Raw genomic sequence first — 115343 nt, 5'->3', positions numbered from 1 at the left:
CAAAGCGTCCAGATGGGATTGGACATCGCGTACCCTCCTTGTGGAAACACCCCCGTTCAGTTCCTTGCGCACCCGGTCGAGTTCCTCCCGCGTTGAACGGCGGAGGACTTTGTAAAACATGCTCCCCGTCACAATCCCGTTCCTGCCTCCGTCCGCTCCGGTTAGCTCAATATACTTCTTCTGGAGTCTGTCGTAATTACTCACCAGGCGATTGTATTTCAGGGCGGCATACCTGTATTTCGAACGCCATTCCCGAGCATCTCCCGATCCCAGAGGACTTTCGAGAGGGGCCTCGCCAACGGCATCCATCACATCTCCCAGGGGACGCCCCACAACCGTGGGATCCAACATCTCATGATCATCCCCCATCTTTCGGTCGTCCGGAACATCCGCCCCTCCTGCGGCAGCCTTATCCCGTTGTCCGGCCAGAGCTAAATTCTCCGTAGCCAGACGTTCGCGTTCCATCTGTTCGAGTTTTAACAGAGTTTTTTCAGCCCGTTCGGCACGATCTTCCGCACTGAATCTCGTCAGCCGTTCCTGTTCCAATGCTTCCGAAAAAGTCTCCCCGGCCCCCTCTGTTCCAGTCACATCGTTCCTGCTTAACCTGCCGGTCACTACCCCCATGCCAAATACGGTCACAACAAGTATCGGCCATACCCAGCGCCATCCGGCACCAGCTGAAACCGGAGAAGAAGAACGCAGATGGCGGGACGAAGAAGATTCTGGCATAGATGAAATATTTCCTACCACACCCACCGCATGCAAAGGAAGCCTATCCTCACGTCAGCACGTCAAAAAACGGAATATGCTCCACCTGCGGATCAGCAAATATACAACCAGACTCGCGCCATAGATCACAGGGACCGCAGCCAGCCACCAGAAGCTTCCTACAGGAAGAACAAACTTCAATGCCACAATCACAAACGTATGGAAGCAGAAAATAAAAAACGTTCCCCGGGAACATGTCTGCAACATCCTCCGGCAAGGCAGCCGGTCCAACAAAATCCCCATGCTCAATAAGGCCAGAATCCCGGGAACAGTCAAAGGCCCATACACGACACCACCCGCATAGGCACTATACCCGGCCAGGCAGAAGTAAAACGCAACGATCCCAAAGTGAAACCCAATGGGCAATGCCTTCCAGTGCCCCGAAAGACCGGGGACACCTGCTGCCAGCATTCCAAGACAAAAATTACCGAACATGTGAGGCTTCGGCCAAAACTCGCCGCCCGCACCGACAGGAAGGAAACACAATCCAGCCAACGCCGCGGCTACCAGTACCCAACATGGCCCCCGAACCAGGAAAGAACCGACGATCATGAACACCGCCAAATCGCGGATAAACCACAAGGGAAGCAGTAAAGGCTCATGCCCGAGTCCAAATACGTGTGCCCATTCCGTCAGTGTTGCCGGCAAGGGCTCCTCGCCAGTTACCAGCATACCAGCCAAATAAATAGCATTCCATGCCAGATACGGTCCCATCAACTTCACGACCCGCCTCCCGGCATAGCCACTCCATACCTGCGGAGACGCTGCCAGTCTCGGCCCGGCAAAATACCCCGCCAGAAGCATGAAGAACGCCAAAGACGACGTCAGTGGAGAATCATTCCATGGGCACACCAGCGGAATATGCTGGATAATCACAAACAACATCGCAGGAATGCGCGCCGTATCCACCCATTCCAGGCGTTCAGTCCGTATGTCGTTCATGCAGGGCAACGTACCACACCCATCCCCGATCTGCCAAGTTCATCCCTGATCCATCCCAGGAAAGAAACCGCACAGATGCGCCAGGCCATGCCGCTATAGGTCGACGCACTCTTCCGTAATATTCTATAAATCAGAATAGAAGGAGCTATAAGATATAAGGGAAAATCAGGTTTACTTCTCTTCCTCATCCAGGTCCAGGAGAGCAGACCGTGCCGGAGAATACCCTTTTTCCGCTGCCTGGGAATACAACTCCCGGGCCTTATCCGTGGATTGCGGCACGCCATTGCCATCTTTGTAGCATTCCGCCAATGCATAGAGGGCATAGGCATGTCCGGCTGCCGCGGCTTTGGCATACCATTTGGCAGCCTCCACTTTATTCTTCGGAACACCGTTGCCTGCCTCATAAAGATCTGCCAAGGCAGCCATGGCATCGGAATTGCCCTGGGATGCCAGTTTCTTGAGGCCGTCGGCCGCTTTGGCATACCACTCCCGGGCAAGCGCTTCATTCTTACGCACACCTCTTCCTTCCTCCAATGCCCAGGCATACACAAAACAAGCAAGAGGATCACTCTGGTTCGCTGCTTCTTCAACCTGCGAAAATCCACTCCACATTTTCGACCCGACCGTATAGGAAGAACCGGCATAAACAGGGAAATCGGCCCAAACCGATGACACCGCTACAAAGACAATTCCCAAAGCCAGCATTGTTTTCCCGTAATTTTTCATCATGGTGACATGGGGTAATAGTTTCCCAATGGCAACAGTATACAACACACAGTACAGGTAGTGCAACTGAAAGTGAGGCTTCGTCGCATTTGCAACAGTATGCCAAGTTATTTCACTGCAAGAAAGTTTCTTATGGCATAAATACATGGAAATATGAACGATTTTAGTTGATCTTTCGTCTTAATCGACAATATTGTTACTTCACCCATGACGAACCAGCCAGAAGACCCTTACCCTAGATGCTGGGTTGCAAGAAAATCTTACAACCCAGTTCTCGCCGCATTATTTAGTTTGATTCTTCCCGGAGCCGGACAGGCTTACAGAGGATATGTTCTCCGGGGGATAGCATGGTGCAGTATCATTCTTCTCTGTTATTCGGTTGACTTCCTTCGGCCATTGGGAGTAGGTCTTCATCTTTGGTGCATGCTGGCAGCCGCCCTTGCCGAGGCAAAGGATTAGCAGATACGCTCATCCGTAACTAGGGGATGTCCGGCGAATGCCGGATTGCCCAGGGATTCTTTCATGTCATTCTTACAAAAAGAATGCAGGAATCGTCTTGCCTTCCCGGCATGTACCGCTAGAGTACTCATAATGACTTCCCTTCCCCGTTTATCACTGATTTGTGCAACAATATCCCTGTTCCTGTCCGGTCTTGATGCGGCAGAGCCGCCCCAACCTTACGGAGCTGTCCCTACGCCTCAGCAGGTAGACTGGCAGAGGATGGAATACTACGGATTCATCCACTTGGGCCTCAATACCTATACCGGTAATGAATGGGGATATGGAAATGAAAATCCCAAATTGTTCAACCCTGTTGACTTTAACGCCGATCAAATCGTCAAGCTTTTCAAACAGGCCGGCATGAAAGGCATTATTCTTACCGCCAAACATCACGACGGTTTCTGCCTCTGGCCAACGGCTACTACGAAACACAACATCACCAAGGCTACCTGGAAAAACGGCAAGGGGGATCTCGTCAAAGAACTAGCCGACGCCTGTAAAGCTAACGGTCTGAAATTCGGTACCTACATATCCCCATGGGATCGCAATCACAAGGAATACGGGAAAGAAGGCTATCTGAAAGATTACTACGGACAAATCCGTGAACTCCTCAGCGGCAAATACGGCAATATCTTTGAAATCTGGTTCGACGGGGCCAATGGCGGCGACGGCTGGTACGGAGGTGCAAAAACCACGCGTAAAATTCCTCAGGATTATTATAACTTCCCGGCTATCGTCAACATGATCCGCGGTCTCCAGCCCAACTGCATCATCTGGGGCGCCGGCCATGTCGGAGACGCCCGATGGGGCGGTTCCGAACGAGGACATGTCGGCTATCCGCACTGGGCTACTGAAGACACGGACAAACCGGGAAATGCGGCCCATGGCGTTCCGCACGGCAATCGCTGGGTACCCGCCGAAGGTGATACCTCCATCCGGAGCGGCTGGTTCTGGCATGAACGTTACAACAATTCCGTCAAAACGCCCGAACACCTGCTCGACGTCTGGATCAACAGTGTCGGACGGGGAGCCAATCTCATCCTCAATGTCCCTCCGGACAAACAGGGTCTCATCTACCCGTCCGATGCCCAAGCTCTTCTTGGCTTCAAAAAACTGAGGGACAAACTCTACTCCAAAGACTTCGCTCTGGGAGCCAAGGGAAAAGCCACCAACACACGTGGAAACGACAAACGATTTTCCCCCGCCAGCCTCTTCGACAACGACATAGAAACCTATTGGACAACCGATGATGGCAACAATACACCGTCCGTCGAAATCACCCTTCCCCGCAAAGCCACCTTCGACATCGTCCGCCTCCGTGAACAAATCCGTCTCGGTCAGAGGGTGGAATCCTTCCGCGTCGATGCATGGGAAAACGGTACATGGAAACAAATCATCGACGGCAAAACCATAGGCAACCAAGTCATGCTTCCTACGGCCGCCCCGGTGACGACAGATAAACTGCGCCTCACCATCACGTCCAGTCCAGCCGTTCCCTGCATCTCGGAATTTTCCCTTCTGCTCCGCCCCGTTTCCTTGCCTCAACCCTCCATCACCCGTCAGGGAGACACCGTCACCATCGACGCCAAAACAACAGGAATCATCAGATTCACGACAGATGGTTCCCAACCCACCTCGCAATCCCCAATATTCAAAGAGCCTATCAGCCTGCCCAATGGCGGCATCGTTTCGGCACGAGTCTTCGACACCGAAGGTAACAGCGGACCGGACGCCACCACCCGCTTCGGCATCTCAAAAAAAGACTGGAAAGTCATCTCCGCCACGGCCGGAACCTCTCCGGAAATGGCTATCGACGACAAACCTTCCACCTTCTGGCACACTCATGAAAACACCGGTGAAAAGAATCCACCCCAAAGCATCACCGTCGATATGGGTAAAGCCCATGCCATTTCAGCCTTCTCCTACCTCCCCCGTCAGGACAACTGTACCCATGGCATGACCGATCGGTACATCTTCGAAGTCAGCCCGGACAACAAACACTGGAAAAAAGTTGCAGAAGGCGAATTCTCCAACCTCAGGGCCAATCCCATCGAACAAATCGTTCCTATCTCCAATTTGAAGACTAAAGTCCGCTACTTCCGTTTCACCGGAACACGGGCACTGGACAAAAACCACATTTCCGCTGCGGAAATATCCCTGTTCGCCAAATAAATGCCTCCCCTCCTCCTTCTGAATGTGTCCTGCTGCCCCCTGTCATAGGACACATTCAGAAGCCGATTCTCTTGCAAATCGGAAACAAAGGAAGTAGGTTTCCCTCGCGGACAAAGCAAATTTCCGTTGATACTTCCATGAGAGAACAAACTGGAGACAAGCATGTTGAAACTGAACAGGAGCCTGTTCGCGAAACGCTTTCCAGCCATGTTCATCAATTGGAAGGGAGCCCCCAATCCGAAGCCGCCCCCCCTAAAGACGAATTCTTCGTCTTCCAACGGGAACTCGTCTCCGGCACCAAACTGGAACACTACGAAATCGACCATGTCCTCGGCAATGGAGGATTCGGCATCACCTATCTAGCCAGAGACATTTACCTCAACCGCTACGTCGTCGTTAAGGAGAACTTCCCTTCTTCCTACTCCCACCGCGACCCGTTGAGCGGCCTTATCGTGCCCAATAACCAGCACGACATTGAAAACTACAACTGGGCACTCCGCAACTTCCTCAACGAAGCCCGGACCATCGCTGAACTGGACCATCCCGGTATCGTCAAAATCCTTTCCATCTTCGAGACCAACGGCACCGCCTACTTCGCCATGGAATACATCAACGGCCTCTCCCTCGACTATCTGGGAGACCGCTTGATGACCACCGGCAAGAGATACACGGAAGACGAGATGAAAGGCCTGCTCTTCCGCCTTCTGGACATCCTGCACTACCTCCACGGCAAAGACATCTTCCACCGGGATATCAAACCGGGCAACATCCTCCTCACCCGGGAAGGCATGCCCATCCTCATTGACTTCGGCGCAGCGCGGCACGCCTCCAAACTCACCTCCCTGACCGTCCTGACAACCCACGGGTACTCCTCTCCGGAGCAAGCCCTCGGTCTCAGCAATATCGGTGCATGGAGCGATCTCTACTCACTCGGCGCCACATTTTACGCCCTCCTCACAGGCAATCCCCCGGAACGGGCGGAAGTCCGCCTCTCGACCGACACCATGGTACCGCTTCACACCATGCCCGAACTGGCGGCATGCTACACACAGGAATTCCTGCAAAGCATCGACAAAGCCCTCATGCCTCAGGTTGAAGACCGCTACGCGAACGCCGCCCAATGGATGGAATCCCTCCATCTCACCGGCAACGACGACCTGAGTACCATCAACGTTTCTCACGAAGAACTCCGCATCGCCCGCGAAAAAAACAACTGGCTTCCCCTTATTTCAACAGACTCCCACCAGCAGCAGAGCGACACGGAACACAGCCGAAAGACAACTTCACGCTCCGGAGCCAAACTCCGCCCGTCCTTTTCCTCCATCTTCACGGGCGTTCTTGTCGTTCTCATCATTGCAGTTTCCGTTTTCATCGGCGCCGACATCTTCAAGAAAGAACCCCTAGGCACCACAATCAAAGAAACCATCTCCACCATCCGCCTCGACACACCACGGGAAATGCTGAACCTCTCAGCCATCTCCATCCCGACACTCTCCATTCCTCCCGACAGCCCGTCCCTGCCCAAAAGCATCGACTCCTTCCGACTCAAATTGTCCGATACCGTCCTGGCACAATCCAATCTGCCCACCCCTAGGCCGGAAACCCTGCGCATCAGTTCCATCTACCTGAATAAAGCCGCCAATAAGCCGGACTCTCTCAAGTCCCTGAAAATGGACCAGCCTCTTTACCTCGTCATTCAGGACTCCGCCGGCAACGTTGTCGCACAATCCGACAATGCTGCTCAAATGGGACTTGTTCCTGGCAGGCTGACAGTCAACTATGTCTTTCCTGCCCTGCCGGAACTTAAAACCGAGGAAATTTACACATATTCCTTTCAAACGGTCAATGGTGAACAGATGCCAGTCCTCCTCTCCATGATGGACAACGGATTCGTCTCCAAAGAACAAATCCCCTCCTATCCTCACATCAAATTCATCTGTGCATCCCCCTCTGCCGGTCCCGATCCTGCTATTAAAACCATTGCAGAAGAAGAAGTTTTCCGTACTCTCAGCCAGCCCTGCGCCGACAGCCAAACCTCCATCAGCCTACTTCCGTCCACGAGCGAAAGCCTCACGCTCATCAAAACCATGGCTGCCATCGGCTACCCCGAGGCCCAATACAAAATGTTCCTTATTCTTTCCGGTGAATCAGAATCGGAAACCACCCTGCTGGAAGGCATCAAATGGTTGTATAAATCCGCTGTCAGCGGATATCCGGTCGCCCAGCGAAGACTCGGTTCCCTACTCCTTGGAGAAAAGCGCTTCTACCCCGGACTTCCCGTCAGAACAACCCTCATCCCCCAGGACTACGCCCAAGCCGCCAGCTTCCTGCGCCTGGCCACACAGCACCACGATTCCTACGCCCTTTACATGCTCGGCTTGATGAACACCCAGGGCTGGGGAACTCCGCGGTCTCTGGAAATCGGACAAGCCATGCTCGAATGGGCCTCCCGCACCAATCCTCTTTTCAAAACGGGACACCTCGACCCCACGGCAGACATCATCGGTTTCTGGGGAACACAGTACGTCAAGCCCAACACGCCGACCGTCATGAGTTTCCCACTGACAAGCAAACAAGCCCTCAGTGACGGTTCTCTCCGTATCCTCAGCACCGGCGGCAACTCGCAATGCCAGATATCCGATGTCCACATTACGCAAAATGGCAAAATCATTTCAGCCATTGCCACTCCCTACTCCCTCTTCCCCGGCAGCCTCCCCCAAACCATCAACATCAAGATTCCACAACTTGATAACTATGAAAATCTGGCTCTGGAAATGACCATCAAAACTCCGGGTACCAGTATTGGAGCCGTTCAGCTCCTCCCTGCAACACCCGATACGGCTCAACAGGCATTGCCAACAAATTCGACAGAAAATCGTTGACATTCCTTCTTGAAAACCCTATCTTCTTCGCACCCCACGGCGGGGTAGCCAAGTGGTAAGGCGACGGTCTGCAAAATCGTTATTCGCGGGTTCGATTCCCGCTCCCGCCTCCAAATTGATTTCATTTTAAAAGCCCCTATCCATTGAGATTGGGGCTTTTTTTCTTTCTCGTTCATCCAATTCGCCAGATTCTTCAGGAAACCTGTTGAGGTTTCAATATCCCTGCTATAAAACAACATCTCCGTTTCCGGAGCATCCGCGCCCATACGGGAGCCATAGCCCACAGAAACGGAGATGAACTTACGTCAGGTAAAAAAACGATTACCCTCTACGAGAACGCCGGCTTTCCCTCGTCGCCGGCGGGGAGACCTCTTCTCCTTCGCCCTCGCCGATGCGCTTCAGCGTTTCCCTAGACTTGGTAATCATGTCCTGCTTGCGAAAAACAGCAGCAAGACGACGGATCACCGTTTTATAAAAATCGTTATATTTCAGACGAGCCATGTTTTCCTCCGCTGTCTTGAGGATCTCACCCTCAAGACTTTCCCAACCCTTTGCCAAATCGGCATAGACGGAGGCAGCCTCCTCCCACTTTTTCTTGCCCTCGTAGGCCTTGCCTACCACCATCAGAGAAGCCGGGATGTAACCATCGGCAAACGTACCTATCTTGCCGGCCAGTACAGATGTTTTCTTGGCTTCGTCAATGGCGGAATCCCATTGTTCTCCCGCCAGTTTGACTCCGGCGCCATGAAGCGAATCCCGCACCTCCTTCAACGCAGCCCTCTTCTCCATCTGCTGTCTGTATTCGGAACGTAGGGCAGCCACTCCGTTCTTAATGCTGCCGACCTCCAGAATGCGGGGCATATCGACACCCAGTGCCAGCGCCGCACCTTCCGCCCGGCCTGCCCACAGGATAGCGGGTTCAAGCTGACCGTCCTGCAACTTGAGTTGGGCAATAGCCAGCATGATTTCCGGACAGAAACGAAGATCCTCGGAAGTGGAGGAACGGAAGCAAATTAACGCATCCTCCAACGTCTTGCACAGGGAGGCAATACCTGTCGTGCCGGGATTTTTCAATTCGGGTTCGATGTCAAGCAGAGAGATTACCCCCCATTCCGGACTGGATGTCAACTTGGCATTGATAAGGAGAGTTCTAGCCAGTTCCCTGCCCTTGCGAGGCTCTCCTCCTTCCGTCTGCCGGGTAATCTTGTCCGAAAGAAGGAAAAGCCCGGCCACTTTCCTAATAAGATCAGGCTCCTTCAACGCATTGATATCCACCTTACCGTTCAATGAGTCAATCAATGTCTGAACCTCCTTGGTAGCGCCACGCTTGCTTGCCAGGCCGACGAGGGCATCCGTCGCCTGGGCGACGGCATGAGCATCAAAAGCAGAACCGGCTTTCACAATGTCGCCATACAGGGATTCAGCATCGGCATCATCGCCATGTCCCGCCATGGAGCCGGCCACATCAAGCGCATGCTTCAACACGAGTTTTCGCTCTTCGGCAGGCAAAGAAGCCGAGGAAGCAAGATCCCGGGTCACCAATGACAACTGCAACTTGCGGAATTGGGAACGAAGACCGCGGTTTTCCAATTCGGCGGCCAGCAGGCGGGTCGCAGCCAGGCGGGCTCTCGGGTCCTTCATCCATGCCATACGATTTTCCCAATCGGTAGCCGCTTGGAGAAGTTCTTCATTCGATCCGCTCCACAACTCCATCATGGAGGATAATTTGTCCATTGCCTCCTTCTGGCTCTCGACCGTAATGTAATGAGGTTCCCTCCACTTCCGTACTGTCGTATAGCAATATTCAATTCCCCAATACACAAACCCGGCAATGACAAGCCATAGAAACAATTTGAAGAGGCGACGCCAAATGGGGCGCTTCCCCCGTAACCGGGATGGGTGGCTAACTCTGGGTCTGTAGGAACTCATGCAGTTTAATGAGTCAGATATAGAGGAAGGAATCAAGCCTTTTAACGGCGCAAGCGCCTTGATGGAGCGGAAATACGCGGGAAGCCCGCATCTTTCCAGCATGCATCCGCTTTATCCCTCATATTCAAACCATCGTAGCATTTTGCCATATTCTTGAGGTTTTCCGAGCGTTTTTCCCCCTCCATCAAAGGAATAACCGCCAAAAAGGTATCGACGGCCATCTGCCACTGCTCTTTTTCCATATGGGCGTAGGCCTTGCACAAAGCCGTTTCCATGAAGAGAGGATTCTCAGGTGTCGTCTTCAAGTAATCGAATGCCTTTGCATAGGCCTCCAGAGCTTCCGGAGTATTGCCGCTAAGATCATAGGCCATTCCCAGATTCTTGAAGACGCGCCCGAGGGAAACGGTTTCTCCGGGAAACTTCGACTCCCTCAACTGGGCTGCCTGTTTCAAATACAGCAGAGCCTTGACCGGATCCCCCTGTTCAAGATAGGCACGCCCCAGTCCTTCGCAAGACTGAACCTGGGCTTCCGGACAGGTTGTAAAGTCCACCGTGCGGGAAAAACACCCGATGGCTTCCGCAGGCTTGCTGCGCAACAGGTGAGTCCAGCCGATCTGATCATAAAGACAGGGCCAGAAATTGTTTTTGACATCGACGCGCCCCATGGCAACACCTTCGGCACGGTACAGGTTGGCAAGAGCCTCCTCATAGTCTCCTTGAGAGGAACGGATGCGGGCAAGGCCGCGCAAAGCGTCCAGGGTAAAACCGATGTCGGCATCATTCTTCCGCAAATTCTGCAATCCCGTTTGAAGCATTTTCTCCGCTTCGTCCAGCCGTCCGGATTCCAGAAAAGCTTCTCCCATGCATACACGGGCGCTGCCAAGATCCGACCCTCCATTTCCATCCTGTTCCGGCCAGAGTTTGAGCGCTTCTTCAAAAAGCGCTTTGGAACGGTCGGCATTCCCGCGAGTTCGTTCGATGCGAGCCATCATGGAAAGGATACGAGCCTGAACCATGCGGCCATTTGCTCCGTCCAAGGATTTCGCCTGCGCTCGGGCAATATCCAGTACTTTAAAAGCTTCATCCTGGCGATTGTCCGCCAGCAGAGCAACGCCGGCAGCCTGAAGAGCTTTGATTTTTCTGGGGGCTTGCGCAGCCTCCGTGTATCCGGCGGCAGCTCTTTGGAAGAATGAAGCGGCTTCGACCGGGCGGTTTTCACGCATTAACAAAGAAGCCGTCAAATCGGCTCGGGGCGCCCAGCGTGCAGCATCCGTAAGAGGGGCATCCGCAGGCATCAATTCATTCAAGAGTTCCAGGGCATCATCGGTTCGTCCCTGAGTCAGCAAATCGCGCCCCAGTCCCCAGGACACGTCGCGGAACAGAACGGGGTCGTGAATCCACGACAGGCGCTCCTTCCTGTTTTTGACAAGACTGGCCAGAGAATCGGGGCCGGAAGCAGATTCCGACATAAAACCGGCCAGATTTTTCATCGCCTTCTCATCGCTTTGGAGAATCACTTTCTGCTGGGGCGTCGCGGCCCCTTCCTCCCATCCCTGATTATATCCCATGCGGAACGTCCCATACTGCAGAGTGGCAACCACCAGAACCAATCCGCCGACAATCATCCAACGAGTACGACGGGAAAGAGGGATCAACTGTTCCATATGACCTTGCATGCAGAGGTTAAGACACCGTTTCATCCCGTGAAAATCAAGCTTAAAAAGGGTCTTCCCATAGCTTCCCATACAAGTTTTTTATCATCATTCACTTTAGGAACGTCTCTCTCGTCCAAATCCCAACTTGCTAAAAACAAAACATTTTCCATCTTTTCTCCGGGGCTGTCCACGAGAAGGCTTGAGCCTTCCCGCGTTCGCTGGCACAATACAACCAAGCTCCTTTTCCTATGCGTTCCTTCATCGCCCAATGCTGCGTAGCCGGTATCACCGAATGGGTTGTGTGCCCCGGGGCACGCAACACGGCCCTGCTGCAAACCCTTTCCACATGTCCCGGACTAACGGTCTGGACCCACTTCGACGAACGATCCGCCTCTTTCTTTGCTCTGGGCCGCATTCAGGACACAGGGTTGCCCGTAGCCGTCATCACGACTTCCGGCACAGCCGTTGCCGAACTCTATCCCGCTATTGTAGAAGCCTACTACCAAGCCCGCCCCCTGCTCCTCATCACGGCGGACCGCCCCGCCGACTTCCGGGGCTCCGGAGCACCCCAGGCCATCGAACAAGCGGAAATGTTCGGTATTTACGCCCCTACGGTCGACATTGAAAAACCGGAGGATATCTCCGAATCGCTGGTAGAAGACACATGGGACTACCGAAGCCCCCTCCACATCAACATCTGCCTACCCGAACCCGACCTCCATCCTTCCGCCCGCGTCGAAGAATTTTATCCGGCTCCTCCTCCGGAAATCGAATACCCCCGGCCGGCTCTGGCAGACCTTGCCACCGCACTCCGTACCCGGGGAGATCGTGGCATGGCCCTTCTGATCGGCGGACTCGACCCGGACGAACAGGATGCCGTCCTCTGGCTTGCCCGCGAACTGAAAGCCCCCGTCCTCGCGGATGCCACCTCCGGCCTCCGCGAACACTTGGATGAACTCTGCCTCCGGGATGGAGACGCCGTCCTGCGCGCCACCCCTCCCCCTCTCGTACTACGCCTTGGAGATGTCCCCGTCGGCCGGTTTTGGCGCGACCTGGAGGATCTGCCCGGAACCGATGTCTTCTCGATCACTCGCACGGGATTCTCCGGCCTTGCCCGTCCCTCATCCGTCATCTGCGGCAACATTGATGCCGTCATCCAGGCGCTGGGAGACATCGATGCCGCCAGTGACGGCATGAACTTGCTTCGCGAATCCCGGAAACGCGAATCCCTCATCGAAGAGGCCATCAATGCCTGCGAGACCTCGGAACCCGCCCTCATCCGTGCCATTTCCCAATATGCCTGCCTGGCCGATTCCGTTTTCCTGGGCAACTCCAACGCCATCCGGCTCTGGAACGCCTACGCCCAGCATCGCATCCCGACCTCCAATGTCCGGGCCAACCGCGGGGCAAACGGAATTGACGGCGAAGTGTCCACCTTCCTTGGCAACTCTGCCTGCATGAAAGAAAGCTGGGCCGTCATGGGCGACCTGACCGTCCTTTACGATGCCAATGCTCCTCTCCTGCTTCCGCAACTCGACCCCGGGAGGAGAATACTCGTCGTCCTCAATAACCGTGGAGGAGGAATCTTCCGGCGCCTCCCAGGAGGAAACGCCCTCAGTCCCGCCATGGAGCGCATGCTTATCCAGCCCCAGTCCGTTTCCTTCCAACACGTCGCCTCCCTCTGGGATGCCGCTTACATCCGCATCAACTCGGCGGATGAAATCGGCTTGCTCGACGAACTGCCCGAAACCGGATTCGCCATCGTCGAACTTGCCCCGGAACACTCCCAGACGGAAGCATTCTACCGCATGCTCGGACGATAAAGCCATATCACCGCTCCCTCCATCGCCACTTCCAGCCCCAATGCCTTCATGACGAATCCACATGCCAGCAAGCCCATTATCTATAAAGACAGGTACACCGGCAAAGAAATCCGGGAACAAGTCATGGCGGAAGCCGCCCTACGCTGGATCTATGGAACCACGACCGGCAAAATCGCCCTGCACGGTCTCATTAAGAGAGCCATCTTCTCCCGTCTTCTGGGCTATATGAAAAATCGTCCCTCCAGCAGGAAGGACATCAAACCGTTCATCGCCGAATACGGCATTCCCATGGAGGAATCTATCCTCCAGGCACACGAATTCGGCTCTTTCAACGAATTTTTCTACCGTCGTCTCAAACCCCAGGCCCGCCCCGTCCATCCCAGCTCGGACACTGCCGTCTTCCCCGCCGACGGCCGTCACATGGGCTGGCAATGTGCCGCCGACATGCGCGGAGTCTTCATCAAGGGACAAAGCTTCGACCTTCCGGCCCTTCTCGGCAGCCGGTCTCTCGGGGAACAATATGCCGAAGGCTCCGTCATCCTCTCCCGCCTGTGTCCGACAGACTATCACCGATTCCACTTCCCCACGGACGGAATCCCCGGGAAAGCCCGCACCATCCCCGGTCCTCTCGCCAGTGTCTCCCCATACTGTCTGCGCTGCCGCCTCTCCTGGCTTTGGACCAACAAACGAGTCCTCACCCTCGTACAAAGCGCCGAATGGGGCCAAGTAGCTATCCTCGAAGTAGGAGCTACCGGCGTCGGAGGCATCAAGCAAACCTATATTCCCGGAGAACCCGTCCGCAAAGGAGATGATAAAGGCTATTTCTACTTCGGAGGTTCCACCGTCATGACGTTCTTCGAACCGGGGCGCATCCGCCTCGCCGACGACCTCCTCGAAACCTCCTCCCGCCACATGGAACTCTTTGCCCGGCAAGGCGACATCATGGGCTTTGTGACTTCCTACTAAATTCAATCAATTCTCATGGCGAAAATACTCCCTCTGCTTCCCCCTACACGGAAGAAGACGGTGGCGGGTCCTGAACGTGAACGTACATCGTATCGCGGATATTCAACAGCAGGTATTCCCGGGCATCCATCACACAGGTCAGCAAGGCTCCTCCATCACGTTTGATCACAAACGGTTTGACGAAATTATCGCAAAACAGCCTGTTGCCGCGTCTTTGACACTTGAACAGGAAATTACCGATTCTCAGAGATACCTCTTTCGGGATTTCTTCCGGTTCGCGACCATTGCATTCCAGAAAAACAAACTTCCCGCTCTCATCCTTTCCAAAAGCTTCCACTCCATAACTCAGCCACTTCACGACAAGAAACTCATTGTCAAAATACAATACATGAAAATGCCGTGTCTCGGGTTCATTGAGAAGATACCCATTTCCTCCGAAAAGGATATATGATCTTTCCCAAATAGGGTGTTTCATCCGGACGACATATTCCCAGCAAGCCTCATCATCGCTGATTGTGTAATTGCAAAGCTTGAAACGCTCCGACAAATAAGCCTTGTGCTCACTGGAACGCATCATGGAAATTGTGGAAGCATTGATCAGGAGATGGAAGTTGCCGAATGAAGACTCGTTCCTGTCGAACAATCCATGCCGCTGCATGAGCATATCCAGAACCTGGTCTTCATTCTGCCCGAACTTGACGCCGGAATCCAAGCCATACTCTTGTGCCAATTCCGAGAGTTTTTCGCTGTCCTTCTCACAATCCGCCAATTCCTTCATCACGGCTTTTGAGAAGATGGATACATTTCCAATAACATTGCTGTTGTGACTGCCGGTTACAAGCCCGCCATAATCTGTCTTCGTCAAAGAATTTCTGCTATAAACCACGGAAGAGTAATCTGCCGGATATTTTTCATGCAATTTCACGCAATCTCCAACGTACGACAACGAATAGAAATCATCATCGTCAATCTTCACGAACAAGTCGAATTCATCCAGGTCCACATCACGGATGGGATCAATCATATTGGATAACTGATTCTTGTTGGGAAACAACCTCAAAACGAGCTTTCCACTGTCAATAAATGGCTTGAACTCATTCAACAAATACACATTAAACTGGTATTCATCCAGGCCCTTGACGGCAAAGAACACACGACAGTTCTCGTAATTCTGCATCAAAGCCCAGTACAACTGCCGCACAAGGTGCTCAAAACGGTTGTAGGAACAACAGATGATAGCAACACGGGGATGCTCCGGGAGAAATGGCTCCGCCTGGAAATCGAGATTGAGCCTGCTCAAAGCTTCGATCACGGACTCATCTTCGATTCTTGATGAGACAACCTTATCATTCCACTTGATGAAAAAGAGCCTCTCGCCCTTTCTCTCAATTTCTCCCAGAAGATAACGGTTCTCATTTCTTTTCCGGACTGCATAGGCATGACCTTCACGAACATAGCAGGAAATATCCCCGCTCGTCACTAAAGCTTCCCGGTCATAAACGCGGTAAATCATTTCCATCTCCGGCATCTTCAACCAATGAGACGTAATCACATTGTTTGATTCCAGAGGGAATCTGAATTTGTCGTGCGAAAACCGCTTATCGTCGCAATAATCCAATCCACGCTCCCGGCAATAATCATAAATCAGGAGATCGTCACATCCGCGTACCGGCAAGTGTGCCTCGACAATTTCCTTGACCCTCTTCCTGGAAATCAACAGCCCCGCACCGCCGGAAATCGTCATGCGATTGTCGTATCCGGCACTGATAACTTCTCCCCGCAATCCGACATCCTCCTCATCATCAACCAGGCGGCACAAACGCGCCAGATCGACAAAAGTATCGTCATCGCAATCGAAGATATAATCGAACTCCTTGTTTTCCAGGGCATATCGAAAAATCCTCCAATGTTTGTCGGGCAAATACTCATACTTGTCGGAACAATCCACCTCCACAAGGTCATCCTCCGCCTCCATTGGAGTATCGCCATCCGGCTTTCCATAAAAAAAGACATACTCTACATTGAGGTTCTTCTCCCGGATATCCCGGAGCCAGGTCTTCCTGAGAGTTTCACGTCGCTTCCGGTAAGCTCTGGCCGTAGCAATCGTAAGTAATATTTTTTTGTGCATCATTCACGTTTCCTATCCAATATTCCGTTTCATCATCATGCGGTACAGCCCGCCAATAGTCCGGGCTGTCGTAAACAATCAGCTTAATACATATCCCCGGAAAGGACTATTCGCTTTCTCAATAATCGGCAAAATCAATTGATAATCGTCTCGGATCTTTTCATAGGAAGGATCCGTCGATACCAGTCGCAAATCCCGACGGGATGGCTCTACTTTTTCCTTGAAGCCTTCCTTCGGAATTTTCAATTTATATTCAAACGATGATATCTTGTCGTGATCCAAATGGACGATCTTCTTATTCCCGGGCGGATTTTCAACAAAACTGAAATCTACCCAATAATTCACATCAAACCCGATATTGCACAAATCCGGAGAATATAAACAATTGTCGTACCCACAGCTTATTCCACATCCGTTCATATAGATTTTCCCATCCACATACGGCGTCGTAAACCAATGGTAGGCATTAATTTTATAGGCACACGAAGGATCCTCCTCCATCCTCCTTGTTAAAATATCATAACGTTCCTCCAACCTTCCCGGAACATAGATCTGGTCACTGTCAATCTTGGCAAACACGACTTCTTTCCTGTCCAGACCCTTTAATGCCGCATTAAAGGCAAATTGAGTAAACATCCCAAAGTTTTGGAAATTGTGCTGTTTCTCCTCGTGGCGTGTCTCATAATAAGGATGACCAACAAAATAGGTTCTGAAGGGATAATAAAATAACTCGATATCGCACACCTTATCCAATTTGAATTTATTGACCGCATAGCGCACAGCATCAACCGAACCATCGTCGTTTGAACCGTCGTGATAAACAACCGCAATCCTGTCATAAAATTCATACGTCGATAATAAACAAGGTATGATCGTATCAACATTCCTGAACAACCTTAACATTCCAGCCTTTATCATAATTTTATCAATCGTTTGATGTTTAGATAAATCTATTTGTTCAACACGCTAGAAACACTTCCTATCACCATTCGAAGCAATCTTGACAAACAATGGAAAAAACGCACTATATAAAATCAATGTACACGGCACTAATATAAGCGGAAAAGTCGAACTAGCAAAGCGACCGTCAATAATTCCTAATTCTTTACAAATACCGAAAATAATGACCCCACATATATCGCCACAAAAAATAACAGAGTACCAATAAATACTTTTCGCCTTTTTCGAAAATTTAAAATCATATAATCCATATATACGAATATTAAATTTAAGGAAAATAGGAAAAGAACCATAAAAAAATAAATATAAAATAAATTTATACGGATCAAATTTAAAATCAATCATTGATATAAAATAACATAATATAAAATCAACAAAAATAAATAATACCAACTTCACTATTATTAATAATGCAAATTTCATATATTTATAATTTTATTCATAATCATACGCAACAACTTGAATTATTGCACATTTGTTCTGCATCTGACCTAGATTTTCTAAAAGTTTGATCCCTGCCAATTACCTGTCCATGCCCCGGATTTGCTCTAAAAGGGAAATGTAGTGTGTTCATGGTTAATCAGGTATGTAGGTCTCTATTTTTACTTATCCCGATAAAAAAATAGTACTTTATATGTTTCCTTGTCGATTAAAAAGCAGAAATTACATCCCCCTAATTTGACTTTTTTATCATCGGAAGGCTTCTTTTTTACTGTCGCAGTGATACAATTTTCTAAATCAATATTTAATTTTTTTTGCTTTAATAATTTTTTTAAAAGCAATAGCATCAACCCATGATATATTCTTGTTTACGACGATTTCTATATTCTCCCATTCTTCTTTTTCTTTTATTTTATTGTCCCAATACTCATTTAAAGATTTTTTCTTTACTAATTTCAGCATTGAGATCAATGCTCCTATTTGAAGAAAACGCTGGAGGAATCATAATTGCAAGTAAGACGATGAGAAAATAGATTTTTTTCATATATTTAATAGCTGTTAATTCCAATTTTTTTTAGGAATTACATTATCATTGTTGTGATTATACATTAAGACCTTTCCTAATGGCGTGCCAAGATATCCATCTATGTCATAAAAGTTTGCATAGTTGAAGTCTGCATTTGAAAATTCTTCAGTCTCATATTCCCTATCATCTAGACCATCTCCATCATTGTCTATGAAAGCCCCATGCGTGTGCCAATACGCGATTTCAAGATAGCATTTAGGACATGGCGCGTCATGGAGAATACAAGAATTAATGTTTCCTGGAGCTTCAGTATATATATATACGGATTTCCCTTTTCTTTTGCATATCAATCCACAATATTCTTGGTCATTATTAATCGAATCTTGAGACCACTTCTGTATGGCGGCTCTCGCTGCGGATGACTGATTAGAATAAAGCCCCAAATAATCTATGTATAAAATAAGAGAATTATTGACAAATTTATAAAGATTAATATCCCCATTTTCTCCTATAGGATCTCTATTCACCCACCTTCCATCCAAAGGATTCAGGTGCCTATAATTGTAATACACCAATCTCAATGCTCGCTTATAGATTCCAAAAAGGATTGTTTTCCCCTTGGCTCCTCTTCCTCGTTTTCCTTGTACTCTTCTCGCACCCAGGTAACACTCATCCAATTCAAAGATCCCATTACGGCAAGTATTTTCCTGTTCGCAAAGTTTTGCCAAACGTGTACGTAACATCTTAAGGATTCTATTGACTGTATTGTAATTTAGACCTGCAGGAGCAGTAATTTTAGTTGTTTTCATATCGATAAATAAACATACGAATGAGACAGCTGAATTGATACCCTGAAATCCGTGAATGGAAAATATATTCATCAAGAATATATTATAAATATTATTGAATTTACTCAGCTAGTCATGAGACTTAAATTTTGTTTGCGTTTTTATTATTAGTTGAATTGAAAATGCAATCTACCATTTCAGTCATTATTTAAACAATTTTTTCCTTTTATCAACCAATCACTGAAAGAATCAAACAACTCATTCCATTTGTCTTCTCTCTCAAATATATCAGGAATTGGATACATTTCCATATTTAACCCATTCTTTATTTTAGTCCTAAAAAAATTACCTTTTTTCATATAATAGATAAAATCAAAAACGTCCTTTTTTATAATTTCATTAGACACAAGAGAGTGCATATTATTTTCGAATTCAACATCTCTTTCCATACATCCAACATTGACTCCTATCCAATAAAGAATAAGAGTTCTAGAAAAATCTTCAATAAATAAACTCCTATCACTATCACTTGAGTTTACATATGTTTCAGAAAATTTATCTAAATATATTTTAAACATTTTCTCTATTATACAAAAATAAAATCTGATTTCCTCTCTAGAGGGATTTCCTCCATCATAACTCATTACATTTTTTTCTTTATCACTTGAAATCCAATTATCAAATTTTGAAAAATCATCAAATTTATTATTTTCCTTAAATTTATCTTTTAGCAATATATTTAAATTCTTTCCATTGTTTTCATTACCTGAAAAAAAACAATCACCACGCACAACAATATTTAGCACCGAATTTAAATTAAATATATAAAAATTACTTTTGTATTCATACGATTTATTGTAAAATTCAATTATGTTTTCTAATAAAATTTCTAAAACCTCATTTTCATCGAATTTATTAAATAAAAAATATTTTCCCTTACTGTTTTCGTCATGATTCTTAATATTATTAAGAATAAGATTGGGAAAAAACACCCCCCAATAATAAGCTAATCCTGACGCAGACTCGTAGAATCTTGATTCCAAATAATCTTGAGTTGAAATAAACTTTTTTTCTTGATTATAGAATAACTCGTATTTTATCGCATAGGATCCATTTACATTAAACAATAATAAAACTAAAAAAACAATAATTTTCATTATTTTATTTATCACATTCATTTTTTATTTTTTCATGGATTTGATTTGCAGCTCCCAGCATAGCATCCATCATTGTTTGAGTTAATATATCAATAAATCCCATACTTCCAGTTCCCATATCAACTTTTTTTGATCCCTTAAATTTTTTCTTAACATTTTTTCCTTTCTCACAACAACATCTTTCAATTTCCATTTCAGCTTTAACTGATCGTAATGCTACCCCCCCAGAAGATGCAGTTGCCATAGCTCCCATGATTTTAACAGGAAGCTTTATACTGCCAGCTAAACTCATAGTTGGCATCTTAATATCTTCCTTAGGATTTTCAGCTATTTTCCCCATAATATCCTTTGCACTATCTTCTGCTTCTCCTTCTATAGAATGTTCTTTTTCATTCATCATAATAAATATCAAAGAAGCTTTTGTTAGTTCCATTTTTCCCACATTAGATCCATCACAATCAAGCAAACCAAGAAAATCAAAATGATTCATACAATTATTTTTTGAAAAAACATACTCATAAAATGAGCCATCCATAATTCCAAGAGGATCTCTACTCGTCCACCTTCCATCCATAGGATTCAGGTGTCGGTAATTGTAATACACCAATTCCAATTCCCTATCCATAACCTCGCTCGAAAACCCAATGTAACCTAGTGTTAGATCGCCTGTTTCATTCATGATAGCACCGTAAGGAGTATAATCGAAGCTTGCCTCAATACTACCTGTCTCGGTAATCCATTCGGTAATGTTCTTCACGAAGTCATGTACGGCGTAATAGAAGTTTCCGTTCCTGATTTGCGCCAAAGGACGCGTGGCAACAGTTTCGGTAGGATTCCATAGAATGACGTGTTGTATCTCTGTTCCCCGGATCGCGGCTGTTTGGAGGTAGCCGTTATAGTGGTACATTTCATCGAATTCCAGTTTGCCATTGCGCTTCAGAATTTTGTGAGTTCTTCTACCCATGTAGTCGTAGGTGCATTCGATCACGAGCGTACCGTCGGAACTTGAAAACCGTACGGGACGATTTTCAGCGTTATACACCACATTCCAGATTCCCGTTGTTGTCCGTATCCTTGTCTGGTTGCCGTCCGCATCGTAAGTGGGAATGAAGACTGGCTCTTCCTCCTTACCAATGCTTGTGTACTGGTTCAAATTATTGGAAAGGTAGGAGGTGGTTTCTTCAAACTCGTCCGACGATTTTCTGTTGCCAATGTTATCGTAGGCATAGTTGAAAAGATTTCCTCCCAGATTAGCCGAGCTCAATTCATTCAACGAGTTGTAACCAAAGGTGTCGTTGCGCGTCACACCTTCGCGGATTTGCGTTCTCCCTGTCGGTCTTCCAAGCAGGTCATAACTTTGAGCACGACTACAAATGACGTTGTCGTCTGCAGTATTGCGACACTGGATGCCGGATAAAATGTCTCGCGACACTTCGTAGGCGTATTCCAAAGAAAGCGGATCCGGGAAGTTGATTGAAGAAACGTATTGACTCCCTGCCAGATAATTGAATTGAAATGCCCGTTCATTCTCCTGACCGGGATTGTAGATATATCGCGACAATTGCCCCAATTCGTTGTATGAAATTTTAGTCTCATAGATGGAGATATTCTCACTCCCGCTCCTCGTTATTTGTAAATTGTCGGAAACAATACGTCCCCATTCGTCATAAGCACAAATATGGTAGCTTTCATCCTCTCCTAAGAAATAATTTTCCAAGGACAATTGATTATATTCATTGTAGACTTTTATTTCGCAATTAATCTCATTTCCCGTCCATATTTCCACAAGCAAGCCGAGATTATTGTACACAAACGTACGGCTGGAGGTTTCATCGCTGTAAGATATCCCCGTCATGTCTCCCGTTAAGGGATCGTAAGTATAGGTGATGACAATGCCCCTTGCCAGGGTATGTGTACTCTGGCGGTTCATGGCATCGTAGGTGTACACGAGCTGGGAGTTGTCCGCGTAGGTCTTCTTCAATTGAAGTCCCGTCGCCTCATCATACGTCCAACTGGTCGTATCTCCGTCGGTGCGGCTACTCGGATCTGTCGTGATCACGCTTCCCGGCACACGGAATGTCGTCAGACGAATCATATGATCCATCTCATCATAGCCGAAGACGGCTGGCTTGATAGCCGTACCATATTCCGATGTCTTGCGTCCCCGGATGTCGTAGGCATAGTATGTCGTATTCCCCAGGGCATTAGTGATGCAGGATGGCAGATCAAAACGCTCATCATATCCTGTCACCGTGACAGCTCCCGCCGCATCTGTCACCTTGATCGTCCTCCCATCCAGATCGGCTTCCGTCACGGTCGTGTTTCCGCGCCCATCCGTACGGGAAATCGTCATGCCGGTCATTGTATAGCTCCTGCTCTGCGATGTCTCAATACCGACATTGTCGGTTGCCTGTCGAATCCAGCCATCAACGACCACCGAACACGCCACCAAGGTCGACGTCGGAATCTTGAGATATTGCATTCGCTGGGTTGGGGCGGCGTATTCCGACCACTCTTCCGTAATTTTTCCGTAGATATCCTTCGTTTCCTTCCTGCTTTCCAGAGTCGGGCTTAAGGAAGAAACGAGTTTCGAGACAGTTTCAACCAATGGATCCCCGTTCTGGTTGTATGTCGTCGTCGAAATCGAATCATAAACCCCATCCGCACGGGATTCGTATGCCCGGGAAGTTTGTTCTACCCGGGAGTTCTGGGGGGTGGGAACATCCTCCAGAGCTAAGGTCCGTTTGGAGACTTCCCCCATCACATCGTACTCGTACAGGGTAGGAGCCATCTGCCCCGTCCGGCTTCGCACGAGCTGCCCCAGGGCATTGTAGCTATGCTCCGTCACGATCCATCCTCCCTGCGTATCGGCCCGTTCCTCACGGATCGTTTCTCCGAGGCCATTCCTGGTGGTACGCGACACGGCTACCCATTGACCACCGGACGTCTTCGCCGATACCGTCGTCCGGATACCATCCGCAACGACTTCATAACCGTAGCGAATGTTTCTCTGCCCCGTACCGCTTTCCTCCCATGGAGTTCCGTCGGGATTGGTGATCGTGATCAAGGTCGCCCCGGACGGAGCCGTCCGAGTCGTGGTTCGCTGCGCTTCATTGTATGTCCATGTCGTCACCCGGCCCAAGGCATCTGTAGAATAAATTACCCTCCCGATTCCGTCGTAGCTTCTTGCCTTCCGAGTCGTCATCGCTCCGACATCCCGGCGTTCCTCACGAATACGCCCCGCCGCATCGCGCATGTAGGATACAATCGTTTCCGGCGTCGTTTCTGTAGCAGCCCGAATCGTTTCGATCAGTTGGCGTGCCGTATTGTAACCGTATGATGTCATCACGCCATCTTCATCGATCTTGCGCAAGGGGCCGCAACACATCCATTCGGCGGTCGATTCACGCCCATTGCCGAGCGTCTTTCGCGTTACATTGTGTTCGAAATCATACTCGTAATCGGCTGTCGCCTTGAGCTTCCAGCCCGTTGCAACAAACACATAATTTTCTTCACGAATGGTATCCCCATTGGCGGCAATATAGCGGACTCTGCGTTCGCTGCGTCCGGAAACAACTTGCCCATTGACAGCCGTTTCCATCGTTTCCTTCCAAACAGCCCCGTATTGCAAGGCGCGTTCGTATGAGTAACGCCTTTGAACACCATTGTGATCCTGCTCCAGCTTCACATGTCCGCAAGCATAGGAACACGCCGCCAATTCTCCATAGGTCTCGCGAATTGAGACGCGGGGACCAGTCACCCCCAGCCCCGTTTGAGTCACCGTCGTGCGGTTCACTTGCGGAGAGTCGCTATAACTGTATGACTTGCGGGACAATTCCGTTTCTTTTCCATCTTCCGAACGAATCAATTCAACCGTCAACAAGGGGCGGCAGTCATTGAAGCGCAGATTCGCATACGTCGTCCGAATCACCTTCTCGTCAGAGCCAGAACTCCATGGAGAGGCTTCCAAAACAACCCGCCCCTGCTCATCGTACTCGTAGCGCGTGTAGCCTCCATCGGATTTGATTTCCAGTGAAGGGCGGAATTGTGCATTGTGGATCCATGTCGTCGTCCTGGAAGCGGACGAGCCATAGCCCTCCGTCCGGCTGACCGTCAGCCAGCCTCCGGCGGAATTCTTCTTCACCGTACGGACACAGGAAACAGGAGCCACATCGTCGATGCCGCGGACAGTTCTGATCTCTTCCCACATGCCGCCTGGAAGGTAATTGCGGGCAAAGGTCTTGATGATGCGATCATCTCCCTCTCCTGTCGTAACCGTCACCAGGCCATCCTCAACTCGGCGAAGCACTTGCGTCGCCGGTTGCCCCGCGCGCTGATTGATGATTTTCATCATTTTGGCGGAGCCATCCTGCCAGCACTCATAGGAATAGGTCTTGAATGGAGTGCCGGACGCCGAACGCCCCGTACGGGCATCGCCGGTAACCTGATTCGCGGGATAGTGGTTGATGACAAGCTTGTTGAAACTGCGTTCCAGCAGGAACAACCCCTGCGTGGAACTCCAGATGGAAGTGACTTCTCCGTCGGTATCGCGCGTCACCTGAAGCCGTTCGGCGTATTCATCTGCCGTGACAACCGCTCCGGAACTCGTCGTGGTGGAGACCACCTTGCCTGTTTCCGCGGAAAAACGGCGTTTGGAACCATCTGCCATCACCTGGCAAAGATAAGCAGGGTTATCATTCGTGCAGGGTGTCAGATCGCTGTTGAGAAGCTGGACGAGCGAAGTATCCCGACGGGAAATTCCCTGGCGTTCCGCCCGGTCGGACTGAGGAGCAGCCTTGTAGTACAGGCAACGACCGGAAGCCTTGAAAATCGTTACCTGACGGGAAAAGGCATCAAAACTCGCCGTCCATTCCATCTGACTGTCAAAACGGAAAGGAATGGCAGGAGCATCCGGTTCAGAACTGCGTCCCGCCCTGAAAGAAGAAGGATTGGATGGGTTGGGAGTCCCGCCAACCTTGCCGGAACTTTCGCAATTATCCGGCTCATCACCGTCTTCAATGGGGAGAGTCTGCCCCGTATCGCCATCACCATCTTCACAATCCTCATCATCACAATCGCATGGCTGACAGTCATCGTCATCCGGAGGAGGATCACTTGAGGAAGAAGAACTACTGCTGCTTGACGACGAACTGGAGCTGCTGGACTCGCTGCTACTTGATGAAGAGCTCGAACTACTCGACGAACTCGAACTGCTCGATTCACTACTGCTGCTACCGGACGAGCTCGAACTGCTTGATTCACTACTACTACCGGACGAACTCGAACTGCTCGATTCACTACTACTACCGGACGAACTCGAACTGCTCGATTCACTACTGCTGCTACCGGACGAGCTCGAACTGCTTGATTCACTACTACTACCGGACGAACTCGAACCGCTCGACTCACTACTGCTGCTACCGGACGAGCTCGAACCGCTCGATTCACTGCTGCTACCGGACGAACTAGAACAGCTCGATTCACTACTGCTGCTACCGGACGAGCTCGAACCGCTCGATTCACTGCTGCTACTGGACGAACTCGAACCGCTCGATTCACTGCTGCTACCGGACGAACTCGAACCGCTCGATTCACTGCTGCTGCTACCGGACGAACTCGAACCACTCGATTCACTGCTGCTGCTACCGGACGAGCTCGAACCACTCGATTCACTACTGCTGCTAGACGAACTCGAACCGCTCGACGAACTGCTACTCGACGATGATGAACCACTACTACCCGATGAGCTGGAACTACTGCTTCCAGGACCTCCTCCAGACGAACTGGAGCTACTACTACTGCTTGACGATGATCCATCCTGGCTAATAAAGCAACGTCCTCTGACGGCGCGTTCCGTATTAAAATCAGCCTCGTCATCGAAGGCTTGAATAATCCATTCTCCCGATCGATCCGGTCCCTCATTGAGGCCGCAAATCACCGGAATCCTCCCCCCCGGGCATTCTTCACTAGAATAATACAAAGGTACTGCCCAAGGATATGTTCCTACATCTTCCCGGGCGATGCGGAAATGAAGGGCATTCGTAGAAACACTGAAATAGTGCTCCGAATCCCCAATCTCTGTAAATTCATAATAGATTGGTTTGATGGTAATAAACAGAGGCTCTTTTTCTGAAGAGGCGTCGGATGGAGAAAAATTGGACGGGGTCATTGATGTAAGATGGTTAAAATCAGGAAAACACAACAAATCAAACCCCTTCCGGGACTATACCTACTCCCACACACAAATCACATGAAGTCAAGAGATAAAATTTATTTTCCAAAATTTCAGAATTACACGCAAATCCCAAAACTCATTTTTATCCCGGCGAAATATACTCGTCCCTATTGGGGCACAAAAAAACCGGCGGGGAGAACCGCCGGTTGACTATTTGATGATAGATTGGGTAAGAGGGGACATACCTTTATTCGGAAGCCTTGTCTTCCTCTTTCTTTGCGTTTTCGGATTGCTCTGCAATCATGGAGGCTATTCTGCGTCTATCGGCGGACTCCCGTTGAGTCCTGCTCATGAATAGCTTGTTATTTCTCTTAATCATGTGTCTGTATGTTCTCATGGTTTGTTTTAATGTCAACAGTTTCCTGCGTGACCGTTTCGTCACATCGTGAAAACCGCTTGTTCAAGGAAGCGCCCCGTCTGGAATTGACTCCGGACGGGGCGCAGCCTGAAAGGAATGGAGATCAATTTCAGGCGGTTGCCGCCTCGTAGCGGGCCTCGACGTCGTCCCAGTTGATGAGCTTGACGAAGTTTTCGATATAAGCTGCTCTGTTGTTCTGATGCAACAGATAATAGGCGTGTTCCCAGACGTCGCATGCCAGCAGAGGCACCAGTCCGGGGATTTCCAGATTCTGGTGTTTTTCCGCACCGCAGACGACGAGTTCCCGTGAAACAGGATCAATGCCAAGAATAGCCCAGCCGGAACCTTCCACACCGGCGGCAGCGGCTTTGAACACCGTCAGCATGGCAGACAGGGAGCCGAACTTCGCTTCGATGGCAGCAGCCAGAGGACCAGCGGGCGCCGCTTTCGGGGTGGGCGTCATGTTCGTCCAGAAGATCGTATGCAAGGCATGTCCCGAGGTATGGAAGGACAAGTTACGCACCGTGGGGGTTGTCAACGCGGCATCCGCCGTCCCATCGGCAATTTCCTTGAGTTTGGCGGCAGCGGCATTGGCACCGGCGACGTAGGCTGCATGGTGCTTGTCGTGGTGGAGCCGTACGGTGGCTTCGTCCATCAGAGGTTCCAGCGCATCATAGGCATACGGAAGAGGAGGCAGAACATACTTGCCATCGGCATAACCGATATGCGAGGGGGACTGAAGCGGATTATTCATGATGATCGTTTATAGTTTGGTGTTTGTTAAATTCCGGAGTCTCTCGACAGCTTGCGGGAGGCTATGGTAGCCCCGCCTCTCGCCGTTTGCGAGGTATCCATGAGGTGAACTTAGGAGATGAGACAGCCCGATATCAAAAAAGGTTCAATTATAATGGGACTAATTTTTCTTTTCTTCATCTTCCAGGTCTTTCCGTATCTCATGGAGAAGGTACGATTTTGGAGTTCATGTCCATCGTTGATATGATACAAACGGGGCATGGAAGAAAAACAGTACCGCCCGAACACTGCCGCCATTATCGTCAACCCGCAAGGACTCCTCCTGATTTGCGAACGGACAAAAGAAGACGGCGCATGGCAATTCCCCCAAGGAGGCATTGACGAAGGAGAAAATGCACTGGAAGCAGTCAGCCGTGAAATATGGGAAGAAGTCGGATTCCTGCCCGAACACTATAGAATCGAGTCCGGACGGACAGGCTACCGGTACGACTATCCCGACGCGGTCCTCGACAAAATCAAGGCTAAACGCGGCAAGCCCTATGTCGGACAGGAACAAACCTACTTCCTCTGCCGCCTCATGGAAGACGCCCCGGAACCCAGTCTCGACCAGCGAGAATTCAAGGCTTACCGCTGGATCAAACCGGAAGAATTCGACTTTTCCTGGTTGCCGCCGTTCAAACGGGACGTATACCGGGAAGTCATGGATAATTTCTTTTTCCATCCGGAAGAAGCGGATCCCGTCTGACCGGCACGAATTGTTTTCCTTCCGCGTATTGCGTCATTTCCCGTCCGGAGAAAGGTGTATGCTTGCATGTTGGGAGTGTTTTGCATACTTTCCTCCCTACCTTGTGGGTTGCTCTCTCCAAAGGGTCTGATTAAATTTTCCCGCCATATCAATGATTAAGTGGATTCTCACCAAAATAGTCGGTTCTAAAAACCAGCGCGAAATCAAGAAACTGCGCCCCATCGTGGACCGTATCGTCAATATCGAACGCGAGTGGCAAGGCCAGCATATCGACCAACAATTTCTAATCGACAAGACGCGGGAATGGCAGTCCTACCTGCACAGGTTCCTGCCGATGGCCATCCCTCCCCTGCGCTTGGTGGAATCCGCCGATAAAGAGCAACTGACAGACATCGCCAAGATGCTCAATGACCGGTTCGACCTCCTCAAACCGGATTTTCCCAACCTTCCCCGGGTGGAATCCACCCCTGATTCGATCGAAGCCGCCAAGAAGGTATGGAGGGAACTGACGCCCGAATTCGCCAAATTGCGCGAAAAATACCTCAACAAAATCCTTCCAGAAGCATTCGCCGTCGCCAAGGCCGGAGCCCGTCAATTGTGCGGACTCACCAAATCGGTCTGCGGCCAGGAACAGACTTGGGACATGGTCCACTTCAACGTCCAGTTGCTCGGCGGCATCTCCCTGCACCGCGGGTATATTTCTGAAATGGCCACCGGTGAAGGCAAGACGCTTGTCGCCACCCTGCCCGTCTACCTGAATGCCCTGACCGGTATGGGCGTTCACGTCGTCACGGTCAACGATTACCTCGCCCGCCGTGACTCCGAATGGATGGGCACTTTGTTCGAGTACCTCGGCCTGACGGTCGGCTGTATCCAGAGCATGATGCCTTCCCACCTGCGACGCGAACAATACAACTGTGACATCACATACGGTACAAACGCCGAATTCGGGTTCGACTACCTGCGCGACAACGGCATGGCTTCCTCCGCAGAAGAACAGGTGCAGCGCGGCCACTACTTCGCCATTATCGACGAAGTGGACTCCATCCTCATTGACGAAGCCCGGACGCCGCTTATCATCTCCGGTCCCTCCGTCATTACACGCGAACAGCAGTACGATGCCCTCTGCCCCGCAGTCTCCAAAGTTGTCAAGGCACAGACGGAACTTTGCAACGAATTGATGGCCCAGGCCATGGAACTGGCCAAAAACGGACAGAACGAGGAAGCCGGACGCTGCCTGCTTAAAGTCAAGCTCGGCCAGCCTCGCAACCGTGCTTTCATGCGCGCCATGGAAGAACCGGAATACCGCCGCATGATGGAGAAGTACGAGCTCTTCCTCTACCAGGATACCCGCAAGAAAGAGCTTTATCGCCTCAAGGAAGAACTCTTCTTTTCCGTCGAAGAAAAAACCCACGACGCCGATCTGATGGAAAAGGGGCGCAAGCTCATTTCACCGGACGATCCCCAGGCTTTCATCCTGCCCGACATCGGTACCGCCATCGCGGAAATGGATGAAGATCCCCGCCTCACGGAACAGGACAAGGCCCGCAAGAAGCGCGAACTTTACCAACGCCTCGACGAAACCGGACAGCGCCTTCACACCACTTCCCAGCTCCTCAAAGCCTACTGCATTTACGAAAAAGACGTCGAATACGTCGTCAAAGAAGGCAAGGTCATCATTGTTGACCAGAACACGGGCCGCGAAATGCCCGGGCGCCGTTGGTCCGACGGTCTCCACCAAGCCGTCGAAGCCAAGGAAGGGTTGGAAATCGAACGCGAAAACCAGACCTACGCCACCATCACCATTCAAAACTACTTCCGCCTTTACAAAAAGCTCGCCGGCATGACGGGCACAGCAGAAACGGAAGCTGCGGAATTCCACGACATCTACAAGCTGGACGTCCTTCCCATCCCGACGAACAAACCCTGCGTGCGCAAGGACTCCAACGACCTCATCTTCAAGACGCGCCGTGAGAAATTCAATGCCGTCGTCGCCAAGATTCAGGAACTCCACGGCAAGGGACAGCCCATCCTCATCGGTACGGCCAGCGTAGACGCTTCCGAAACGCTTTCCCGCATGCTCAAACGCGTGAAGATCCCGCATGAAGTGCTCAATGCCAAAAACCACCAGAGGGAAGCCGAAATCATCTCTCAGGCAGGCAAAAAGGGAGCAGTCACCGTCTCCACCAACATGGCCGGCCGCGGTACCGACATCAAGCTGGGCGAAGGAGTAAACGAATTGGGCGGTCTTTTCGTACTCGGTACGGAACGCCACGAATCCCGCCGTATTGATCGCCAGTTGCGCGGACGTTGCGCCCGCCAGGGCGACCCCGGTGCCTCCCAGTTCTTCATCTCGTTTGAGGACGACCTGATGCGCAACTTCGGTGCGGCCGAACGCATGACCAAGATGATGGAACGCTTCGGCGTCCAGGACGGAGAAGCCCTTGAACACGGATGGCTCAACAAAACCGTCGAAAACGCCCAGAAGCGAGTCGAACAGCGCAACTACATGTGGCGCAAACACGTCCTCGACTACGACGACGTCATGAACAAGCAGAGAGAAGTCGTCTATGGCTTCCGCAACGATGTCCTCATCACTGAAGATCCGCGGGCTATCATCTACGACGTCCTCGAAGAGGCTGTCATGGACAAGGTTCAGTTCTACATGGTCGTGGACAGAGACGAACAGCCCAACCCCGACGAACTCCTCTCCTGGGTCAACTCCACCTTCCCGCTGGCGCTCACCGACGAGCAAGCCGGCTTCACGACAAAGACCCCTGAAGAATGCGCGAAGTTCATCATTGAAAAAGTCAAAGTCGTTTATGAACAGAAACTGGAACATGAACGGGCCGAATACCTCGACCACATGGAACGCCAAACGGTTCTAACGTCCATCGACAAACTTTGGCAGGAACACCTCTACAACATGGACTCCCTGCGCGAAGGCGTGCGTCTCCGGGCCCAGGGCCAGAAAGATCCGCTCATCGAATATAAAAAGGAAGCCTACGACATGTTCGTAACGCTGATGGACAACATCAACCAGACCGTCCTGAAAAACATGTTCAGCAGCACGACCAACCTTGATGCCTTCGAAGAGTTCCTTGCCAGCCTTCCCCAGTCCACGTCCGAAAGCGAAGACGACGGGGAGCCGAACCTCACATTCGACGGCATGCCGGCCAACCTTCTGGAAGCCCTGCGCGAACAGGTCTCCTCTGCCAAAGCCATGCGCAATGCCACGCCGGAACGCACTCCCGCTCCCCCCAGGCGCGAAGCCCCGGCCAGCCACCCTATGCCCGTGATGCCTGACGGTATGCCCATCTCCATTTCCGCTTCGTCGTCCGAAATGGATCCCGTACTTGTGCGCCAGGATACGAAGGTTGAACTGATTACCCGTAAACCCACGGTCAATATCTGCCGCAAGGGCGACACCCAGCCCCAGACCGCCGGCGATACGCCCGCTCCGGCAGCAGCAGCCGGCAACGTGGAACCGTCCCTGACCGTCGGTTCCATGGATTCCGGAAGCGTCCTCGGCACATACGAGAACTCCGGCGAAACTCTGACTCGTTAAGATACCTACCTTGACAGCACCTCCGGAAGGCGATCATCAAAGCCTACGGAGGTGTTTTTCTCGCCTACTTCTCTTTCCCCAGACAACTTCCCTCCCCCCAACAAGAGCCCTATGCCCGTCCCGAATGTCCGATCCGTATTGGAGTACGTACCGTACTTCCGGGGGAAGCTCTTTGTCGTTCACGTCGCCCAGGATCTGCTCAATTCGGAAGAACTTGTCGATGCCCTGCTTGACCTGGACGTCCTCCACGAAATCGGCGTCCGCCTGATACTCGTCGCCGAAGGCAGCGACGCTTCGCGCCTTTATGCTGAAACCCGCGTCTGTGAAATGCGATCTGCGGCCGTCGAAGCGCCTCTCTCCGCAGGAGAACTCGTCATCGGACGGGTTGAAGAAATTCTCAACCGCCGCCAGATCCCTGTCGTCGCATCAGGCTGCGACCAGACATTCGACGAAGGTACCGTCCGCATGGCTTCTGCCCTGAAAGCCAACAAATTCATCGCCCTTCTGGACGACGAACGGGTTCCTACGCGGGACAAGGCCCCCATTCACGCCATTCTGGAGAGCGAAGTCGCCGACATCCGAGGAGAAATCTCCTACAAGGAACTTCTGCTCGAAGCGGCGGAAGTCTGCCGCCGCGGTATCCAGCGCGTCCACCTTCTCGACGGTCGTAATCGCGGCGTCCTTGTAGACGAACTTTTCTCCGAAGAAGGCGTCGGCACCATGGTTCACTCGGACTCCTACCGGGAAATCCGTCCGCTTCATGAAGAAGACATCCCCGAACTGCTTTCCATGATCGCCCGTTCCGTCATTCAAGACCAGCTCGTCGACCGCAGTTACGAAGACATTCACGAACGCCTCAAGGATTACTACGTCCTCACCCTTGACGACAGTATCATAGGCTGCGTAGCCGTTTATCCGTATCCCGAGCAAAAATCCGCCGAACTCGGTTGCCTGTATATCAAACAGAGCCATGAAGGCCACGGCTACGGCAAGGCTTTGTGCTCCTTTGCGGAACAAAAGGCCCGGGAACTGGGCATGCATTTTATCTTCGCTCTCTCGCAAAGTGCCGTCTATTACTTCCGGGACCGCCTCCACTACGCGGAATACTCCCGCGATACTCTCCCGAGCCACCGCCGCATGGTGCTGGAATTGAGCGGACGCCACTCCGGAGTCTTCGGGCGGGAATTGGACTGATACAACGCCCTCCAAGGAGCATCGTCAGATTTCACTCGTCCCATTATTAGTTTGGACTAAATTTATTTTTCTGGACGAACAAATTGATGTGCACCGCAAATTATTGACAAGCATGAGTTTATACGATAGCCTATTTGCATAGGCTTGGTTTTTACCATTCCTTTTGCAAGGAAAAGGTTGACATAATGTTAGTTTTAGCTAACTTTCTGTTTCACCTGAACAATTAACCATGCCCCAAATGCACATCAACCTACCCCTCCTTGCAGTAGCCGGATTCGCTCTTTGTTCCTATTCCCTGGCAGACGAAGCCCCATCGACTCCGGGAGCCCTTCTGAACGATCTTGATATGATCGGTTCCGAATACGGAGATGACTCCGTTCCCTTCCCCCACGATCCCGTCAGCAATTGGCTGACCGATTTCCATACCAATCTTGCCAAATCCCGTATCCAGTATTTCATCGAACAATCATACAGCCGTTCATGGTTTGGCCATGCGGCGGAAGGTTCCCCTTCCGGGCAAAACTGGTACAAGCTGCATGCCCACGTCGGCTTGAACCTCGTCACTTCCGAAAGGCACCAGGGTACCTGGATCAAGGCGGAAGTATCCGGGTCGAGCGCTTTGGATTCTCGCTCAAGGGAAACAACCATGGACGATACCCTCGGCAGCCTCAGCAATACCGACTGCGACATCTACCGTGACGACTTCTACTACATGCCCGAATTACTGCTGTCCCAGGGATTTGACGACGGACGGAGCGTCCTGATGCTGGGCGTTGTCAACCAAACGAATTATATCGACACCAATTCCTACGCCAACACATCGTTCGGTCAATTCACGGCCGGCCCTTTCGTGAACAATCTTGTCCTGCCCCTCGGAGAAAGCAATTTCGGATTCATGCTCCAACGCCAGATGGGAGACCAGTGGATCATCCAGCTCGGAGGAAACATGCTGGATTGCGAATCCGGCCAGAATCCGTTCCGCCGTACGACAGGCAAAGCCTTCAACCTGATCGGGGAAATCTCCTGGACCAGTGAAGATGTCCTGGGCATAGGCCGCGGCACGCATCGACTGGAACCGTTCATGTTCCATTCCGACGGAGAAAATCATGCCGGTATCGGGTACAATGCCGAACAAGACCTCGGGAAGAGCCCCTTTGCCGTCTTTTTCCGTGCAGGCTGGAGCTGTGCCAGTTCTGACAATCCCGGTGGAGCCATGGCACAAGTTTCCGGAGGATTGATCGTCAAAAAGCCCTTTTCAATCATCACCGGTTTGAATGAGGCAGATTCCAACTACCTGGGCCTTGCCCTTGCCATCGTCAAACCGGAAGCCGGTATTCTTGAATCCGACGAAAGCGATGAACGGATCAAGCCGCACAATCGTGAAATCACCTTCCAGTGTGTTTATTGCTGTGCCGTTACCCCCTACTTCTTCATCGAACCATCCTATCAGCTCACAAGGCATCCCGCCATGAGGCGGGATAGAAGTGTCGCCAGCGTTTTTTCAATTCAAGGGATTCTCTCTTTCTAAGACACCGCTGCACAGTGTTGTTCACGGGCTTGATTAAAAGAAGCCCGTCGCAACACACGCCCGCCGGCTGCAGGCATATTTCGCGAAGAGGCCATTTCACAACACCATCCAACACAGATCATGCCACTTTCCATGCTTAACATCGGCGACATCCGCCAAGTCAACAAAATCCACGGCAAGGACGAAACCCGCCGCTTCCTCGAAAACCTGGGATTCGTCTCCGGCAGTATCGTCTCCGTCATCTCCGAAAACAATGGCAGCCTCATTGTCAAAGTCAAAGGTACCCGCATCGCTCTCAGCAAAGTGCTTGCCGGAAAGATTTTTGTCGATTGATCCTGCGCCTTTGTTTCACAATCTTATGAATACACTCAGCAAAACCCTAAGAGACACCCGTATCGGGGAAACCGTTACGGTTGCAAAACTATCGGGAGAAAGCGCCATCAAACGCCGCATTATGGACATGGGAGTCACCAAAGGAACCTCCATCTTCGTGCGTAAAGTAGCACCTCTCGGTGATCCGATCGAAGTGACCGTGCGCGGCTACGAACTCTCCATCCGCAAAGCGGAAGCCGAACACATCCACTTGCAATAACCCGCCTTCCCCCCTGCTTGCATCCTCAACATCCACCAACGGACAACACCTATGAGTAAAATCACAATCGCTCTCGCCGGTAATCCGAATTGCGGTAAAACGACTCTTTTCAACGCATTGACGGGCGCAAGCCAATACGTCGGCAACTGGCCCGGCGTTACCGTCGAAAAGAAGGAAGGCAGACTGAAAGGCCACAAGGATATCCTGATCCAGGACCTCCCAGGCATCTATTCTCTCTCTCCCTACACGCTGGAAGAAATCGTCAGCCGGGATTATCTGGTCTCCGACAACCCGTCCCTGATCATCAACCTCATCGACGGCAGCAACCTTGAGCGAAACCTCTATCTCACGACCCAGCTATGCGAACTGGGCATTCCGGTCATCATCGCCTTGAACATGATCGATATCGTCCGGAAGCGCGGCGACAAGATTGATACGGAAAAACTCGGCAAGGCTCTCGGTTGCGAAGTCATTGAAATCAGCGCCTTGAAAGGCACGGGCGTCAAGGAACTCACCGACAAGGTTGTCTCAGACATTACCGGCAGATCCCTGGCAGCACCGCATCCTCTCCCCTTCCCGTCCCACATTGAAAAAGCTCTGGAAGAAATCTCGTCAGTCATTGTCCCCTACTGCCCTCGGGAAAAAAGCAAATGGTTTGCAGTCAAAGTCTTTGAACGAGACAAGAAAATCATGGAAGAACTGCCTCTCACCCCCCACGAAAAGGCAGTCATTGACGACATCATCGGAAAAACGGAAAAGAAGTACGACGATGACGGGGAATCCATCATCACCGGGGAACGCTACAATGCCATTGCAGACATCGTTTCGAACGTTGTGGTCAAAGCCAGGCAAAGCGGCATGACCACAAGCGACAAAATCGACCGCATCATCACCAACCGCTGGTTCGGGCTGCCCATCTTCGCCGTCGTCATGTGGGCCGTCTATTACATCTCCATCCAGACCATCGGCGCCTACGGTACGGACTGGGCCAACGATACTCTTTTCGGAGAACTTATCCCGGAGTGGACAAGCTCATTCCTGGAAAGCGTCGCATGCGCCGAATGGCTGCAAAGCCTGATTCTGGACGGCATCATCGCAGGTGTCGGGGCCGTCCTCGGTTTCCTGCCTCAAATGGCAGTCCTGTTCCTTTGCCTCGGTATTCTGGAAGACTGCGGATACATGTCGCGCGTCGCATTTATCATGGATCGCATTTTCCGCAAATTCGGGCTTTCCGGCAAATCATTCATCCCGATGCTCGTTTCGATGGGTTGCGGCGTTCCCGGAGTCATGGCAACGCGCACGATTGAAAATGAAAAAGACCGCCGCATGACAATCATGGTAACCACCTTTATTCCATGCGGAGCCAAGACCCCCATCATCGCTTTGATCGCGGGAGCATTCTTTCCGGACTCATCCTGGGTGGCACCCAGCGCCTACTTCATCGGCATAGGCGCCATTATCCTCTCCGGACTCATCTTGAAGAAAACAGCCATGTTCGCCGGAGATCCCAGCCCATTCGTCATGGAACTGCCCCTCTACCACATCCCGGCATGGAAGAATGTCATCGTCCATGCCTGGGAACGTTGCAAAGCTTTTGTCAAGAAGGCAGGGAGCATCATCTTCCTCGCCAGCGCCCTCATCTGGTTCCTTTCCAGCTACAATTGGAAAATGGATTCCGTCGAAGAAAACGACAGTATGCTGGCAAACCTCGGCAATGCAGCCGCCCCCGTCTTTTCGCCGCTCGGCTGGGGGGATTGGAAACCGACCGTCGCTACCGTTACCGGCTTAATCGCCAAGGAAAACGTTGTCGGCACTTTTGGTGTCCTCTATGCCGATGCAGGATCCTCTGAATTCGCGGAAAAAGACGGAGAGGGAGAAATACCGGCCGCCGCTCCGGAAACGGAACATCAAGCCGGAGAAGCCGTGGCCGATGCCGCTCCGGAAGAAGACATTGATGAAGAAGAACAGGAAATCCAGGAAACGGGTTCCAAACTCGCCCGGGCAGGAGCCTTCACGACCATTACCGCCTTCTCATTCATGATCTTCAACCTGCTCTGCGCTCCCTGTTTTGCCGCCATAGGAGCCATCCGCCGCGAAATGAACAGCGCCAAATGGACCTGGTTCGCCATAGGCTACATGTGCTTGTTAGCCTATGTCCTCGCCTTCCTGATCAATCAGTTCGGCACATGGCTTTATGAAGGGAGCGGATTCGGAGCCGGACAGGTACTCGCCTTCGCCGTGCTGGCATCCATCATCTGGCTTCTCGTCAAAAAGCCCTCCCGGGCCGGCGAATAACACCACCTTCATTCTCATCACAACACAACTATATGGCTACATACATCATCGGAGCTCTCCTGCTACTTGCTTTCGCTTTCGCCATTTACAAAACATTTTGTAAAAAAGGCGGTTCTTGCGGAGGATGCAGCGGATGCGGGGAAACATGCCCATGCAATTCCGAAAAGGATTCATCCAAATGTTGCTGCTCCGGCAAGGACAAACATCACTGCCACCATCACTAGGAAACGGCTCTTCATTCTGCCTTCCTGATTGACCCCATTCAAAGGGCCGTACCTCAAAGAGTGCGGCCCTTTTTGTATTCTGTGTCTAGTCCTGAAATAGCGTTACACCCCGAAAAACGCTATTTCAGGACTAGACAATATCCTTTTTAAAGGAAGTAAGAGAACAAGAAAAAGGGCTGTCTCCCGCCGGTCTACAAAACCTTGGAAGACAGCCCGTAAAAAATGAAAGGGATTTCGTTTACCTGGGAACAAGCTTGGCCATACCGGAAGTTCCGTGACCTTCGCTCTGGTTCCCCTCCAAACCAGCATATTCATACCGGTAATTCCAATTGGTAATTGTACCAAGAATCGTACCCTGCTGTTGCTCGGTAAACGTTATGGAACAATCAACTTCCCAGGTACTCGTCGTCGGGTTGGAAGCAGGATCGGGTGTAAACCATCCAATGGAAAGCACCGCAGTATCCTTCCCGGTCTTAACATAAGTAACCTGAGCCGTGAACATAGTACCCGTATTAACCCCCGTCTGAAGGGATCCGCCGGAACCATAGACATTCAACAATCCGGGAGAAACGCCCGAAATCGGATCGGAAGGGTCAATCTGAAGAACATAGGAACCGATATTGTCCGGCGCCAATCCACGCTCTTCAGTACCACTACCGCCACAGCCGACAAGAGTCGTCACAGCTGCTCCGGCACACAAAAAGGAGAGAATTCTTTTGAGAGAAAAGGTGATCATAAGTTAAGGAGACTATATCGGTGATTATGGTTGAACTTGTCCTCATGTCAATCCAATTTGAAATTATTAACCATCTCTTTACAAATTAGAGTTCCTTCGGTCCATTTCCCTTCTGTCCAGCGTCCGGCGACAACACCTCGCCTCCTCTCTATTCCAACCGTCTTTTATCAATTGCTGATGATCACGTTTTATAAAATTTTAATAAAAATTTACATTTCCTGCTTGCGATCATCCCGGAACCACATTACCTTACGTGAACCAACTACCTGGAATCTCACGATGAAATCACACCAGACCTCACCAGCCAAGGGCGACATCCCCGTTTCGGAAGAAGCCAATAAACTTGCTGATTTCGTGATCTTTACGCAGCGTTCATGCATCTTGAACCTCTCCCCCCAACTGACGGACAGTCGTGTCTCCTATCCCCAGTTTTTCCTTCTGACCTACCTGGATAACGAGGACTTCCTCACCATGTCCAATATCGCAAAAAAAATGGGACACTCTACCGCGGCTGCTACCGGCATGGTCGACAAACTGGAAGAAATGGGTTACATCGCCCGGACCCAGGCCGCCAATGATCGCCGCAAAATCATGGTCCAAATCACGGAATCCGGCAAAGAACTCGTCGCCCGCATGCGGCAAAACATCGCCCATGACTTGGCCAACATCATGCAAAAGCAGGATGCCGACTCCCTCAGGCACCTGGCGCCCACCCAGAAAATGATAAGGAAACGCATCAATCCCCGTTTCTAATCTTCTCCCTTCCCACCTTTCCATATTCCCTTACCGGGTTCCGGACGATCTGATCCGGAACCCGGTTTTTTGTATGCCGGGATACATGGCATGCAAGCAAAAAGTCTGCCCCTCCATCACAGGAGGGGCAGACTTGAAAGGTTCGTTGGAACTCTCCATACCGGCGAAAACTCCGGCATGGACAGGAAGGAAGAATCAGTCCTCGATGGAGAACTGCCGATCCAGCACTTCCATGATTTCCTTGGCGGCAGCCGGAATGTTGGTACCCGGGCCGAAGATGGCCACAGCACCGTGTTCCTTCAGGTAATCATAGTCCTGGGCGGGGATAACGCCGCCGCAGAAGACCTGGATGTCCGGACGACCCTGCTTGGCGAGTTCTTCCACCAGCTGCGGGAGAAGCGTCTTGTGCCCGGCGGCCAGAGAACTCATGCCCACGATATGGACATCGTTTTCAATAGCCATCTTGGCCGTTTCTTCCGGAGTCTGGAAGAGCGGACCTACGTCAACGTCAAAACCGAGGTCGGCATAGGCGGAAGAAACCACCTTGGCTCCGCGGTCGTGACCGTCCTGCCCCATCTTGGCGACGAGAATGCGGGGACGGCGCCCTTCGCGTTCGGCGAAGGTGTTCGTCATCTTGCGCACTTCTTCCACCAGGGGATCGTTTCCATATGCTGTACCGTACACGCCAGTAATAAGTTTGATTGGTGCTTTATGACGCCCGAAATGTTCTTCCAGAGCGGAGGAGATTTCACCAAGGGAGGCACGGGCCTTGGCCGCCTTGATGGAGAGGTCGAGCAGATTGCCTTCACCGGTGCGGGCGCAGTCGGAAAGAGCCTTCAGGGCAGCCTCGCAGGCGGCGCTGTCGCGTTCGCTGCGGAGCTTGTGCAGGCGGGCAATCTGGGCATCGCGGACGGCGGAATTGTCCACTTCGAGGATGTCCATCTTTTCTTCCTGTTCCAGACGGTACTTGTTGACGCCGATGATCGGTTCCTTGCCGGAATCGATGGCGGCCTGGCGGCGGGCGGCCGCTTCTTCGATACGCATCTTGGGCAGACCGGTTTCAATGGCCTTGGCCATGCCGCCGAGGGCTTCCACTTCCTGAATATGAGCCCATCCCTTGCGGATAAGTTCGTTCGTCAGGTATTCCACATAGTAGGAACCGCCCCACGGGTCGATGACCTTGCAGATCGTCGTTTCGTCCTGCAGGAAGAGCTGGGTGTTACGTGCGATGCGGGCCGAGAAGTCGGTCGGCAGGGCAATGGCTTCGTCCAGCGAGTTGGTATGCAGGGACTGTGTGTGACCGCAGGAAGCAGCAAGGGCTTCGATGCAGGTACGCGTCACGTTGTTGAACGGATCCTGTTCCGTCAGGGACCAGCCCGACGTCTGGGAGTGCGTGCGCAGAGCCAGGGACTTCGGATTCTTCGGGTTGAACTGCTTGATGATCTTGGCCCACAGGACACGCGCGGCGCGCATCTTGGCCACTTCCATGAAGTAGTTCTTGCCCTGAGCCCAGAAGAAGGACAGGCGGGGGGCAAAGGCATCAATGTCGATCCCGGCCTGAATCCCCGTACGGACGTACTGGAGGCCGTCGGCCAGCGTGTAGGCCATTTCCAGGTCGGCGGTGGCGCCGGCTTCCTGCATGTGATAGCCGGAAATGGAAATGGAGTTGAACTTCGGCATGAACTTCGAAGTGAATTCGAAGATGTCGGCGATGATGCGCATGGAGGGATCCGGCGGATAGATGTACGTATTACGTACCATGTATTCCTTCAGAATGTCGTTCTGGATCGTACCGGAAAGCTGGTCGAGCGTACAGCCTTGTTCCTGGGCGGCCACAATGTAGAAGGCCAGCACGGGAAGGACGGCTCCGTTCATTGTCATGGAGACGGACATCTTGTCCAGCGGAATTCCCTTGAAAAGGATTTCCATATCCAGGATGGAGTCTACGGCAACACCGGCCTTGCCGACATCACCAACGACGCGCGGGTGGTCGGAATCGTACCCGCGGTGCGTTGCAAGGTCGAATGCGATGGAAAGCCCCTTCTGACCGGCGGCCAGGTTGCGGCGGTAGAACGCGTTGGATTCTTCAGCGGTCGAGAAACCGGCGTACTGGCGCACCGTCCAGGGACGGGCAACGTACATCGTGGCATACGGACCGCGAAGGTTCGGGGCAATGCCGGCCGTAAAGTCGAGGTGGAGGCAATCGTCGTACACGTCCTTGGTGTAAACCGGATCGACGGCGATCTGTTCGTTGGTTATCCAGGATTCTTCCTGATTAGCCGGGTGCGGTGTGCCAACCTTGATTTCAGGGAAGTTGGCAGACGCAAAATCTGGGATATTGCTCATGATATGAAATAAAGGTTGGGGTTAAAGGCCGATTTTGTTCTGGATGGTTTCAAGTGTCGTGTAACAGTTGGCTCGGACGTGGATGAAGACATCCACCCCGGCTTCCTTGAAGGACTCCACATAATCGGCGGGATACCCGGCGAGGGCAACCATCATATCGGGACGAAGCGCCCGGAGAGCCTTGCAGAAGGCCGGGACAATTTCGGGATAGGTGTCGTCCGTCGAGCAGATCACACACACGCTGCATCCGCTTTCGGCGGCAGCCTTGGCGGCTTCTTCCGGAGTCTGGAACCCGGCGGGATAGACAACGTCGAGACCGCCTGCGCGCAGGAAGTCGCGGGAGAAGTCGGCACGGGCCTTGTGCTGGCGCAACGGCCCCATATTGGCAAAGAACACCATCGGACGGGAACCCTTGGCTTCCACCCAGGCATCAGCCTTGGCCAGAAGGGATTCAAAACGCTCGGCAAGGCGGCGCACAGGCAGAGGTTCGATTTCCAACGGACCGCCGCACTTGCAGTCGACGCCGGCGCATAGAGCCTTGTTGATCAGGCAGGTGGAGAATCCTTCTTCGGCCGCCTGAGCCACGGATTTCACACACATGCTAACTTCCGGGAGGGCGGGATTTTCACTCTTGCAGCAGTGGCCCTTGGCAGCGCAGGCCAGGGGTTCGGTCACTTCAAGCTTCTTCTCGTCCAGGTTCACGTACTGGTTGACGCCGACAATGGACTGACGGCGCTGGTCGGCCATTTCGTAGCGCTTGGCGGCCGTGGCGTTCACGCGCTTCTGTACCGTACCGGCTTGAAGGGCCTTGATGATGCCGCCTTCCTGTTCGATGGAACGGAACATGTCCCAGACTTTCCGGGCCACTTCGTTCGTCAGGCTTTCGATGTACCAGGAGCCGCCGGCCGGATCCACAACCTTGTCCAGATTGCACTCGCCCAGCAGAATCAACTGCGTATTGCGGGCAATGCGGCGGGAGAACTCGTCCGGCATGCGGACGGCGCAATCGAAAGGCAGGATGTCCAAGCTATCCACTCCGCCCAGGAAGGCGGAGAATGCCTGGGACGTGCCGCGCAGCATGTTGACCCACGGATCCACCTTGGAAATCGTCCAGAAGGAGGAACGGGCATGCAGCTTGATCTTGGCGGCTTCTTCACTGCCGCCGCAGCTCTTGACAACGGAAGCCCAGAGTTCGCGGAGAGCGCGGATCTTGGCCACTTCAAGGAAAAGATTAGCTCCGATGCCAACGGTAAAACGCATGTGGGAGGCGGCATCGTCGATGGAAATGCCGCGTTCTTCCATGGCGCGCAGGTAGGCGACCGCCGTGGAAAGCATGGCACTCAATTCTTCGATGGCGGAAGCGCCGGAATCGCTATAGGGAAGACCGCTCACGCCGATCGTCTGGAATCCGGGAGCATTGGCGACGGCCCACTTGGTCATGGCTGCCATCTGGTCGTAATAGGCGCAAATACCCTTGCCGCCGCAAAGCGACCCCTTGCCCACGGTCTTGCCGACCGGATCATACAGCACACCGCCCGTCAGCTTGGCTACATCGTAGCCGCCAGCCTTATAGGTATTGAGGAACATGGCAAGAACGCCCAGTCCGCAGGAGCCCGGCGTGATGTACACGGGCAGAGAGTCGAGCACGACATCCTTGAGCGCGGTATTCCAATCGGCCTGCTTGCGGAGCTTTAAGCCGCACTTGCAGTTCAACTGGATGTTGACGGCGGTCTGTCCGCGCATCAGATCGTGAAGGAGCCGACTGTTGAAATCTTCGGCATTGGCGGCAGGAATTCCCTGGGCCACTTCACACTCTTTTTCCACATAACCGAGGGGTCTTGTGCCTCGACGGTACGGGAACTGGCCGGCGGCCTCTCCGTTGTCCTGCACATCGCCCCGGTTGTAAATCGGGTTGAGCGTAATGCCTTCCACAAGTTTGGTGAAAAGCTTTTTATCAAAATCAGCACCTTTCAAGGCAGCGATGGCTGCGTCACGCCATTCGGCGTAGGTTGCTGGGGCGAATTCTCCGAAATCAATATCCGGATTGTTTGGCGTATTTCCCTGTTGCATGGCGAAGTCAATTGGGTCTCGGCCTACCTTGGGCTGCTTGCAAACAAACAGCGTGTGCATGAACGGCCGAACATAATGCACGGCACGATTTTCCTCCTGAACGTCCCTAAAGTCCAGCCAGAAATGACACACGGCGGGACATTTATCCTCTTGACGGGGTATTTTGGGCTAAAGAACGCTCCTCATACAACATATGCCACCCTTGGGAAAACATGTCCTTTTCTTCATGAACGGAAATCCCGTCGGCAAGGTCTCAACTTCAGGAACGCACAACGTGCGGCTCCATTGTCATCACACCGCATTTCAATCATGGGAAAATCAATACTGGCATCCGCCCTCAGTCTGTTTGTTCCCGGCCTGGGTCAGCTCTACAAAGGGCATTTCATCCAGGCCGTCATCTGGTTCCTCATCGTTTCCGGCGCCTATGTGACCATGACGTGGTTCCTCTTCCTGCCGATCCCGATCTTCCTGCATTTATTGTGCATTCTTCAGGCATTTTTCATGGATGAATAATCAGCAAGAATTATTCGTAAACATTTATCCTTGCCTCCCCGACGAGCGGCAGAATAGGATACCTCGCAATCAATCGTTCTGCCACCATGGGAAAATCAATACTGGCATCCGCCCTCAGCCTGTTTATCCCCGGGCTGGGACAACTCTATAAAGGGTATTTCATCCAGGCCGCCATCTGGTTCCTCATCGTTTCCGGAACCTATGCAACCATGACGTGGCTCCTTTTCCTGCCGATTCCCATCGGCCTGCACCTCTTATGCATCCTCCAAGCCTTCTTCATGCCCCGGAATTCCTGACTTCCTTCCATCCGCTTGTCTTCCTTCCCCGCCCGGACACGCGCACCGATTCTTTTTCCGCAGGCCTCAACCCCGGAAACGGTGAATAGACTTGTCTCTCAGAAAGACTTTCCGTATGAAAAAAAGAGCCATGAGCAACTTTGCCCCTTTTGATGAAAAGATGCGGAACGTCGGACTAAGCGACGCCGCCATCGGAGCGTTCCGCCGATGCTACGAATCCCTGGCCGCCAACCACAGCGGCATGATTCCCGAAAAAGCCATCGCCCCGGCGGACAACATCGACGCGTGGGACGGGATTATCTCCTCCACCGCTCCGGCCGACGCCAATCTGATCGCTCAAACCGTCTGCATCAAACTCAATGGAGGGCTCGGCACAAGCATGGGCTTGCAAAAAGCCAAAAGCCTGCTGACTGTCAAAGAACAGGACACCTTCCTCGATATCATCGTCCGGCAGATCAAGCACCTCCGCTCCATTTCCGGTACTCCTGTCCGCCTCTTGTTAATGGACTCGTTCTCCACCAGCAAAGACACTCTCGACTACCTCTCCAAATACGCTTCCGACGGACTCGACAACCCGCAGGAAGTGGAACTCATGCAAAACAGGGTCCCCAAAATCCTTGCCGATACGCTGGAACCGGCAGTCTGGCCGGCCAATCCCGACCTCGAATGGTGCCCTCCCGGCCATGGTGACCTCTACCCTGCCCTGCTCGGTTCCGGCTGGCTGGACCGTCTCCTCGCCCAAGGCGTCAAGTACGCCTTCATTTCCAACTCGGACAACCTCGGCGCCCAGCTTGACCTCAACTTCCTGCGCTGGTTTGCCGAATCCGGGGCCCCCTTCGTCATGGAAGTCACCCGCCGCACGGAAGCCGACAAGAAGGGCGGCCACCTGGCCGTCCGCAAGTCGGACAACCGGCTCATCCTCCGTGAAGTCGCCCAGTGCCCGGACGAAGACATTCCCTCCTTCCAGGACATCGACCGCCACCGCTACTTCAACACCAATACTCTGTGGATCCGCCTGGATACGCTCAAGGATATCCTCAATGCCAATGGAGGCGTCCTGCCCCTGCCCATGATCCGCAACAGCAAAACGATCGATCCCCGCGACGCATCCTCCCCCAAAGTCTTCCAGCTCGAAGTAGCCATGGGAGCCGGCATCGAATGCTTCCCGGGGGCACGCGCCGTCGACGTCCCCAGATCGCGGTTCTTCCCCGTCAAAACGTGTTCGGACCTCCTGCTGCTCCGTTCCGACGCCGTCATCATCGACAAAACGGGCAAAGTCTCTCTGCATCCCTCCCGCAACGGCACCGCCCCCATTGTCGATCTGGACGGCAAACTTTATAAACTCGTGGACTCCCTGGACGCCCTCGGGCTCCCATCGCTCCTCCATGCCGGCAAAGTCACCATCCGGGGTGCATTCCACTTCGAACCCGGCTGCACCCTCCAGGGGGACGTCGATCTTGTCAACGAATCTTCCACTACGGAAACCCTCCGTCCGGGCGTTTACGGAGAATAACCCCCCTCCTTCCCTTCCGGCTTCCGGACACCGCCTCCGGGGGCCGTACCCCTCATCCCCTTCCCCACATGGTCAGACCGGAAAAACTCGAAGCCCTCAAACAACGCATGGCCGAACTGGGCATCCGGGAAGACGACCTCGAAGAAAAATTCGTCCGCGGTACAGGCAACGGAGGGCAAAAAGTCAACAAAACCAACAACTGCGTCTTCCTCCGGCATATCCCCAGCGGCATCGCCGTCAAATGCCACATGGAACGCTCCCGGGAAATCAACCGCTTCCTGGCCCGCCGCGAATTATGCGACGCCTACGAAGGAGTCATCAAGGGAGAACGCACCGCCAAACGGCAGGCAATCGAAAAACTCCGCCGCCAAAAACGTCGCAAATCCCGCCGCCAGCGCCAGCGCACCCTTGCCGACAAACACCATCATTCGTCAATCAAATCAATCCGCCGCCAGCCCGTGGACAACGATTGACACACTTCCCTCCTTATCAACATTAAGGAGCCCTATCCCATCTCATCCGCGTCTCCCTGATGTTGCATTTCTCTTTTAATTTGCAGGTGGACCGGCATATTCAAAAACGCCCTGGAAAAATCAATTCGATCTTAGCTCGAAACGCGTTCCCAGATTTGATGCCTATACATTTTTCCTGAAGCGAACCATTCAAAACCCCGTCAGGAGCCCCCCCGATTTGACGGATCCGCATCCCCCCCTCTCGTACAGGGTTCATCCCCGCTCCAGATAAAAAGGAGAACGTTCGCAACCGATTTACGAAATCTTGGTATTCAAAGCCAAATTTTCAACATCAAGCACGAGAAAAAGACTTTAATTATACATTTTTGTAATTATTGGCGTCAATCAGGATCAAATTTTTATAAAAACCGGGAAATTTGCAAAATCTTCGAATTAGAATAAATACTATGTAGACGATTGTGTTTTTTATTGTTACAAATACAAACAAACCACCAATAAGACATCATCGATATATTGTTATATAAACTTCACTCAGATTATTTAATTCATTAATTATTATTTAAGTATTTTCATCTGTATAATCACCCAGAAATGCCTCCATATAATCTATTGCGAATGATATAAGATTCAAAGATCGCATAGCGGATTTAGAATCCGTTGTCAAGATTATTTCAAGCCATATATATATGATGATAAAAGATGTTTATTTAATGGATGTTATAGAATTTTTCAAGGAAGAGACATGGAATTCCTCTGTTCCGTCTCAGAATCTGTTTTCTTGAATTCATATATTTAACATGAAATAATAAACGCGTGTTTATGAAATTGTAATAAGCTTATTATATGCACATTATGCGTATCCATAAATTGTTATTTTTTATAAGAAATGCCAGTAAGCAATAACGGATTCTAAATCCGTTCTTGTGAAAAAAAACATTTTGTAACTTATGAAAATCCGTTTGCCCCTTTCCCTCCGAGCAGTCCTTCTCGCGTGTATGAGCGCAGGGGCTTCCGTCACCGCCTATTCCGCCACCCTGACATGGTATGGAGAATACACGAATCCGGACAACCCGCCTACGTTCATCCAGAAATGGTGGCAAGGGGATGCATTTACGGGTTCGCCAACCAATCTTCAACCTGGTGACAACACGTCCTTCGGAAACGTCAATCCATCCAACGACACACCCCGACAAGGACAGCAGACCGTCGAATTCGTCGAAAAACAAAATTATGGAGAATTTCTCCTGGACAGTAATCTCGAATGGATAATTACCACCGCAGGATCAACATGGACATCCGTCAGCATTAAGGGCACGGGTACAGGAGTCACTTTCACGGATGGCATTGAGACAAGTGGAAATCTAACGGCTACGGGGAATACGACAATTTTGGGGGATGCTGTCGTCGGAGGCACGTTGACCCAAGCCAGCGGTACTCTGAGCGCCAAGAATTTAAGAGCAGGCTCACTGGGCACCATTAACAGAATCAATTTGTCGGGCATGTTGACGACAAGCTCCTGGGGCCTCGCTTCCGGAGGTACGATTACGGCTTCTTCCTTCAACGGACGAGAGGGTAGCGCCGACCTGAAGTTAACTCAATCCACGACCCTGATTCTCACCGGTAACGAAGCTGTTTCCCTGGACTCGCTTACGATAGACAAAGGCAGTTCCCTGAGTTATGCCGCCGACCTGGACGTCGCCAATGCTTTCACAGTCTCCGGCACACTGACGGATCAAGATCACACGATCACCGTTGCCAACGGTCCATCTAGCATCACAGGTACCGTTGAAGCAGGTTCCCTCACTATTTCCAACGGTACGCTGACCACCGGCACAAATACAAAGATCAATCTCACCGGCCAACTCAGCCTCGCCGACTGGACACTCGGGGCGGGTACGATTACGGCGAAATCCCTTTCAGCCGACGGAGTATCCACGCTCGTACTCGCAGGCACGAAGCTAACCCTTACGGGATCATACGAAAATCTCACATGGGGTTCTCTCTCCATCTCCAGCCAAGGTTGGCTCAATACGAATGCAACGCCATCGCTCCCCCAGACTATCACGATCAACGGCGACCTGTCGATTGCATCAGGCAGCACCTGGGATGCAAGAGGGACACAAACGGGAGCCAAAGGACACAACATCATTGTCTCCGGTGACGCCAGCATTTTGGGCAAAATCTGGGGCAACAGCCTGACCCTGAACGGAGATTTGACAACCGGTTCGGGCACGACCATCGGCCTTACAGAAAGCCTCAGTGCCAATTCATGGACGCTCGGCCAAGGTACGATTATAGCAAAATCGCTGACGACAAATAATACCTCCGCCCTCATTCTCAACGGCACAAGTCTGACCCTATCGGGTACTGACTCCATGGATCTTCTTTCGCTCGCAATCGAATCAAACAGTACCTTCTCGACTCAATCCGATCTCGCCATTGTCAACGGCATAACCGTCGCCGGCACGCTCAAGTCCCCCAACCGCGCTATCACCGTTACCAACGGTCCATCTAGCATCACAGGTACCGTTGAAGCAGGTTCCGTCACTATTTCCAACGGTACGCTGACCACCGACGCGGACACAAAGATCAACCTCTCCGGTCAGCTCAGCCTCGCCGACTGGACACTCGGGAAGGGTTCGATCACGGCAAACACGTTAGGAACGACAGCTACATCCGTCCTTCAATTGACTGGAACAAAGCTGCAGCTCTCGGGGAACTTAGGGAATTTCGCTTCTTTGACGCTTCTGGATGGGGCTACATTGAAAGTAGGTCAACTTCAAGTTCCAAACGATGCCAAGGTAACCGTAACCATTGGAGCAAACAGTTCCGTCTACGGAGGCACCGTCAACATCACAGGAACACTACACAACGACGGCGAGATCAGTTCCAGCGGCCCCCTCAAAGTGTTTGGTAACGTAGAGGGCAGCGGCCTCATTTCGGGCCAAAATAATATCGTCCAACTGGGTTTGGATGATAATTCTTCTACTACACTCACCGGAAACGGCTCCATTCAATCCAGCAAGTCCCTCACCGTTTATGGCGATCTATCGCTGGGAATAGGAAGCAACGACACCAAGAAACTCCACCAGGCAGCAACCGCAGGAGGCGATATCACCGTCACGGGGACACTTGAGACTCAAGGTATAGTGTCCTCAGCCCAAGGCAACATCCAGGTTACGGGCGCCACTACTCTGACGGGCGACAATGCGTCTCTCATTGCGACAAGTCAGACTGCTGACAAGGGGGCTATCACCACCGGTGCACTCGACATCCGGAACAAGGGCGAAGTTCATGCCGACAAGGCCATCACCATCAACGGTGATTTGCAGAACAATGGGACAATTCTATCCAATACGGGAGACATCGTGATTAACGGTACGGTAGCACTGGGCGCCGACGCCATCCTTCGTTCGGGAGACGTCTATGAGGGGCCGGATACCGTTATTGAACAAGGCGGCGACATCACAATCACGAGCGATACCACACTTGGAGCAGGAAGCGTCCTCTCCGCCGCGAACGGTACACTTACCCTCGGCGGTACGCTCACAACCACAGGTTCAAATCAGCACAACGTTACCATCGTCGCCCACACGCTGAAGACAAACAACCCCCAGTTAGGCGATCTTTCCCTGCTCTACACAGATCTGACTCTCACCGACAAGAGAATCTACACTGAAGAAGAAGGGGAAACCCATCCCGCTCCGGCCGATCTCACCTTCAATAACATTGACCTCGACGGCTCGACCTTCACAACGTATTCGGGCATCACGGCCAATAAGGTGACCCTGAAGAACGGTTCGACGCTGGAATCTTTCAAGGAAAACTACTTCTTCAACGGTTCGGATGCCGACAAGCCTCTGGGCTATCAGAACTACATCCCCGGTCAGACCGATCTCTCGATCGACTTCTTGTCCGTCTCCGGAACCAACAACGTCCTGACCTCCTACGGCAACATACTCCTGAAACAAACAGGTTCTTCGGCAACAGATTCTCTGGTGCTGGCAAGCACCGACGTCACCGCCTGGGGATGGCTGCATCTCTCCAACGGAGGTCTCACGCTCGGTGACGGAACCAACACAGCCCATGTGCAGGCGGCCGGTACCAAAGATGGCGGCACCTATACCGAAGCCATCACCATCAACGGCGATTTGACGGTCAACAAGGACAGTTCCCTGACGGCCCAAAGCCATAACGGAACCGAGAACGACAAATCGAAAATCTCCGTCGGCGGCAACGTCGAATTTTTTGCTGCGCCCGAAGGCGGCAAGTCCATTTTCGCGACGAACGACATCGTCATTGGCGGAAATGTAATCGGTCATACAGGCGGCAAGATGGAGGGTGGTCAAAGAACCTTCAGCGACGACGGAATCAAAATCGGAGGCTATGCCAACCTCGACGGCGCATGGATCACCTCCGGAAAACAAATTACCGTGAATGGCACGAACCATATTGACGGTGTCAAATGGACGTTTCATGGGGATTACGATTCAAATAATCCCGACGGAGTCGCTCAGGTACACGAGACGACTTTCGATAACGTTGCCGCTCTCGTCCGCAACCAGGGCAACCTCATCGCCGAAAGAGGAAGTCTGACGGTCAACAAGGGAAAACTGGTCGTCCTCGACGGCAGTACGGTCACGGCCACCTCCGACATCACCGTACTCGACGACAACATCGAAATCCGCAACGACGCGCCTAAAGAAGGGCCTCATCCCATACTGACCGTCACGGCGGACAATACGATCAGAACCCATTATGACATGATCGTCGCCGGAGACAACATCCAAGTCAATGCCACGAACATTTACGTTTTCGACAATGCCTCCAACCCCAATCAGGGAACTTTGTTCATTCACGGAGACAACGTCACCGTCAGCGCGCAGAGTGACACGAACAACGCCGAAGCGCGCGCGTGGAAACTGGCGATGCACGGCGTCGGTAACGGTCAGGCCAACTTCATCATCGGCAACGGCGGCCTGCGCGTCGACAACGAGACCTTCATCGCCGCCGCCTCGCAGATTAAATCAACGGGTTCTATCACTTTCAATGGTACCACGAATATGACGAACGGTACCGTCTTTTCCCAGAAGGACATCAACATCACTTCGGCAGCACCCGATACCGGGCTTACGATGACGGGCGGCATCCTCAACGCCACGGGAACACTCAAAATAGCCACGGCCCAGGCAGAAGTCACAGGCGGCGATTTGAAGGCGGATGTTCTCGACCTGAACCAGCACACATCGATCTCGAAGTCCACGTTGACGGTCGGCCAGACGACTAAAATTTCCGCAAACGGCAAAGACGCCGACTCCGTCACACTCACCGACATTACAGGCGACCTCGGTTTCGTCAATATTTCGGGTTCGGGAGAAAAGGCCGTAGACAACATAGTCAACATATCCCAGACCAGTTATACCGATACGGGACAGACCTTGATGATGAACGGCATGGATATCTCCAACGCGTCCGTGAACGTCAAGGCTTCCATAACCGGTCATACTACTCCCTGGTGGGAATTCGGCACTCATGGCGACCGTCTCGCCACAACGACACTGCACAACAACGGTTACCTGACGCTCGATTCCGGCGTCATCTGGCAGGACAACATCGATCTGCAGGATAACAGCACCCTGACGCTCGGCGGCGCCACAATCACCGGCAACCTGTCGGCGGAAGGAACCAGTACGAGTGGCAACTACTCCATCAATCTCGACGTGACGGACGGAGGCACCGTCAAGGGCGACGTCAATCTGAAGGGGCTGAATATCACAGGGAATACTTCAAATAAAGTCCAAGTCCTGGGCTTTGTCGACATCAGCGAATCCTCTCCCACCGTCGATATAGCCATGACGTATTTCAATATGGCCGGCGTCCGGTGGAACGGAGGTACCCATTTGATCGAAAAAGATCTGCCGGAAGACGGAAGCACCACCATTTTCATCGTCGAAAACGGCGCGTCCGTCACTTTGGGCACCTCGGGCGCAGGGGGGGCTCAAGCTCATCTTAACGGCGATGTGCGGTTGCGCTACGGCGTCTTGAATCTCGTCAACGTCAAGGGCGAAGCCGCGTCGGGCACCATCTACTTCGAAGACAGCTCAAGCCTGGAAAGCAAAATCCAGCGTACCCTGTCAGTCAGTACCGACGCGAGAGCGAACGATATCATCATGCTGGCCGACGGCACGATTTACGTCGCTCCCGGCAATACGTTGACGGTAGCGGGCGAATTGCGCGGCGACGCCGACCTGACCCTGACGGGAGGCGGCAATAAAGTTTTCAACCATAAGTTGACGGGAGGCGACAAGGATTATACGGGAGACATCCTGTGGCAGGCGGGCGACATCTATCTCGGCGACAGCCAGTCCATCGGCACGACGGGAACGCTGACCATTCTGTCCACAAACAATTCGATGCTCAATCTGATCAGCCAAAGGCCCACCGGCACGGAGACGATCGTCTTGAACAAGGACATTGAATTCCTCAAGACCCAAACGGACAATAACCTGAACATCACGACGAATACCAATCTCACGCTGACGGGCAAGATCACCGGCGACAGGCTGGACAAAACGGGCCAGGCGGAACTCGACATGACGGCTGCCGCCGTGACGATCGACAGCCTCTATGTCAGAAGCGGTCACGTCATCGACAAGAACGCTCTTGGCAACGGCAGCCACTACAACAACGTGACCTCCTCCGGCTACGGCCTGTTCCTGGCCTCGAACGGCGAATACGGCAACCTGAATGCCGCCGCGAGAGAAACCAATCCCGATACTCATGCCGTCGCCAAAGGCGACATCAAAATCTCCAATGGCGAGTTGTTCGGCAATATCAACTCCGGCTACATCGCCTCGGGAGGCGTCAACGATACGTTCGGCTCCGTCGATCTGTCGAATATGCAGTCGATGGCAAACCATACGGGCAATATCGTCAACGAAGGCAACCTGTACATCACCGACAACAGCAGGATCGAGATGAAGGGGACGTTCACCTCGCCCCAAGGCCGCTTGTTCATCAAGGACAGTTCCGTCACCATGACGGGCGACATTACGGCCACGCGTCCCCCCGCCCCGGAAGAAGGCAAGGAGGATCCCCTCAAGAACAAGGGAGGCTTCTTCGTCATGCAGAATTCCACGCTCGCCACCACGACCGGCGGAATGGACATCACGGGCATTGCCAAATCCGTCGGCTGGCAGGACAACACGTTCACGTTCGACGATGCCGAATTCTTCGGCAACACGCTCTCGTCCTACAAGGACATGAAGATCAATCTCGAGTTCACGACGGGTACGGTCGGCGGAGCGGATGCCAGGAAAAACACCTTCACGTCGCAATACGGCACGTTGACCTTCACCGGTTACGATAGCCAAAAAGGACTTGCCTTCAACAACAACGAACTGACGGCACAAAAGGCGGCGGACATCACGCTCGACTTCGGCGGAACCATTTCCGGCAACATTTTCACATCGGTCAAAGGCGTCGACACGGATACTGCAGCCGCGCTGACCATACGCGGCCTGGAGAATGAGGCCCATCAAAATATCGGCCAGGAACTCGCGTTCGGAAACAACGCATTCTCGTCGTACGACTCCATCGAACTGGCCGGCACGCTTCTTATCAAATCGTTCAGCAACAACGTGCTGACCTCGGGCCAGGGCAACTATTCCCTGCAAGGAGACATCACCTTCAACACGGCCATCACGGGCACAGGCAACGTCAACAATGTCATCCTGGCGAGCGATACGTTCACGAACAACGCAGTCCTCGAACTCGGCAGAAGTTCGTCCATCAGCGCGAAAAAATGGCTTGTCAATAGCAACGCGACCATTGTCGACGGCGGCGCCATTATCACAGCGGCAGTCGGCGGCCAGACCATTTTCAACAACGGGAACATCACTCTCACGTTGAATGGGGGCACGAGCCACCAGCTTGACAACCTGACGATGAACGCGGGTACGCTCAATCTGAGCGGAGGAGCGCAGGTCTCCATTTCCAATATGGACACCGGTTTGAAAACAGGAGAGAAGGCAGGAACCCTTTCCCTTGCCGAAGGAAGTAAGCTGACGGTCGGCAACATGTCGCGCCTCGCCAACCTGAAGATTGATGACGCCTCTCTTATGGAAGTGAACCAGGGCAACGTCACGATCGAAAAACTTACGATGCACACCAACGGCAAGATGACCTTGACGAGCGGCGATCTCGACGTCACGGAAGCCATCGGAGACGGTAATTTCAACGGAACAATCGAAGCCCGGAACGGCAATATCACCTTCGAAAAAGCCGTTAATCTCGGCCAGACAGGCCAGTTGACCGTGAAGGCGATTTCCAACGGCAGCGAGTTCACCAACTCGGCAAACATGGTTCTGGGCAAGGACTCGGCCATCACCGCCTATACCTGGAAAGTCAACGCCGACGCCACGCTCAACCAGCCTTCCAGCCTTCTGCTCCAAAAACTCGAGCTTAACGCGGACCTGACGGTCAATGGAACCGGCAAGCAAACGGGAGGCTCCTGTTCCTTCGGTCACACGCAGCTTGCCTCCGGCACGACGCTGACCATCAACGACATCTCTTCGGGCTCTGGCACGACACTCAGAACGGCCGATTTCACCGATTCACAACATGCCGCTTCCGTCGTCCTTACCAATTCGAAAATCTCTTCGGACGACGTCACCATCCACGGTAATTTGACCATCCAGGGGAACCATGACAACCACTCCTTCCTGAGCACGACCAACGGTCTCTCCGTCGACAGCGGTCAAATTTCCATTGTTCATGCAGACCTGATATCCCAGATGGGACTGTTGACGCTTCAGGGATCTTCCGTCAACCTTGATTATGCCAAACTGGACGCCCAGACGGGAATCATCATTAGCGGCACACAAGAAAGCGACAAAGTCAATCTGACCAATGTCCAAATCACGGCGGGCAACGGCGACATTACCCTCGGAGGAACGTGGACAAAATTCGACACGGTGGAGATCAACGCTCTTTCGCACCAGATCGCCTTCACGGGCACGGTGGGTACTGAGAATCACCAGCTCGACAATCTCCGTCTCACAGCCGATACGCTCATCTGGCAAACACAGAACGAGCAGACAGTATTCGGTCAATCCAGTTCCTTCTCCATTACCAATACGCAAATCACCTCGGGCCACCAGATCACGTTGGACGGCGGAACAGACGAGTCCATCAAATTCGGCAGCATGGGCAAACTTGCCGTCGAAGGCGATTCCTCGCTAATCATCAGGAATGGCCTCCTCGCCACCTCGGGCATAGCGATCGGAACGGGCCATCTGACACTGAAATCGGGTTCCACGATCACGAACACGGGCGATCTTTCGGCTTCCTCATCGGCGATACTTCTGGAAGGCAGTTCGATTCTCGACATCGCCGGTTCCTTCTCCCAGAACGGCGGAACCCTGAGTCTACAAGAAAACAGGACTACTCTTTCGGCAACAGGCGGCCTGTTGCTGTCGGGAAATGCCCTCTTCTTCATGTCTGACAACGCAAAGGTCCAAAGCAGCATCACGCTCAACGACTCCGTTACCGCAACGTTAGACCAAGCGGTCATCGAAGGCACCCTCACGAACAAGAGCATCAGCCTGCTCAGCCTCAACGACACAACTATCACCGGCGACATGCAGTTGCTGGCCGACTCCAAAACAGTTGTCACGGGCCAATTTACCGCCCAACAGGCCACAGGAAGGCCCTGGAGCAACGTCACCAGCGAAGGAGAACTCGAAATCGGCGACACCTCTCCGGATGTACAGGGTGCGGAGTTCAACGCCAATATTACCCTTCACTCGGGAACACTGACACTCAATAACATCAAGACTTTCGGCGGTACCGTTACAATGTCGGGCAGTTCGTCCAGCCGCCTGATGGACGTGATCTGCGATCTGAGCTCTCTCAATCTCAACATCGCCATGGATGCCAACGCAACGGTCAACATCCGGTCGGCGCTGTCCGTCGGCACCCTGACCGGCAACCGCCAATTGACGCTGACGGGAAGCGCAACGGATGCCAGGATGATCCTGACCGAAGAAAACAGTAATTTCGCCGGCAACATCGACTGGCAGGGTTCGATCATTGAGCTTCAACAAAACGATGCACTCGGCACAACGGGTACCCTGACCGCTACGGGCGAACGTACCCTGGTTGTCACGGGCACGACGGAGCATGCGAAGAACATCACGATGACCGACCAGACGGGCATCCTGCACATTCTTGCCGACAGCGGCACCGTGGGGCAACCTGTCAACTTTACGGGTACCATCCTCAACTCCGGCTCCCTCGTGAAAGACGGTTCCGGCGTCATTCAGCTCAACCGTATAGCCAACGGTTACTCAACACGCCTCAACGGCATATCCGTTCAGGATGGTACACTCGTCCTCAATCAGGTCTCCTACATTTCGGGATTGGCTTCCGTCGCCAAAGGCGAACTCATTTTCGACAATGTCGTCCAGACGACGAAACTCAGCACCATGGCGATGTCGGGGGAAGATTCGAAGATCACCATTCAAAATCAATCGAAGATCCTCACAAATTCCAGCGTTGAGTTGTCCTCGGGCAATTTGTCAATGGATAGTTCGACCATGTCCGTCAATGGAGAAGCGACGTTAGACGGCACGATCAATCTGTCGTTTGACAACCTCTCGTCGTTGCAAGCCCAGGGCAACCTGACGCTCGGCGGCTCAGGAAAGATCAGTATTCACGACTCTCTCCTCACCAGCCAGGGCAGCCTGACATACAACGGTTCCGGAGCATTCGAACTCTTCAATTCAACCCTCAGCACCCAGGGCTTACTGACTTTTGAAGGAAGCGCCGGCAATACCCCGTTCACCTTGTCCGGAGTTACCCTTCAGGCAACCGATTCCGTCATTTTCAACCGCAAGTCGGAACTTCTCTCCGAAAACTCCGGTCAGAAAAACACCATCACGGCCAACAATCTGGCTATCAATGCAGATCTGAACATTCAAAACGCTGCGCTCGACATCTACAACAACACGACTCTCAGAGCCGACTTCCACGTCCTGAACTCCAGCGGCAACTCCAGTCTCGGAAACATCCAGCTCAATACGCACGACATGTCGCTGGAAGGCCTCGGTGTGGCTCCGGACAAACTATTCAACCTCGTCGGCTCGGTATCCGACACGCAGGAAGGCGCCGGTTCCCTCTCGTTGACCTATACGGCACTTCGTGGTGATGTCACGCTGACCAAAGATACGTTGAACGTCTCCAACAGCGCGGTCATCTCGGGTACGGTGACCATGAACGGAGGTCAGTTGAACATTGATCGACACAACGAATTCCGAAACCTCTACCTCAGCGGCGACATCGGCATGAACCTCCTTCGGGGAGCGCCGGAAAGCGACAGCTATCTGATCGCTCAAAACACGTATCTAACCGGCGGTTCGACAACAATCGGCGAGGGAGTTCATCTGAACACCGCCATGTGGATTCAAGGCGGAGCTTCGCTGACTCTATCGGGCACAGTCGGAGTGGGCGTGACATCAGACGGTGATAGAACCTCCGGCGGCGTCACGATCCAGAACGGCTCGCTCTCGCTCACAAACGGCGCTGAAATCGCGGGCACGCTAACCTTCTCGGACGCTTCCGGCCTGACACGCCGCCTGACCGTCCAGGGAGTCGATCCCTCGTCGGAAGATACGGTCAATACATCCATCAGTGCCATCGACATCATTTCCGACGCCCATATCGAAGTCGGACGAAACGCGATCCTGACCGTCAACGGCATGGGACCGGACTCGGGCAGTTCGCCCGCCTCGCTCACCAAAACGGGAGCGGGCACGATGAGCATTCAAGGATTGGGCCGCATCGGCGAACTGCTCGTGACAGAAGGTCTTTTCCAGACGGATAACTTCCATAGTATCACGTTCACGGGCAACGTTACCGTCGACGGCCTCAGCGAACTTGCCGGTTTCGAAATTGATGGTCCCAGGGTTTCCCTGACAAACGATACGGTCGAAGGCATGTTGATTGCCAGGAATAACGGGAAGATTGAGGTTACAGGCACCACTCTGGAACAGGGAATCAGCATCTCGGCAGCCAGCCGGATCGACTTGCATCATACAATAATGGAAGAGGCGGGCACGACTTCCTTCACTCTTGCCCAGGATGGGATCCTGAATATTGACGATAAGAGCGACATCGCCTTCGTCGGTTCCGCAATGCTGGCCGGTACATTCACGATGAAGGATTCGCACTTTACTGTTCGTAACGGGACCATCAGCTTCCTTGATGAAAACGGCAGAAGCAACATAAACGACAGCTATATCCAGACGGCAACCGTAACGGTCGCTCATCAGAGCACGCAAGCCCACTTCATCAACACCAGCTTCCTCATCTCGGAACAGACAGACGTCCGCGGCCTCATGTGCCTCCAGGCAACAAGCGATCCTGACGATTCGGGATCATTCGACTTCGGTACGCTCGGCAACGTGAACGTCAAAAACGGAGGCCAACTTTACCTGGGTGTCGACGACCTCACCGGCAACACAAACGGCAGATCCTTTACGCTCAGAAGCAACATTACGCTCGTCAGCAACGGAGAGGCAACACACAACTTCCTCCATCTCGGCAACGGTACGCTCGACGGCGACGTGACGTCCCTCGGCGCGACGAACGAACTCTCCATGGGCGACACGACCATCACGGGTACTCTGACGGTGGAAGGCGGCGTTCTAACTCTGGCCGGTAACAATGAAGTGAAGCAACAGGCCATGATCGGCGCCGACACGACGATCCAAGCAGACTCCACCTTCACTGCCGGCATCTCCACGACGATAACGGGTGGCAATCTGGATATTCAGGGGACTTTGAATTCCGCCCTCATTCTGGAAGGAGGCAATGCTTCTCTGAACTCCGATACGGCCTCTCTCAATGGTGATCTGCGCATCGCAAACGGTACCTTCACCTATAAGAAAGCCAAACAAGATGCATCTCTGGTCAACATCATGTTCGCCGGCCATATGTCGTACGAAAACCGTACGTTGTCCGTCGACAACGACTGGCATGTCGGCAACGTGACGGCCACGACAAACGGAACCATCAAACTCAACGGCACGGACGATCACGATGTTACCTTCACCATCGATGGAGCACTGGCAGGCGAAGGGCCTCTGCACATTACCGGCAAGGGGAACATAGTCTACAACCACACCAGTTCCTACTCGGGAGACATCTATTACACAGCCATCGGCAATTCTTACATGTATGAGAGCGACGTACTTGGGAAGACGGGAACCGTCTATTTCCAAATCGACGAATCTCTGATCACTTCGCCTGATAAGGACAAGCAGCCCTTCGTGTACTACCGGGGTACGCACTCCAAAAACGCCGTTGTCGAAAATGCGAACATGTGCACGATCGGAGATACCGTCTGGGACGGCAACTTCTACCAGAAATCGATGTACAAGAAGGGCCAATACGACCTGACCTTCTCGCAGCACAGCTCAATGCTCGGGTCGGCCACCGTCGTCGAAGGCAGGCTCATCAGTCTGGGCACCAATACCTTCAGCGACTTGACGGCCCAAACACTGGACGAATGGGTTAAATCCACCGACGAAAACGCTTCCGACCACTATGCCGTCATCATCCTGAACCAAGGCGATAACCTCAACGGTTCGCTGACGACGGGGAAAAAATCGACAATCGAATTCCGAGGTCTGAAGGCCACAAGCGTCACGGGCATTACAAACGCGGGAACAATCAATCTTCTCAACGGTACCGAAATCCAGGTCGGTAACAACGATATCGAGTCGGGACATGATCCCGATGTCAAATCGACATTCTCGTCGACGGGGTGCATTCAGTTGCAGGATGCCATCTTCCGGGCCTTCCTCGACATCTCGCTCACAGGCAAAGTCACGACTCTTGCGAACAACCATCTCTCAACGTTCAGCGCCAACAGTCTGTCTATCGACGGACAAAGCGGAGCGGAACTCTCCATGGGCATAGGAAGCAACACGGTCAATATCACGAAAGACCTGTCGTTGAGCAGCAACGCCCAGGCTGATATAAGCGGGACATTGCTCGTCGGAGGTAAAACCGATCTATCAGGCGGTTCCATTCTTGACCTGAATGTGATGGGTGAAAACCGCAGCACTCTGGGTAGCGTCACCATTTCCGGCACAGCCTCGGAACTCAATCTCCATGGTTCTTCGCAGAGTATCAGCGCGATTTCCATGAATATCGGTGACGGCGGCCACCTTCAGCTCGATCAAGTTCAGCTCGTCCTCAATTCCGGCACGGGTAGCATGAACCTCATCGGGAATCGGGAAGACGACGTTCAGAACTATGCATCGCTCGTCACGTTCACCAATGCCGGCGTGCAGGGAAATCTGAATATTGACGACCATAACAAGATCGATCTGAACGGTCTCACGTCGATTACCGGCAACATGAGTATCGGAGACGGAGCCATTCTCGCTCTGACGGGGAACGGTTCTCTCAATCTCGGAGGAAACGTCTCCATCCAGGGGGGCCTCATCGTTCAGCAAAATACGATGATGGCAGCAACCTCCCTCAACATCCGGTCTCTCACAACTCCGTATGAAAGCCTCGTCAATGGCTATCTGAACATCGACAACAACACTTCGATCTCGAATTCGAACCTAAAACTGGATACGGACGAAGATGGTCACAACTTCGGCGGCCTGGGCCAGACGCTCGTCGAGAACGGCTCGACGCTGACGATTCAAAGTTCCCGGCATGACCTCCGCGCCATCATCAAGGGTGACGTCACGCTCGACGGCAACGGCAACCTGTTCGCACTGACGAACGTCAATCTGACGGGCAATGTAGCCATGTCGGGCGATGCGGATCATAATGCCATCAACATGACGGATGCCACGATTACGGGCGACCTGACGCTTACCGGGGGTACCTTCAACTCCAGAGGAACCAATCGCGTCGGCACGGCTACGGTCGGCGGATCCGCCGTCTTCCGGATCGTAGACGGCACATTCAAAGCCGATAACGTGCGCCTCCAGGACAACGTGAAGATGACCATTTCCGACCAGCTCGACGCCGGACTCATCCTCGACGGTACGGGTGTTCAGGTCACAATGGCCTCGGATCGGGACGGCACGGAAGCCCACGGTGGATTCGCCATCACGGGCGGTCTCACCATCAACAAGGGGCTGTTCACTCTGGACAAAGGCGCCATCTACGGCAGGATTATCATGAATGGCAGTTCGGCGGACGATGCCCACATCCATGTCTTGCACGACACGGAATTCTCGACGGCTAACATTCTCGACATGCAGAACTTCGGCACGATCGATGTTAGCCAGGAAGCAACGCTCACGCTCAAAGGTGCTCTGTCGAACAAAGGAACGCTCATCATGACGGGAGACGGCAACTTCGTCTTTACCGCTTCGAGCATGCACTCCGGCAACACCGAGTTCAGCGGTACGGGCCACCTCGTCCTCGATGCCGCCGACGCACTCGGCAAGAGCGGATCGCTCTTTCTGACCCAGTTGCCGTCTAGCGGCGAAACGGCAGGAAAAGCCTACGTCGATGTCCACGCAGACCAAAGTAAAAACATCGTCTCCAACAGCCCTGTCGTCTGGATGACAGCCATTACCGGCATCACCGACACAGCGGTTCACTGGAACGGTATCATGAACCTGACGGATTTCCGCCTGACGGACCAAAACGGTACCCAGAGCAATCTGGAGCTGATGACGGCCGGATCCGACATCAAGCATCTCACGATCACCAACAGTATCTTCAACAGTAGCCACGGAGGTAACTCCTTCGGCAACATCGACCTGACGCAAAAAGGATCTCTCACGCTGAGCACGGGTGACACCGTATCGGGTGTCATGACTTCCACGGAGTCGACGATCACGCTCAACGGTGTGACGACAATCATGGAGGCGCTGTACAACAACGGTACGCTCAATCTGATCAACCAGTCACACATCGAAATCTCCAAGGATCTCATTTCGACAGGTACACTCAACATCGACTCCAGCTACCTGAGCGTCGCCAAGTTGACTACGCTGGGAGAAACGACACTCAAGAACGCCACGCTCGAAGGTCTTTCCGAAATGCAAATCGACGGGTCCATGGTAACGGATCCGGGCAACCTCACCTCGAATCTCAACGCAGGCAATTTGACCGTTGCCGGCGGCGGCAGCTTCGCTTTGAACACAGGGATCACGATCGTCACCGTCAAACAAGGTTTCACGATGGAAAAAGAATCCAAGGATTCTTCGATCACCGGCAACCTGCTTGTCGGCGGCAAGCTGTCTCTTGAGGGCGGCATGCTGACCTTGAAGGAACTCGGCGAAAAATCCAGCTCGCTCGGCACGGTGAACGTCACAGGTAAAGGGCTCTCAATCTCGGCCGACGGCATGTCGCAGAGGACGGTCAGCGCCCTCTCGATGGAGATTGGCGAAAACTCATCGTTCTCGTTGAATAACATCAACCTCAGACTCAATGACGGCAGCGGCACGCTCCTTCTCCATGTCGGCGATGACAGCGAAACGGGAGCAATAGTCACTCTGAAGAATAGCCGTATCACCGGCAACCTGACGATGGAGGGCCACAAGACGATTACCCTCCAGGATACTATGGCAGTCTCGGGACTCTTCACCGTCGACGGCTCGCTCACGCTGAACGGAGCCGGTTCGATGAATGTCGGCAGCCTGGCCCTCGCAAGCAACAGTTCCGAACTGACACTTGAGAGCGCCATCCGCGTTTCGGGGACAACGACGTTCAACGGTGGCACCATCACGATGAATACCGACGAGTTTGCCCACAATTTCGGCACGCTCGGTACGGCAGTACTCGACCAGGGTTCGACCCTCACCGTGACGGGCGCCAGTACCGACAACGCCAAGAAGGCCATTTTGGCCGGAGACATCAGTCTGACCACGGGACGTAACAACCTGACGCTGACCAATACCATCCTGAACGGCAACGTCACCGTTGCCGACAACAAGGATAATACGCTAACGATGAGCGATGCCGATATCAACGGCACACTGACTCTCGAAGGCGGCACGTTCAATGTGAGCGGAGGTATCAATACGGCCAAGGAAATCTCCATGAGGCAACACGCCAACATGGTAGTCGCCGAGGGAGCAACGTTCCGTGCTACGACGACAGTCGTCAATGCCGACGCTTCGCTCACCATCGAAGGTAAGATGGACGGCAACGTCCGCATCGACGGAGGCACGGTCACGATGGGAGAAAATGTCTCCAATCCGACAACAACCAGTCTGGAAGGCAACATGACCGTGACCAAGGGAGACTTCAATTACTACTCCGGCCTGATCGGAGGCAAAGTCATTCTGAACGGCGCTTCCACCGGCGAAGCCGTCGTCCACATCAAGCGAGACAGCATGACGACGGACAGCAACGTCCTCGACATGCAGAACTACGGGACACTCGATCTGCAAGCTAATCTGGAATTCCAGGGAACGTTCTCCGGAGCGGGTACGCTGACTGTGGAAGGCAAGGGCAACCTGGCTCTTTCTCAGAGTAGCCAATATGTCGGCAACATTTTCTACAGCGCCGGAACATTGACTCTGAACGCGCAAAATGCACTGGGAGCAAGCGGCAACCTAGTTCTGACAGAAGATCATGCTTCCATCGTCACGGCAGCCGACCAGAACAAAAACGTAACCGGCAAGAACCTGGAGATGACAGTCGATACGGCCGATCACTCCGCCGCCACCTGGCACGGAGTATTCCAACTCGGTTCCCTCGACAAAAAAGGATCCTCTTCTCTCGTCCTCGGGAGCGCAAGTTCGTCTATCGACCTCCTGTCTGTTTCGGAAGGCAACCTGACGAGTTCCGGTGCCGACAGCTTCCAGCAAGTCACCGTCAACGGTGAGGGCAAGGCAGCCTCCGTCTCGTTGAGCGGCAAGGACAAAATCGCCACTTCCCTGACGACGAACGGCCAAAACGACACCATCACGCTGACCGGCCTGACCGCCGATGTCCGGCGCGTCTCCAATGCCGGGAAGCTCATCCTGCAGGAAAAGACCGCGCTCACGACGGATAGCGCCAATCAGTTCGGACAAGACAGCCAATTGTTGATTTCCGGAGCCAGCTCGTTCAATGTGCTCAGTGACTTCGACCTCTACAATGCCACCCTCGACAACGGGACGCTGATCTCTACCGGAACCCTGACCCTGAAAGGAGCGGTGCAATCGTCCGCCAGCGAACTCAGCGCTTCCTCAATTAAGGCCAATCAGATGGTTCTAAACCAAAACGCCAGTCTGGACTTCTCCACCGGAGTCAATTCCGTGTTGCTCACGGGGCTGTTCTCGCTGGAAACCGGGAGCGAAGCCACAATCACGGGTTCTCTGGAAGCCCAAAATATTGAGATCAACCAAGACAGTTCGTTGACGCTGACGGCTTCCGGCTCGAAAACCAGCAATTTGGGTCAAGTGACAGTCGACGGTACGCTCTCCCTGAATGGCGGACAGACGGTTCGGACGATTGAAGCAAACGACATTACGGTAAACGAAGCCGGCTTCCTGTCACTCGAGAACGCCATTCTCTCACTCGCCGGAGGCAAGGGAACGCTTCTTCTGGACGGAGGCAACGACGGACAGACAGAATGCGCCAGTTTCAACACAGCAACGATTGCGGGTAATGTCATAACCACGAACAACCAGCTTATTCGAACGACGGATCCGGCAACGATTACCGGAAGAATGGAGATCAACGGCAATCTTGAGCTTCAAGGCAGCGGCGGTCTCAACATACAGGGAGCCGCCGACATTTCAGACCAAAGCAGCCTGATGATCCAATCGCCGACAACGCTGGCAGCCGGAACCCTGAGCATCGGAGAAGAAGAAGGAACGAACGCATCCGTCTCCATCATGGGATCGCTGAACACCCGGACGATCAATGTCGTCAACGGTTCCCTGAATTTCTTGAACGACACCGGCACTCCGCACGACTTCGGCTCCATCGGGCAGACGACCCTGAATGCCGGAGGCCACTTCACCGCGAAGGGCAACGATCAGGCCGACACGCTCAGCGGCAATCTTCTTCTCGCCAGCGGCGCGAAGAGCGTAGACGATGCCTGGGCCAGCGCAATTCTCGAGAACCTGACGTTCAAAGGAAACATCACGCTCTCCGAAGACTACAACCACCTCGATCTGACGCAGGTGAATGTGAAGGGCGACGTCGTTGTCGCCGGCAACAACAACACGTTCAACATGGCGTCTTCCGCAATCGACGGCCTTCTGGACGTCTCCGGCGGTAAATTCACCATCACAGGAACGAACACTGCCGATACGGCCACCATCAGCGGTAAGGCCCAGGTCACCATTTCCGACGGCGCTTCGCTGAAGGTCCGGGAAACGGTCGTCAAGCCCGAGGGCCGACTCGATGTCAACGGCACGCTCGACAGTTCCGTGCTGCTCGACGGCACGGGAGCGATGCTTGCCCTTGGTTCCAACAACAACGCCAACGTCACTGGCAACGTGACGATCATCGGCGGAGAAGCCATCCTCAACAGCACGGACGAAACGCCCATCGGAGGCAATTTGACGTTCAACGGAGTCTCGGCCGACAACGCCCTGCTGACAGTCAAGAACGACTGGAACTTCGGCAACGCGGTCATCATGAACGGTGCGGGCACGATCAACCTCGGCGCAGGCACGACGACGACGATCGACGGCATCCTGAGCGGTTCGGGAGAACTGCGCGTGAAGGGCGGAGGCAACCTGAGTTTCACCGGGAACAGCAATCATACGGGCACGATCTACTACGGTTCGACAGGATCCCTGTCGTTGCTGACGGACAACGCTCTCGGTTCCGAAGGCACGCTCTTCATCGGCATGCCAGGCAAGTTTACCGAAGATACTGTCACTCTCATCGTCAAGGGAGACCAGGGTAAAAACCTCCAGGGCCACAATGTCGCCATAGACATCCAGGACGACTCCACATCCTGGAACGCCCAGATCCTCCTCGATTCCCTGACGGTTCAAAACGGTCACCTGAAGCTTGGAGACTATCGTTCCGACATTGGTTCTCTGACGGTTGCAAACGGCGAGTTCAGTAGCGTCGGAGACAACGCCTTCGGAGATGTCACGCTGAACGGCGGCAATGCCTCGTTCACGAAAGGCTCGATCAGTGGCAGCCTGGTCATTGAGAATGGCCACCAGGCTAAACTCTCCCAGATGAATTCCGGCATCACCACCACCAATGTCGTCAACAACGGTACATTGACGCTGAACGACCACACGGCAATCTCGGTCTCCAAGAACTTCACCTCGACGGGGCTTCTGGAAATTACGGGCAACAGCTCACTGACCGTGGCAACGGATATGGAAATCGCCAACACCCGGTTGACCAACGGTTCCATTGAAACAAACGGCTTAATGACGATCAATGGCGACCTTGCCGCTATGGACGGGAACGTTTCTTCGTCCCTGACAGCCAGGAACATGACGGTCGGCAAGGACGGCAACCTCAACCTGTCGATCGGCTCCAACTCGGTTACCGTTTCCGACACGCTTCTCATCACAGCCGGTACGAACAGTATTTCCGGCAGTGTTGCCGCGGACTCCATCACCATCACGGATGGCACGACGGACATCTCCGGCAACGTGATTGCCGGAACGGGTCTCTCGGTATCCGGCGGCGACCTGTCGATCAAGGTGCAGGGCAATTCCCTGTCGTCACTCGGCGTCGTCTCCCTGGAAGGAGGCAAGGTGAAGCTCGCCGGCAGCGACGAAGCACATCGCACGATCAACGCATTTTCCGTCAATATCGCCACCAACAGCGGTACGGGTTCCTACGGCACCCTGACTCTTGACAACGTCCATCTGACGCTCGACGGAGGCAGCGGCAGCCTGTTGCTCGACGGAGGCCTCCTCTCGTTCAGTAACAACAGCGTTCTCAACGGTCACCTCGATATCCTCGGCAGCAACACGTTAAGTCTGACCGACAAGACAACGGTCACGGGCAACGTGCACCTTGCCCAGAATGCGAGTGACACCCAGAATACGTTGGATGTCTACGGACGGGATAGCAGCTTGTCCAGACTGACCATCGGCGGCACGCTGACTATCGACCAAGGCACTACGCTTCAAGGCCATAACATCACTCTCGACGTCAAGGGAACGAGTACCGTAAGCGGTTCGCTGGTTCTCGAAACGAGAAACATGAATAATGCTCTCGGCGGTCATGCAGCAGCCGGCGTCGTTGCCTCCTTCAACAACCTCGGCAACATGACGGTACGCGACGGCGGCAACGTTTCGCTGATCGGCGACAAGAACGCAACGATCGTCTTCGATGACTCCTCGACGTTTAACGGAACCGGCTACACGGGTTCTCTGACGCTCATCAACCAGCCGGACACGGCTAACAAACTGACGCTCGACCACGTCTTCCTGACGGCGGCAAGCGGCGGTTCCTGCCAAGTCGAACTGGCCGCCGGCGGGACTGCCAACGAACTGACGATGGATTCGTCGTACATTGACGGCAATCTGATGGTTTCGAACGGCAGACTGAACCTGCTGGGCGACAACTTCGCCAAGAACGCCTATATCAGCGGCAACGTCGAAATGAACGACAAGACCGGCACGCTGACCGTAGACAACGCCATCGTGCAGGAACACGGCCATGTCGTGATCGGCACCACGGAAGGCGGTACCCCCAAACTCGACGGTACCCTCTGGCTAACGGAAAACGGCGATGCCATCTTGAACGCATCGGGCTCGATCACGAAGGATCTAATCGTTTCGCATGGTACATTCACCTACAACGGCGGCGTGCTGCACGGCAACGTCATGCTGCAGGGAACGACCGTTCATGAAGCCATGATCGTTCTCAACAGCGACTGGAACGGAATGGACGACGATCTCAAGGTGCATGCCCTGAATATGGGTGGCATGGGTACGATCAACCTCAACGGTCTGACGATGACGATCATGGGAGGCCTCGCCGACAGCATGAACGACAAGCTCATCGGTATGGGATTATCGGGCATGGGCGACCTGAGACTCATCGACGCTTCGACCAGCGGAGCCAAGGGAACGCTCGTCTTCGACGCCACGGGTACGCACTCCGGCGACATCTACGCGGCAGACGGCATTTCGCTCATCCTGAACCAGTCGGATGCCCTCGGCATCTCCGGCTCCCTGCGCACGGCGGGAACCCTCTACATGGAAGCCGCCGCCGACCAGCACAAGGATATGCTCGCCGCTTCTTCCGAAGGCACCCGGAGCATCGTCAACCTCGACGTCACGAAATCCGATACTCCGCTCAACTGGTACGGCGAAATCCGCCTCGACGAATTGAACGTCACCGGCAGTCTGAATCTGGCGCACTCCAACTCCATCGGTTCCCTGAGCGTAACGGACGGTCTCGTGACGACCACGGGACCTGGAGGCAGCAGCTTCGGCAATGTCGCGGCGCATGCGACAGACGGTCATACAGGCGGCATCACTCTGTACCAGAACGACAATGTCTCCGGCTTTATCACCACCGGTACAGACTCGACCGTTACTCTCGACGGTCTCCACTCCTCCAATGTCACGTACATTGAGAACGCCGGAACGCTCGTACTCGACAACGGAGCAATGATCAATGTCAACAAGGGCAAGGATACGGATGTGGTCTCGACGGGTACAATCTCACTCGGCAATAGCAGCATGCTGGCATCCGGCAATAACATGGACGTCACCGATGTCACCGGAACCAATTCGACCTTGCATGCCGGGGGAGACATGAAAATCTCGGGTAATCTGTCGATGACGGGCAACAGCCATGTGACGTCCGACGGTGACATCGCCATCGCCGGCACGGCGAACAACGTCTCAGTCGAGGGAAGCCTGGAAGCGGACGGCAACCTCAAGATCGAAAGCAACGGCAACACGGTCACCGGATCGATGCAGGTCAAGGGTGATCTGGCAATCGATAAGGGCGATCTTACCTTCGTCGCCACCGGTTCCAACAGCTCGCTGGGCGACATTTCAATCACGGGATCGACCGAAGACCAGGGAGAACTGGTTCTCGGTCACGCAGGAGGTGAAGTCGAAGATGTCCTGCATCGCAAAACGATCACGGCCGACTCGGCCACCGTGCATTCAAACGGCTCCCTCACCGTCGACAACGTCAACCTGAAGTTCAACGATGAATCGGGCCTCGTGCTCGAGGGCAGCGACGAAGGCCGGGCACATGCGGCAATTAACAATAGCATGATTCAGGGTAACGTCACAGCCAACGGAATCTTTACCGACCTATCCCTGAACAATGCCTCGATCACGGGCAACCTCACGGTCAATGGCGGCGATTTCACCATCGAAGGAACGAACAAGGTCGGCGGCACATCCACGATCCAGAAAAACGCCAACGTCACGATCAAGGACGGAGCTACGCTCGAATCGGGCGTCGTCTCCCTCGCGCCCTCGGGCGACTTGACCGTCGAAGAAGGAGGAAGCCTGAAGAGCTCCATCTCGTTCGACGCAAAACCCGAAGGCTGGACGGGTGGCACCACGACGAAAGTTACCTTCGAAGGCGAACAAACCATCGGTGGCACGAGCCAGGCCTACAAGGTATTCGTCAATGCCGACGGTACCCTTCAGTCCGGTAAGGGCGGGAAGCTCACCATTGCAGGTTCCAACACCCTGCAGGGAACGAGTCACACGCTAACGCTCGATACCGTGGATGAAAACAGCTCCATCACCATCGCCGGCAGCAATACGGACTTCGGCTCCGATGTCGTCCTGTCCGGCCAAGGCCAGTTGATTCTTGCAGCCAGCAATGCGCTCGGCACGAATGGAGCGCTCGTCGTCGAACACGAATCGACGCTCATCATGGACAATAACCGCGACGGTTTCGGTTCGCTCGCCATGGACAAAAACGTTTCCGGCGGAGGTTCTCTGACCGTCGTCGCCAACAACAACACGATCTTCGGAGGTAACCTCGATCTCGCCGAATTGAACAAGACGCAAGGCAACGACAACGATACGAAGCTGACGCTCTCCGGTTCCGGCTCGGTCGGTACTCTGAACCTCAAGGACGGTTCGATCGACGTCGCAGGCAGCACGGCAGACTATGTGATGGATCGCGTGAATGTTGACGAAAACACGATCCTCTCTATCCGCGACAAGGCAAACCTCCATGGTAAGGACGAGACCTCCCTGCTGACGGCCAACGGTACGGTCAACGTCACGGAAGCCGCACTGGGCATGAATGTCCTGATCGGCGGCAGCGCAGCGAAAGTCAATCTGAACGACAACGCCACCGTCAACGGCAACCTCGATCTGCAATCGGGTAATCTGACGATCGCAGGTACGAACGTTGCGTTCGGCGATAACGTCAAACTGAGTCTCACGGGTAACGCGGAAGACCAGCGTACCATCAACGTGATGCGCGATGTCGACTTCTTCGGTCAACTCGATGTGCTGGCGGACGGAACACTGGATGTCTCGCCGCTGCGCAACTTCACGCTCGCCGGCAAGCTTGCGGGCGACTCCAAACTGACGCTCGCCAACCGCGGAACGGTCACGTTGAAACAGTCGAACACCGATTTCCACGGCATCCTGAACCTCATGGGCGGCGCTACGCTGGTCGGAGAGCAGGCCCAGGCCTTCGGTGACGGCACGGTCGACATTGCGGCCTGGACCGAAGATTCGTCCCTTAGCTCCGCCATCGTCATCGGTACGAAGGACACGGAAGATACGCTCGTCTTTAACAATGACATCCATATCGCCGAATCCGCCAAGGAAGGCAAAACTACCGCCGTCACGCTCGAAACACTCGCCGATACCGAATGGCGCGGCGAACTGACGGGCAAAGGCAGAATCGACAAGACGGGCGACGGAGACCTGATCCTGGCCTCGGCCAATGTTCCGGAAACCTCCAACGACGTTGACGAAAATGTGAGTAAGGCAACGGAAACCTCCACCGACAAGGCAGTGGACGCCGCCCCCCATGCCGTCGACCTCAACATCAAGAATGGAGGCCTCGTTCTCAACCGCCTCTTCAGCGGCAATGTGGAACTCCAGCAGAATACGATACTGTCCGGCTCGTACGGTTCGGGAACAAACTATGGCATGGAGATCATGGGCAATCTGACGGCCCAGCACGGTTCAACAATTGAAGTCGGACACATTCCTTCCCAGGGAAGTTCCGATTACTCAACACTGAACATTGGAGGAGACCTGAAGATGAACTACGGCAGCACCTACATCGTAGATATGGATCTCGCCAACGTCGGCCATGCCGATCTGATCCACGTCGCGGGAGACGCCGAACTCACCGGTACAACGATCCAGGTACGAACCGACGATCCCGGCCACGAACACGAAAAAGCACTGGACGACGGTTCGCGCTGGACGGTTTTGACCGCGGACGGAACGGTCTCTCACGGCATCCTCAAGATCGACCACGACCTGTACTACCATAACCTGACGGTTGAATACGGCAACGACGACAGAGTGGACCTGGTGCTGAACCTCAACTACAAGGGGCTCAACCAGATCAACAATACCGTAGTCAACAACAACACATTCATTTCCAACGTCATCGAATATATTGAAAACAATAATTCCGGTGGTGAAATGGACAAAGTAATTGACAATCTGAATAATCTGACCAACCGCGACGAAATCAAGGACGCCATTGACCAGATCGGCGGAGTCTGCCTGACTCCTCTCATGCAGATGCAGATCGCGCGTTCGGACAACCACATGCGCATCATGCGCACTGCTTCTTCGAGCACGGCGTGGAAGGCGGACACGAAGATTCCGAACATGCAGGTATGGGCGCACACCTCCGGAGATCATTCCGAACTCCACGGAGACGGCAACGGTTCCGGTTACAATCGCAATGCCTGGGGAGGAACGGTCGGTATCGAACGGACCTCGGCCAAGAACCAGATTCACTCGGGTATCGCCTTTACCTATGACTGGGAAGATTGGACAAGCATGGGTAATAAGAACAGGAACAACACCGGTTATCTGGATCTCTATTTCGCCAAGGATGTACACCGCTGGCATCACTACGCGCTCGCCGGCATAAGTCAGACGGATCTGTCAACAGACCGCAACATCGCTTTTGGCAACTATCGCAACAAAGCCGAAGGAGATACAACGGCCTACAATGTCTATCTCAACTACGAAGTCGCCTTTGACTTCGATATTGAGGAACGTTCCGTCCTGCAGTTTGTCGGAGATGTCCAGACAGGCTACAGCACGATCGACGGCTACACGGAACACGGTCCGATCGGCAATGCAGGCTTGAATGTACAAGGACAACACGCCCTGATGCTGAAACTGGGTGCAGGTGCTCGCTACAACAGAACCTTCAAGTCATTCTTTGACGACGCACCCGATGCCCATTACGGTTTGAAGGCCATGTTTACTTACGATGCAGCCAGCACCGGTGCTGATACCGATGCCAGCTTCATCAGCGAACCCGCGATGCGCTTCAACATGAAACCGTCTAACATGTCGCGTTACGGAGGTCTCTTCGGATTGGATGTAACGATGCCCTATGACCAGAATACCTCATTCTTCATGGGTGGAACCTACGAAGTGAAGAGTAGCAGCAATAATGCCACGGCAAACTTCGGAGTCATCTATACATTCTAAAGCGATTCGTCCCATGAAACACAGACTTTGAAAATTCGCGGTATCCGACTTCGTTGTCCAAAACAGCGAATGATCCGAAAAGACCTGAATAAAGTCTGAAACAAGGGGCTGCCTCACGAAGGATTGCAAAATCCGAAAGAGGCAGCCCCTTCCCTTTAGAATCGACTGAGGGGGAAATGGCATCCTCCTTGATGGGTTTATCCCGGTAGGCCAGTCAAAGAGCATAATATCCCTTGCCTTACAGTAACTAGAAGGTCTATTTTGAAACTATAGGCATAGCTGGCAGCCTTATCCTGAAGAGTGCCTCCATCAAAACAAAAACACAGTATCATCATGAAAGTAAACATCACGAGAAGATCCTGGATCAAATCCACAACCGCAACACTGGCCTTGCTGGCGGCGGATCGCATGCTGCTGCCTGCCTGCGCCGCGGATAGCAAGGAAGTAAAAACGGACCACGCACCGTCGAAAGTCTGGATGACGAAGGAAATCTCACCCGCTTCTCTCATTGCTATCTACAAGGCTCTGGAGCATCCGGCGCAAGGGCGCGTCGCCGTCAAAATCAGCACGGGTGAACCCGGAGGCCATCACTTCCTGCAACCCGCCCTCATCAAGGATCTCGTTCACCATGTCAATGGTACAATTGTGGAATGCAACACAGCCTATGCCGGCAGACGCTCCCGCACTGAAGACCACCTGCAGGCGGCGAAGGAGCATGGATTCCTCGACATAGCCCAGGTCGATATCATGGACACCGAGGGAGAAATCAAACTCCCGGTCAGGGATATGAAACACATCAAACACAACCTCGTCGGATCGCATCTGAAGAATTATGATTTCATGATCAATCTGGCTCATTTCAAAGGACATGCCATGGGGGGCTTCGGCGGAGTGCTCAAAAACCAGTCAATCGGCGTAGCTTCCGCCAACGGTAAGGCCTACATTCACTCCGCAGGCAAGACAGCGGATGTTTCTCAACTCTGGGATAATCTCGGAGAGCAGGACGCCTTCCTCGAATCCATGGCCGCAGCCGCCCAGTCTGTCGCAGACTATTTCGGAGAGAAGATTCTCTATATCAACGTCGTGAACAACCTTTCCGTCGACTGCGATTGCGATGCCCACCCGCACGCTCCCGAAATGAAAGACATCGGTATTTTAGCTTCAACCGATCCGGTCGCCCTTGACCAGGCATGCCTTGATCTCGTCTTTGCAGTTACCCCTAGCGAGGGAGACGACAACAGGCCTCTCATCGAACGTATCGAAAGCAAACATGGTCGTCACACCGTGGACTACGCCGAACAAATCGGTCTTGGCAGCCGGAATTACGATTTGGTGATGCTCGAATAGCCGAGCATGCGGCTTGGGCATGATACGACCATGTTGAATCTCCGGGCGGCCAGTTCATTCAGCCAGAACATCCATTCCTCCCCTTCCCCGCCCCATTCGCGTGCATGCAGATGGGGGATTGGAGATCTTTGCAGAAAGCGTCCAGAGAAAATTGATGGAATTGCATATCCAATTCCACCCCAACAAACCAAGAAGTCCTCATTTGAACGGGAAGGTTGAGAGATCGCAAAAAACCGACAAAATCGAATTGTCTCACAAGAGGGAGGACTTTTGAGAACCCGTCTTTCTCATTTTTCACGATTTTTTTCAAAAATCAAAGGGACTGCCTCTTTTTAGTGAGACAGCCCCTTCTGTTACTTTATCTCTTGTTGTTACGGACTTTCCGGACGCTCTCAGAACGAGTAGCTCAACATAGCTCCGGCGGCGACGGTAAAATCTTTGATCGCACGGGATCCATAGAGTTCCGAGCCGTCTTTACGAGCACCGTTGCCGGACCAAATGGCACTGACGAAGGGACTGAATGTGAGATTCTTCGTCACGGAATACGGCAATTGCAGATTCAGAGAATAGGACTGCGAGCCGTTGGACATGCCAGGCGTTTTGGCATCGAAATAGCTGGCTGTGGACCAATATGTACCGGAAATAATGCCGGACAGACGCTGAGTCAGTTGTTTTTTGTAACCGACGGAAGCATCGAACCACCAGCCCGTCATTCCTGAGAAGGAATAGTGCGCGTTGGCACCCACAAACCATCCGTCCTGGCCGATGCCATTAATGTCATAACGGAATCCACCATTGAATTCCTGACTGACAGAGTGGTTTCCTTCCGCTTGGGAAATGATACCGGGGAGACCTCCCTGGAACAAGCCGTAACCGAGGCGAGCGGTTACATAGTTGTTCAGTTTGTTTTCGACACCGAGATTGAAGTCGAATTCATTGTCCTGAACAATATCTTTGTCCCAAATGGCTTTGTAGCCGAAATCCGCGGTAATATCGGTTGTTCTGGACACTTTGTAACGAGTATCCAAGGAAATCGGAGTCATGTTCTCACCATCAGACGTGGAAAGGACAAGTCCACGGAAATCATAGTTGGAGGAATAGCCAACATTCAGAGCACCACTAAACACCTTGGGAGCCGGTGGTACCGAAAGAGGCACGACAGGAGCAGCGGTCCCGGCCAAAGCAACGCTGGTCAGGGAAGCTACTGCAAGAGCGGCGGAGATGATATGTTTCTTTTGCATAATCGTTACAGGTTTGTATTGTTGTTAATCTAAAACGGTATGGAGCAATCTCCGAGAAGAGCACTTCCATACCGTTTATTATGAGGGAGTGCTATCGGGTTAGATCAACCCCGTTCCGGTTTCGTTCAAAAGCAAGAACCAAAATGTGACAGTATCTACACAATTTTCCTCTCGTACTCTTACGAAAAAAAGCGCCCTTCGGTCAAGAAGGGCGCCTGTAAAAATATGTGTTTCCTATTTAGAACGAGTAGGTAAGGCCGGCTCCTCCAACCAACGTAAAATTACGGTAAACATTGGAGCCATAATAGTCCCATCCCTTGGTCTTCATCGCACCGTTACCAAGCCATACCGTACTGACAAACGGGGTGAAGGTCAGATGCTTGCAGAGCTGATAGGGCAGTTCCAGTTTAAGGGCAAAGGACTGGGAACCATTGGCCATCCACGGCATCTGTGCATCGAAATAACTGGCCGTCGACCACCATGTACCGGACAGGATAGCAGCCAGTTTCTCCGAGATTTGTTTCTTGTAGCCGGCAGTAACGTCAAACCACCATCCGGTCACACCGTTAAAGGAATAATGGGCATTGGCTCCAACAAATACTCCCTTGGCGCCAACCGCACCAAAATCGTATTGGAAGCCTCCCATGAATTCCTGGGTTACGGAATGATTGTCCTTCCAACCCTTGGAAACCAAGCCGGGGAAACCACCCTGGTAAAGGTCGTATCCCAGACGTGTCGTCAGCCCCTTGGTGCATTTGGTCTCTACACCCAAATTAACGTTGAATTCATTGTCCTGCAGAATATCCTTGTCCCAAAGAGCCTTGTATCCCAAGCCGGCAGTCAGGTCGGTTTTGTCCGTCAGGCGGGTACGAGTATCAAGCTTGATCGGGGTCATGTTCTCTCCATCGGACGTCCTCAGGATCAAGCCTCGGAAGTCGTAATTGGACGAATACCCTACTGTCAAGTCACCGCTGAATATCTTCTGGGGCGCCGGAGCCGGAACGGGAACAACTGGAGCTTTCGGAAGCTCAATGCATTTCGTTCCTGCGAAGGCAGAGCTCGACAGAGCTGCTACCGCCAATGCTGCGGATAAAACATGTTTCGCTTGCATAATCGTTTTTTGTTTCCTTGTTGGTTATTGCAGATAAAAGCCTCCATCAGAACATTCCACCCCAGGGGGAGGATACCGATTCGAGCTCTTGATTGCCTTTTACGACAAAATCGTAACATTTGTAAAGGTAAATAATAAAATTTACCTAAATATTTCTATAAATATCTTACTGTAAAAAGATATACATCATCGGAGTCCAAACATTTCCACCGCAAATTTCCACATTTTCTCTGCTTTTCCTCGCCAAGGAAGAGGAAATTCGAGCACTTTCACCCTTTCCCCGCCCAACCGGGAACACAAACGGGGAGACGGATTGACCAGAATTTTCCACTTGGCAGCAAGCAACATGGGCAAATCGGCGGAACTATCGGAATAAGCAAAAACATCTTCCTCATCCACACAATCTTCCGAGAGGAGTTTCATGGCGCGGAGGCGCTCTACCTTGCGTTCTCCCTTGTTGTTGCCACCCGGCATGGATGGGAAAAAGGGGACTCGTTCTCCAATCTCGATAGATGTGGAGAGGACATCGTCAAAGCCCAGGCGCACCGCGATGGCATCCGCATAAAATCCCGGGGAGGCGGTCGCCATGATACATAGGTCTCCGTGCATGCGGTGTGCATCCAAACGTTTTTTCATCTCCGGGTAGATAAGAGTCCCCGCTACTTCATCGGCAAACGCCATGGCTAATTCCTCCAGCTTGGTTCGTGGCATCCTCCACAGATATCCCAGGAATATCCGTTTCATCCTGCCATCCCCCCAAAGACGCAACGTAGCCAGAGGCAGGCAACAAAAGAAAGGCAGGAACAACAGTCTCCTCCAAGGGAACCGGCGGCACACATATCCGGCAAACAAAACCTGGGTATCCCAAGCCAGCAATGTTCCATCCATGTCAAACAGAGCCAGACGGCGACCTTCCATACGATTTTCATCCATGCCGCTGTTATGCTACAGGAGGATGCTTCTCCAGACAAATAGAAAAGACCGTCCCGCACAGAACGGGACGGCCTCTTGAAAAATCGTTTTTGAACTGATTAACGGGAATAGAATTCCACGATCATCTGTTCGTTGACGATAGGTGCGATTTCTTCCTTGGAAGGAACGCGCGCTACCTTGCCGGTCAACTTGTCCTTGTCGCATTCAAGCCAGTCGGGAACCACAATCATCTGCGTAAGGTCAAGATTACGGGTAACGAGCTGCTGAGAGGAAGACTTGGCAGAAACGCTGATTACGTCTCCGGGGCGGCAATTGTAGGAAGCAACATTCACGCGATGGCCATTCACGAAGATGTGACCGTGGCTGACGATTTGTCGAGCGCCGGCACGAGTATTGCTGAAACCAAGGCGGTAAACGATGTTGTCCAAGCGGAGTTCCAGAAGCTGAAGCAGGATATCGCCGGTCACGCCACGACGGCGGGAGGCTTCCTGGTAGTATTTGCGGAACTGTCCTTCAAGTACTCCGTACTGGAAACGAAGCTTCTGCTTTTCAGCAAGCATCGTTCCGTAATCGGATTTCTTCTTGCGCCCAGCGCGCATGCCGTGCTGTCCCGGGGGGAACGGGCGGCGTTCGAGAGACTTGCTGGAGCCAAAAAGAGCTACGCCGAAACGACGGGAGACTTTATCGCGGGGTCCTGTATAACGAGCCATGATATGTAATCTAAAGTATGATAAATTCTAATGTACTCAACGTATCCGGATTAGACGCGACGAGCCTTGGGAGGACGGCAACCGTTGTGGGGAATCGGCGTCACATCCTTGATGGAAGTGATTTCGATGCCAAGGGTCTGGACGGCACGAACGGCGGATTCACGGCCGGAGCCGGGTCCCTTAACGCGGACTTCAGCTTCGCGCAAGCCATGGCTCATCGCCTGGCGGCAGGCATCCTGGCAGACAACCTGACCAGCGTAAGCCGTGCTCTTGCGGGAGCCTTTGAAGCCCATCTTGCCGGCAGAGGACCAGCCGATCACATTACCGCGTTCGTCAGTGACGCTGACAACGGTGTTATTGAAGGTGGAGGAAACGTGAACGATCCCTCTGGAAATGTTCTTGCTGCCCTTGGCCTTAAGGATTTTGACCTGGTCGGCAGAGTCGCCCAATCCGATTTCTGCGAAAATATCGCGGCGGGCTTCAGGTTTCTTTTCTTCGGCGGCGGGAGCCGGTGCGGGAGTAGCAGCAACATCCGTTTCTGCGGCTACAACGGGAGCCACGGGCTGTTCTGCAGTGTCATTGATGATTTCTTCAGCCATTGGAGGAAAACTTTAGTGATTAAATAATAATGTCTGCGGTTTACTTCTTCTTGGCCTGTGCACCGACGGTCTTCTTCTTGCCCTTGCGAGTACGGGCATTCGTGCTGGTACGCTGACCGCGCACGGGAAGGCCGCGACGATGGCGAATGCCACGGTAGCAGTTAATGGAGGTAAGGCGCTTGAGGTCAGCCTGCTTGTCACGACGAAGGTCACCTTCAATGAGGATGCCGGTGGACGTGATGGCCTGAACAATTTTGGTAAGTTGTTCATCCGTGAGCTGTCCCGTACGAATGTCGGGGTCGATTCCTGCTTGTTCCAGGATCTTCTTAGCGGTCTGGCGGCCAATACCGTAAATGTACGGCAAGGCTGCTTCGATGCGCTTTTCATTAGGTATTTCTGTACCGAAAAGGCGTGCCATGATGGTCTAATTTTGCTTGCGGTTAATAAGTTTACGCACCAAGCGCAAACTTGTCGGAGAAAGATTGTTACCAAATCACAGTACAATGACAAGCCTAAAACTGCCCTTCCCTATTTTTTCGGGCTCATTGGTACTTCCATGCAACAATCGATTTACGGAAAGATCTCACGGAAAAAAGTTTTTCCCCCCCTCGCAAACCAGTTGATTTCACGAGGAGGGGAGGCCAAATACTGTTACAACACGAATCTTCGATCAAAGATCATGCCTTCCACGGAATTATTTGAAAATTACTTCATGGATGGATTGGCCCGGCTGGGGATTTGTCGAAATCAGGCGGACAGCCTTAATCCCGCCCTTGCCCGTGAAAGTAGTAACGGCCTGATTCGGGACACTGCCCATGGTTTTGCTCCATGAGCCGTTGGATGCCTGTACCTGGAATTTGTAGGTGGCCGTCCCCACAATAATGACCTTGGTCGCCGCAGGATAATCCGTATTTTCCACAGTCACGTCAAAAGGTACGTCCGCACGATAGACTGTTGTCAAATTGCCATCCATGACGGCAGATTTGTTGTGGGTCATATTACGGGGAGGGACATCGAACTTGAACATGTTCAGTTTGATATCTTGAGTCTGAGATCCTTTATTCCTCAATTGAAGGGATTTGATCCCCTTGGGAAGTCCCGGTCCCTTGGTCACAAAAGCCTTGTTCTGGTATGGTTCCAGTTTCAAAACGACCGGAGATGCAGACGAAACGGTTTCCACGCTAACTTCCGCCCACTGGGGCAGATTGCCGTTGTCCAGATTCACTTCCATCCACGTCGCATCAACCGGTTCCGGCAGAGCCAATGTAATGGAATCTCCCTTCTTCATGGAATGGACCTCCATAACCTTATTGATTCCTATCATTTTATCGGTTTCCTGAACAGAGAGTGATGACAGGCCCGGGACCGTTGAAGAAGCCATAGCCGGCAACGGACAATTCACGGCGAACTCTCTGATAGCAGTCCAAACCGTATTACCCTTTTTGTCGGGGTTGACAAAATTGGGTTCGATAACACGATAACGCAAAGCCCTGGCCTGGACGGGAACCGTACTCTGCCAAAAAACCTGCCTGCCTGTGGTTTCCTTGCCCAGAGGCACCCATTTTTTCATATCCCTGCTGGCTTCGAGCTGCCCCTTGGCAACAAAGTCCGAGTCCTTATCATTCCTGCCCATCGTCAGAAGAACATTTTTGACCGGAACATTCTGTCCAAAATCCAGGCAATACCAGTCTCCGGGCTTTTGGTAGGAACCCGAGTGCCAGAACGTTTCGGATTTGCCATCCATCATGCGTTCAGAGTCAGCGTCAGAACCTCCCGAAACGGAGAATGTACCATGCATCGGCTTTCTGCCCGTCAAGGCAGTGAATTGTTCATCCGCTGCCATTTGGACAAGTTCCCGGGCCAGCGGAGTCATCACCAAAGCCCCTGTGGAAAGGCCTTTTCGCAAAAACTTCCCATCCGCCACCTGCTTATAATCATCCGGAATTCTGCCCATTTCATCCAGAGCAGAAACGGATTTTGCCAAATCGTTGATAGAATCGTTTTGCAGAGCGTTAATCGCGCCCATTCCGGCTATTCCCAATTGCCTGAATGCTTTCACCCAGGGCTGGATCTCATGAAGCAAGTCCGGGTTCTCCTTGGAATTCAGCAGAACATCGGCCGACTTGGCAATCTTTTCATATTCGCCGTAAACAGCCCCCTGAACCATGCCCTGCCTATTCCCGGATTTCAAATCTTCTTTGAGTTTGGCCACAGCCGGAGCAATATCGACGGATTCCTCCCGCCGCATCCCATGTCCCGAAGGGCCGATGTCGGAATTGTGGTCGGCAAAGGTCTGTATGGCTTCATGCGTCTGAGGATAGAGACGTTTAATACTATCCTTCCACGTCTTGTCCGAATCGTAGCCTTTAACATTCCACGCATAGTTGCCGATGCCGAAAATCCCGATTTTGGATGCTTCCGGTCTATCCATGGGGTTGGAAACAAAACCGCTCATGGTTTTCTCGATTCCATCATCCTGGCTCAGCCCATAGACACGTCCCATGAGAAGCTTGTCATGACAATAATCCGTCACTGGAAAATTCCACCAGATATAGACGGGACGTCCGAGATGGCCAGTTACCCACTCCTGGCCCTCTGTCGTAATATCGTGAACCACTGAATTGCCGGTCCACATGATTTGAGCGGAAGGTTCCATTTTCCCCAACTCCGACAAATTGTTCGCATTTGTCCAGGATCTGTTGTAACCCGATGGACAAAAGATCAGAGGGGCTACATCACCTTTTTTGTTAATAAAATCCTTATAGACAAGGCTGACAAGTTCAACCTGCTTGTCAATGCGGGCTGCTTCCCCTCCTACATCATCAAAGAAAAGACCGAACGAACGAACTCCCAGATCATACATCCATTCCAATTTCTGCAACACATTCTTCCTGTCTTCATCCGTCCATTTGATACTGAATCCGGGATGGAGAGCCCACACGAAATTGACATGGTTCCGTTTGGCGGTCTCGACAAGTTCTCTGATTTCGGCGGCTTCCTTGGCAGGATAAGGTTGGCGCCAGTGGTGGGAATGGTATTGATCGTCCTTGGGAGCATAGATGTAGGTATTCATCTTGTTCCGCCCGTAAAACTCAAGTTGCTTCTTTCTGGCCTCATGGCTCCAGTACATGCCGTAAAACCCTTCCACAGTACCACGGTTCAGAACGTCGGGCCAGTCGATGATATCGCATTCTGCCAATTCCCCAAGAGCTGCGATATCGTTCAACTCTTTACCGGCAAAAGGATCATTCTGAGCATATTTCCCTTTTTCAATTCCCTTCAGCAACTGAGACAGCGTCTGTTTGGCATAAAAAATTCCTAAATCATCGTGCGCGGCAACAGTAACCAATCCCGGTTTAACAGTCAGTCGATAAGCCCCCTGGATTTTTGGGACATCCTTTAATTGAGGAGCATTCGGCGTTTTTTTCCCATGAACGATCTGGACCTTAGCCGCCTTCACAAACTGGCCCGTAAATCCGGCCTTTTGCGGAGTGGGATAGACATCGGGTCCAGAAACGGACATCGCAGGAAGCGATACGGATAACGCCATGAGAAAAGCAGGGAGATGGAGTACACGCATGCTACTAGTGTATCCGAACGTCTCTCAGGGTATCAAGACGAAAACATCTCAGCACATCTCTTCTTCTCACGCCTTTTCCCGGCGTACGTTTATAATGAAGCACAACGAGCTTCCAGCCTTCCGGGGCTACTTCGCATTTTTTTCTGCTTCGTAAAGCTCTTTCGTCTGATAGAAGCGGACATAATCAACGAGAAATTTGACAGGATATCCCGCACCGTCTCCAGGAGCTTTTTCACACCATTCCCCTCCGACTGCAGAATTGAGAATCAAGTAGAAGGGAGTCCTGAAGGGATTGCCGGCGCCTCCCGGGTATTCAGTCTGTCCCAAGTCGATGGATTTTACCAACTTGTCATCCACCATCAGACGGATGGCATCCGGTGTCCATTCCATCACATAGAGGTGGAAATCATCCGGCAAGTGGGGGATTTTGACCGTTCCGCCTTTGGATACGTCTTGAAGTGAAACCCCGTCACGGCTCATATGGAAGGTCGAATAGACAGTATTCGGCTCTTGGGAAATATTTTCCATCATGTCGATCTCACCATTGGCCGGCCACGACCATTGGTTCTTTCCCAAAAGCCAGATAGCAGGCCAAATCCCCTTGGCTTTGGGGAGTTTGGCCCGCACTTCCAACCTGCCGTAATGGAACAGCCGGGTGTCCTTGGTCGTCACTGAACCGGAGGTATAAGGCATGTATTCCGTTTGCTGGATCCAACCTTTCCCCGAGGGATTGAAATGGATATTCTTAAAGCGCTCGAACCGTGTTTCGAGCACCAGACACCCCTTTTCCACCCGGATATTTTCACGCCGCCCCGTGTAGGTTTGCTGGGAACCGGCATTGCGGATCACTCCCAATTCCGGTTTCCATTTCGTAGTATCCAGACTATTGCCGTTAAATTCATCATTCCAGATGAGAGTCCATCCTCCAGGCAACTTTCGAGGAGGAGCTGCATCCGAAAATGTTCCGAAAACGGCAACAGTAAAAAGACAAAGAATAATTCCGGAAGCTTTCATGGAAGGATTTTCGAGGGTTCCTCAAATTGATTTTTATTTGTCTCTACTGCTCCACTGCTCGGGAGAGCCTAGATGTTCTTTGAAGAAGTCCGTCAAATAGCCGGACGTAAGAATTTCCGATGTAATGAAGGGCTTGGGCTGACCCGGTACGTACAGGACATTGACGGGAACACTGGAGCGGTTTAATTCCTTCAATGCACTGTCAATGGTCGGATTCGGTCTGGTTTTATCCGCACGGAGCAGCACAATGCCATATTCCGCCATCATCTTTTTGACATCCTCCGTATAGGCCATTTTTTTATTAACCTGACACGTCAAACACCAGCGTGCGGTAAAGTCGACAAAAACCGGATGTCCTGCATTTAAGGCTTCTTGAACGGCTTCCGGAGACCATGTTCCCCATTCCGAGGTATTCACATTCACCGCAGGCACATCAGCCGGAGAGGCATCATCCTGATGAATCGGCATAGAGAACCAAATGCCGGTTGCAGCAACGATGATGGCGACCGCTCCGCCAATCAGACGCGTCCGCTTACTCTTGTACATCGGACACCATCTTCCATAGATCCAGCCGGAAGTACAGAAAGCAACAAGTCCGATCATGGCATTCAACAACAGACTGGAATCCGTGAAAAAGCCCATATACGTCCACAACAGCCAGGCAGCGGCAGCAAAAAGGAAAAAGGACAACCCCTGCTTGAAGGACTCCATCCAGGCACCGGGTTTCGGCAAATATTTCACCAACCCGGGGAACGCGCCAAGAATCACATAGGGGAAAGCCATCCCAAGCCCCATGCAGGTAAAGGCCAGCCACATGCCTAGAGAAGGCAATGCCAAAGCCGGAGCAATAGCTGTCCCGAGGAACGGTGCGCTGCACGGAGTCGCCACGACGGTCGCCAGCACTCCAGACCAGAATGAACCGGCGTAGCCCTTGCGGTTTTGCAAGTCATTGCCGACAGCTGTCGCCCCAACTCCGATTTCAAAGATACCGAACATACTCATGCCCAAAATCAGCATCAACAGCATCAGGGAATAAATCACCCACGGCTCTTCCATCCAGAATGCCCAGTTAATCGTTTGTCCGGTTCCCTCCAGCCCGGATTTCAATACAATGAGAAGCAATGTAATTGCCCAGAACGACGCTACCACGCCAACGACAAACGCCATGGCATGGGTAAACACTTTGCGGCGTTCTCCCCCACCCAATTGGACAAAGCTAAGCACCTTCAAGCCCAATACGGGGAAAACACACGGCATCAGATTCAAAATCAAACCTCCCAGGAAGAGCAAACCGCAGATTACCAATAATCCGGGATCATCTTCCCCGGCAGGAGCGGCAATCCCCCGGGCATTGGCTGCAATCGGAGATACAGCAGAATTCCCGGAAGCAGGAATCTGTTGTTCCACAATTGCCTCCCCCCGAGCATTTGAAACAGAGGGCGCATCAACCAAGACTCCTTCACCATCAATTGCCAAAACCCCCTTGAGAGAGGAAACCGGAAGAAGAGCCCCATCTTCACCCTCATTGGAATTAGGATAGAGGGAATCTTTATTCATATTCCTCTCCATTTCCAACGTGTAGCTGCCGTCAGCATTTTTCTTCCATACCTGCTCTGCCGTCGGCATGATCTCTCCCGTCAGAGAAAAGAAATAAACAGGTTTTCCCTCCGGAAGAGTGACATTTGCCGCTAACTTCACACACAGGAAAATCTTCTGACCATCAACGGAACAGGTCGTCTGCAGTCCGCGAGCCCAAACCGGAGGCTCAAGACCGACAATGCCTTTGACCAGAGAAGAGGCATCGGACGATTCACGACCATCGCCCCGGCTGAGAGAAAGAGTCAATTCCTTTGATTCCGGCGACAAACATTGGCCGTCGCGGCAGGCCTGCCATGTCATCTCCACAGACAAATCCACCTTGTCCGGAGCATCGGCACCCGGAGTCACAACGAAAGCGGCACGAGGAGAGGAATAACCATAGAACACGCCCAAGTCAGATGCAGAACGAGTGGGCACAGCCCAGAACGGCCCTTTAATATCGAACCCCGGCACAGGCTTCATCACAGCCTCCACGGGCAGACCTACCGTCCCGGGATTTGTAAAATAGGCGTGCCAAGCATCGGCAAGTTTGATTTCAGAGACAACGACAAAAGGTTTGTCACTGTAAGACTCTACCGTCGCTCCGATTTTCACTCCAGCCATAGGGGAGTCACCCCCATCCTGCATTCCCTCCATGCCCGGTAAGCTCATTCCTCCCGGCAACCCGGCGCCAAGTCCGGCACCGTCAGCGCCGCTGTATCCGCAACATAGGAGCGTTAACAAAACGATCCATTTTTTAAAAAACAATTTCATGAACCGTTTTTAGCAGAATTACCACCTTTGACAATCTTTTGAGAGTTGCACAAGCCCGCGGAGGGTATAGAATAGTGACATGGTCAAAACAATTACACGCTATGAAGGCAACCTTCGGTGTTCTGCGGTTCACGAACCTTCCGGAGCACAGGTTTACACGGATGCCCCCCTCGACAATCATGGCAAGGGAGAAAGCTTCTCCCCAACTGATCTCGTCGGAGCCGCCCTTGCCGGTTGTATGAGTACCATCATGGGTATCGTCGCCGAAAGAAAAGGACTTCCGATTGAAGGCATGACGGTAGAAGTAGGCAAACACATGAATGCCGATCCCCGTCGCATCGGTAAACTGGAAGTCACCATCACCGTACCGCTGCCACCCGACCATCCTGATCGCAGTGCCTTGGAAAACGCCGCTCTGACCTGTCCGGTCAAAAAGAGCCTTCATCCCGACATCGACATCCCGATCACCTGGAACTGGATCGGTTGATATCATAGCCGCGATTTTATCCTCCAGAGCCGTTTCCCCTCCTTTTCCGAGGGAAACGGTTCTGTTTTTTCCATTGTTTCCATGGATGCCCGAACGAAAAAACCTCTGCCGATAAAGAGGAAAAAGCCGCCCACGCCATTCATGGACACAGAAATATGTTTTTGGACTCGCCTAGAGGCAAGCCAAAGTCTAGGATAGTTTCACACAGTCCTCTTCACATGTCCGGTAAATTGACCTACAAGCAATCGGGAGTGGATACGAAAGAAGCCGCCTCATTCGTATCCGCCATCAGTGCACACGTTAAGCGTACTCAAAAACACCGCAAATTGCACCAGGCTTTCGGCCTGTTTGCCGCTGCCTACGATCTGAGTTCCTACAAGGAACCGGTAATCGTAACCGGATGCGATGGCGTAGGTACCAAAACGGAAATTCTCTTCGAAATGGACATGCCCGAAACGGCAGGCAAAGACCTCGTTGCCATGAACGTCAACGACATCCTGACGACCGGAGGCGATCCTCTGCTCTTCCTCGACTATCTCGGCATCTCCAATGTAGAAAAGGAACGCACCCGCATCACCCGCCTCGTTGCCGGAATGTGCGATTACCTCGAATCCTGTAACTGCATCCTCGCTGGCGGAGAAACAGCCGAAATGCCCGGAGTTGTTCCGGAAGACATCGTAGAACTCTCTGGTTTCTGCATCGGATGCTGCGAAAAAAGCCAAATGATCGATCCGACGACCGTCCAACCCGGCGATGTCTTTGTCGGCTACAAATCGGACGGTTTCCATGCCAACGGTTGGAGTCTCGTCCGCCGCGTTCTCGAAAGCAATCCCGACGTCGTCAACGAAGAAGAACTCCGCGCCATGCTCGCGCCGACTCGCCTCTACCATGACGTTGTCGCCGACATGCGCAAACTTGGCATCACCCCCAAAGCCTATGCGCACATCACCGGTGGCGGACTGCCGGAAAATCTGGAACGTTTCCTCGGCGATTTCGGTGCCGACCTGACGATTCCCTACTGGGACAACGCCCCCGTTCAAAAAATCCTCCAATTCGTTGATGACAACGACCGATTCAATACCTTTAACATGGGTATCGGCTGGATCGCCATCGTCAGCCCCGGAGACGTGGAAGCAGCGCTCTCGGCAGGTCCGGGCGGCACAGTCATCGGGACCCTCAGGGAAGGAGCCGGCATCACCGTCAAAGTTGCCGACAACAAGTAAAAACGTTCCTCTCAATAAGACCTCAAGGTATTTACTTCGATGAGCGACTTCTTGAAACACGAATGCGGCATCGCCGCAATCCGCCTCCTTAAACCTCTCTCTTATTTCCAAGACAAGTACGGTTCCTGCCTCTGGGGCTTCAACAAGTTGTTCCTCCTCATGGAGAAGCAATACAACCGCGGACAGGACGGAGCCGGTGTCGGTTGCGTCAAACTGAACATGCCCCTCGGCCAGCCTTACCTGTTCCGTACCCGTGATGCCAGCAAAGACGCCCTGCCCAATATCTTCAACGGGCAGATTAAAAAGCTCAACAAAAAATCACGTAAGGGACAGCTCGACCTGACCGATGCCGAGGCAGTCAAACGTGAATTCGACTACGGAGGTGAAATCCTCATGGGGCATCTGCGCTACGGCACCTCCGGCGTATTCGACGAAGGTTCCTGCCATCCCTACCTGCGCCGCACCAACTGGACGACACGCACGCTCATGGTACTAGGTAACTTCAACATGACCAACGCTGGAGAGCTCAACCAGCGTCTCATCGCCCGTGGACAGCATCCCGTCTTCGGCACGGATACCCAAACTGTTCTTGAAGAAATCGGCTACCATCTCGACGAAGCCCACAACGAACTCTACCGCAAGTACCGGGAAGAAGGCATCCCTGGCCCGGAAATTCCCAAACTGATCTCCGAATACCTGAACATCCCCCAGATTATCCGTTCCTCCGCAGAAGCCTGGGACGGCGGTTTCACCATTCTCGGAGCCATCGGCAACGGCGACTTCTTCTGCCTGCGCGATCCTCACGGCATACGTCCCTGCCACTATCTCATTACGGACGAATACATCGCCGTCGCATCGGAACGTGTCCCTCTCATGACCGTTTTCGAAGTAGAAAACGAACAAGTCCAGGAACTTCCCCCTGCACACGTCCTCACCATTGAGTCCGACGGCAGGTATGCGATCTCTCCCTATACAACGCCTCTGGAACCGACTCCTTGTTCCTTCGAAAAAATCTACTTCTCACGCGGCAACGATCCTATTATCTATCGGGAACGCAAAGCCATGGGTGCAGCGCTGACTACACGCGTCGTCGAATCCCTTGAAGACCATTTCGACAAAGCCGCCATTACCTACATCCCCAATACGGCGGAAACAGCCTACTACGGCCTTCTGGAAGGGTTGAGACTCTACCGCCGTAAACGAGTACACAAAATCCTGCTCGATTCATTCAACAACGGTACAATCACGGAAGAACTTCTGGACACGGCCATCCTCAAACGCTGGCCGCGTGGTGAAAAAATCGCGCACAAGGACATTAAGATGCGCACCTTCATCACACAGGAAAAAGGTCGCGCCCAACTTGTTTCCCACGTTTACGATCTGACCTACGGCGCCGTCGGACCGGATGACGTCCTCGTCGCCCTCGACGATTCCATCGTCCGCGGTACGACCCTCCGCAAATCCATTCTACGCATTCTGGGCCGTACCAAGCCCCGCAAGATCGTCATTGCCTCGACAGCCCCTCAAGTCCGCTACCCGGATTGCTATGGCATTGACATGTCGGAACTCGGCAAATTTATTGCCTTCCAAGCTGCCATTTCCCTCATCAAACAACGCAACATGGGCATCCTTCTGGATGAGGTCTACCAAGCCTGTAAAGAAGAACTCACCAAGCCCAAAGAAGAACGGCGCAACTGCGTCAAAGCCATCTACGCTCCGTTCACCGAACAGGAAATCACTGAAGAAATAACCCGTCTGGTTACCCCGCACGATGCCCAATGTCCCATTGAAGTCATTTTCCAGACAATCGAAGACCTCCACAAGAGCATCGAAGGCCCCTGCGGCGACTGGTATTTCTCCGGAGACTATCCGACTCCGGGCGGCTATACGACCGTCAACGTAGCCTACATCAAGTGGTTCCTGGGCGAGGATGGTCGTGCGTATGACCTACCTCTTTAAAAAGAAAGATTGCCCTTACAGCAATCTTTCATGCATATTCTCCGGACAATTATATTACCTATGAACAGTTCTTGCTCCATAAAGGATATGGACGATGTCCAGCTCGTCGAACTTGCCAAAAATGGCGAGTCCCGTGCTTATGACGAACTGGTCAAAAGACACAGCCGCAAGCTGCACTCCGTCCTCTATCAGATGACGGACAGTTACGACGATGCCTACGATATTGCCCAGGAAGCTTTTGCCAAGGCCTATCGTTCCCTCCGCTACTTCAACGGACAAAGCGCCTTCTACACATGGTTGCATTCCATCGCATTGAACCATGCGAGGAATTTCCTGAAAAAAAGGAACAAACGTGCCATGTACAGTCTGGATGACGATGAGTACGGTTCCCACGAAGAGAAGGACATGTCCATGGCGGACGACTCCAACGGCTCCGATCCGGAGAAAGTACTTCAAATGACCGAATTGAAGGATAAAATCCGTGAAGCCCTTCTTAAACTGTCCGATAAACACCGTGAAATCGTCGTCCTCCACGATGTCCGGGGACTGAGCCATTCCGAAATCAGTGTCATGCTTGGCATCTCCGAAGGAACCATGCGTTCCCGCCTTCATTACGCCCATAAACAACTCCAAGGGATTTTATCTGAATATCTCGAATAAAAAAATATATCTTTTTTGAACACGACGGGCTTGGAAACTGTCAACTTATCCAGTTGTGATGCATTCCGTCCCCTTTGGTATCTATCCAACAATAATTCAACAAAATTCCCGACATGGATCAAAAAGCAAATATTTCCCGTGAGGATCAGCTTGTCAAGATGCTGGCAACACTCCGAGCGGAAGTCCCATATCCGGACGATTTCGAAGATCGTTTCCTGAATGACTTTCAGAAACGTAGTTCTTCCGAAATCGTTCGTCAATCGTCCTTCGCCCTTTTCAAAGAACATATTCACGCATATTTTCAGAACTTCAATGGTTGGAAATGGGCTTATGGTGCCATGGGAACTTGTACGGCGCTCATTGCCTGTGCCATTGTCTTCTCCTCGGAAGGCGATCCCGGCCCTGCAATTTACGGTCCGGGCGATAGCGGAGCCAGTACCCCTGTGAGCCTTGAACAGCCAACGCTGATCATTGAAAACGTTCCATCCAATCAGAGAGATCTCCAGGATACGGAACAAAAAGAAAAGGTCCTCCCGATAACCAGGCAACTGGCTGATTTCTAATTCCGGCCAACTTACTACCCCATCCGGTGACATGAGACATATTTTCACCATTGCATTGGGATTACTATGCGCTCAATCAGTCGCCTTCGCAACGAATAGATCCTTCCGCTTAACGTGTACCGGCGAGCATGAGCAACCTTCGGTTATATCCACCAATGTCGTTCTCATCCAGAAAGACATTGCAGCGGCTCTGATCTCCCGTAAGGAAGACCTTGCGTTGCAAATGGCATGTGAGTTTTCGATTTCACCTCAAGACCGACAGGAAGAAACCATCCCATGTGATCTCCTGTCCAACAGAAGCAGATTGGGCCTGACCTTGTTCAGGCTCTCATCCCCTCCTCCCGGAGATCAGATCATCAAAACAACCTCCTCTTCCGATCTGAAACGGGGTGATGCAGTGGTTTTTTATGACAAAGAAGGGAATGAAATCGACGGAGTTTATATCGGGGAGGAACATTACCATTCCGGCATCAGTTTTATCATTCCGCTTTGCCGTGTTCAGTTTCCCACAGGCCAGATACGCCCAGACCGCGGACAAGCTTGTTTCACGCCGCAGGGAACTTTTGTTGGATTTGTCATGACCAGCCTGTCGCACGACACAGGAAGCTATTATCTTCTCCCGGCCCAATTCGTATCCTTTTTCGCGCAGCACCCAGCAGCGGATAGAATTCGGCTCGGTTGCCAAATGGATGTCAACTGCTGTACTCCTGAAGTCGTGCAAGTCACTCCCGGTGGGCCGATGGACAAAGCCGGCGTACGTCCCGGCGACATCATCATCTCTTTCAACGGCAAGTCCATCAACAAATACAAGGATTTCCTCAATGCAATTCATTACATTGGAGATGACAAACCGATTAGCATCAAAGTTATCCGGGGGACGAAAATACTGACGATCGACAATATCGTTCCCGATATCCAGAGAATAAAGCGGTAACCCCGGTTCTGTTTTTCCAGGAAGGAAAAGAGCTCATCCATTCCGATTCAGGATATTTTCCTATTGCTACCAACGATACATGCTTGATCACGGTAGGCGTTGCCACTACAAAAGAAGCCATGCTTCAAATCGTCTTCAATGAGATAAGCGCCGCTGAAATCTCTCAAATCCCTACCTTGGAACAACTGGATCTGCTCGGAGAATTCCAAGTATCGGAATCGACACTCCAAAATCTGGCTGGCACGTCATTCGGAATAATCGAACACGATGGCAAATCATTGTACCGTTTCAGAGCTAAAGATTACCGCATTTACTTCGAAATTCTGGATGGTAAAGTCGTCGTCCACCGCGTCTTGGATAAAAACAGTTTCTCGGATTTCCTCTTCCGTTCCAAGCTAAGCAACGTCAACGAAGATGAAATTTTAAAAGAATCCAAAACGTTCTGGAAATTGATCGAAGAAGGGAAAAACGCCCAGCGCAAATAATCACAATCCGAAACAAATTTCCATATTCCTCTTCTCAAGGCTCTTCATTTGAACAATGAAGAGCCTCATTGTGTCGTAACATCATGGAGAACCGGAAACCTTTGATTACCCCTCATTCCCACCCTCGGGAAATAGCCAGAATGTGCAGCCAGTTTATATCTCCCTTCCGTATCACGGACGGAAATGGCTTCCGCCTTTCATCCTACGATCCGGGAGATACAGGCCCGTTCCGGAAAAATCAGAAAAAGGCCCTCATGGAAAGGTTGGAAAATGGAATCAGCTACATGGGATCCCTTCAGGAAGTATTCTATGCCAGCGCTCGCCATTCCCTGCTCATCGTTCTCCAGGCCATGGATGCAGCCGGCAAAGACAGTACCATCAAACATGTCATGAGCGGTGTCAACCCTCAAGGTTGCCGAGTAGATTCCTTCAAACAGCCATCCCATGACGAACTGGCACACGATTTTCTGTGGAGAACGACCCAATGCCTGCCCAAACGCGGCATGATCGGAATCTTCAACCGTTCCTACTACGAAGAAGTACTTGTCACCAAAGTCCATCCTGAATTACTGGAAGAAGAAGGCTTCTCCCCTGGCAAAGCTGATGGAAAATTCTGGAAGGATCGTTACAAATCCATCCGTCACATGGAGGAACACCTTTCCCGCAACAAGACGCACATTATCAAATTTTTCCTTCACATCTCGCCCGAAGAACAAAAAAAACGCTTTCTGGATCGCTTGGACATCCCGGAAAAAAACTGGAAATTCTCCCCTTCCGACATCCGGGAACGCGTCTTCTGGGACGACTACCAAAAAGCGTTTGAATCCATGATCACGCACACTTCGTCCAGCAATGCCCCATGGTATATTGTCCCGGCCGACAACAAATGGTTTGCACGTATCGTTGTCCTCACCGCCATTGTTGAAAAACTCGCCTCCCTTCGCCTTGAATACCCCGATCCGTCAGCTGGTGAAAAAGAAAACTACCCACTGTATAAAAAGACTTTAGAAGAAGAAACAACAACAAAACCGTCACAGGGTAAAAAGAAATCCACCACACAAAGTTCACGTCCCGGGAAGAAGAAAAAATAATCTCCCTTTTTTTCATTGCATACGATAAAAAATGTTCCATTTGCAACGTATCTATTCTAGATTCCTTTCGGAATTCTCCAACGGCAACTTTTACCCCCTACCCGACCATCATGTTCAAGTCATTTAAAACGGTTCCCCCTTCTTCCACGCCTACTGATACGGATTCCCACGATACGTACCAGCAGCCCTCCTCTCCAGCATGGAACTCCATCCATGATGAAGCTCCCGCTCCCGCACCGGAAGTACCCTCCTTTACCGCACAAAGCCCCATGACCCGGGCTCCCCAGTCCATCACTCGCAACGTACTCAACTCAGATGTAGAAGTTGTCGGTACCCTGCGTTTTGTGGACGATCTGCTGATCGACGGTTATGTAGAAGGCAAAATCTTTTCCGACGGTATCCTGACCATTGGAGAAAACGCGGAAATCAAGGCGGAAATCAATACCAAATCCGTCACAATCCACGGTAAAGTCATCGGTAATATCACCGTCACCGACAGAGTGGAACTAAAAGCCTCCGCAGAACTCGTCGGCGATATCAAGGCAGCCCAGCTCTCAGTCGAAGCAGGAGCCATCTTCATCGGACGTTCCACGGTAGGCGTTCCCTCCACCTCCATTCCTCTTCCCCAAGAACCTGAAATCCCCTCCGTCAAACAGAGCGAATTTACCGTAGACGATATTCCTCCCTCATCCTTCGTCTCTGGCGAATAAGCCGGTTGCGGACAGGAAAACGGAGTTATTTTTCCTCTTTCCATATCTTCATGGTACCCCTCCGTCATCACGGCGTGCAGGGGTACCGTTTTCTTCGGCTCCAACCTTACCGGCCCGCATGAATCATTCATCGACATTCCATCCTATTCCCAGAAAAACGGAGGCTCCTTCCGGCAAGCGGAGCATTACCGATACGGTGCCAAAGACATCTTTTATGGAGACCCTCTCCGCTATAGGGGATACCCCCAAAGCAAATATCTCTCAAAAACCCGTCATCTGTTTTGAATGCGGACGAATTTCCCTCGTTCCGGAAGCCGCCCTTTCCGCCAAATGCCACCACTGCTCCGCATACATCAATCTGGATGACATTGCCATTCACAGCCGATCCTATCGAACTACAGCCCGCACGCGCGGCGATGTCCTCGTCCGGGAAGGAACCCGGCTGGAAGGAATCACGATTGAAGCCCGTCATTTGACCCTCATGGGCAAAGTCTCCGGCAACTTCACCTGTTCCGGCACCTGTACCATCAAGGAGGATCAACACATTCAAGGCAGACTATGCGCCCGGGAACTCATCCTTGAACGCAAAGTCAATGCTACGTTCGTCCAGCCTGTCTCGGTTCAGAATGCTACCATCTCCGGAGTCTTCAATGGAACCTTGAACTGTAAAGAAAAAATCACCATCACACGGACCGGCAAAATCCTCGGCGATGTCAACTGCCCCAACCTTATCATTGAAGAAGGAGGTTCCCACTTCGGCCAGTACTCCAAAACGGTACCCGCATGAACGCCAAACTCCCCATATCCATCCGCGGAGCCAAGCAGTTCAATCTCAAAAACATTGATATCGATCTGCCCCGCAACTCTCTGATCGTCCTGTGCGGACCGTCCGGATCAGGAAAATCGACCTTGGCCGTTGATACGCTCTTCGCCGAATCCAGAAGACGTTTCCTCGACTGCCTTTCATCCAAAATCCGGCAATCCATGACTCAGCCGGACAAACCAGACGCGGATTCCATCACCGGCCTCCCTCCTGCCCTCTGTCTGGAACAATCCCCCGGCCTTTACGGTCCGCGCTCTCTCTTAGGTAACATCACGGAAATCATCGACTATCTTCGTGTCGCATTCGCTGCAATCGGCATTCCCCACGATCCGGATACCGGTCGCGAACTTATCCGCATGACGTCAGATTCCATCGCCGAAGCTCTTCTGGCCAATCCGGCAGGAACCCGCCTTACCCTCCTGTCCCCCGTACATTCCGGTTTCCTGTCCGGAGAAGAATCGGATGTGAAGGATACCCTGAGGGACTTCCTCAGGCAGGGATTCCTGCGCGTCATGTGGGACGGAGAAATCCGCGACATCGACGATATTCTGACCGGAGCCCTCAACAGCGCACCGGAACATCTCTCCATCGTCATCGACCGCATCATTCTACGCGGCGAGGAATCCGCCTCACGCCTGGCAGACTCCATGCAAACGGCATTCCGTATCAACCCGGACGAAATCAGTGCCGTTCTTCAGCCACAAGACGCTCCTGCCCGTCATGAATCCTTCTATACCCGATACCGTAATCCGGATACGGGCTTCGTCCTGCCCCAGCTCACCCCCAAGCATTTCTCATTCAATTCCCCTCAAGGCTTCTGCCCTGCCTGCCAGGGTATGGGCACGGTGAATGCCAATTCCTCCGGAAAAAAAGCACACCATACCATCAAATGCCCGGAATGCCGGGGGAGCCGTCTCAATCCCATTGCACGCGCCGTCACCCTCCTCACTGGCAGCAGTGAAGTATCCCTTCCGGAACTCCTGGACATGCCGCTTGAAGACTTTGCCGACTGTATGGCTCATCTGGAAATTCCCGGATTCATGGAACCGGCCATCCGCCAGGTCAAAAACGAAATCGAAAAGAGGACGGGATTCCTCAATTCTCTCGGCCTGGGTTATTTGTCTCTCTCTCGCCCGGCATCTACCTTGTCCGGAGGAGAACTCCAACGAGCCCGGCTAGCTTCCCAGCTGGGAGGAGGCCTCTCCGGAGTTCTCTATATTCTGGATGAACCGACCATCGGTTTGCATCCCGAAGATACGGACAGGTTGATCAAGGCTCTCAAACGCCTCCGGGACATGGGCAACACTATCCTCGTCATCGAGCACGACGAGCAGCTTCTTCGTGAAGCGGACTATATGGTAGATATGGGGCCCGGTTCAGGTCCTTTAGGCGGTTCCGTCCTCTTTCAGGGGACCTCTTTGGAAATCATGGATACCCCCCAGTCCATCACCGGCCCATGGCTCTCCGGTTCCAGGCAAATGCCGTCCTTTTCATCAGCCCCCCTCCGGGAATCCCCCTCCGGCCTTGTCTTGAAAGGTGCCCATGCCCACAATCTGAAAAATGTGGATCTCATCCTTCGCGGAGGAACGCTTACCTGCCTGTCAGGCCCATCTGGATCCGGCAAATCTACCCTTGTCATGGACTGCCTGATCCCGGCGTTAAAAGACGCCGACCCCAAAGGCGCCGGTCCCGTTTGGGATTCCCTTGAAGGGGCATCCTCATTTTCCCGTTTCGCCCTCATCGACCAATCTCCCATCGGCCAATCTCCGCGCTCGACTCCTGCTACGGCCACAGGTTTTCTGAACATCCTAAGACCTCTATTTGCCCATCTTCCCCTTTCCCGCCAACGAGGGTACACCGCCTCGCGCTTTTCTACCAATGTACGCGGCGGACGCTGTGAACGGTGCCTTGGTACAGGATTCATCGAAGTGGACATGCACTTCCTCAGCAATGTCATCGTGCCCTGCGACGCCTGCCAGGGCCGCCGCTACAACCGGGAAACCCTGGAAGTCACCTGGAGAGGCAAATCCATTGCTCAACTCCTTGCCCTCAGCGTAGATGAAGCTCTGGAAATCTTCGCCCCCATCCCCAGAGCAGCGGCCATCCTCAAAAGCCTCCAGCGTATAGGTCTCGGTTACATGACGCTAGACCGTCCCTCCTCCACGCTTTCCGGTGGAGAAGCGCAACGCGTTAAAATCGCTACGGAACTGGCCAAAATTCCCGATAATCCCGGAGGACTTCCGCCCAGCCTGTTCATTCTGGACGAACCTACCACCGGTCTCCATTTCCAAGAAGTGGCCATGCTCATCCAGGCACTCGGCGAACTAAGGAATGCGGGACATACCATTTTGTGTATTGAACACAATCTGGACATGCTTGCCGCAGCCGACCTGATGATTGACATGGGGCCCGGCGCCGGGAAAAATGGAGGTATTATCGTCGACCAGGGGACTCCGATCGAAATTGCTACCCGCAATATCTCCCCGACTGCCCCTTGGCTGCGTTCTCGCCTATCGCGCACCACATTTCCGTATTCCTCCGTCCCATCATGAATATTGCAGAGACAACCATCATTACGGCACGTCTGCAACTCGTCCCTCTGACGGAACGTTTCGAAGATGATATCTTCCGCTTTTTCACTCTGGATATCACTGCTTACATGATCCCCCAGCCCACAGGTGATATCAGAGATACCCGGGAATTCATCCAAAACGCGATTACGGCCAGACAAAACGGTACAGATCTCGAATTCGCCATCATCCTGACGGAAACCGGAGAATTCCTCGGTTGCTCCGGCCTCCACGAATACCACACTCCGACTCCGGAATTAGGCATCTGGCTGAAACAAGAAGCACATGGGCACCAATTCGGGAAGGAGGCCATTCTGGGAATCATGGATTTTGCAGCTTCCTGTCTCAACCCCGATTACTTCATCTATAAGGCAGACAGACGCAACATCGCCAGCCGCCGCATCCCGGAATCCTGCGGAGGTATCATGGCTGACCGCTCCGAAATCCGTAGTGATACCGGCAAACAACTCGACGCCATTGAGTACCACATTCCCGTCATGCCCCGCCTCCAATCCTCCCCAAAGCAGAACTGAAACAGAAACGCAAGACAAGCACTGTGCTTTCTCTCATGTTTACCAGCCGCCGCCAAGGGCAAGGGCTAGCTTGACAACGGATTTACGGATATTCTGGCGCATGGAAACAATAGAAACTTCCGACTGCAACCACGAACTTTGCGCCGTCACCACATTCAGGAAATCCGTCTGTCCGGCCGTGTACAGATCCAGTGAATACTTGGCAGCTTTCTTGTTGGATTCATTCTGCTCAATCAGGTAAGAGAGCCGTTCCTTGCTGGAAGCATAATCAATCAAGGCGCTTTCCACCTCGCTCACAGCCGTAATGAGGACTTTGCGATACGCCTCTCCAGCCCGTTCGGCCGCCACCTTCTGCATCTTGACTCGTTCCCTCAGCTCCCCGCCGCGGAACAAGGGCTGGCTCACATTGCTGCCGAGAGACCAATTGGCGGAATGACTGCGAAACACATCGTCAAACGACCGGGCTCCCGACGAGGCAGATCCCGTCAAACTGAAACGCGGATACAAATCGGAAACGGCAACACCGACATTGGCTACGGCGGCGTGGAGATCCGCTTCAGCTCCGATGATGTCGGGACGCCTCCTCAGCAACTCCGAAGGCAGGCCAATCGGTACCGTCGGCAATTTACCTGTCAATTCCAGAGAAGGAGTAGTCAAGCGTCCTTGCTTCAAATAGGAACCGAGGAGCACACTCAGTGTATTTTCCATCTCCTTCATGTTGGCCTCCATCACCGGAATATTGCCCTCCGTACTGGCAACCTGGGATCTCGCCTGTTCCAGGTCGAGGGAAGATGCCAGTTCCGCATTTTTGCGTCTCGTGACGATATCCAGCGTCTTTTTCTGAAGTTCAAGCTGTTCCCTGGCAACGCGCAATTCCTCCACCGATGCAATCCATGAAAAATACGTCGTCGCAACCTCTGCCATAAGCGCCGTTTTCACGGACAAAGCATTAGCCTCCGTGGAAAGCAGGGACGCCATTGCCGCTTCCACCGTACGGCGATTGCCGCCAAATACGTCCAATTCCCAGGACACATCCGCATTCAGAGAGAATGATGAGGAAGAAGATCTTCCCCAGCCGTCGGATGTTCCCCGGCCTGCACCGAAGCCGGCACTGGATGAAGGCAACAGGGAGGCTCCCGCTATCCTGGCTGATGAACGGGCTTCCTGAACACGCATCAGGGCCATTTTCATGTCGGGATTGTTCGACTCGGCTTGCGCCACAAGACGGTTCAATTGAGGATCTCCAAAAATCGTCCACCAGGCAGTCAGATCTTTCAAATTCGATTTCGGAGGAAGCGCCGTCGCCCAGGAAGCAGGCAAACTGCTCTCGGGTTTTGTAAAATCAGGACCCACCATACAGGAGGTCAGCAAGCAGGAGGACAGGCAAATGTAAGAAGCAATTCTCATGGAATAAAAAGATATGGGTACAGAGGACAAAAAACTGACTATTACGTTTACTCATGGCGCAATGCGTCGATAGGATCCATCTTGGAAGCCTTCCACGCCGGATACCAACCAAAAATACAACCGATAGCCGCCGAAACGGCTACTGCCAGAACCATAGCTTCCGGGGCTGTTGCCGTTGGCCACTTGAGCACATGGCTGACAATCAGAGACACAGTACGTCCAAAGACAATACCAATGGCACCGCCGATCAGGCAAAGAAGCACGGCTTCCAGCAGGAATTGACGCATGATGTCGCGAGGACGGGCTCCCACAGCCATGCGCAGACCGATTTCACGGGTACGTTCCGTTACGGATACCATCATGATGTTCATAATACCGACGCCGCCGACGACCAAGGAGATCATAGCCACAACAAGGAGAAGATTGGTCATCACCTCGGAAGTGGAACTCATCACGCGGGATACTTCCGCCATATCCCAGACGCGGAAATCGTCATCGTCGCCTTCCTGCAGACGGTGGCGCGCCCGCAGCACCTGGGAAATCTCCTCAATGCACTTTTGGGATTCGGCCGGATTGGAGATTTCCACCATGATGTTTTCAATAGTCTTGAAACGACGGGGATGAGGAGCATCCGAGTAGGGTTCCTTCTCCGTCGTTGCATAGTAATTGACAGATGTCGTCGGGAAGGAAAGCGAACGGGCATTCTTGACCGTCGTACTCGTCGCCGAGGAGGAGGAGGAAGCGGAAGCATATCCGCCCAGCCCTTGAAGACGGGAGGAAATACTCGTCCACGGCATGACGATGATATCGTCCTGATCGCGCCCCATCATATTGGCTCCCTTCTTTTTCAGGACACCGATCACCTTGAATGATACGTTCTTGATGCGGACATCTTTTCCTATGGGATTTTCAGTTCCGAACAATTCCCGAACAATCGTCTGCCCCAGCAGGCAAACCCGCCTGGCGCTTGTTACGTCCGCCTCTGAATAGGGATTCCCCGATTCAAGATCTTCAAGATCGCGGATACGGAGGTAATCTACCGTACCGCCTTCAATAGAACCGGCGCTCCAGTTTGTATTGCCGTACACAATCTGCCCGCCCGTTCTCACGACGGGCGTAGCCCGGACAACGGTTTCGCATTCACGGGCAATGGCCTCGCAATCTCCGGGAGTCAGGGACGCTCTCCCACCGGCACCGGAACGAACGCCGCCGCGTGTAACGGAACCGGGAAAGATATTGAGCGTATTCGCCCCCATGGAAGCAATCTGGCTCTTGATTTGCTCGGTCGACCCCCGTCCGATTTCCATCATCGCAATCACGGCTGCAATACCGATAATAATACCGAGGATCGTCAAGGACGCCCGCATCGGATTGCGGACGAGAGCTCGGATACAGGTTTTGAGAAGGGGAATGAATTTCATAACTTGTCCTCATTAATCATGGAGGATACCCCTTCGCTGATACGCCCGTCCACCATGTGGATAGCTCGGTCGGTAAAAGAGGCAATCTTCGGATCGTGCGTCACCAAAATGACGGTAATCCCCTGTTCTCGATTCAAATCCCTGAACATGTGCAGAACTTCGCGAGAAGTCGAAGAATCCAGATTACCCGTCGGTTCGTCTGCCAGAAGAATACTGGGATTGTTAATCAGGGAACGGGCAATAGCCACACGCTGTTGCTGACCACCGGACAATTGGGCGGGAGAATGATCCATGCGATCGTCAAGTCCGACGATATGAAGCAATTCCTCAGCACGGGAACGAATTTCCTTCATCGACCTGGGGGGATGACAGTAGGCGGCCGGCATCATCACATTTTCCAAAGCGGACGTTCTGGAAAGCAAATTGAAGTTCTGGAATACGAATCCGATCCTCTTGTTGCGCAACAGGGCGCGTTGGTCGGCATTCGCCTCGGCCACATCCTGACCGGCGATAATGTATTGTCCGGCTGTCGGACGATCCAGGCAGCCCAGGATATTCATCAAGGTAGATTTACCGGAACCGGATGCCCCGGTCAGGGAGACGAACTCACCTTCTCCGATACTCAGGGAAATCCCCTTAAGTACCTCCAGATCAATCTCGCCCAGACGGTAAACCTTGGTTATGTCTCGCAATGTAATCACAACAGAATAAAACTTTTTTGAATGAAACAACAGCTTCCCTTTCGCTCCCGGAGTTCTTCCGTACCGGAGGAACTCCGAGAAAGGGCCGGCCTTCCCGGATCAGGGACGAGGAGGAGGCCCACTGTTGGAACTGCTCTTCTTGTTTTGATTCTTACGTCTGGGAGGCATCTTGGGCACGAAGGGATTCGTCGTCGCCGACTCATCGCTTTCCACGGCGGCGGAACCGTCTTGCCCCGTAGCCGAGAGAACAATCTCCATATCTTCTTTCAACTGCTTGGACTCAACCGGAGTTACCATTCCATTGGTTTCACCAGCCATCACCCAAATGGGAGCTACATAATTTCCTTTCTTTTCCCAGATCAGGGAAAGCTCCTTCTCCGGTTCTTTGCCACTGCCGTCCGCCTGCTCGACATCTTCCTGGCTCTTGGCATAAATTTCTTCGCTCTTCTTCTTGAATTCGTCCTTGATTGCAGGATCAATCATTTCCTTCGTCGGAGAAAATCTCAACGCCGCATTCGGCACAACGAATACATCCTTCAAATCCTGCACGATGAAATTGACATCGGCCGTCATGTAGGGACGCAGAATCTTGTTGGGGTTCTTGGCATCGACCTCCACAATATAGGTCACAACATTAGATGTCATCGTCGCATTCGGACGGATCTTGTTGACCGTTCCGCTAAAGGAACGCCCAGGATAAGCATCAACGGAAAAGAGAACCTTCTGACCGGGGTGGATATTGGCAATGTCAGCTTCGTTCACGGCAGCCCAGACCTGGATTTCACTCAAATCCTTGGCCACATAGAACATGGTCGTCGCACTCATATTGGATACCACTGTCGAACCGACGTTATAAAGACGAGTAATGACCGTACCGTCCACGGGAGAAGTAATCGTCGTATATTCCTGATTGCGCTTCTCAATCACCAAGGCGGCCTCCGCGGCCAGCAAAGAGGCCTTAGCCTGCTCTAAAGAAGCTTTGGAAGACGCCACGGCGGCATTCGCCACTTCTTCCGCAGATATATACTGATCGTAACTGGACTGGGACAATGCATCGCCCGGCCCCAGCTTCTCCGCACGGGCACGATCACGCTTCGCCTGGCGATGCTGGGCTTCGGCTTGCAGGATATTGGCCTCGCACTGGGCAATATTAGCCTTGGACTGGGCAATGTTGGCTTCAGCTCTCTTGATGTCGTTCTTCACTACAACGTCGTCGATCCTCGCCAGAAGCTGGCCCTGCTTGACCTCACTGGCATAATCGACCGTCTTGCCATTCACATCCTTGCCAAGTTCTAGAATAATCCCGGTCACCTGGGCACTCACTTCCACAAGCTCCGTAGGTTCCACCGTTCCCGTTGAATCAATAGTCAACCGAAAGTCCGATTTTTCCAAAGGAGATGTTTTGAATTGAATCTGAATGCCATCCTCCGCCTTCCACATTGACCAGCCCCACCACCCGACAGCCGCTACGCCTACTACAATACCAATTTTCAAAAAACCGTTCACGGAGAATTATACTCCACCTTGCAGGAAAAGTTTCAATAATTTTTCTCAAGTTTGATTTTTGGGGATCTGCTTCCGACACGTTCCGAGAAGAGGAATCATCAACCCGTTCCAATTCATTCTCCGGAGTCTTGCTGCTGGGTAAATTGGTGCCGAAGCGCTTCGAGGAAAATCTCAGCAGCGTTCGAAAACACCTGGAATTTCTTCCACACAATGCTCACTCCCGATTCCAATTTGGGTTGCAATGGCCTAAAACAAAGATTTCCGTTCCCTGTTACATGAATCAAATGGTCAAGGCCAATGACATAACCGAGCCCCTCCTCCACCATGAGAGCCGCATTATAAATGAGGTTGTAAGTAGACACCACGTTCAATTTGTCGAAATTCCCGCCAAACCATTCGGGATATCCAATCATCCCGGATTGGTTCCGGACTATTTGTCTGGAAGAGAAAATCAGGGGAAGCCCCAGCAAGTCCTGAGGATCAATAGTCTTTTTCGTAGCCAGGGGAGAGTCCTTCCTCATAATAACTCCCCATGTATCTTTTGCCGGCAAGTCGATGCAATCGTATTTAGCGGTATTGGCCGGCTGAATCAGAAGACCGAAATCCAACATACCTTTGTCAAGGCGTTCCATAATGTCATCTGCAATTCCACTGTAAAGGTGAAATCGGATATCCGGATAGGCGGTCTGTACTTCTCTCATCACTCGGGCAATCAACCTCATCGCAACAGATTCTCCCCCCCCGATATAAATGTCCCCGCCAACGGTATTTCCCATGGCTGCAAATTCAGATTCGGTCTTGCAGACCATCTCCATGATCTCCTGAGCTCGCTGTCTGAACAACCTTCCTTCCTCCGTCAAGGTGATATGGTGATAATTCCGGATAAAAAGTTTCTGACCCAACTCGTCTTCCAAGTCTTTCAACTGCCTGGAAAGCGTAGGCTGGGTAACATGCAGAGATTCTGCAGCCCTCGTAATGCTCCCCTCCCTCACTACTGCCAAAAAATAACGTAATACTCTGATTTCCATTAATTATTCCTTCTTATTATATTTTTACCATAAGATAATATACTATGCCTAACAAGCATAATAATCCATACTAAAGAAGTATTTGCTATGATGCAAAAGCATGCTAAAAAGGAAATACGGACTCGTATCACGGATCATGAGGCCAAATAACGCTTGTCGGAGCAGTTGGGAAACAAACACCGGAGACAAAGGAGAAAAACTATGCAATCACTCTTTTTTGGCGCACTTCTCGCCGTAATTTGTACTGTAACTTATGGAAATGACACCAACATGAATTCGCTAACGATCAGACAGCAGAAAATAGCCGCCGCCGCTTCCATGGCAGCCAAAGGCAACCAAGACGGACTCAAGGAAGCTCTTACTTCCGGTCTGAATGCCGGAGTCACGGTCAACGAGTTGAAGGAAGTCCTCGTACAAGTCTACGCCTACTGCGGATTTCCACGTAGTCTCAATGCCTTGAACACATTCAAAAACCTCCTTGAGGAACGCGGAAACAAAGATCGGCAGGGAAAATTGCCCGGACCTCTCCCCGCAGGGAAAAGCATTGAATTCGGGACGGAAAACCAGACGAAACTTATAGGAGTACCCGTTCAAGGCGCTATCTACGAATTTGCACCGTCTATTGACGAGTTCCTGAAAGCCCATCTCTTCGGAGACATTTTCGGACGTGATAATCTGGACTGGCAAACCCGTGAGGTGGCCACAATTGCCATGCTCGCCGCAATGGACGGTGTGGACAGCCAGTTGAACGGCCACATTGCCATTGGCAAGCACAACGGCCTTAACGATGAACAGACAAAGGCAATCGTCGCCATCGCCAGAACAGACCATAACGGGATTCCCTCAATCAGCCCGTTTCCAACAGGAAGAGAAAATACGGGATACTCTCAGTATTTCTCCGGAAAGTCATGGCTGGCTCCCTTGACGCAGGACAAGAGACTCGGAGTTCCTGTCGCCAACGTTACCTTTGAACCGGGTTGCCGCAATAACTGGCACAGCCATACCGGAGGACAAATGCTGATTGCCGTCGGAGGAATCGGTTACTATCAGGAACGCGGAAAATCAGCCCGCAAGCTACAGGCAGGAGACGTGGTGGAAATCCCGCCGAATGTAGAACATTGGCATGGAGCCGCACCGGATAGATGGTTTTCCCACCTCGCCATCGAATGCAATCCGCAAACGAACAAGAACACTTGGCGGGAACCAGTCTCCGATGCCGACTACAAAGCAGCGACATCGGAAAGATAAATCAATCCATAGAAGCCGGCAACGCCGGTTAATTGACCAAGGGACGGACAAAATCCGGAGCATGATAGACAATAGGGAACGTTACTTCTTCCGTTGCAGGTAACGTTCCTCCTCACTAAACACGCATCCGCAATATTTTTGCATATATAATTGAAGGGCTCTGGCCTTTTGCTGTCCTTCCCTGAAACCGGGACGAAAATCACGGTAGACAAAATGGACACCGAATTGTTCCGCAGCCTTTTCGGCCGTTTCACGCAGCAATTCATGATTCTGGTACGGACTTACGAACAAAGTCGAAGAAAACCCGTCGAAACCGTTTTCGGCAGCAAAACGAGCCGTTGCTTCAAAACGCATCCGGTAACACGTTCCGCAACGATTCTCCAGCGATGGATAAATTGCCCGGATAAACGGTCTCAGTCCGTACTCATCCCTTGTAATCAGTTCCAACCCGATCTCCCCCGCATATTCGACCAGAGTATCCTTCCTGGCCTGGTATTCCTTATAAGGGTGAATATTCGGATTAAACCAGAATCCAGTCGGTTCGATTCCCTCCCCTCTCAGCAACTCAATACAGGAAATGGAACAGGGGGCGCAGCAAATATGAAGAAGAACACTCATACCTGACCTCTCTTATAGAGAACAACAATGCCCAATGCCATACAAAAAGACATATAGGATCATGGGACATAACCGGAAAACAAATACGTAAAGCTTCCCTTCCCCTCTACAAAAGAGGAAAAGGGAAGCTTTTCAATCTCTCGTCAATAGGAGAAACTCACCCCTGCGTTAAACCGGTGTGCCACGGCCTTGTTCCTTCCTTCAAACTCATAACCTGCGTACACCCTCCAACGATCATTCAACTGGAGAGCACTGGACACATTCACCCTCACGGCGTTTCGGGAGGGAGTCGCACCTTTTGCTTCCCAGTGATAGCCGTTGAGCAGACGTTCTGCAGATGCACTCGGATTTTCCCGGTACACATCGGGCAGGTAACTCACCGCCACGCTGTTAAGCCACTCCCTTCCCATCAGCTCGCTACGACAGGTCATACCCACTCCTACAGGCATGGACAAATTCTTCAAATGTCCTTTTTCAAAACGGCGAGCATCCCACCCCGTTTCCGTAAAAGACTCCTGCGTCACGTCCGTGTATTCCAGTCCGAGTATGAAATCCATCGACACAGCTTCACTCACCCGACGGCTCCATTTCCCATTGAGGGTAGCGCCCAAAGTACGGTTAGTCCATTTTCCGTGAGACCATCCGCCGGTATGGAAAGAATTCATTCTGTTGTCCGTCCAGCCATAGCCTACGGAACCCGTCACGATGAGAGTATTGTTCCTGTCGAGGTTTTTGTTCCATCCTCCATAAAGCATGGCGATTTCGGTTTGCTGGCCGATGTCACCCACAAAGCTACGGCTGTACATTCTACCATAGAGATCGCCGAACCCCAGGCCAAGAATCGTATTCTTCGCTACTCTGCGATCCGCCCCCACGGCATATCCTCCGCCGTTGTAGTCGAATCCGTCCCGGACACCTTCGGAGGCATGGTAAAGAAAATCTCCCACCCCCTTGATCCAATAGTTGTTTTCCGGCCCCGTAGTGAATCTCAGCGTATCCAGGCCCTCAAGAGCAGCTCCCGACATACCGAGGACGTTGGAGGCGGAAGACCACATGGAGTTCATTGCGAGTCCTCCCGCCAATTCGGGCAAAATGTCCCGAATGCCAGGTGTTGGAGGAACGGGAGGAGTTGGATCTACAGGCTCCACCGGATCTACCGGACCGGGAGGGTCCACCGGATCGGGAGGATCTACGCGGTCGGGCGTCCAGACAAGCTGAAGCTGTTCCGGGAAACCGTCCCCGTCCGCATCCAGCCATTGATAACTCCAAACTCCCGTATAAGTATAGGGACTCTCCACATACTCGGAACCAGTAGCCATGGAATAAGTACCGGAAAAATCACCGTCACGAGTCTTGTCCGAATCCGTCAGCACAACGAAGACACGCTCTTGCGCCCAAGAGTTGTCCGCATAAAAGTAATCGGAGGATACGTAGTTATCCAAAATGCCGATGTTACCACCCACCAGGAAGGAATTTGAGGCCGAGATGGACATTCCGTGAGACAACTCCAGGGAAGCGGAGCTTTGGAACTGCCTCTGCATGTCGAAAACAAAGCCTTGAGACATATCCACGTTTTTAGCATTGATGAAAGCGCTGGTTCCCGGACGCAAAACAATGTCCGCATGGGAGACGGTGAAAGAAGCAGCATTGATCGTACTGCCACCGGTGATTTCCAAGGTTCCGTTTTTAAGGACCATGGATGTGTCGTCCCGCAACTCGGAATTACCAAAAACCACGTTATGTTCTAAAATGAGGGTCCCCCCGTAGAGAGTTGTTTGTCCCTTGAAATCACTATAACGGCTCGCGACCAGATGGGAAGAGTCCCCTTGATAGAGTTCCCCGCTGAAAATAACCGTACCGTCTGTTTGGTAAGCGGAGCCGCTGGTGTCTGAGTATTGATTAATGGAAAGGGTGATATTTTCAAGCTCTGTATAATTGGGATAAGACCCCGCACTGGCAGCAGAAGTGACGAGAGGATCATCGAACCGAACCTGCCTTCCTTCAGAAGCGGCAAGTTGCATGTCTTGTTGGCCTCTTATATGAACCGCATTGGCAATACCGTTTTCGACGAAAAAGGTACCATCCGAGTGTTGGGTAAACGTACCTCCAATCTTGTTACCGCTGAAAATGACATCCCGGCTCAGTGCCAGCAACTGACTGGTACTCCCCTCCTTGCTGCTTTGCAGATAAATAGCTCCGCCTCTTGACCAGGCATAATTGCCGGTAAAGACGGCTCCGTCCTGAACAATGAGATTCACAAATCTTCCTGACGCTGCATAAATCGCCCCCCCATAGCCGTAGCTGTCATAACCGGCTCCAGCTGTAGAAAAAATGTAATTCCCGGTAAAGACGGCTCCGGTTCCCAGGACCAATGTTGAGATTTCCGATCGAGAAGCAGAATGCATTGCAATAGCCCCCCCATAACTGTAACGACCATTGACATAATTCCCGGTAAACACAGCGTTGGAACCCAAAGAAAGGCTGTTCTCACCGTATTTTGTACTGTCAGGCATAACGACATAAATAGCACCGCCTGATCCACCATAACCATTGGGAACATAATTACCAACGAATTTCATATTATCCCCGAGACTCACGGTAGAACCGCCAGCGCCGTATACATGAATTGCTCCTCCGTCTTTACCGCTACCGGCATAGTTGCCAGTAAAAACGGCGTTGTTGCCCATAGTCAGCACAGCTTCCTTACTCCCGTATGAATGAACACTAATGGCACCACCGCTACCGGTAGCGTAATTCGATTCGAACGTGGTATTATCACCTACGGCCAATTTGGAAGCTACGTATGAATACAAGGAAATCGCTCCTCCATACTCATTCACGCCAGAACTGTGATTATTCTTGAATGCGACATCGTCGGAAACTTTCAGAGAAACAGTCCCGGAACTGGAGGATTGATCTAAACAATAAATTACTCTGCCCGAAGCATTGGTCAAGACAACGGATTTCATATCGATCATATAGTCACCCCGGGATAGTTTAAACAAAGGAGTATTCCCCAATCCGGTCAGATCTACCTTGCGCGGCGTCTCCGGATCATTCGAACGGAAATTGACGGGAACAGACAAACCGGACACAAGAGAAAAGTCGTCATTATTCAGAATGACTGTGTCTCCTGCGGACAAGGTTCCGGAGGAAACCAATTCCGCCAGTGTTTGGTAGACATTCCGTCCAGGGTTGGAAGCTTGAGAAGCGTCTATGGTATAGTCCGCACCCGAGGAAGAAAAAGACAGGAAGAAGCTCGCCAGCAGGCAGCGTCGCAATTGAAGGGGAAGAATGGGTCTCATGATTTTTGTAATGGATATTAATTCCAGGCAGAACGAAACAGATTTATTTTCGTCGCACAAGACTAAAAACATACATTCCAAATCACCAAATTTTCACATAATAAATCAAAGATTTTTTCGATATATGAAACCACTCGTGAAAAATTGTCTGAATAAATATAAATAATACTTATCAAAGCAAACGAATAAAACAAAAAATCAAGTTTTTGAAATTACAATAATATACTAAAAACGAGTGATCTAATATATTTACGAATCATCTACATATCCAGAAAAAATCAAAAAACGTAAATACACCGGAAATATATTTTTTAATTCCTGGCGATGGAAAAATTACTTAAACAGTTTTTTGAAAGATTCCCATCCGATCATCCCCCCTATTTTACATGTCATTCCGACACATAAAATCGTGTCAATAGCCTGTTTCCCTTAGTCTGTCTCCGAAAAAAGGATTGTGAAAGAAGTCCATTTCCTCTTACGTAAGTAGGAGAGTCATGAAAAGTTTCTTTCTATCTCTCATCCTGCCCCTACTGGCAGTTACCTCGGCAATCGGCACTACCACCACTGGTACGGGAACATCGTCTTCCCCTCTGTCCGTCGTCGTTGACCTTACCCACGGCTATTCCTTCTACACGGGTTTCGGGACCTTTCTGCACCACTACATGAAACCCGGTCAAAACGGTGTCAACAACTGGAGATCTTTCAAAAATTTGCAACTCGACAATGCCAACGTCTTCATCCTCCCGGCTTGTGACGACAAAGTCCCCTACACCGATGACGACAAAGCCATCGTGAAAAAATTCGTCGAAAACGGAGGTGGCCTTGTCATCATGGGGTCCCCCGGCAGCAAACAGCAAAACGCCATAGCCGGCGTCTTCGATGTACAATTCGGCGCCTCCGGCAAAGCACCGCTGAGTTTCACGGCCAATTCCGGACTTTCCGGAGAGATCGAGTCACCCAACGGATTTACTCTCACATTCAGCAAGCCGGAAGAGTGGCAACCTCTCGTTGTCAATGCCGATGGAGTTCCCGTCCTGGCAGAAAAAAAAGTAGGCCATGGGAAAGTCCTGGCCGCATCATCCACTCTCTTCGGCCAACGTTCTCAGAAAAAAGAAGGATCTATCAACAATGAATGGATCAACGGACTTCTCGTCCGGCTGGGTTCAGGCCGCCAAGTCAACCTGGATCAAAAAGTGGATGGAGGAGATCTTGTCCGTACGGACAATTCCCGGCAAGTCGGTTCACTCGTCTATCACTGGAGCGACTATCTGGCCCCCAGCGCAGAAGCTATGATCAAAATGGATACCCGATGCCGTCCGAGTATTGAGAAATTCATGGGTGTTCCACTCTCTCCCGGCATGTCAAGCGAAGTGGGCCTGCTCGCAACGGGAGGAGGAGGGTATTCCAATGGTCGCCATATCGGACTAGCCGTCTTCTGGGGAGGTTTCCCGGAAAGGGAAGATAGCATGATCGAATTTATTACCCATGAAAATGTCCACTCCTGGGTACACCCTCATGCGGAACCTTATTGGAATGAACCCATTGCCACTTATGTCGGAGACCTCGTCATGGGAGATCAGGGATATCCCGAGGAAGCAGCCAAACGCATCGCCAACACTATCAAGCCTGCTCTCGCAGTGGATCCCGAAATGAAATTGTACGATTTGAACGGCAACGGACCGGACAGTGTACCAAAACTGGATCCGGGACAACAACGAGCCGTCAATTGGGGTAAATCCTTCTGGGTCTTTGAGCAGCTCCGCAAGGACAATCCCGACTTCCTCGCCAAATACTTCCAGGCCAAGCGCAAATATGTACCTGCCAAACTGAAACACGGCTATTCTCTGGACGATGCAGTCGCCATCATGAGCATTGCTGCCGGCAAGGACCTCTTCCCCTGGTTTTGCGAACACGGCATGCCCGTAAGCCGGGACAAGGTTCAGTTCCAAACAAACTAATCCCGGAAATCCATCACCCAAAACACACAAGGACCGTTCCTCAACAAACGTCGGAACGGTCCTTGTGTGTTTACGGGCCTTCTCTGAGATGCAAATCTCCTTTTACTGGCTATCTCGGCCCAAACGCGACAATACTAATGATGAGGCCTGCGATGTCCTCCATACCTCCATGCTTCCGTGGCATATTTGGTACGGACAAGCTCGTCAACCTTGTCCTGAAAACCAGGGAAAGGTTCAATTGAGGATAACAGCTTCACATCCAGGGAAAGACGCTCAGCCAACTGCAAATCCCATCCTTCCGGCAAGGTACAATTCTGGATACTCCCCTGATGCAAAACACCGCATTTGGCACGCCTCTGGCCACCTCCTGCAAGTTTGGAACCGTCGGGCAACACCAAATCGCTGGTCACCGGACTGGAAAAACAAGCCCGTCCCCCATCGGGAGCATCTCCATCAAGCAACACGCATTCCACGCCGCAACTCCTCAGTACCCGTGCAAGACCACCGTGGATCCATCGGTACAAAGCAGCACTTTGCGGACGTCCTTCTCGGTCGCAGGAACGCAAAGCAAGGGTAAAAGGAATATCGGCACGATGATCGACAATCCCTCCGCCCGTCCAGCGTCTCACAAAATGAAGTCCGGGATCTGGAAAAATACGGGAAGCTTCTTCTTCACTGTCGAAGAAGCCGTAGGTCACCGTCGGTTCTTTCCATTCATAGACCCGCATGACGGAATATTCATCCCATTCCAGCAGGACCTCGTCGGCCGCCATTGCTTCCTCCCCTGTGCGGGCAACGGGATCGCGCCACAGAAGCAAAAGGTCCACGGGAGGCAAATTAACAGCCTCCCCCGGACCTGAAAATATAGTTCCGCTCAAATGCATCAGTTGGGTTTGGGGATTTCAACCTTCTGGCTGAACGAACGCGTATAACGACGGAAGAAATCCTCCGGTTTGGGAAGGGCGCGGTTTCCCTGGCGCACTTGATCCACAAGAACCATACCTTCATCCGTCACAACCGTCAGATTGATCGTCACACCGATCACCGTACCATAAAGCATTTTGCTGTTGCGACCGCCGACACTTTCGGCATTGATACGATTACCGAAAATCTCAAGCTCGCGGTAAGATCCGCTCTTGGCAACGCCGGTAGCGATGATCGGTACGGGCTGGACTTCAATCCAAGCCGTGCTGTTCTGCTGACCACTTTCCTGGCGGTCCCGGTATTCAACATCGAAAATCAACGTCATTTCGACAATATTTTCCACGAGGAAGTTCATCGGCCTCGCTTCGTCGGCCTGATACCTCCTATAAGCTTGGTACAGATCCGTCTTGCCCAGCAGATCGTCAAAAGTCTTGTACGCAGGCACGAGATTACGGTACAGGGCATACACGGGGAATCCGGGAACGCCCTTCCCTTCTTCGGCATCACGGTTCAGAATCTGGTCACGGTATTCCAGCTTGTATGCCACGCAGTTGACATCGCCCACCGTCTGCCGATGGGAGGCCATTCGGGAATTGTAAACCCGGGCTTCTCCACTCAACATGGCCGCATTGCGATCCATAGCCGTCGTGAAGAAAATCAAACGAGCAGCATTGGAAAACTGAGCTCCCTTGGGACCCATTTTCAGAGATTTGGTACCCAGAGTATCATCTCTCTGCACATCCAGCCACTGATAATTATTACCGGCTCGCACCTGCATGGATTCCAAATCCTGCATCATGGTATCCATAGCCATTCTTGCCTGGCCCGTCGTACGGACATCCTGAATGACCATGCGCCAGATATCAATCCCGCGTGCCGTCAGAGAAACAATCACCACAATCAGGATACTGGTAATGGCCATGGCTGCCATCAGTTCGACCAAAGTAAAACCTCGGCGGACACTCTTGAAAATAATATTTTTCATAGGTTATAGGAGCAAAAAACAATCTTAATACGTTCTTTTCGTCGATGACTTCACAACCATTATCGTCTGAAAACGAGATTCCGGGAAAACACGGGATTCTTCAACTGTCCCCAGTTCATGCCGACCATGCGTTCAGGAGACGGAGAGTTGAGCTGGAAGAACTCGGCGTAATACATCACTTCCGCTCCCCAGGCAGGATAGCGTTTATTGCCCGGCTCATAGACATAATCCTCCGGCTTGTTGATCACTCTCTTGTAGTCATAGGGATTGCTGATAACGCCGGGCTTGGAGTTCAGCATATACTGGAACTGGGTACCGCGTTGATCGACGACAAGCTGTGTCATCCTCACGGCAAATACCGGTCCCACTGTCGCACGGAAGTCTTCCCAACGCAATTTATTGGAAGCAAGCGTACAAGCAGGGATCAAAACCGTATTGGAACCGGGAACACCGACGCCGTTGGCAGCCGGCTGGTAGGTGCCGTCTTCACGGAGGGGCTTGTTCAAATCCCCACGGTAATTGTAAATCAGGATTGTCGTCTCGGGCTTGGACGTAAACAACATCCAATAGAAAGCCTTGTCGAACGCACTGGTGTATTTGTAGCGCGTGGAAATACGAACATTGCTCGCCGCACGCTCGTCGGGACGAACCGTATTCAGTTCCGACGTCAGAGTCTTGACGATACGGTCTGATTCCTGAATGGTCAGCGCAGCCTGGACAGACCTGCGCGCCGGAAAGAACATGGCAACAAAGACGACAAGCAAAACCCCGACGATACCGATTGCTAAAACGGTTTCCGTCAAAGTGAACCCTTTGTGTGATTTCGGCTTCATATGGAAATAATAGTTGAGAGAAGGAGGCGGGAATTTCAAGGTAGTATAATTTCAGTTTTTAACCGTGTCCAATCCGATAATTACTTGAAATCGGCAAACATCTGTTCCGGCGTACGCAACATGCTGATGTTGCCCTTGGGCCATACCACAATACCGGCAGCCGAGGTCGGCAGCTTGGTCTTGGGATTAACGGGATAGGGACGAATGCCAAAGTTGTCGGAACTGGCGTTCTTGTCCGGAGCTCCGCCGATAACCACCAGACGAGTCGGACGGGCAGGCTCCGTCAAACGGCCTTGCGGATCGAATTCGAGATAAAAAATCTCTGAATTACCCTTGTTAGAAATGCGCATATTGTCCGTCAAATCCTTGAATTCCTTGTTATTGCGGAACATGGCATCATTGACGTTTTTCTCCGTCTTCAGGAGAGTACTGTATTTAGGGCTGACAAAAAATCCGCTCGGCAAATACCGACCGCGTCCGGACATCTTCCATTCTCCGTCGTCGATGGAAGTCGCCTGAGTCATACGCATCGGTTCCTTGTACATGACGATCAGATAGTGCAGATTCTTCGTCTTCGGAGAATCGTCGTCCGGATTGCTGACAAGAACCACTCGCGACCATGTCGTCTTGCCGATGGCTTCCAGACGCGCTTCACGCACCGTATCCTGCAGCATCTGAACAGATGCTTCGAGTCCCTGCCCCTGCCCGACATTTTTTAACATGTTGCCTCCAAGAGAAAGCATAATGGCTATGATCGCCACAACGACAATGAGTTCCACCAACGTAAAACCACAACGTGACAAACGGGGGAGATTTTTTTTAGAGAACATAGGGAATAGCAAAAAGGTCAGATTTCATTCATGCTACTAATCCAAGGGCAATCCCGCAATCATTTTTTACGTAAAGTGGCCCCGGAGAATGAAAATTCGTTTTCCGGAGTCCTTCCGGAAGAAGATGGGAAGACGGGGCCTTTCCCTCTGTGACACTATGTCGACAATTCTTGTATTGCAATTACCGGGATTTTCCTTTTTGTTGGGTGCGTGTTCGCAGGAACTCCTCCGGCTGGGGGATGCCCCGCATACCCGTTATTTCTGATCTATCCATCCAACATGAATACCGTTCTGATCATCGGAGCCGGCGGAGTCGGCCATGTCGTCGCCAATAAATGTGCCCAGCTTTCCGACGTCTTCCATGAAATCCATCTGGCATCCAGAACTCTTGCCAAATGCGACGCCATTGCAGAGGACGTCAAGGCTCGCACCGGCCGTGACATCACCACGCACGCCATTGATGCGGACGATGTCGAAGCAACGACAGCCCTTCTT

The 115343-nt window shown here is 52.2% G+C and carries 70 protein-coding genes, 1 tRNA gene and 2 pseudogenes (2 of these 73 cut by a window edge); 35 read left to right on the top strand and 38 right to left on the bottom strand.

All coding sequences use genetic code 11. The features are described 5' to 3' along the window. From QET93_RS07505 to QET93_RS07490, 4 genes are all read right to left on the bottom strand, one after another. Window positions 1-729, bottom strand: partial view of a hypothetical protein gene (locus tag QET93_RS07505; protein WP_280132830.1) — the 5' portion only. It extends 54 nt beyond the left edge of the window; the window shows 729 of its 783 coding nt (coding positions 1-729); its start codon is at window positions 727-729; its stop codon lies beyond the left edge, outside the window. A gap of 54 nt (window positions 730-783) precedes the next feature. After that, on the bottom strand, window positions 784-1710 hold the full coding sequence (locus QET93_RS07500; protein WP_280132831.1) for an acyltransferase: 927 nt from the start codon (window positions 1708-1710) through the stop codon (window positions 784-786). A 171-nt stretch (window positions 1711-1881) separates the two neighbouring features. Beyond that, a complete protein-coding gene (locus QET93_RS07495) occupies window positions 1882-2439 on the bottom strand; it encodes a tetratricopeptide repeat protein (protein ID WP_280132832.1) in 558 nt (185 codons plus the stop codon). Window positions 2440-2891: 452 nt separating this feature from the next. Continuing rightward, a complete protein-coding gene (locus QET93_RS07490) occupies window positions 2892-3026 on the bottom strand; it encodes a hypothetical protein (RefSeq protein WP_280132833.1) in 135 nt (44 codons plus the stop codon). 1 nt (window position 3027) lies between these two features. Here QET93_RS07490 and QET93_RS07485 point away from each other — a divergent pair, with 1 nt between their 5' ends. From QET93_RS07485 to QET93_RS07475, 3 genes are all read left to right on the top strand, one after another. Beyond that, entirely contained in the window at window positions 3028-5109 is a 2082-nt protein-coding gene (locus QET93_RS07485; RefSeq protein WP_280132834.1) for an alpha-L-fucosidase, read from the top strand. 137 nt (window positions 5110-5246) lie between these two features. Beyond that, the gene (locus QET93_RS07480; protein ID WP_280132835.1) at window positions 5247-7991 is read left to right on the top strand and encodes a protein kinase; all 2745 of its coding nucleotides are present in this window, start codon (window positions 5247-5249) and stop codon (window positions 7989-7991) included. A 38-nt stretch (window positions 7992-8029) separates the two neighbouring features. Continuing rightward, window positions 8030-8104 (top strand) — tRNA-Cys (locus QET93_RS07475). A 208-nt stretch (window positions 8105-8312) separates the two neighbouring features. Here QET93_RS07475 and QET93_RS07470 read toward each other — a convergent pair. From QET93_RS07470 to QET93_RS07460, 3 genes are read right to left on the bottom strand one after another with little or no spacing between them, the layout of a single operon-like run. Continuing rightward, the gene (locus tag QET93_RS07470) at window positions 8313-9920 is read right to left on the bottom strand and encodes a hypothetical protein (RefSeq protein WP_280132836.1); all 1608 of its coding nucleotides are present in this window, start codon (window positions 9918-9920) and stop codon (window positions 8313-8315) included. Window positions 9921-9961: 41 nt separating this feature from the next. Further along, window positions 9962-11584 carry a tetratricopeptide repeat protein gene (locus QET93_RS07465; protein ID WP_280132837.1) on the bottom strand — a complete coding sequence of 541 codons (1623 nt, stop codon included), beginning with the start codon at window positions 11582-11584 and terminating at the stop codon, window positions 9962-9964. Window positions 11585-11616: 32 nt separating this feature from the next. Then, window positions 11617-11766, bottom strand: a complete 150-nt coding sequence (locus QET93_RS07460) for a hypothetical protein (protein ID WP_322189927.1) — start codon at window positions 11764-11766, stop codon at window positions 11617-11619. 57 nt (window positions 11767-11823) lie between these two features. Here QET93_RS07460 and menD point away from each other — a divergent pair, with 57 nt between their 5' ends. Next, window positions 11824-13398 carry a 2-succinyl-5-enolpyruvyl-6-hydroxy-3-cyclohexene-1-carboxylic-acid synthase gene (gene menD / locus QET93_RS07455; protein WP_280126579.1) on the top strand — a complete coding sequence of 525 codons (1575 nt, stop codon included), beginning with the start codon at window positions 11824-11826 and terminating at the stop codon, window positions 13396-13398. Window positions 13399-13446: 48 nt separating this feature from the next. Then, window positions 13447-14364: a phosphatidylserine decarboxylase gene (locus tag QET93_RS07450; protein ID WP_280132838.1), complete on the top strand. Its 918-nt coding sequence runs from the start codon at window positions 13447-13449 to the stop codon at window positions 14362-14364. A 43-nt stretch (window positions 14365-14407) separates the two neighbouring features. Here the strand turns inward: QET93_RS07450 and QET93_RS07445 are convergent, their stop codons facing one another. The 8 genes and pseudogenes from QET93_RS07445 to QET93_RS07410 all read right to left on the bottom strand — a co-directional run bounded on the left by QET93_RS07445 (window position 14408) and on the right by QET93_RS07410 (window position 27711). Then, a complete protein-coding gene (locus tag QET93_RS07445; RefSeq protein WP_280132839.1) occupies window positions 14408-16495 on the bottom strand; it encodes a hypothetical protein in 2088 nt (695 codons plus the stop codon). Window positions 16496-16570: 75 nt separating this feature from the next. Beyond that, the gene (locus tag QET93_RS07440; RefSeq protein ID WP_280132840.1) at window positions 16571-17410 is read right to left on the bottom strand and encodes a hypothetical protein; all 840 of its coding nucleotides are present in this window, start codon (window positions 17408-17410) and stop codon (window positions 16571-16573) included. A gap of 780 nt (window positions 17411-18190) precedes the next feature. Continuing rightward, on the bottom strand, window positions 18191-18355 hold the full coding sequence (locus QET93_RS07435) for a hypothetical protein (protein ID WP_280132841.1): 165 nt from the start codon (window positions 18353-18355) through the stop codon (window positions 18191-18193). Window positions 18356-18451: 96 nt separating this feature from the next. Next, window positions 18452-19000: a DUF4329 domain-containing protein gene (locus QET93_RS07430; protein ID WP_280132955.1), complete on the bottom strand. Its 549-nt coding sequence runs from the start codon at window positions 18998-19000 to the stop codon at window positions 18452-18454. A gap of 3 nt (window positions 19001-19003) precedes the next feature. Then, window positions 19004-19159, bottom strand: a pseudogene (locus QET93_RS07425) (IS1595 family transposase); the annotation flags it as partial. Window positions 19160-19404: 245 nt separating this feature from the next. Next, window positions 19405-20364 carry a hypothetical protein gene (locus QET93_RS07420; RefSeq protein ID WP_280132842.1) on the bottom strand — a complete coding sequence of 320 codons (960 nt, stop codon included), beginning with the start codon at window positions 20362-20364 and terminating at the stop codon, window positions 19405-19407. Between the two features lie 4 nt (window positions 20365-20368). Then, window positions 20369-26533: an RHS repeat-associated core domain-containing protein gene (locus QET93_RS07415; protein WP_322189926.1), complete on the bottom strand. Its 6165-nt coding sequence runs from the start codon at window positions 26531-26533 to the stop codon at window positions 20369-20371. A gap of 533 nt (window positions 26534-27066) precedes the next feature. Continuing rightward, on the bottom strand, window positions 27067-27711 hold the full coding sequence (locus QET93_RS07410) for a superoxide dismutase (RefSeq protein WP_280132844.1): 645 nt from the start codon (window positions 27709-27711) through the stop codon (window positions 27067-27069). Window positions 27712-27969: 258 nt separating this feature from the next. Between QET93_RS07410 and QET93_RS07405 the strand changes: the two genes are divergently transcribed. The 7 genes from QET93_RS07405 (at window position 27970) to feoB (ending at window position 37632) form a co-directional block, all read left to right on the top strand. Further along, the gene (locus QET93_RS07405; protein ID WP_280126572.1) at window positions 27970-28455 is read left to right on the top strand and encodes an NUDIX domain-containing protein; all 486 of its coding nucleotides are present in this window, start codon (window positions 27970-27972) and stop codon (window positions 28453-28455) included. A gap of 151 nt (window positions 28456-28606) precedes the next feature. Beyond that, window positions 28607-32023: a preprotein translocase subunit SecA gene (secA, locus tag QET93_RS07400; RefSeq protein ID WP_280132845.1), complete on the top strand. Its 3417-nt coding sequence runs from the start codon at window positions 28607-28609 to the stop codon at window positions 32021-32023. A gap of 111 nt (window positions 32024-32134) precedes the next feature. Next, window positions 32135-33217 (top strand): GNAT family N-acetyltransferase, encoded by a 1083-nt coding sequence (locus tag QET93_RS07395; RefSeq protein WP_280132846.1) that lies wholly within the window; start codon window positions 32135-32137, stop codon window positions 33215-33217. A 229-nt stretch (window positions 33218-33446) separates the two neighbouring features. After that, on the top strand, window positions 33447-34745 hold the full coding sequence (locus QET93_RS07390; RefSeq protein WP_280132847.1) for a hypothetical protein: 1299 nt from the start codon (window positions 33447-33449) through the stop codon (window positions 34743-34745). A 120-nt stretch (window positions 34746-34865) separates the two neighbouring features. After that, a complete protein-coding gene (locus QET93_RS07385; RefSeq protein WP_280126568.1) occupies window positions 34866-35078 on the top strand; it encodes a FeoA family protein in 213 nt (70 codons plus the stop codon). Between the two features lie 25 nt (window positions 35079-35103). Further along, on the top strand, window positions 35104-35337 hold the full coding sequence (locus QET93_RS07380) for a ferrous iron transport protein A (protein WP_280132848.1): 234 nt from the start codon (window positions 35104-35106) through the stop codon (window positions 35335-35337). A gap of 51 nt (window positions 35338-35388) precedes the next feature. Beyond that, the gene (feoB, locus tag QET93_RS07375) at window positions 35389-37632 is read left to right on the top strand and encodes a ferrous iron transport protein B (RefSeq protein ID WP_280132849.1); all 2244 of its coding nucleotides are present in this window, start codon (window positions 35389-35391) and stop codon (window positions 37630-37632) included. A gap of 462 nt (window positions 37633-38094) precedes the next feature. Here feoB and QET93_RS07370 read toward each other — a convergent pair whose 3' ends face one another. Further along, complete coding sequence (locus QET93_RS07370; protein WP_280132850.1) at window positions 38095-38592, bottom strand: hypothetical protein; 498 nt, start codon at window positions 38590-38592, stop codon at window positions 38095-38097. Between the two features lie 279 nt (window positions 38593-38871). On the opposite strand from QET93_RS07370, the gene QET93_RS07365 reads away from it, so the two are divergent. Next, the gene (locus tag QET93_RS07365) at window positions 38872-39345 is read left to right on the top strand and encodes a MarR family transcriptional regulator (RefSeq protein WP_280126564.1); all 474 of its coding nucleotides are present in this window, start codon (window positions 38872-38874) and stop codon (window positions 39343-39345) included. A gap of 195 nt (window positions 39346-39540) precedes the next feature. Here the strand turns inward: QET93_RS07365 and scpA are convergent, their stop codons facing one another. Then, window positions 39541-41691 (bottom strand): methylmalonyl-CoA mutase, encoded by a 2151-nt coding sequence (scpA, locus tag QET93_RS07360; RefSeq protein WP_280126563.1) that lies wholly within the window; start codon window positions 41689-41691, stop codon window positions 39541-39543. Window positions 41692-41712: 21 nt separating this feature from the next. After that, window positions 41713-43821: a methylmalonyl-CoA mutase family protein gene (locus QET93_RS07355; protein ID WP_322189925.1), complete on the bottom strand. Its 2109-nt coding sequence runs from the start codon at window positions 43819-43821 to the stop codon at window positions 41713-41715. Window positions 43822-44070: 249 nt separating this feature from the next. On the opposite strand from QET93_RS07355, the gene QET93_RS07350 reads away from it, so the two are divergent. The 7 genes and pseudogenes from QET93_RS07350 to QET93_RS07320 form a co-directional block, all read left to right on the top strand. Next, window positions 44071-44274: a hypothetical protein gene (locus QET93_RS07350; RefSeq protein ID WP_280132852.1), complete on the top strand. Its 204-nt coding sequence runs from the start codon at window positions 44071-44073 to the stop codon at window positions 44272-44274. Window positions 44275-44360: 86 nt separating this feature from the next. After that, window positions 44361-44570: a hypothetical protein gene (locus tag QET93_RS07345; protein ID WP_280132853.1), complete on the top strand. Its 210-nt coding sequence runs from the start codon at window positions 44361-44363 to the stop codon at window positions 44568-44570. A 130-nt stretch (window positions 44571-44700) separates the two neighbouring features. Next, window positions 44701-46083, top strand: coding sequence for a UTP--glucose-1-phosphate uridylyltransferase (locus QET93_RS07340; RefSeq protein ID WP_280132854.1), 1383 nt, complete (start codon window positions 44701-44703; stop codon window positions 46081-46083). A gap of 68 nt (window positions 46084-46151) precedes the next feature. Then, the gene (locus QET93_RS07335; protein ID WP_280126559.1) at window positions 46152-46556 is read left to right on the top strand and encodes a peptide chain release factor-like protein; all 405 of its coding nucleotides are present in this window, start codon (window positions 46152-46154) and stop codon (window positions 46554-46556) included. Between the two features lie 947 nt (window positions 46557-47503). Beyond that, on the top strand, window positions 47504-73159 hold the full coding sequence (locus QET93_RS07330) for a hypothetical protein (protein ID WP_280132855.1): 25656 nt from the start codon (window positions 47504-47506) through the stop codon (window positions 73157-73159). 333 nt (window positions 73160-73492) lie between these two features. After that, window positions 73493-74506, top strand: a complete 1014-nt coding sequence (locus tag QET93_RS07325; RefSeq protein WP_280132856.1) for a DUF362 domain-containing protein — start codon at window positions 73493-73495, stop codon at window positions 74504-74506. Between the two features lie 82 nt (window positions 74507-74588). Continuing rightward, window positions 74589-74753: pseudogene (locus QET93_RS07320) on the top strand (IS481 family transposase); the annotation flags it as partial. Window positions 74754-74898: 145 nt separating this feature from the next. Here the strand turns inward: QET93_RS07320 and QET93_RS07315 are convergent. The 9 genes from QET93_RS07315 to QET93_RS07275 all read right to left on the bottom strand — a co-directional run bounded on the left by QET93_RS07315 (window position 74899) and on the right by QET93_RS07275 (window position 86046). After that, entirely contained in the window at window positions 74899-75747 is an 849-nt protein-coding gene (locus QET93_RS07315) for a hypothetical protein (protein ID WP_280126556.1), read from the bottom strand. 238 nt (window positions 75748-75985) lie between these two features. Continuing rightward, complete coding sequence (locus QET93_RS07310) at window positions 75986-76858, bottom strand: hypothetical protein (protein WP_280126555.1); 873 nt, start codon at window positions 76856-76858, stop codon at window positions 75986-75988. Window positions 76859-77044: 186 nt separating this feature from the next. Then, complete coding sequence (locus QET93_RS07305; RefSeq protein ID WP_280132857.1) at window positions 77045-77791, bottom strand: HAD family hydrolase; 747 nt, start codon at window positions 77789-77791, stop codon at window positions 77045-77047. A 98-nt stretch (window positions 77792-77889) separates the two neighbouring features. After that, window positions 77890-78501, bottom strand: a complete 612-nt coding sequence (gene rpsD / locus QET93_RS07300) for a 30S ribosomal protein S4 (protein WP_280126553.1) — start codon at window positions 78499-78501, stop codon at window positions 77890-77892. Between the two features lie 50 nt (window positions 78502-78551). Then, window positions 78552-79100, bottom strand: a complete 549-nt coding sequence (rpsK, locus tag QET93_RS07295; protein ID WP_345783061.1) for a 30S ribosomal protein S11 — start codon at window positions 79098-79100, stop codon at window positions 78552-78554. 40 nt (window positions 79101-79140) lie between these two features. Further along, on the bottom strand, window positions 79141-79518 hold the full coding sequence (gene rpsM, locus QET93_RS07290) for a 30S ribosomal protein S13 (RefSeq protein ID WP_280126552.1): 378 nt from the start codon (window positions 79516-79518) through the stop codon (window positions 79141-79143). Window positions 79519-79794: 276 nt separating this feature from the next. Continuing rightward, a complete protein-coding gene (locus tag QET93_RS07285; RefSeq protein WP_322189924.1) occupies window positions 79795-82680 on the bottom strand; it encodes a beta-N-acetylglucosaminidase domain-containing protein in 2886 nt (961 codons plus the stop codon). Between the two features lie 126 nt (window positions 82681-82806). Further along, complete coding sequence (locus QET93_RS07280; RefSeq protein WP_280132859.1) at window positions 82807-83694, bottom strand: glycoside hydrolase family 16 protein; 888 nt, start codon at window positions 83692-83694, stop codon at window positions 82807-82809. Between the two features lie 33 nt (window positions 83695-83727). Further along, window positions 83728-86046, bottom strand: a complete 2319-nt coding sequence (locus QET93_RS07275) for a thioredoxin family protein (RefSeq protein ID WP_280132860.1) — start codon at window positions 86044-86046, stop codon at window positions 83728-83730. Between the two features lie 79 nt (window positions 86047-86125). Between QET93_RS07275 and QET93_RS07270 the strand changes: the two genes are divergently transcribed. The 12 genes from QET93_RS07270 (at window position 86126) to QET93_RS07215 (ending at window position 98084) form a co-directional block, all read left to right on the top strand. Further along, window positions 86126-86533, top strand: coding sequence for an OsmC family protein (locus tag QET93_RS07270; RefSeq protein ID WP_280126548.1), 408 nt, complete (start codon window positions 86126-86128; stop codon window positions 86531-86533). A 218-nt stretch (window positions 86534-86751) separates the two neighbouring features. Continuing rightward, complete coding sequence (gene purM, locus QET93_RS07265) at window positions 86752-87756, top strand: phosphoribosylformylglycinamidine cyclo-ligase (RefSeq protein ID WP_280126547.1); 1005 nt, start codon at window positions 86752-86754, stop codon at window positions 87754-87756. Between the two features lie 39 nt (window positions 87757-87795). After that, entirely contained in the window at window positions 87796-89715 is a 1920-nt protein-coding gene (locus QET93_RS07260) for an amidophosphoribosyltransferase (RefSeq protein ID WP_280132861.1), read from the top strand. A 60-nt stretch (window positions 89716-89775) separates the two neighbouring features. After that, window positions 89776-90375, top strand: a complete 600-nt coding sequence (locus QET93_RS07255; RefSeq protein ID WP_280126545.1) for a sigma-70 family RNA polymerase sigma factor — start codon at window positions 89776-89778, stop codon at window positions 90373-90375. Between the two features lie 113 nt (window positions 90376-90488). Then, a complete protein-coding gene (locus QET93_RS07250; protein WP_280132862.1) occupies window positions 90489-90938 on the top strand; it encodes a hypothetical protein in 450 nt (149 codons plus the stop codon). 31 nt (window positions 90939-90969) lie between these two features. Further along, window positions 90970-91872: a PDZ domain-containing protein gene (locus tag QET93_RS07245; protein WP_280132863.1), complete on the top strand. Its 903-nt coding sequence runs from the start codon at window positions 90970-90972 to the stop codon at window positions 91870-91872. 119 nt (window positions 91873-91991) lie between these two features. Next, a complete protein-coding gene (locus QET93_RS07240) occupies window positions 91992-92357 on the top strand; it encodes a hypothetical protein (RefSeq protein ID WP_280132864.1) in 366 nt (121 codons plus the stop codon). Between the two features lie 140 nt (window positions 92358-92497). Continuing rightward, on the top strand, window positions 92498-93448 hold the full coding sequence (locus tag QET93_RS07235; RefSeq protein ID WP_322189923.1) for a polyphosphate kinase 2 family protein: 951 nt from the start codon (window positions 92498-92500) through the stop codon (window positions 93446-93448). 110 nt (window positions 93449-93558) lie between these two features. Then, entirely contained in the window at window positions 93559-94158 is a 600-nt protein-coding gene (locus QET93_RS07230) for a polymer-forming cytoskeletal protein (protein ID WP_280132865.1), read from the top strand. Window positions 94159-94276: 118 nt separating this feature from the next. Continuing rightward, window positions 94277-94945 carry a polymer-forming cytoskeletal protein gene (locus QET93_RS07225; RefSeq protein WP_280132866.1) on the top strand — a complete coding sequence of 223 codons (669 nt, stop codon included), beginning with the start codon at window positions 94277-94279 and terminating at the stop codon, window positions 94943-94945. Beyond that, a complete protein-coding gene (gene uvrA, locus QET93_RS07220; protein WP_280132867.1) occupies window positions 94942-97533 on the top strand; it encodes an excinuclease ABC subunit UvrA in 2592 nt (863 codons plus the stop codon). Before QET93_RS07225 ends, uvrA begins: the two co-directional genes overlap by 4 nt. After that, entirely contained in the window at window positions 97530-98084 is a 555-nt protein-coding gene (locus QET93_RS07215) for a GNAT family N-acetyltransferase (protein WP_280126537.1), read from the top strand. The genes uvrA and QET93_RS07215 overlap by 4 nt, the downstream gene beginning before the upstream one ends. Window positions 98085-98123: 39 nt before the next feature. Here the strand turns inward: QET93_RS07215 and QET93_RS07210 are convergent, their stop codons facing one another. From QET93_RS07210 to QET93_RS07190, 5 genes are all read right to left on the bottom strand, one after another. Continuing rightward, window positions 98124-99491, bottom strand: a complete 1368-nt coding sequence (locus tag QET93_RS07210; RefSeq protein WP_280126536.1) for a TolC family protein — start codon at window positions 99489-99491, stop codon at window positions 98124-98126. A gap of 47 nt (window positions 99492-99538) precedes the next feature. Further along, the gene (locus tag QET93_RS07205) at window positions 99539-100912 is read right to left on the bottom strand and encodes an ABC transporter permease (protein WP_280132868.1); all 1374 of its coding nucleotides are present in this window, start codon (window positions 100910-100912) and stop codon (window positions 99539-99541) included. Further along, entirely contained in the window at window positions 100909-101613 is a 705-nt protein-coding gene (locus QET93_RS07200) for an ABC transporter ATP-binding protein (protein ID WP_280126534.1), read from the bottom strand. The genes QET93_RS07205 and QET93_RS07200 overlap by 4 nt, the downstream gene beginning before the upstream one ends. 99 nt (window positions 101614-101712) lie before the next feature. After that, window positions 101713-103107 carry an efflux RND transporter periplasmic adaptor subunit gene (locus QET93_RS07195; protein ID WP_322189922.1) on the bottom strand — a complete coding sequence of 465 codons (1395 nt, stop codon included), beginning with the start codon at window positions 103105-103107 and terminating at the stop codon, window positions 101713-101715. Between the two features lie 125 nt (window positions 103108-103232). Further along, on the bottom strand, window positions 103233-104147 hold the full coding sequence (locus QET93_RS07190; protein ID WP_280132870.1) for a LysR family transcriptional regulator: 915 nt from the start codon (window positions 104145-104147) through the stop codon (window positions 103233-103235). A gap of 270 nt (window positions 104148-104417) precedes the next feature. On the opposite strand from QET93_RS07190, the gene QET93_RS07185 reads away from it, so the two are divergent. Next, on the top strand, window positions 104418-105395 hold the full coding sequence (locus tag QET93_RS07185; protein ID WP_280132871.1) for a carboxymuconolactone decarboxylase family protein: 978 nt from the start codon (window positions 104418-104420) through the stop codon (window positions 105393-105395). Window positions 105396-105476: 81 nt separating this feature from the next. Here QET93_RS07185 and QET93_RS07180 read toward each other — a convergent pair whose 3' ends face one another. Both QET93_RS07180 and QET93_RS07175 read right to left on the bottom strand, forming a co-directional pair. Next, window positions 105477-106013, bottom strand: a complete 537-nt coding sequence (locus tag QET93_RS07180) for an epoxyqueuosine reductase QueH (RefSeq protein ID WP_280126530.1) — start codon at window positions 106011-106013, stop codon at window positions 105477-105479. 143 nt (window positions 106014-106156) lie between these two features. Next, a complete protein-coding gene (locus QET93_RS07175; RefSeq protein ID WP_280132872.1) occupies window positions 106157-109318 on the bottom strand; it encodes an autotransporter outer membrane beta-barrel domain-containing protein in 3162 nt (1053 codons plus the stop codon). A 494-nt stretch (window positions 109319-109812) separates the two neighbouring features. On the opposite strand from QET93_RS07175, the gene QET93_RS07170 reads away from it, so the two are divergent. Continuing rightward, entirely contained in the window at window positions 109813-111276 is a 1464-nt protein-coding gene (locus QET93_RS07170; RefSeq protein ID WP_280132873.1) for a hypothetical protein, read from the top strand. Between the two features lie 134 nt (window positions 111277-111410). Here the strand turns inward: QET93_RS07170 and QET93_RS07165 are convergent, their stop codons facing one another. From QET93_RS07165 to QET93_RS07150, 4 genes are all read right to left on the bottom strand, one after another. After that, complete coding sequence (locus QET93_RS07165) at window positions 111411-112103, bottom strand: hypothetical protein (RefSeq protein WP_280126527.1); 693 nt, start codon at window positions 112101-112103, stop codon at window positions 111411-111413. Window positions 112104-112159: 56 nt separating this feature from the next. Continuing rightward, window positions 112160-113185 carry a prepilin-type N-terminal cleavage/methylation domain-containing protein gene (locus QET93_RS07160; RefSeq protein ID WP_280126526.1) on the bottom strand — a complete coding sequence of 342 codons (1026 nt, stop codon included), beginning with the start codon at window positions 113183-113185 and terminating at the stop codon, window positions 112160-112162. A 59-nt stretch (window positions 113186-113244) separates the two neighbouring features. Continuing rightward, window positions 113245-114018 (bottom strand): prepilin-type N-terminal cleavage/methylation domain-containing protein, encoded by a 774-nt coding sequence (locus QET93_RS07155; RefSeq protein ID WP_280126525.1) that lies wholly within the window; start codon window positions 114016-114018, stop codon window positions 113245-113247. A gap of 80 nt (window positions 114019-114098) precedes the next feature. Further along, on the bottom strand, window positions 114099-114848 hold the full coding sequence (locus tag QET93_RS07150; RefSeq protein WP_280132874.1) for a prepilin-type N-terminal cleavage/methylation domain-containing protein: 750 nt from the start codon (window positions 114846-114848) through the stop codon (window positions 114099-114101). A gap of 279 nt (window positions 114849-115127) precedes the next feature. On the opposite strand from QET93_RS07150, the gene QET93_RS07145 reads away from it, so the two are divergent. Then, window positions 115128-115343: the 5' portion of a saccharopine dehydrogenase family protein gene (locus QET93_RS07145; protein WP_280132875.1), read on the top strand. It continues 1011 nt past the right edge of the window; the window shows 216 of its 1227 coding nt (coding positions 1-216); the start codon lies at window positions 115128-115130; the stop codon falls past the right edge of the window.

The organism is Akkermansia sp. N21116, from assembly GCF_029854705.2.
In the GTDB taxonomy this organism is placed as follows: Bacteria; Verrucomicrobiota; Verrucomicrobiia; order Verrucomicrobiales; family Akkermansiaceae; genus Akkermansia.
Note: the sequence above shows the minus strand (reverse complement) of the source record. Positions and strands in the feature narration are given on the sequence as shown.

Coding starts and splice junctions, on each gene's coding strand:
- QET93_RS07500 (WP_280132831.1), bottom strand. CDS start 1,710: ATGAACGACATACGGACTGAACGCCTGGAATGGGTGGATACGGCGCGC.
- QET93_RS07495 (WP_280132832.1), bottom strand. CDS start 2,439: ATGATGAAAAATTACGGGAAAACAATGCTGGCTTTGGGAATTGTCTTT.
- QET93_RS07490 (WP_280132833.1), bottom strand. CDS start 3,026: ATGAGTACTCTAGCGGTACATGCCGGGAAGGCAAGACGATTCCTGCAT.
- QET93_RS07485 (WP_280132834.1), top strand. CDS start 3,028: ATGACTTCCCTTCCCCGTTTATCACTGATTTGTGCAACAATATCCCTG.
- QET93_RS07480 (WP_280132835.1), top strand. CDS start 5,247: ATGAGAGAACAAACTGGAGACAAGCATGTTGAAACTGAACAGGAGCCT.
- QET93_RS07470 (WP_280132836.1), bottom strand. CDS start 9,920: ATGAGTTCCTACAGACCCAGAGTTAGCCACCCATCCCGGTTACGGGGG.
- QET93_RS07465 (WP_280132837.1), bottom strand. CDS start 11,584: ATGGAACAGTTGATCCCTCTTTCCCGTCGTACTCGTTGGATGATTGTC.
- menD (WP_280126579.1), top strand. CDS start 11,824: ATGCGTTCCTTCATCGCCCAATGCTGCGTAGCCGGTATCACCGAATGG.
- QET93_RS07450 (WP_280132838.1), top strand. CDS start 13,447: ATGACGAATCCACATGCCAGCAAGCCCATTATCTATAAAGACAGGTAC.
- QET93_RS07445 (WP_280132839.1), bottom strand. CDS start 16,495: ATGATGCACAAAAAAATATTACTTACGATTGCTACGGCCAGAGCTTAC.
- QET93_RS07440 (WP_280132840.1), bottom strand. CDS start 17,410: ATGATAAAGGCTGGAATGTTAAGGTTGTTCAGGAATGTTGATACGATC.
- QET93_RS07435 (WP_280132841.1), bottom strand. CDS start 18,355: ATGCTGAAATTAGTAAAGAAAAAATCTTTAAATGAGTATTGGGACAAT.
- QET93_RS07420 (WP_280132842.1), bottom strand. CDS start 20,364: ATGAAAATTATTGTTTTTTTAGTTTTATTATTGTTTAATGTAAATGGA.
- QET93_RS07415 (WP_322189926.1), bottom strand. CDS start 26,533: ATGACCCCGTCCAATTTTTCTCCATCCGACGCCTCTTCAGAAAAAGAG.
- QET93_RS07410 (WP_280132844.1), bottom strand. CDS start 27,711: ATGAATAATCCGCTTCAGTCCCCCTCGCATATCGGTTATGCCGATGGC.
- QET93_RS07405 (WP_280126572.1), top strand. CDS start 27,970: ATGGAAGAAAAACAGTACCGCCCGAACACTGCCGCCATTATCGTCAAC.
- secA (WP_280132845.1), top strand. CDS start 28,607: ATGATTAAGTGGATTCTCACCAAAATAGTCGGTTCTAAAAACCAGCGC.
- QET93_RS07395 (WP_280132846.1), top strand. CDS start 32,135: ATGCCCGTCCCGAATGTCCGATCCGTATTGGAGTACGTACCGTACTTC.
- QET93_RS07390 (WP_280132847.1), top strand. CDS start 33,447: ATGCCCCAAATGCACATCAACCTACCCCTCCTTGCAGTAGCCGGATTC.
- QET93_RS07385 (WP_280126568.1), top strand. CDS start 34,866: ATGCCACTTTCCATGCTTAACATCGGCGACATCCGCCAAGTCAACAAA.
- QET93_RS07380 (WP_280132848.1), top strand. CDS start 35,104: ATGAATACACTCAGCAAAACCCTAAGAGACACCCGTATCGGGGAAACC.
- feoB (WP_280132849.1), top strand. CDS start 35,389: ATGAGTAAAATCACAATCGCTCTCGCCGGTAATCCGAATTGCGGTAAA.
- QET93_RS07370 (WP_280132850.1), bottom strand. CDS start 38,592: ATGATCACCTTTTCTCTCAAAAGAATTCTCTCCTTTTTGTGTGCCGGA.
- QET93_RS07365 (WP_280126564.1), top strand. CDS start 38,872: ATGAAATCACACCAGACCTCACCAGCCAAGGGCGACATCCCCGTTTCG.
- scpA (WP_280126563.1), bottom strand. CDS start 41,691: ATGAGCAATATCCCAGATTTTGCGTCTGCCAACTTCCCTGAAATCAAG.
- QET93_RS07355 (WP_322189925.1), bottom strand. CDS start 43,821: ATGCACACGCTGTTTGTTTGCAAGCAGCCCAAGGTAGGCCGAGACCCA.
- QET93_RS07350 (WP_280132852.1), top strand. CDS start 44,071: ATGGGAAAATCAATACTGGCATCCGCCCTCAGTCTGTTTGTTCCCGGC.
- QET93_RS07345 (WP_280132853.1), top strand. CDS start 44,361: ATGGGAAAATCAATACTGGCATCCGCCCTCAGCCTGTTTATCCCCGGG.
- QET93_RS07340 (WP_280132854.1), top strand. CDS start 44,701: ATGAGCAACTTTGCCCCTTTTGATGAAAAGATGCGGAACGTCGGACTA.
- QET93_RS07335 (WP_280126559.1), top strand. CDS start 46,152: ATGGTCAGACCGGAAAAACTCGAAGCCCTCAAACAACGCATGGCCGAA.
- QET93_RS07330 (WP_280132855.1), top strand. CDS start 47,504: ATGAAAATCCGTTTGCCCCTTTCCCTCCGAGCAGTCCTTCTCGCGTGT.
- QET93_RS07325 (WP_280132856.1), top strand. CDS start 73,493: ATGAAAGTAAACATCACGAGAAGATCCTGGATCAAATCCACAACCGCA.
- QET93_RS07315 (WP_280126556.1), bottom strand. CDS start 75,747: ATGCAAAAGAAACATATCATCTCCGCCGCTCTTGCAGTAGCTTCCCTG.
- QET93_RS07310 (WP_280126555.1), bottom strand. CDS start 76,858: ATGCAAGCGAAACATGTTTTATCCGCAGCATTGGCGGTAGCAGCTCTG.
- QET93_RS07305 (WP_280132857.1), bottom strand. CDS start 77,791: ATGGATGAAAATCGTATGGAAGGTCGCCGTCTGGCTCTGTTTGACATG.
- rpsD (WP_280126553.1), bottom strand. CDS start 78,501: ATGGCTCGTTATACAGGACCCCGCGATAAAGTCTCCCGTCGTTTCGGC.
- rpsK (WP_345783061.1), bottom strand. CDS start 79,100: ATGGCTGAAGAAATCATCAATGACACTGCAGAACAGCCCGTGGCTCCC.
- rpsM (WP_280126552.1), bottom strand. CDS start 79,518: ATGGCACGCCTTTTCGGTACAGAAATACCTAATGAAAAGCGCATCGAA.
- QET93_RS07285 (WP_322189924.1), bottom strand. CDS start 82,680: ATGCGTGTACTCCATCTCCCTGCTTTTCTCATGGCGTTATCCGTATCG.
- QET93_RS07280 (WP_280132859.1), bottom strand. CDS start 83,694: ATGAAAGCTTCCGGAATTATTCTTTGTCTTTTTACTGTTGCCGTTTTC.
- QET93_RS07275 (WP_280132860.1), bottom strand. CDS start 86,046: ATGAAATTGTTTTTTAAAAAATGGATCGTTTTGTTAACGCTCCTATGT.
- QET93_RS07270 (WP_280126548.1), top strand. CDS start 86,126: ATGGTCAAAACAATTACACGCTATGAAGGCAACCTTCGGTGTTCTGCG.
- purM (WP_280126547.1), top strand. CDS start 86,752: ATGTCCGGTAAATTGACCTACAAGCAATCGGGAGTGGATACGAAAGAA.
- QET93_RS07260 (WP_280132861.1), top strand. CDS start 87,796: ATGAGCGACTTCTTGAAACACGAATGCGGCATCGCCGCAATCCGCCTC.
- QET93_RS07255 (WP_280126545.1), top strand. CDS start 89,776: ATGAACAGTTCTTGCTCCATAAAGGATATGGACGATGTCCAGCTCGTC.
- QET93_RS07250 (WP_280132862.1), top strand. CDS start 90,489: ATGGATCAAAAAGCAAATATTTCCCGTGAGGATCAGCTTGTCAAGATG.
- QET93_RS07245 (WP_280132863.1), top strand. CDS start 90,970: ATGAGACATATTTTCACCATTGCATTGGGATTACTATGCGCTCAATCA.
- QET93_RS07240 (WP_280132864.1), top strand. CDS start 91,992: ATGCTTCAAATCGTCTTCAATGAGATAAGCGCCGCTGAAATCTCTCAA.
- QET93_RS07235 (WP_322189923.1), top strand. CDS start 92,498: ATGTGCAGCCAGTTTATATCTCCCTTCCGTATCACGGACGGAAATGGC.
- QET93_RS07230 (WP_280132865.1), top strand. CDS start 93,559: ATGTTCAAGTCATTTAAAACGGTTCCCCCTTCTTCCACGCCTACTGAT.
- QET93_RS07225 (WP_280132866.1), top strand. CDS start 94,277: ATGAATCATTCATCGACATTCCATCCTATTCCCAGAAAAACGGAGGCT.
- uvrA (WP_280132867.1), top strand. CDS start 94,942: ATGAACGCCAAACTCCCCATATCCATCCGCGGAGCCAAGCAGTTCAAT.
- QET93_RS07215 (WP_280126537.1), top strand. CDS start 97,530: ATGAATATTGCAGAGACAACCATCATTACGGCACGTCTGCAACTCGTC.
- QET93_RS07210 (WP_280126536.1), bottom strand. CDS start 99,491: ATGAGAATTGCTTCTTACATTTGCCTGTCCTCCTGCTTGCTGACCTCC.
- QET93_RS07205 (WP_280132868.1), bottom strand. CDS start 100,912: ATGAAATTCATTCCCCTTCTCAAAACCTGTATCCGAGCTCTCGTCCGC.
- QET93_RS07190 (WP_280132870.1), bottom strand. CDS start 104,147: ATGGAAATCAGAGTATTACGTTATTTTTTGGCAGTAGTGAGGGAGGGG.
- QET93_RS07185 (WP_280132871.1), top strand. CDS start 104,418: ATGAATTCGCTAACGATCAGACAGCAGAAAATAGCCGCCGCCGCTTCC.
- QET93_RS07180 (WP_280126530.1), bottom strand. CDS start 106,013: ATGAGTGTTCTTCTTCATATTTGCTGCGCCCCCTGTTCCATTTCCTGT.
- QET93_RS07175 (WP_280132872.1), bottom strand. CDS start 109,318: ATGAGACCCATTCTTCCCCTTCAATTGCGACGCTGCCTGCTGGCGAGC.
- QET93_RS07170 (WP_280132873.1), top strand. CDS start 109,813: ATGAAAAGTTTCTTTCTATCTCTCATCCTGCCCCTACTGGCAGTTACC.
- QET93_RS07160 (WP_280126526.1), bottom strand. CDS start 113,185: ATGAAAAATATTATTTTCAAGAGTGTCCGCCGAGGTTTTACTTTGGTC.
- QET93_RS07155 (WP_280126525.1), bottom strand. CDS start 114,018: ATGAAGCCGAAATCACACAAAGGGTTCACTTTGACGGAAACCGTTTTA.
- QET93_RS07150 (WP_280132874.1), bottom strand. CDS start 114,848: ATGTTCTCTAAAAAAAATCTCCCCCGTTTGTCACGTTGTGGTTTTACG.